The sequence below is a fragment of the Alkalihalobacillus trypoxylicola genome (genome assembly GCF_001590785.1).
In the GTDB taxonomy this organism is placed as follows: domain Bacteria; phylum Bacillota; class Bacilli; order Bacillales; family Bacillaceae_D; genus Alkalihalobacillus; species Alkalihalobacillus trypoxylicola.
Genome location: NZ_LTAO01000001.1, coordinates 536,132 through 631,180 on the forward strand (window position 1 = coordinate 536,132; position 95,049 = coordinate 631,180).

Consider the following 95,049-nt stretch of genomic DNA (forward strand, 5'->3'; position numbering starts at 1 on the left):
TTTAGTGAAAATCAAAAACCTAACCGCTCGAATTCATTATAAAGATGTATTGAATGTTTGTTAATTAACTTCTTGATTGAAACGRTAGGTAGTGACTCCCAAAGGAGCAGCGCAGTCTGAAGATCCACTCTGACGAAGCTCAGTCTGAAGATCCACTCTGACGAAGCTCTGCGTAGTCAGAGTTAGCTGAAGACAAGCCCTTGGGAAAGCATCTACCTATAGTGAAAATCAAAAACCTATTCGTTCAGTTTTCACTATAAGATAGGAATGATGAAATGGATTCACTTGTATGAAAATATTGTAGATAATAGTTACCTTTAAATTTTTAGGAGCACACTATTATTTTATGTGCCGTTCTTATATTTTGTATGAATTATAGCTTTTTACCTGCAATAAAATTAGTTAACAATAAAAAGAGGGCACCAATAGTTTTTGAATGCCCCCTTATAGAATATTAATATGTTCTCACAACCTTCTCTTAGTCTTAATCATTTTTCTTCATCAAGCAATTGTTGAACTCGATCCGTAAGCATTCTCATAGCGTCACTTCCTGCTTGATAATGTCTTAACTGCCCTTCTTTATCAAATAAATAAAACGAAGGTACATATTCATTTTCAAATGCATCTGTTAAAACTAATTGATTATCGACCATTATGGGCTCTGTTATACCATTCTCCTGGGCGACTTGTTGAATGTCTTCTAAGCCTAACTCTTTTTCTGAGCGTGGCATATGAATCGAAAGGAATGTCAAATCATGTTGAAATTGTTTTTTGAGCTCATTAAAAGCTGGAATTACTTCTCTACAAAGCTCACAGCTTATCGACCAAAAATGAATGAACACAGGTTTTTCTCCTAAAATTTCTTCCTGATTTACTTCTCCGTTTAGCCACGTGGTTGCACCATCAAAACTAGGCATAGAAGACCTTAGTTTTAGCGTCATATTATTTCCCCCTTTTACTACCTTGATACCGATTTGTGTTTCTCCTATTATGATTACATTATAATATTCCTTTAACCTATTTTCTAGATTTGCAAACCTGTTAAATTCAAGTTAGCCATAATCATTTATTTCCAAAGAAAAAAGCCAAGGTGCTTTTAAACACCTGGCTTTTCCAGTTATTATTGCTCTAGTTTAGATTGTACTTGTTGACAAACTTCTTCAGCAGTCATTCCATCTGCATTTATGACACTACCGGAAATGACACTATTTTGTATTCCCATGATGTTTTGATCCTGACCTGTTATGACACAGCAATCACAGTTCTTTGCATCTTGTTCAGTACTCAATTGGACAACATCATATCCTCTTGCTTCGAGCTCCTGCTGTACATCTGTTAATGACTGTTCAACCGCAATTTTTGCCATTTGAGACCCTCCATTAAATTAGGAAATTTTTTGCATTTCTTAGAATCCCCTTTTTAATAGAAAATATTCAAAGCACTTTAATTTACTTTACTGTTAAAAAATTGGATAAACATATCTTTGGCAACCTCGATTGCCTGCTCATCCGGTTCTAATCTTGCATCATGTAGACCGTATTTCGAATCAACACCGAGCCACACCATAAAACCTGGAATATTTTCTAGAAAATATCCAAAATCCTCTCCTGTCATTGCCTCTTTACAAATGATTAGTTCATATTGATCTTGTCGATTGGAAAATTCAATAAACTGACTGATTAAGGTAGGATCATTATAAACTTGACAATAGTTCGAACCATAATCAATGCTCGCTTCACATTCATAACCAATCTCGAGCGCTTGAACGAGAGCCTCTATTCTCTGTTTCATTCTTTTCATGGATTCAATTGATAGAGATCGTATCGTACCCTCAAGTCTAGCAGAATCGGCAATAATATTTTGCTTTGTACCACCCTTTATCACACCTACTGTTATAACTCCCGAATCTAGAGGATCAATATTTCTTGATATAATAGACTGAAACTGAGTCACTAACGAGCTTGCCGCTACAACCATATCTTTCGTATGATGAGGATAAGCTGCGTGACCTCCCTTTCCTTTTAAATCAATAAAAAGTTCCGAAGTATTGGCAAATAATAAGCCGGGCTTTGTCGCAATTTGTCCGACCTTATATTCTGGTGCAATATGTAAAGCATAGATTTCATCAGGTAGCCATTTTTTAAATACCTCCGATTGAAGCATTGGTAATGCTCCTCCTGGACCCTCTTCTGCTGGCTGAAAAATAAACAGTATATTTTCTTTAGGCTGCTGCTGTGTATAGTGTGTTAAAATTCCTAAGGCAATAGCCATGTGAAAGTCATGTCCGCAAGCGTGCATGTATTCGGGATGCTCTGAGCGAAAGCCCTGATAAGAGGTTTGCTCTGAAATAGGTAATCCATCGATATCTGCTCGATAAGCAATCGTTCTTGTAGCAGAGGTCCCTTTAATTTTAACTAATAACCCCGTTTTCCATGGTTCTAATTCTAAAAAAGAACATTCTAAGGATTGAATATACTGTGACAAATAAGCTTGTGTTTTATATTCCTGAAAACCAGCCTCCGGAATTTTATGTAAGTCTCTTCTGATTTGAATCCATGTATTGTTATCCATACCTAGGACTCACCCAGTTTCTGACTCTTCAATTCATTTTCAAAAGCCTTTTTGAATTCATGGATTTCGGCATTGGAAATCGTTAAAGGTGGCAATAATCGAATAATGGTTTGCTGAGTAACATCCACTAATATTCCTGCCTCTAAGAGATTTCTTTGAATGCTTTTAACACTGCCAGCTTCTAAATTCATAACGATTCCAACCATCATTCCAATTCCACGTATTTCTTCTATTAGATCTGGAAAGTCACTCTTAATGTTCGATAGCTCTTGCCAAAGTTTCTCAGATGCTTTTTTCCCTTTTTCTAGCATCTCATCTTCTATTAATATGTCTATGACCTCACTTCCAAGCGCTGCACTTAATGGGGAAGGTGCAAAGGTGGTTCCATGATCACCTGGTTTAAATAAGTCACTATACTTATCTGAAACAATTAGACCACCTAATGGGAGTCCACCGCCTACTCCTTTTGCAAATAAAATCAAATCTGGCGACACTTCAGCATGCTCATATGCAAAAAAAGTACCTGTTCGTCCCATACCTGTCTGAATTTCATCCATACAAAAAAGCACCTGATTTTCGTTACACAAACGCTCTACCTCTTTTAAATATGTTTGATTTAAAGGAAGAATGCCGCCAGAACCTAATACAGGTTCCATTAAAACAGCAGCTGGCTGATGGCGCTCAATAATTCGTTCTAACTCTTCAATCTCATGTGGTGCTACCTCATAAATGGGAAGAGCAGTAGAAGGAAAATCTTGATAGACTCCTCTTTGTCTCGTTAGCTTAATAGCACCAAGTGTTCGGCCATGAAAGCTATTTTTCAGTACTACTATTCCATTACGGTTTTGCTCAATTGATTTTGAATATTTATGAACAAGCTTTATAGCTGCCTCAGTTGCCTCTGCACCTGAATTTGTAAAAAAGACCTTACCTTCAATTGAGTGCTTAACTAGCTTTTCAGCCAATACAATGGCTGGCTTATTTAAGAACACATTTGAAATATGTAAAAAATGATCGGCTTGATTTTTAAGAGCCTTGATAATTTTAGGGTGTGAATGTCCTAATATATTGACAGCTAATCCTGTAAATAAATCTAAATATTTTGTTCCATTCACGTCCGTTAAATAACTACCCTCTCCTTTTTCAATGGTAATCGGAAGTCGATTATAGGTAGTCATAATTGCTGCATGATCTCGATCCTTCCATTCCGTCATCATCATTCCCCCTTTTTATGAGAATAGCTTTGCTGACGAGTGGATCTCGAACAACAAAGCTACTTCCAATTATTTATTTTAGTTATCTTCGTTTAAACGACGAAGTTCATGCTTAATTTCAATTTTGCCCTTTGTTTTTTCATCAATCTCTTTAATAACTCTTGCAGGCACTCCACCAACAACTGTATTTGGTGGTACATCTTCCGTTACGATGGCTCCGGCTGCTAATACAGCTCCTTTACCAACCCTAACTCCTTCTAATACAACCACATTTGCTCCTACAAGAACATCATCTTCAATAATAACAGGTTGTGCAGATGGTGGCTCAATTACTCCAGCTAGTACAGCACCAGCTCCGATATGACAATTTTTACCTACAGTTGCTCGTCCACCTAAGATAGCATTCATATCAATCATGGTACCTTCACCAATCACGGCTCCAATATTAATACTTGCTCCCATCATAATGACCGCATTATTTCCAATCTCAACTTGGTCGCGAATAATGGCACCTGGTTCAATACGTGCATTAATTCCTTTTAAGTCTAAAAGTGGTACAGCCGAATTACGACGGTCATTTTCAACGACATAATCCTCAATTTGGCCTTTATTTGCTTCAATAGCTGCTTCTATTTCCTTCCAATCCCCAAAAAGAACTCCTGTTTGACCTGTTATAAAAGTTTTTGTATCCTCACCAAAATTTATTCCTTCTAATTGCCCTTTAATATGGACCTTTACAGGTGTTTTCTTTACACTTTGAGAAATAAATTGGATAATTTCATTTGCATCCATCATTTTCATTATTATGTAACCTCCCATTTCAAAAATCTAAGCCTTCTCTTATGATAGAGATTTCAGTGTAAAAAAGCAATCAAAAACATCATAAATTCGACATTTTATCCTAATAAAATTAACAATCCTGTGATTGTAAATATACTAATGATCGTCGTCACAAGTGTTACGGATGATACTAATTGTGGCTTTGAGTCAAATTGAACCGCAAACATAACAATCGTCGCTGCAGAAGGCATTGCTGCGGACAATATTAAAACCTTTTGCATCATCGGATCCATCGGTATCCATAAAGTTAATAAAAAAGCGATGACTGGTGATATAAATAATCTAGTAACAACAGAAAACCCTATGAGTGACCAGTCGAAACTCGTAACTTTAATATTACCGAGCTGCATCCCTAATATGACCATTGCGGTTGGAATAGCTGCATCTGCAAGCATGTTAATCGGTAGCATCATATTTGTAGGGATGTCGATTGGGAGCACCTTAAAGAAAATAGCCGCAATCATCGCATAAGTAGCAGGCATGGTCATAACGGTTTTTAACGCATATCGAACACCTAATTGCCCACTTGCTGCATAATAAACACCGAACGAATTCATTATGATCGATTGAAGAACCATATACATTACGGCAATAGTAAACCCCGTTTCACCGTAAGCGAATAAAATAATAGGAGCTCCGTAATTCCCCGCATTCTTAAATGCTGTAGATAAAATAATTCCGCTCTCTGTAGCACTGTCGAGTTTTTTCCACCTTGCAAATAGCTTATTCCAGCCAATTAATAGTACGAGCAGAAGAAGAGCAAAGACGACCATATAGAAAACATCTTTATTCAGTTCCGAAGTCGAAAATGTTCGAAAAACTAAAGCCGGGGTTAAGATATAGATAGCAACCGTAGATATAGGCTTTATATCGACTTTTTTCCATTTTTGAATGATAAATCCAACTGCGAAGATTAGAAATACCGGTAAAACGACATGTATAAACATGCTCATTGTATTCGCTCCAATTTGTAGTTTTGTATAGTAGGTTCACTTTTATATTTTTAAATTTACTCTCTGTAATTCTATAGAAAAAAACGATGAGGGCTGTGATTAATTCTCATCGTTTTTATAAATGCGCCATTTACTATCCTTAAAGTGCAGCTCGCGCCTCTTCTAAAGTCGCAACATATTGTTTGGCTCTCTCTATAAGAGCTTTTCTCTCAGTTTCGTCAAAATCAACCTTTGTATTTACTAGGTTACTTCCTAAACCAACAGCAACTGCGCCTGCTTTAATAAAGTCAGGTAGATTTTCAACGTTCACACCGCCTGTTGGCATTAAAGGGATATGTGGTAATGGACCATGAATATCTTTTAAGTAGCTAGGACCTAGCGATCTAGCTGGAAAGACTTTGATCAAATCAGCCCCATGCTCATATGCCGTTAAAATTTCTGTAGGGGTCATAGCACCAGGTACACTAATGACTCCGTAACGTTTTGTCATTTTAATCGTTTCTGTATTAACCGTTGGAGAGAACACAAATTGTGCACCTGCCATAATCGTAGATCGAGCCGTTTCAGGATCTAATACGGTACCTGATCCAATAAAAGCTTCCTGATCAAATTCATTTCGTACGGCTTCTATTAAAGAAAGTACCTTTGGTGTTTCTACTGTAATTTCAATCGTTTTAATGCCACCCTCTAATAGAGCGTCTGTAATTTTAAGCATTTGTTCCTTACCTGCTCCACGCACAATGGCTACAAGACCGTTTTCCTCAATAATAGTTCCCATATTTCCTCTCCCTCTCTTATTCCTTATTAGAATTTATGCTATTTATCTTGAAACATCTTCAAATGTATCTTGACTGTACTTTAATAGCTCCTCTTTTTCAGGCATTCCCTCTACATCGCCCTTCACCATCGTTGCTAGAGCACCAACCAAATTGGCTCGTTTTACAGATTCATAAACAGATAATGAGTCAAGTTGCCCTGATAAAAAACCAGCTGCAAATCCATCTCCTGCACCTACTGGGTCAACCACTCTATCTACCTTTATACCAGGAACATGAACATGCTCATCTTTACTTGTATAATAAGCTCCATCTGCTCCCACCTTTGTGATAACAAGCTTTGCTCCATTTCCAATGAATTTCTCAGCTATTTTTTTCGGGTCATCTTCATTAAATAGAAACTTACCTTCCGCTACTCCAGGCATCACGATTGTTGCTTCCTTGGCAATATTCGTTAAAACTTGTCGGGCTTTTGATTCACTCCACAGCTTCTTTCGCACATTCGGGTCAAAAACAATAGGAATTTCATGTTTTTTGGCTATTGAAATAAGTTGCCAAATGGCTTCTTCTGCAGAATCACTTAGTGCCGGTGTAATACCAGAAATATGGACATATTTAGCATTGGATACAAAGTCCTCATTGACATCAGTTGCATTTAATTTACTAGCGGCTGAGCCTTTACGGTAATAGTGGATTCTCATATCATCAGCTCGTCTAATTTCTTTAAAAAATACACCTGTTGGCGCTTCTTCATCTACTAAAACTTGAGATGTATCTACACCTTCACCACGAATATAAGCTGTTATTCCTTTACCAAATTCATCATTTCCAACCTTAGAAATCCACGCTACCTCATGGTTCAACCTTGCTAATGCAATCGCCACATTCATCTCAGCTCCACCATATGTTTTTTCAAATTGGTTAGCATATCGTAGCATCCCCTCTTTAGTAGGGGTAAATAAAACCATCGTTTCTCCCATTGTAATGACGTCCATACTTTACACCTCTATCTACCATTCCGTATTATGGAACTTCGTTTCATTTTTTAATTACAATTTATCGATATTTATATTTTAGCGTTTTCATAAACACTTCGTCAATTATAAATTTAAGCGCATACTTTATATATAATAACCAAATTGATTCGATATTTCCTTCGCCGCTCTTATGATGTCTGATTTTAAAGTTTGCTCTATCCGTTCTTCTGTAATTCTTGTATCTGGACCTGAAATACTAATAGCTGCTATGACTTCTCCATGATGATTATAAATGCCTGAAGCTATACATCGAATTCCTTCTTCATGCTCAATATCATCTAAAGCATAATGATTTTTTCTCACCTTTTTCATTTCTTGTAAAAAATCAGGAATAGTCACAATTGTATTGGTTGTAAAAGACGGCATTCCTGCTTTTTGCAACAAATTCGAAATCGTTAAATCATCCACTGTCGTCAGTAATATTTTTCCAACACCTGTACAATGAAGCATCGACCGCATTCCTATTCGTGAATGCATCGTAATCGTTTGATTGCTTTCCACTTTGTCAATATAGACTACCTCATGATGATCTCGTATACACAGATGAATGACTTCATTTGTTACCGCTGAGAGCTTCTCGATAAAGGGACGTGCTACCTGCCGTACATCCATAGAACGTGAAAGCTCACCAGCTAAACTTAAAATTTGATACCCAGCAAAGTAATCTTTCGTTCTAGCATCTTGTCGAATATATTTTTTTTGTAATAAAGTCGCTAATAGTCGATGAACTGTACTTTTAGGTAAATCTAAATGGTCGCTAATTTCCTTAATACTTAAGCCGTTATGATTTTTAGCTACGATTTCAATTAATTGAAGAGCTCTTTCAACAGACTGTACGATGTTATTCACCTCATTTCATCTTTCATTATATCTTAAAAAAAAAGAATCGCATATAAGTACAGACTTAGAAAAAAGAATCAAAATAAGAGGAGGCAGAGACAAAACTCACGAATAATTGATTATACCATTCTAGCTCCCGCCTGTTCGCTCACCCAAGACACTTCGCGTCCTTGTGGGGTGGCGCCGAACTAACTTTTTTAAAAAAAGTTAGTTCGGCATGGCCACTACTTCCCACTGGAGTCTCCGTGTCTTGTGTCCGCTAGTTTACGTCTTTAAAAGAGAATCTATTCGTTCAAAAAACCCACCTTATTTGGAAAAAGGAGGGTTCATCGTTCATTATTAATGTTTGCATCCATTACACATTTTTTAAAATTTCTCTAAAGTAATTTTTTAAATCAGTTTTTGTCCCAGCAACCATTGAGCTAAGTCTATTTTTTTCTTAATGTGTCTATGATTCATAATCTTTCATTTGCTTATTATGGTTAGCTTCAACCTTAATTTCATCCGAATGTGGAACATAAAGCTGTCTGCTTGGTAAGGCAATAACGACTCCATTTTCCTTTAGTATTTCTAAAATTTTTAAATTCGTATTTTCTTTCACCTTTAAATATTCAGACCAAATCGTCGTTTTTGTAAAAAAGTAAATAAAAATTCCAAGGTGCGATTCTCTAAATTCAGTGAAATTAACCATAATGACATCAGGATGTACTCCCGAATGCTCTCTCAGCATTTTTTCAATACCTTCAACCGCTTTTGTGATTTTCTCATTTGGGGTATCATACGTTAGAGCTAATTCGAAATCAACCCTTCTCTTACTCATTTTTGACCAGTTCGTTATAGGCTCGTTAGCTAACGTTGAGTTCGGAACCGTGACAATGGTATCAGAAAAAGTCCGAATCTCCGTACTTCTAAACGTAATATCCTCTACAGTTCCTTCTACAGAAGGGGTCTCTATCCAATCACCTTTAGCAAAAGGCTTTTCTGTAATGATCACGACTCCACCAAAAAAGTTGGCAATCGTATCTTGCGCTGCTAAAGAAAAGGCAAGTCCAGCGACACCAAGTCCAGCGACAAAAGCACCCACTTCAATTTCCCAAACACTTAATATCGCGACAACTGTAATAATAACGACAGCTGCTCGAATTAATTTTGCGATGAAGGGGATCAGCATACTATCTTCATCAATATCCGTTTTTTCAGCTACCTTTTCGAACGGATTAGAGTATTCTGAGAAATAATTAAATATACCCCAGCCAATTAAGGCAATGATAAAGGTTTTATAAATGCTTTGAACAAATTCTGCTGTCACTCCGAAAAATGGTAAGTACAACAAAGCTAAATATGTACCGATAATCACCCAAAACCATCTCAAGGGTCTTTCAAAAGCCATTAATACTTTTGATATCGTTTCTACTGGCGCTTTTTTCGCTAATCCTAAAATAATTTTGTATACATATTTTGTAAATATTTTTCTAAAGACCAAAAAGATTAAAAAGATTAATACAGCAATACCTATATCAACCCAATCAAAACGACTAAATGAGTTTAAAAAACGACTCCATTGGCTCGTCCACGCTTCCATATTTTTCTCACCTCATCGCCCATTTTAACACAATAAATGCAGAGAAATTGTTTGTTAATTAGAAATTTAAACGATAAATCTTAAAGAAATTTGAGAAATTCTCAAAATAACATGAAGAGGCTGGGACAAAACTTCACGAATGAACGATTCCACCTTTTTAGGTCCCCGCCAGTTCTCTCCCTCAATAAACTTCGCGTCCGGTGGGGTGGCGCATAACTAACTTTCTTAAAAGTGGATTTCGGTACGGCCACTTCCTCCCACTGGAGTCTCCGTGTCTTGTGTTCGCTAGATTAAGCCTTTCATCTACTCTTTCAAAAAAAAACCACCATTTTCACAATAGGATTTTCTTTAAAAGCAACTTCTGTCCCAGCCCCTAAAACGGCTCTTTAGGATTGGTCGAGAACCGTTTGTATAAGCTGACTAATCTCTGGTTTTTTCGATGTATCTTTGAGTGTATGATTGGGAGATTTTTTTTTCAAGATATCACTCACTTCTTCTGTCCATTCTGTTCCTAACTCTAGTAAATGCTGTGATTGTCTGGGTAGTTTACTTTCTAGATTTTCTAGCTGTTTCTTCCATTTTTGGGTGAGCTGATCTCGATTATTTTTTTGTAGCATGTAGGCACTACTTAAGCCGATAACGCCACCTAATAAACAGGCCACTGTATAGTTCGCTTTAGAATTTCGTCTTTTTTTCCTTTGAAACAAAATAATCCCTCCTAAAATTGTAATGAAGTCTCTACAAAATTTTTGAAAATAGGATGTCGTAAATGTCCTTTACTTGTTTTCGTTCGATATTTTACTACACAAGCCACCTCTTGTTCTATATAGACCATATTCTTATCCTCTACCTTTTTCATTGATTGTGTTAGTTGATAAAAAATCATCTTTGCTTTATTTGGAACACCTGCATCCATTAGCCCTGCAGGAGTGCCATCTTGATACGTAACTAGCCAGCTCAATTCTTTCTTTCTATATCCAATTATCATAACAATCGTTTCCTGATAATGGATAACCTTCAGCCAATTCAAGCTTCGTTTTCCAGGTAAATATTTTGAAAATTTTTCTTTTTGTACAATTCCTTCTAAATCTTTGTTTTTTACTACTTGAAATAACGCCTCTCCATTTCCTGGTAAATAGTCTATTTTAGCCATAGTAGAGGTATTAACAGGAATTAAATGGTCTAACATTCGTTTTCTTTCCAACAATGTTTGATGATAGGTAGGATTTCCATCTACCATCAACACATCAAAGACAACATACTGAACTTTTATTTTCTCTTTTTTTCTGCTATGAAAAGAGCGCATTAATTCTTCAAAATCAGGTCGTCCCTCTTCATTTGTGACAATGATTTCACCATCTAAAATCGTCTTATTCCTTAATGAAATTTCTTGTAACTCAGGAAATATATGCGAGACTTCCTGACCATTTCTTGTGTAAAATTTTTTAATTTGATCAAAACAAGCAATTAGACGAAAGCCATCTAACTTTAATTCATTAATATAGCTATCATCATCACTCGGTTTTCCATCTGACTTCGTTTCTAATAGCATAGGTTTAACGAAATCCATTTTTAAGAGGAACTTGCTTTCTTTGTTCTTTTTCTTTTCGTTGTTTCTTTTTTCTTGGATTCTTTTGCCTCATCAATACTTTGCTGTAAAGCAGACATTAAATCAGTAATATCCTTACCGGTTGTTGGTGCTGTTATATCTTTTTCTTTTTGAAGTTTTGTTTGAATGAGCTCTTCTAGCTGTAAACGATATCGGTCCACATAGTTAGTAGGTTCAAAGGTAGTCGTTAATTGTTCAATTAACATATTGGCTGCTTTTTTTTCTTTATCTGTTACTTTCACATCTTGTGGTGAGAGCACTTCTTCTGTTCCTCTCACCTCATCTGGATAATGTAAAGTTTCCATAATTAAGACATCATTATACACTCTCAAGACTGCTAAGTTTTCCTTTGTACGAATCATCACTTTTGCAATGGCTATTTTATTACTTTCCTTTATTGCTTCTCTAAATAAAGAATACGATTTAGCACCGCCCTCATTGGCACTCATAAAGTACGTTTTATCATAATAAATAGGATCAATTTCATCTAGCTGGACAAAATCCAGAACGTCAATGACTTTGTCTCTTTGGTCATCCTTTAATGGTTCTAGTTCGTCTCCAGATAAAATGACATATTTCCCAGATATATATTCATACCCCTTAATCATATCTTCATTACTGATTTCTTCTTCGCATTGAGGACATACCTTTTCGTATTTAATCGGAGTATGACATTTATGATGTAAATTTCTGAGCTTTATACCTTTATCCTCTGTTGCAGCATGTAATTTAATCGGTATATTAACTAATCCAAAATTAATGGAGCCCTTCCAAATTGTATGCAAAGTGATTCACCCTCTTTTCATTCTTTCGCTATAGGATGTCCAGCTTTTACATAATTACCTATAAAATTGGATAGTAATTTTTTCTATCCAATTTCTCTCATTTTTTTCTCCACTCTTTTTTTAGCTTCTTTATGAAGACTTTTAAAGGGTTATTACTCTCTTCAAAATAATGACTCATTGGACATTCCTTCTCTTTTAATCGTTTAATCGCATAATCTATTGTAATATCTTCAGGAATAACCTCTTCATACAATTCCTCCCACTCAAGTGGTAACGCTATAAGAGGTTTTTTATTTCCTCTTGGTGAATAAGGCGCAATAATCGTCTTACCACCTGCATGCTGTAAAAAATCGATATATAGCCTTTTACCTCTTTTATTTTTCATTCGCTCAATGGTAAAATCATCAGGATGTTCGTTCACTAAATATTGTGCGATAAAGAAAGTAAAAATTCTTGTCTCTTCATAAGATAATGATTGATCATTAATCGGTAAGTGTATTTGGATTCCTTTATTACCTGAGAATTTTGGGAAGGAGCGTATTGAAAACTGATCAAATATTTTCTTCATTTGTTGAGCCGCTTTTATAGCCAGAGAGAAAGAAGCATAGTCAGGAGGATCTAAGTCAAAAACAATTTCATGAGGATTCTTTGAATTCATTTTTTGAAAAGGAATATGAAATTCTAATGCCAGCTGATTACCTAACCAAGTTAAAGTTTTTAAATCTTGACAAACGATATAATCGATTTTCTCAATTTGGATGGTTTTAATATAAGCTGGCGCATAATCTGGGCAATTCTTTTGATAAAAGAACTCCTTCTCTACTCCATGTGGAAAACGAATAAGTGTAACAGGCTTATCGCTAAGAAATCGAAGAAATACAGGGGATATCTGAATAAGTTTTGAAATATATTGCTCCTTTGTCATAACAGGCTTATGCCAAATTGGTTTTTCAGGATGAGTGACTCCCTCTACACTAGTATTAAGAATCAATAAATAGTCCCATGTGCAGTTTTGGATAGGTTGTTCAAGCATAAAGGCACGAAAAACAGGGTTTATTAAACGCTGGCGATAGAGGGCACTAAATTCAAGTTCAACAACAATTCCTTCTTTTTTTGTTTCTTTGGAAACTTGGTTATTTAAAAGAACTTGTTTTAATGACGAAAACTCCTCACCTTTCAACCCATTTTTTAAACTACCAACTTCTATAATTGAAGCGTTCTCATGTAGTCCTACTAAAAAAGACTCATCCTTTTGTTCATAATGAAACACAATAAAAAGCCCACGGTAATTCGCTTTACTTTTTTTAAATTGAAATGTTTGCTCGCTAATCATCACCATTTCATCCTTTTCAGCCGCTTTTTTAACTCTCATACTCTGTTAGTTTAAGGATTTTTTCTTTTTTCCATTCACACAATCGATCATTTCAGACTATTGATTCCACTAAAAAAACGTCTGCAATCAGTCCGATTTGCAAACGTTTTTTATTCTTATTAATCTAATCGAGTATTACCTTCATTCACATTTCCCGATCCACCTTCAATACTAATTAAAGTACCGTTTGTTGAGATTTGATTATTTCTTATCGTATTTTGATTTGACGCCCCAGTAACTCTCACTCCAATTTTATTAAATCCTGAATGACTAAGGACCGTGTTATTGGAAATTTCATTATGACTACCAGGTGCCAGTCTGATGACTGAATCAATATCTAGTGAACTATCTAGCTGTCTAAATTCGTTTTGAACAAGCGTATTAGAATCAGCTTGTACTAATGCCCCATGAATTCTAGAATTAATCACTGTATTATGAGCCACATAGTTGTCATGTGCTCCTGACAAGATAAATAATCCTCTTGGGTAATTCTCGACTGTGTTATATTCTACAATGTTATGTGCTCCACCATTGGGAATTCTAATTCCACCGTACGTATCATTTTGCTGCACTTGATTGATAATAGAATTATGCCTGACCGTCGTATAAGTAGCTCTAGATAGGTTAATCCCACTACCTCCAGTTGAATTGGTAATCGTATTACCGATAATTTCATTATTTCGCACATCACCTACTGCATGACTTTCACTGCCGAAGGCCAAAGCATGTCCACTAGTATGATCGAAATAACTATCTCTAATTTCAGAATCCTTTATTCTTCTCAAAAGAGCTCCAATCGTCGTATTTCTCACTTCCATTTCTACTAAATACAGATTACTTACATCTGCATCAATGTTAATTCCACCTACTAAACCCATCCCTTGATTAGCACGATTGATTCTATCTGCATCGATAGTTAAATGACTAATTGTCGCATTTAATTGATTACTTCCTGCATGCAAGACTGGGTTACCTACTACATAATTTGGACTATTTCCCGTTTTTTTCAAGATAGTTTGTCCAATCCCATCACCGACTAAATTGACATCTGCATGAAATCGTAAAGCTTCATCAATGCTATACGTTCCTGCTGGAATGTAAAGGGTTCCTGAGATTCCTCGTTCATGAAAATACCTCATTGCCTCATGAAATCCAGCCGTTTGTGATTCAGGAACATTTGGAGTAACTCCAAAATCAAGGACATTAACTACTTCCTCAGCATGAACCTTTTCTCCATTGAAGCTAATCAACAACAAAAACAATCCAAAAAAACTGAAAAATAGGTGAATTTTCTTTTTCAATTGAATTCCTCCTTTTTTTAGTAAGCGCTTTCAATTAACGTTTTTATTGTATACCAAATAATTATATTATTCAAATAATAACAAAAATAATAGTAAATACATCTTAAAAAGTCCTATTCAACAACATCGTTTAAATACTTAATAGAGAACTCAAAAAAAAATGAAATGAAACCATCTCCATTTCATTTTCTCTATTAAAAGTAGTCCTATCCAATCAGTATTTTATACACATTGGAAGGAAGCAATTCGATTCGTATCAATACCGAAATAAGTCCATCTAAACCAATTCCACCTATATCCAGCTACTGAATTTCGTCCAATAAAGGTAGGGTAAAACCAAAAAGAATTTCCGTTATTCAAACGAATAAATGTAAATCGATATAAACACCCTGCTAGTCCACCAGGATCAACAGCAAAAACACTCGCTCCGCCTGATTGTAAGCTAGTCATATTAGGGGGAGGACTGCTTGGTGGAGGGCTAGTTGGCGGTCCCCCTGGACCTCCAGAACCAAATGGTGGGCCTCCTCCTGGACCTCCTGGTCCAAATGGTGGGCCTCCTCCTGGACCTCCTGGTCCGAATGGCGGACCTCCTCCTGGGCCTCCTGGTCCGAATGGTGGAAAAATAGGTGAAAGTCCGCCAAGTCCGGGAAATGAACCTATTTGTCTGTGAGATGGATGCATTCTTCTTACCCCTTTCATGATGTGTTTAGTACACTTTATGCATTCGCCTAGAAATGGTGTAGAAATTCCTAACAAAATTCATAAACAAATTCTACAAAATTAAAAAGCAAGGGCCTCTTATAGGGTCCTTGCTTTTTTCTTACTTACTTATGCTTACTTGATCGATTACCCGCCAATAAGCCTCTTTCGTTTGATTATTCTCATCAAATAAGAATGGCCAATTTCTTCTTCCTCGTACAGGAAAATCATGTAACCACGTGTATTTGTCACTTACACCCCAGAATGTTACGGAAGTAATATGCTGATGGTATTCTTTAAACAATTTAAAAAACTGCTCGTATCTTTCCGCTTGTTTTTCTAGCATTTCATTTGTAGGTTTTAATAAATCCATTCTCTTATCTTCGAATTGAAACATGGAGACATCCATCTCTGTAATCTGAAGCTGCAATCCTAAAGATGCATATTTTTCAATCGCAGCTCGAATGTGATCCATAGAGGGATCATGAATATTCCAATGAGCTTGTAGCCCAATTCCGTGAATAGGTACATCTTTTTCAAGCATATCTTTGACTAAGGTATAAATTTTATCTCTTTTTTCAGGATCACATTCGTTATAATCATTATAAAATAATGCTGCTTCTGGATCAGCTTCATGTGCATACCGAAAGGCATAATCAATGAAATCTTCACCTATAATATCAAGCCAAGGAGAGGACCTCAAAAATTCACCTTTTTGGTCAGAAATCGCTTCATTAACAACATCCCAACTATAAAATTTCCCTTTATACCTTTTTAATAAAGTCATAATATGGGATTTCATCCGCTCTAATAATAAATCTCGATTCATTTCCTTTCCTTCTGGAGCTTTAAATATCCAATCTGATGTTTGGTTATGCCATACTAAAGTATGACCACGAAGCTGATGACCATAACGCTCAGAGTAAGAAACCAACTTATCTACATACTCAAATTGAAATTGATTCTCCTTTGGTTGTATATGCTCAAATTTCATTTCATTTTCTGCTGTTAAACTATTAAAATGTTTTTCTAATAAGGATAATTCTGAATCAATCGTATAATGATTTACTGCTGCACCAATTAGAAATAGATCTTCATATGCCTTACTTAGCGATAAGAGTTCACGCTGATTTCTTCCCATATTACGACTCCTTTTTCTTATGATTTATTAAGTTCTAACCTTTAACACCACCAAGGGTTAAACCCTTTACAAAATATTTTTGTAAGAATGGATAAACACAAATAATTGGTAAACTTACAATAATCGTCATAGCCGCTCGAACAGAAGTTGGCGTTACGACTTCAGAAGTGGACCCTCCCTGCGATCGAGTAAAGGCATCAGCAGCACTTCCTGAAGAGATAGATGCATTTGAATTTTGCAATATTTTCATCAATTCATATTGTAGAGTACTTAAATTAGCGTGTGACGGGTTATATAAAAATACGTCAAACCAAGAGTTCCATTGGAATACAGCCACAAAAAGAGAAATCGTTGCTATAACAGGTAAACATAGTGGTAAGGCAATTTTAAAGAACATCGTAAATTCACCTGCACCATCTATCCTGGCTGATTCAAATAGAGATTCGGGTAATCCTTCTATAAAGGAACGAACGACAATTAAATTAAAAACTCCGATAATTCCTGGAATAATATAGACCCAGAAAGAACCAATTAAAGAAAGCTCCCTCATCAACATATAAGTAGGAATTAATCCTCCATTAAAATACATCGTAAGTACAAATGCAAGGGTTGTAAACTTTCTTAGCACGAAATATTGACGACTAATCGTATAGGCAACCATTGCAGTACAAAACACGGAAAGAGCCGTTCCAATGACTGTCCTCATAACCGATACAAAACCGGCTTGTATAAGCTGTGCTTGACCAAATACATGCTCGTAATTATATAACGTAAATTCTCTCGGCCATAGAAAGATACCACCACGAACTGAGTCTGCAGCATCATTTAATGAAACCGCTAAAGTATTTAACATCGGATATAACATTACTATACAAAGCAATAACATAAATACTGTATTTAATGAATCGAACACTAAATCATCAAGTGATCGTCGACGACTTTTAAATTTATTTAATAGCTTCATGATGTCCCTCCCCCCTTAAAATAGCCTTGCTTGACCTAAGCGTTTGGCAATATAGTTTGCTGAAAATAGGAATATAATGCTGACAACCGTTTTAAAGATACCAGCTGCAGTCGCCAACGAAAAATTCCCCATAGAAATACCGTATCTAAGAACAAAAATATCTAAATTTTCAGCATAATCCATGTTCATTGGATTCATGAGGAGGTACTGAGCTTCGAATCCAGATTCCAAAATATATCCCATATTCATAATTAATAAAATAACAATAACTGGTCGCATTCCAGGTAAAGTAATATACCAAATTCTTTGTAAACGAGATGCACCATCTATTTCAGCCGCTTCGTATTGTTCTGTATCAATCATCGCTATGGCCGCTAAATAAATAATCGAATTCCAGCCAACATTTTTCCACACATCAGAGGCTCCAATAATGCCCCAAAAATATTCACCTACCCCTAAAAACATGATAGGTTCATCGATTATATTGAATTGTTGAAGAAGAATATTGATAATTCCATTCTCCATCGATAATGTGTAGGATACGATACCAGCTGCTACAACCCAAGAAAGAAAATGAGGCATGTAACTGATCGTTTGAACAACCCTTTTGAATGTAAAGTTTCTTAGTTCATTTAATAAAACAGCTAGTCCAATAGCCGTAACAAAGCCTAAAATTAAATTAATAAAACTCATCGCTAACGTATTACGCATAACTTCCATAAATCTAGCATCCGTAAAAAGAAACACAAAATGGTCAAAACCTATCCATTCTTGTTCTGAGAAAGCTCTTGCAGGTTTAAAATCCTGGAACGCCATTCCCCAACCATACAAAGGGACATAACGAAAGACTAATAACCAAATAAGAAACGGAATGCTCATTAAAAGCAAAGCCTTTTGCTCAGAGCACTTTTTCAAAAAACCTTTTAATCCTAATTTTCTCTTCGGACCTTTTTTTCTTCCAGAATTAATCGTTGGCATTGGCTGTGGTAAAGACAATCGCTTCACTCCTCACTTTTAAGACATCTCTTTATATCTGTCTTATTGATATAAGAAAAGTGGATTATGACAACTAACTTATTAAGCTGCCATAACCCCTTTTTCATTTCATCTACTATCTCATTACCATTCTCCATCCACTCTAGACTGAGCTACATCTGTAAAGAATTCTTCATAAGCTTCTACATCATGCTTACTATATTCTGTTAAAAAGTCTTCCCACTCAGCTTCGAAATCCGATGGATCTGCCAAGACTATTCTTGCATAGTGTCTTCTCTTAAGTTCATCTGTACGTTCTTCAAAGATTTGAACAGCAGACCCTTGTTCAATATTTGCACTCCAAGCTGGGAACCAAGGTCTCTCATGCGGCGGAGTAAATAATTGAGCAAATGTTTCAATATCATACGCTTCTAAATACTCTCTATCACCCTCTGTATAAGAAGCTTGTGCCACAGCTGGTTGTCTACCAGGCTCAACTGGATTTCCATCAGAGAAAGTACCGTTCACTCGAGGCCAGCTCCACTCAAATGTTCTCATCCCTACTTCTTCACGATGATCTTGATTTTCTGTTAATTGAATCTGTTCAGGAGTACGGTAGAAGCTACCATCATCTTCAACTGAGTAGTGCTCATCCTCATAACCCCACATTACTTTTCTTTGCATCTCTTCTGTGATTAACTCATTCCAGAATTGAACAATTCTTTCTGGATTTTCAGCATTTACAGTAATTCCAATCCCACGATTTTGAGTAAAGGCAGGAGGATCTAAATATTGATCATCTATACTTTCATCAAATACAATTGGTAATGCCATATATTCACGGTCTGGATTACCTGCATCTCTTAATGCATTTCTTGCATCTCCAAACTGCCAGCCGTAATCGAAGAAGCCTAAAACTCGACCTGATGAAAGCTTCGCTAAATATTCATCGTAGTTTGCTACGAACATCTCACGATCAAGTAGTCCTTTTGCATTTAACTCGTTTAACTTTTGCAGATATCTCTTTGTATGTTCAGAATTTGCATAAACAGTAGCTTCATGTGTCTCCATATCAATCATAACTTCACCATCATTTGGATAGCCAGCTAAGTGATTAGGAGTATTAGAAAAGGCAAAGAATCTCCAATCATACGTTAATCCTGTGAATGGAATTGTATTCATCCCATCAATTTGAGGATTATCTGCTGCATAATCTTCGATTAGTTCAAAATACTCATCTAAGGTCTTCAACTTAGGAAAACCTGCTTCTTTTAAAATACCTCTTTGAATCCAAAATGCTCCTTGGTCAATGTTTGGCGCAGGAACATATTCATTAATCGTTGGTCCAAAAGGAAGATAATAAATATTTCCATCATCATGGGTAATCATATCTAGATAATCTGAATACATCTCTAATAAATTTTGTCCATGTTCTTCTAATAAATCATTTAAAGGGATAAAAGCACCAGAATCTAATAAAGTATCAATCGCTGCGTCTGGGACAATTACATCTGGATACTCTCCACCTGCAACCATAACCCCAATACGAGTATTTAAGTCACCTACTAAGTGCTCTGTTCTAAAATTAACACCTGTTTTCTCTTCTAATTCTTTCCCTATTCTTGTTGTATTCGTTTCCAAATCAACACCTGCAGTTGCATTAAAATACGTATAAGTGACTGGTGTTGTATCGATTTCAGTTGCCCCTTCATTATCAGAGGTTCCCTCTTGTTCATTTGAATCCGATGTTGCTGGTTCATCATTGTTACAAGCCACTATGATGAGTGCCATTAACATAACTAGAATAGAAATGAGATATTTTTTTCTTAACATGAAATCCCTCCCCCAAATTTATAGCTTACGATGTAAGCACTTTCATTATAGCTGTAATAAGATTTTATTTAACCCTGAGAAACTAAAGAAGAGACTTAAAAAAATATATATATTCATCCAACTTCTTCTATTTTCTCGAAAGAAAAAAGCACCCGTTAGAGTTTTTAAAACCCTGTATAAGTACTTTTCATCTATACTAATCTGTTTTTTGAGCATGCAATAACTTGATGACAACCGTTGTTCCAATATTAGGTGAACTATAAATAGAAAAGTCAAAATCCTCTTGATAATAAAGCTTTAATCGATAATAGACATTTTTAATTCCAACATGATCACCCATGCTTTCATCCTCTTTGACACTTCGAATTAACTCTTCCAATTTCTCTTTTGACATCCCTGCTCCATTATCAGTTAAGGTGAAGATAATTTGACCATCTACATGATCAATGTTCAAATGAATACGACCCTTTTCTTTGATCGCTTCAATTCCATGAATACTGGCATTTTCAACAAATGGTAAAAAGGTCATATTCGGAATTAAATAGTCTAACGCTGCTTCATCACAGTCAATTTGAAATTCAATTTTTTCATTAAAGCGATATTTTTGAATTTCTAAAAAACAATGAATAATTTTAAGTTCATTTTTAATAGTTACCCATTCTTTTTCCCATGTTAAAGAATTTCGAAATATCTTAGCCATATTTTGGATAATTTTCGCGGTTTCTTCTTCATTCTTCATAAGACTTCTCATTCGAATGGTTTCCAATGCATTAAATAAAAAATGAGGATTAATTTGACTTCGTAATGCACTTAGCTGAGCTTGTTTTTCCTTTATTTCTAAATCCTTTTTCTGAATATTAGCTAAGTAAACTTCATTAATTAAGCTGTTAATTGTTTTAGACATTCGATTGAATTCTAAGGTTAATTGTCCAATCTCGTCTTTATCATCTGAATTTTTTATCGTTTCAAAGCTATGATCTTTCGCCTTTTTCATATAATGAAGAACCTTTGTAATCCTCACATTTAAAGATCTAGAAATGAATATGATTAGTAGTGAAGGAAATAGAAAATTAATACAGGCTAATAAAAAAATGACTCTACTCGATTTATAAACCTCTTCTAATGCTTCTCTTTCATCGATTACTCCTGTTATTTTCCAATCCTTTAAATAATTTGTATGAAGGACACTTTCCTCTAATAATATTCTTTCTGGTAGTTCAATTGAATGAAATGGCACATCTCCTCCCGACCACTCTACTAACTGATTCGTACTATATTCTATATAGCCTTTCTCATTTATTAAATACACATCTCCTTGAAGAGTCACATTAGAAAAAATTTGCTCTATAATCAAAGGATTAATATCAACCTTAATAATTTTTTCATAGTTTACTTTATTCTTGTAATAATTCAGCTCTCTAATAACACTAAATAAGCTTTTATTTGTCTGCGGATTAGGCCGAAGTACAATTGGTCCTAACTTTTCTTCTTTGACAGCATCATACCAATTGACATCATCTGATTGATCATCGATGGGTCTAACTCCTCCTGCAAAAAGCACACTAGCATTATTTGTATAAAACGTTACCGACTGTATTGAATAATAAATAGGAGTAATTCGATTTAAATATCGCAAATAATAATCATAAGCTTCTATATAATCGATCGCTCGCTCATATTCTGTTTCAAAAAAGTCATACATCTCAGCATCTGTGTAAAATCGAGTTGAAACTCCAACGGCTTGGTCGACTGTTACGATAAATTCATTTGAGATTTGATTCATGATCAATTGCACATCATTTATTTTTTGTTTACGAATCGTATTAATCGTCATATGGTAAAAAAATACATTTGTAAATATAATAGGTATAAGGACGAGTAAAAGATATAAAACAAGAAGTTTATTTCTAATTTTAATATCATTAAATCTTGGAAGTTTATTTAACATTTTTATTTCCTAAAGGTTTTTTCCGCAAAAGCTTATGTCGATATGCAGTTGGAGTCATTTGACAAACCTTCTCAAATTGAGTGACAAAATAATCAGTGCTTGTAAAGCCCACTTCCTCTGCAATTTCATATACGCGCATATCCGTTTGACGCAATAGCTTCTTGGCATGAGAAATTCTCAATTCTAATAAAAAATCTTTAAAATAGATTCCAAATGTCTTTTTAAATAACTGACCCATATAGACAGGATTCATATAAAACGTATTAGCAATCGTTTTAAGGTTGATATGTTCGTTGTAGTGCATCTCTATATACTTCTTAATTCGGTAAATATCCCCTTTTACATTTGATTGCCTTAAAGATTGAATATGCTCTGTACTTTCGAAAACAAATCGAGTAAACACTTGTTTGAGACTGCTTAAATTAAGATTTCTTTCCTCCCATCTAATGATAGAGGCGAAGCTTTCAATATCTTTTTCGTCTCCATTCATCCTCTTAATGATTTGGATGACACCATAAATTAAACGATTAATCGTCATTTTAATAGCTTTTGGTGAATAATCTAATGATTTAAATGCTTGAAAGATATGATCTATTTCGGTTGTGAGCTTTGAAAGCTTATTTTCTTCCATTAGTTCCATAAAAGAATGAAATAGCTTTTGGTCCAGCTCATCGAACTTGAAATGCTTTCCTTTTAATTGTTCATATACAATTGGCTGATTATCAAATGTATATTTATACTGTCTTGCCTCGTCTGCTGTTTCAAAAGATTTTGGTAGCTCATTCATCCTTTTAAACCTTTCTCCTACCGTTACAGTAATTTCCCCTAAAAACTCCTTGCCTAATTCAGAATAAAATTTTTGTGAAAAACGGTGAATATCATCACTTACATTTTTAAAATCTAAAGAACCTATCAATATACCAACCATATTGTTTTTTTGCTCGTGAAATATCATAGGACGTTGTATACAAAAATATTGCCGAAAAACCTTCTTCACACACTTTTTCAGTTCTTCTATTTTAGATTGGTTATAGTACCAATCATTATTTATTTCAATTAAAATGTAATAAAAGAAAGCACTCTTAGATAGTTGAAGCTGACGAATCCATTTCGTTTCATTTATTGGACCACGTTGTCCCTGAATCATTCGGTAAAATGTATCTTGAAGCTCCTTCTCTTCTCTTTTTTGGTACTCCAGTTTATCTACATTTAAAATAAGATTTAACTTTTGAAGAATTTCCTCAAAATCCTCTTGGTCTATAGGCTTTAGAACAAAATCAAACACTTTGTATCGGACAGCCTTTTGGGCATAGGTAAAGTCATTATATCCACTGACAATAATAAATTGGCAAGTTTGATTATCAAGCTCTCTTACTCTTTTTATGAGCTCTAGTCCATCTATGCCAGGCATTCTTACATCTGTTACGACTAACTGAGGCTTGTGCTCTTTTATAATTTCTAAGGCACTTTCTCCATTTTCAGCCTCCCAGCATACTTCATAACCTAATTGACTCCAATTAATTAAGCTTTTCAAACCTTTCCTGACAAAAATCTCATCATCCACTAATAGAACCCTATTCATCATACATACCACCTTTGTATATATAGTTAAAACGAATAGCAGGTGCTAATGCCTTTATTTAAGTTTTTCTGCGCTCAATTCATTTGTTTTTTTTCAATTTGTAAAAAAGCATGATACACAAACCACATCATACACATCGCCAACATACTAGAACTAAAAAAAGGTATAAGTCCTGGCATGAAATAAAATAGCCCGCCTGTCATACTTAATAAAAGGATCGTAATCAGGGTAATATGCGGGTGAATCAATCCAATAATTAAAGCCGTTTTCATGGTTTGAAAGAATGTAAGTTTATAGTGAACATAAACTGGAAAGATAAATATTAGAAAGATGATAAAAAGGATTAAAATTAACGTGGTTCCTGCGAATAAAAGATCAGAACCAATTCCTGTCATCGTTCCAATAATCAGATAATTAATATAAATAAAAAACGATACCGTAACTAGAATAGCCCCTAAAGCATTTCCTTTAATGAACTCTTTTTTATAGGTTTGGTAAAACGTTGAAAATATCGACTGATCGTGTTCTTTCATCCTCCACTTTCTTACAACAGCAAAAACAGCTATCGTGGCAGGTGTGATTCCAAATACAACTAGACCGATTAGTGAAAAGAACATCCATAGCAAATGAAGATAAGCAAATCGCCAAATCCATTCACAAGTTAAATAGAACTTGCTTGACATCCAACTAATTTGCATGAAGCTTCCCCCTCTTTCTCTTTTTTTGTAAGCGCTTTAAAAAAAGTCCGATAAAATGTATGTCAATTTTTAATTGTACATAATTTAAGCTTATTCAAATAGGGTAAAAACTATAGATGTTACTTTAAAATGTATAGTTGAATATAATGTACCATATAGAATGTGAAGATGTGCATAATTTTATAAAATTTATGTAAAATATCGTTTTATTCTATGCTTAAAACCCCTTTAAAATAAAAGAAATCGAGAAGTGATTAGCTTCTCGATTTCTATTTTAGCTAAAGGTTTGTTTTGAATCTACACTTTCCATTATCTTTCAAGTAATTCATCTCCCAAATGTTCTTGAATAAAGCCACTTATTTCATGATTTGCTTTTTCCTTTTCTTTTCCAGAAATGAAGATCTTGACGATATCCCCTTCTTGGATAGATAGATTCATTACTTGAATAATGGATTTTAAATTTACCTTTTTGGCAGAATACTCAATTTCAATATTTGCTTGAAATTCGTTCGCTTTATTTACGATTTGTGCTGTTATCAATTCTTTTACACTTAACGATTTATTAAATTGAAACGATTTCACAATCATAGCTATCTTACTCCTTTTCTGTCAGAGAAGAATATGCCTGAAAGATTAATAAACTTCCTTCCATTCCTCTATATTATTAACATCAAAGCGGAACGGGTCCCCTATTAAAACTTCTGTTCCCTCACCATCTTCTGTAATTTCTTTCTCTCCAAGCTTTCCAGCTTCATAGCTGTCTCCAACTTCACCAAGTATCTCTTCTTCAGCAAGTGCATGTGCTGTCATACCTGCTGCATACCCCACATCAATAGGATTCCATAAAAACATTGCTGGAGTAACCCCATTTTCAATATAAGTAGCCATCTCACTAGGCAAGCCTAGGCCTGTTAAAGCAATTTCTCCTGATAAACCTTTATCAGTTAAAACCTTACCAGCAGCAGCGATTCCTACTGTAGTTGGAGAAATAATCGCTTTTAAATCAGGGTATTGCAGTAAAAGAGCCTCTGTTTCGGAAGTACTTTTGTCACGGAGGTCATCTCCATAGGCAATTTTCACAAGCTCGATATTTTCATAAATAGGATCCTCTAGTTCTTTTTGCATATATTCAATCCAAATATTTTGATTAGCTGCTTGTGATGTCGCGCTTAACACGGCAATTTCACCTTCAAAATCTATCATATCAGCGGTTGCTTCAATCAGTGTTCGACCTATGCTTTCTGGATTAGCCTGATTCACATGAACCATCCGACTTCCTGCATTTACTGCTGAATCAACTGATAATACTTTAATTCCTTGATCCATTGCTTTTTTGAGAACAGGCTGAAGGGCGTCCTCATCGTTTCCTGCTATTGTAATAGAATCAACCTGCTGCGTAATTAATTGTTCAATAATCTGAATTTGACCTTCAGCAGTAGGCTGATCCGGTGAACGCAATATGACATCTCCACCCACTTCTTGAATTGCTTCTTCAAAGCCTTCCATCATTTTTTCACCGTAAGGATTCCCTGTATTTTTAAATACCATTGCGTGAGTAACGGCTTCATTTCCACCAGTTGATACTTCTTCACTTTGGCTACTAGTATCACTTCCACATGCTGCAAGCATCGATAAAGCTACTCCAACTGATGCACATGTCATTAGAATCTTTTTCATTACGATCTCCCCTTTTAATCATGATTTATTTAGAACAGAAATTCAGTCAAAGTTAGAATTTCTATTTGTTCCTTGTCCTTGCTTTCCTCTTCTCTTTCAATCTCTCAAACGTGTGGTACAAATTCACTTTCGGGATCGCTACAGCAATAAGCAGAAGCGCTCCGATTATAATGAGCATGCTTTGTGAGGATATGTTAATTAACCCTAACCCATATTGAAGATATCCAATGATAAATACAGCAATAATGGCACCTAACATTCTTCCTTTTCCACCAGCAGTACTAATTCCACCTAGAGCAACCATCGTGATTACATCTAGTTCATACATATTGGCCACATTAGGTCTAGTACTTCCCATCCTTGATGCTAGGAAAATAGCTGTTATGGCAGCCATAATTCCTGCTAGAGTAAACACAATGATTTTCACTTTATCAACTTGGACACCAGAAAATCGACTCGCTGTATCATTATTTCCCATCGCATATATTTGCCTGCCGAATGTCGTTTTGTGAAGTAGTAAGGTAAAGGCTATGGCAAATATAATAAACAGGATTAAAATAAATGGAATTCCACCAATATTGCCCCATCCAAAGAAACTAAACCATTCAGGGAAGTTTCCAGAAGCTTGGTCTTCTAATATGACATAAGCAATTCCTCGATATAAAATCATCGTTCCTAACGTCACGATAACAGCGGAAAGCTCTTTAAACTTAACGATAAGCAAGCCATTGATAAAACCGCATAGAGCTCCAACAAAAATACATATCACAATGGCTACTTCCATAGGAACTCCTAAAGAATTATATACAGTCGCCATCACAACAGAGGATAATGCCACGGTTGAACCTACCGATATATCAATATCTCGCAAAATCATAATCATAACCATCGGAAATACAATAAAGGCCTTATCTAAAAAAATCATCGTCGCATCTTTCAAACCGTTAATACTTAAAAAATACGGCGATAAATTAGAATTAATCATTAATACGATTAGGAAAACTAAAATGAGTACCCATTCCCACTGAAAGAAAAATTTCTTCAGAGAGAATGCTTGTTTATGCTCTAACGTTCTTTGCACATATTCATGATGCTTCACCATACTCTCTGCCATCTTATATTTTCCTCCTCAATAAATGGTTTCTTTGTACTCCTCTTTTAACGACTGTATTAAGTAAAACAGCAAATAAAATAATAAAACCTTGAATGGCCATTTGCCAAAATGGTGATACATTCATAAGTGGAAGAGCATTATTCAAAATTCCAAGTAAAACGGCTCCTAGAATGACTCCAGATATTTTACCTGAGCCTCCTGCAATGCTAACTCCTCCTAAAATACAGGCAGCGATGACGGTTAACTCATAGCCTGAGGCCGTATCTCCTTGTGCTGAGGCAAATTTAGATACCCAGAGGACTCCAGATAAGCCAGCAAGCCCACCCATTATTGAATAAACAATAAACAGAATTTTAGTTTGATTAATCCCACTAACCTTCGCAGATTCAGGGTTGCTACCAACGGCATATATTTGCCTTCCTGTAGTGGTATGATTCATAAAATAAAATCCCATTATATAAATTAAAATAGCGATAAATACTAGTGTATTGATTCCTAAAATTTGACTAGTAGCAATTGAAACGAAGCTCTCGGGCATTTGATAGGAGCTAACCCACTGACCATCACTTACGGTATAAGTCACTCCACGAAAAATATTCATCATTGCTAAAGTTGCGATAATAGGCAAAATCCCAATTTTAGAAACTAAAAAACCAATAACCAGTCCACAAACAATTCCTATTAAAATACCCATAGTAATCGCTAAAAAAGGATGAAGATGCTGATAAACGCTTACGGTTTGGGCAACAATCATTCCCGATAGAGCGAGTGTTGCACCTATCGATAAATCAATTCCTCTTGTAATTAACACCATCATCATACCAAGTGCCAAAATACTCAGAATTGCCGTATTCGTCATCATATCGTTAAGATTACTAACTGTGAAAAAACTAGAATTTCGTGTCTGGACAAAAATACATAACAAGATAATGAAAACTAGTAAACCTAATTCTCTAAATCTTGAAATTCCAGCTAAAATAGAGGTTTTTTCTTTCAAATCCTCCGTTGAGCTTTGCAAACTTCCCATTGCCATTTGTATTTCACCCTCTTTTTTCTTGTTGATTCTATGATTCTTTCTTTTCTAGCATGGCTGCTTCTAATATGACTTCTTGAGATGCTTGTTTTTTATCTAGAACCTTTGTTATTCTGCCTGATTTCATAACGGCTATCCGATCACTCATCCCTATTACTTCAGGCATTTCAGATGAAATCATAATAATTCCATATCCTTCGCTTGCTAAGTTTTGAATGATATCGTAAATGGCCGATTTTGCGCCAACGTCAACACCCTTTGTCGGCTCATCTAAAATAATGATGTCTAATTTCTTCGTCAGTAATTTTGCAACAGCTACCTTTTGTTGATTACCACCCGACAATGAGCTTACTAAGTCAAAAATACTATTGGCTTTAATATGAACCTTCTCACCTAGCTCCTTAGCCACTTCGTTTTCGCTTTTCTCCCTTAGCCAACCTTTTTTAGAAAAATGATTGAGAGAAGGCAGGGTAATATTTTTTCCAATTCCCCATTGCAAAATGAGCCCTTGCGCTTGCCTGTCCTCAGGTAAATACCCAATTCCTAATTTCATAGCCTCCTTCGGGCTTTGAATCATCACTTTCTTTCCATTTAACAAAATTTCTCCTTCTTCGTAGGGCATTAATCCAAATAATGATTGACATACTTCCGTTCTTCCAGCCCCCACTAGGCCAGTCAACCCGAGAATTTCCCCTTTATGAAGAGAGAACGTAATATCAGCAAAATACCCTGCTTTACTTAACCCGTTTACTTCTAAAAGTTTTTCACCAATATCTCCCTTTTTATCTGGATAAACTTGAGTAATCTCTCTTCCAACCATTGCCATAATTAAATCTTCATTTGTAATATCATCAATGGCCCATGACCCGATGTATTTTGAATCTCTCAAGACAGTGACCTGACTTGCCAATCGGTACATATCCTCAAAACGATGTGAAATGAAAATGATGGAAGCTCCTTGCTCCTTAAGACTTTCAGCAATTTTATATAATTCTTCACTTTCTCTCGCTGTTAAGGCCGCTGTTGGTTCATCCATTATGATAATCTTGGCTTTTGTAGATATAGCTTTGGCAATTTCTACGATCTGCTGTTGAGCTACACTTAATGATCCCATATCAGCTTTTGGATCAATGTTAGAGCCTAGGGATTGTAGAATCCGAGCTGCCTCAGCGTGCATTTCCTTCCAACGTAATCGCCTTGTAAGCTTCTGAACTTTTTGATGACCCATGAATATATTCTCAGTAACCGATAAATCCGGATAATTCGTCACATGTTGGTAAATAGCAGCTATACCTAGCTCTTGTGCTTCTTTTGGATTAGAAAAGCTCACTTTCTCGCCATTTACATACATTTCACCTTCATTTGGTGCATGCACACCCGTAATTACTTTAATGAAGGTGGATTTTCCAGCTCCGTTTTCTCCCATTAAAGCGTGAATTTCACCTGGTCTTAGCTTAAAATGAACACGGTCCAAAGCGATAACTCCTGGGAATTTTTTTGTAATTTCTTTTAGCTCTAACACATACTCTGACATCTCTTCACTTCCTTTTATCCGTTCACTTCGAATATGTTAACGCTTACAATCATTTTAATAAATACCACCTATAATCAAAAGGTGATGATATTCGGTAATAGGTAGGAAATACTCGGGAATTCAAAAAAAAAAGAGGCTGTTTTCTCAAACAGCTCTCAAAAAGTGTTTTACGGAATCTTTGATTATTTTCTGCCGGTGACACTGGAGGATGTATGTTTCTCTAGTGCCAGTTGATTCATTTTTAGAGATTTATGGTAAGAAAAACAAGCATCACCTGGATTGAATTTTTTCCTATCCTCTCAAGTTGGCCCAACGCAAACCTTGCATTCTTCCAGGCGGCAAGGAGACATTCAATTGTTTCTTTACGGTTTGCGTAAATCTCTTTGTTTACGCGTAGTGTCATGGGAGCGAATAGCTGAGCACCTATCATATATAGAGTCATTCATTTCATGCGAATGGTCCCAGCCGCTTTTTTAATCTTATAGGTTATGGTTTAATCCTGTGTGGCTACCATATTGGTTTTATATTTAGAAGGAAGTTCTCCATAATATTTTTTAAAAAGCTTACTGAAATATTTTGAATCAGAATATCCTACTGAATTCGCCACTTCATAAACCTTTAAATTTGTCGTTAATAATAGCTCACAAGCGTGAGAAATCCTCATTCGTGTAATATAATCTAGAGCTGTCTCGCCGGTTTGCGCTTTGAAATATTCACAAAAATAAGTTGGATTCATATACACTTGCCTAGCTAGTTTTTCAATCGTTATATTATCACCTAAATGATTGCGAACCCACTCTTTCACAATCGTTATTTGATCATAAACTCGATGATTTTGTAACTGGATTAAATCTGACAATAAAGTATTTAATCTTTGGTCTAACTCAAACATTATTTCATTTAAATTAGACGTTCTAAACAGTTCTTCACTTTGCTTCAATTCTAAAAGAGATGAGTCTAAGGCTGTTAAGGTTTGTTGCTGGATAGCAAAGTGAGTTAATTGCAGTAAAAAGGCTCTAATAACTTGTTCCATTTCTTTTGGATCTGTCAGAAGAAATAAAGCCTCTTTAAAAGAGCTCATAGATTTTTTCAACTTTTGTTTATTGACATCTTTTAGACTTAAAAGGACTTGTTCTATAATCTGCTGAAATTTGTGCCATTCACCGTTTAAAGATGACTTTGGCTCAGGATGTTTTTCATAGCTAAAGAGTTGATTGTTACCGTAAATCCATCGAAATTGCATCCACGATGAAAGCTCCGATTTTATACTAGTAAGTAGCAATAGGTCTTCGAAAGTGGAACTAATAGCAATAGAGTGAGAGAAAATTGTATAATATTGAACATATTCTTGAACGGTTTTAACAAATTCATTGATTGTATCTATCCAGATTGACTCAGCAGGAGTTTCACTTTGAAACAATATCCAAGTATTGGTACCATCTGTTTTCCAATACCAATTTTTAATTTGAATCGATCTTAGTGCCTCTAAGACGATATTATCATGTGCTAACACCCAATTTTTCCATTCATCTTCTGTCAGTTTCCGCTTATGATAAACGGTCTGATCAATACTAATTTTTAATAGCTGAAAATAACCGGATGGAAACTCCTTTAATTCGTGCAATAAGGAAATATCTGTGTCATCCGCTGTAGCTTCCTTTAACTTTTCCAACTGTTGACGGTAAAGTAGATAGTTTCTTTGCTCATTTACCCATTTTTCTTGCTCTTTCTCCTCTTTTTGAGCCTTTACCTTATGCTTTATCTTTTCAAGTTGACTATGAAACTCTTCTCGATCAATAGGTTTCATTATATAATCAATGACACCCTCTCGAATCGAAGCCTGTATATATTGAAAATCGTCAAAGCCGCTAATCACAACTGGATTAAAGGTTGTTCTACTTTTCATTTCTTTTATTAAATTCAATCCATCCATAATTGGCATTCGCATATCGGTAAACAAAACATCAAATTCAAAAGGATTCTCATCATAGGCAGTTACTAAATCTTGTCCATCTCCTGCTGAAAAAACGATATCCCATTGATTTCCATTAGAAACTATTAATCGCTCAATTCCTCTTCTTATCCGATTTTCGTCATCAATGATAACCGCTCTAATTTTCATTTTCTTTTCCCCCCTCTAAAATAGGAATTCGAATCTCAACAGATGTACCGATATTTTCTTGACTGTTTATGTGTAATCCAAACATAGCTCCGAATTGGATTTGTATACGACCGTGAACATTTACTAATCCAAAATTTGAATCTCTTTTTTTCATCGGATCATGTAAAAGTTCCCTCTGTAATTGAAGAAGCCTCTCCCTTTTCATCCCCTTACCATTATCAGATATCTTAATTAAAATATGGTCTTCTTCTGATTTTTTTTCTAATTCAATTGTTATATCAATGCTCGTCATTTTATTAGGGTTCAGCGCATGTTTGATAACGTTTTCAACAACAGGCTGTAAAATCAACTTAGGCGTTAGTTGATGCTGTAAATCATCTGCATACCTTATTTGAAAATCAAAGCAATGTTCAAACCGTATTTTCTGTATCGTTAAATAATCCTTCATATGTCCAACTTCGGTTTCAATTGAAATTAAATTTTCTTTATTATGAATGGAAAACCTTAGCATTCTTCCTAAAATCGTGACCATTTGAACAACTGTATCTTTTTCATCCTCTTCAACTGCCATTGATATGGTTTCTAGCGTATTATACATAAAATGGGGATTTATTTGAGATTGCAATGCAACTAATTCAGCTTCTTTTTGCTTTAGTTGAATTTGATATTTTTCTCTAATTAATTCATCTATCTCTTTTGTCATTCGATTAAAATTCTTAGCAAGTATTCCCATTTCATCTTCGCGGTCAACGGACAACTTCGTGGAAAAATCCCCTTTTTCTAATCTTCTCATCGAGAGCATTAAGCGATTTAATGGACTAGATACATTCCATGCCAAAATAATGGAAAGTACAAGACTAATTAAAACTAAAATGATAAAAATAATAATGGTCACATTTCTAACTAAATCAGTCTGCTCTGTTAAGTGCTTAACAGGTATACTATGAGCCAAAAACCATCTTTGTTCCTCCATGAAATCTAAACTAATCAGTTTTGAATCTTCTTCATAAATCGATTTGAAGCTACCATTAATCTTTGGATAATCTTCAAAAGATAAATCTTTGCTGCCTATTTTACCATCATCCGTGTGATAAATAATATGTCCATTATGATCCATCATCCAAAGGGTTGCTGTCTCTTCCTTACTTAATTCCTCTAAGGCATGACTTATAAAATTTACCTCAATTGCAATGGCTATTGTACCTAAATTTTTACGATTCTCATAATCCGTTAAGTGTCTAATTAATAAGATAAAAGGGCGATCGTCTTGAAAGCTTAACGAGGTTTGGTGTGGAAGTAAAATCGTATTTCCTTTGTTAGAAGGAGGCGATTCGACAGCATTGGCAACCCCCGTAGGATTGGTTAAGCTATTAAAATCTAATTCGCTAAACGGCACCTTTGTACTATAAAAAGAGCGTTCATGTGAGAAAAGAAAAACACCTAATATATCGGGATTTGTTCCGTTAATATAAGTCCGATTTAAAAAACTATTTACGATAAATTCGTCTTGTAATTGGGAAGAGCGCGGTTGAGTTGTTTCTTTTCTCAACACACCAATGACTTGATTAGAACTGTAAATGTAGTCCGGTAATAAGATAATTTCATTTATTTGATTCGTTATATTTTCATTAACTTGCTCCAGTATCTCAGGTATATAATGCCCTGCCTGTTCTTCAATCGATTTAGAATATTGAAAGTAAGCGATATATCCGAGCAAGCCCATTGGCACCACAGTTAGTACAATATACGTTACTAATAATTTGGTTCTTAATCTCAAATTTCTTCCTTTAGAAATCATATTGGTCCACATTCTCTTTCGTAAAATCAATTGGTTCTCCCATTATAACGGTTTCTTCTTTCACTCTAACTTTTCCAACCTTTGGTATATCTTGACCATCATAAGGCGGAGAGTCTTCGACTATATTTTTTGCAAGCGAAACCGTTAAATAGCCTAATTTTTTTGGGCTCCAAAGTGTTATCGCTTTTGCTGATCCATCCTTAAGATGGTCTCTCATGAGGCTTGGTGAGGATAGTCCTACCACTGCTACCTCATCTATTACATTTAATTCCTTTACCGCTGTTGCAATGGCAGGGGGGGCTTCTGAGGTACTTCCAATAATCCCTTTTAACATAGGATATTTTTTTAGAAGCTTTATAGCTTCATTATATGATTTAATCGGATCCTCATCATTCGCTACGATTTCAACTAATTTCATATCTGGATAATATTCCTCTTGATGAATTTTAATCCACTCCGTCCATTCATTAGAGTTTGCAGCTGTAAATGAACCCATCATCACAGCATATTCGCCACTCTCATCCGTATTCCAAGCTAATAAATCCATTAAATGCCTTCCTAATACTTCAGGGTCGACCATATTGATAAAAAGGTCACGAGATTCAGGTAAAGTATCTGAATCCCAAGTAATCACTTTAATACCACTATTTTTTGCCTTCTTTAATACCGGTGCCAGCTCCTCTGGATCATTAGCAGATACTGCAATAACATCCACATTAGCTTGAATCATTTCATTTACAATTTCGATTTGAGCATCAGAGTTTGCTTCAGCTGGTCCATGGTAAATCACATTCACATTTAAATCATTAGCAGCTTCTAAAGCACCTGTTTCTATTGCGTTAAAATATAAAATATTCACTACCTTAGGCACTATAGCGACCGTTATCTTCTGATGATTTTGTTCATTTTTTATCTCTAGTGATACTTCATCCTTTACATACACAAGCTCATACTTTTTTTCATCATCCCCCAAAGAGCAACCGCTTACAAATAAAAGAGCTATGATTATGATCGTGTATAAAACTTTCACTATGTCACCTCTCATGATATTTTTATACATGTATTTTATATAAAATGATCAATTATTACTAGATAGAAAGGACCATTTAAAAAATATAAACTGCTTTTAAATGAGGAAAAAACCTAAAGCAGACGCTTTAGGCTCTTTTTTGTGACAACTATATTTTCATTACCTGATGATTATAATGGGATTGTAAGGTTCGCTAAATTCTCATGATAAACGTGAATCCTATCATTTTTCACTTCTATAGATGGGGGCTTATTCCAGCTACTTTCCAATATTGGCTGATTGACCTGCTTGCAATTTCCTAAAACGGCTGAAACCATAAGATGTTTACCTTTTAATAAACTCCCCGTAATAGTTGGAAGTACAGTCTTAGAATGTATGAGATTCGTATTTGGATTAGGAAAAACCAATTTTGCCTCTCCTTCGCCATATAACGACAGAATACCAGACTCTCCCAAAGAATTTTGGGCGATAGCATTCTTTTCATTTGCTTCTGTTTTTAATGATTCTTGGACAAAGCCAGTCATCGGTAGTCCTAAACAAAAACCTCCTTCAGCAAAATCTAGTTCTCTCTCTGTTGTAATCTCATGAATTCGTATATGCCAAGGTGCTCCTGCGATAATCGTCGTCTTAATAAAAACGTTCGACCATGGTTTCCACTCCATTTTAATCAAATTGTCTTGAATAGAATAATGTTCGGTCATTCTTTTTACTCGGTATAATTGCTCTTTTTCACTCAGTGCGAGCATATTATCAAATGCCCCCTGATCAATTCCCCACTCTGCTCTTGGAACACTAAAACCAAACTGATTAGAATAAACAAACTTTTCATATTTGGCTGAAGTATGGGTATGACCAGTTGTCGCATGATGACCACTATTAAACGCTAGTATATGATTTTTTTCATCTTCTCTTACCATAATCATTCCTGGAGCTTTCTGATGAAAAACTTTCTTCAAATCAGGTAATGGCCTTTCATCTGCCTTCCAAAAAGGATGGTCATCTTCTAACGCTGCGATTAAAAAGGTTTTAAATGCCCAATATGGTGACCCTGGTGAATTATAGCTTTCACTCATGATTAGATTTGGATACGTATACCCGACTGTTAGAAGACCCTGATGATCAAAAATAGGTTGTTTCATCCACCAACGCAAATGATTGAGGATGATACCTTTAACAACACCATAGGAATATTCTTTTACCTCTGCAAAAGCATAAGCACTCCAAAAAGCTACTTGTGAAAATCGATAGGTTAAGCTTCTTCCAAAAGGTAAAGCCGAGCCGTCTTTTGCAAACCAATGAATAAATTCTTTCGCAAACAAACTAGCTCTTTTTTTATAAAGCTTAGAACGTCTCGGATCTTCCTGTTCCATGATTTTCGCATAAAATAAACAATAATAATGAATCGCAAAGGAAGAATAATAATCACAATGTGCATTCATTCCATCTGAATACCAGCCATCTTTTATATAAAATTCTTCGATCCGATTTAAATGATTTTCGATTAGCTCTGAATCATATGGTTCACCTACATTTTTAAAGCCGATATTAACTAATACACTAAATAATAGCCAATTACAATCATAGGCTTTTTTTTCATTTATTTGCTGAAGCCACTTCAACAAACGCTCTTTACTTTCTTGTGGCAAAGGCTGCCAAATTTTCTCGGGACAAAGCGCAAGTGCATAACCATATACACTCATTTCAACTATTCTTTGGTCGTAATCATGTATGTCTCCCCAATATTCTCGATGATCAGGATTCGTACCGTTCTGTAACCCCTCTAAAACAGCATCCCAAACTTCAAACTCTTTTTTGTTCGTCATGTATGGTGCTAGACCCCACAGCAATCTTGAAAAACCTTCCACTTCAGCAGTAGAGTCTGTGTAAACAGCACTAAAATGATTGATCTTTATTCTCGTTTTCCCTTCACTATAAAAAGGCAACAGAGGCTGACACAAATCCTCAATTAGCTTTAATACATCCGTTTTATTACTAAGAGGGTTATTTTTTATTTTTTCTAAATGATTATCCATTTTCTTCACCGCTACTTTCTTCCTTTCGATAGAATCCCTTCATACTAAATGTATAAGAATAGTGCTGATTTGCTAAGAGGGTGAATTCTCGATGAGTTTTAGCTCCCCAGCTATCATCTCCTCCAACTCCCATCTGATGAGCATTAATCCTTATTGTATGATCTTCCCCTTTTTTTAACTTGTAGGGGTGGCTAGCATGCTCCAATTGATCCGGCGTGAATGGAAGTGCTGAAAATTCAATCGGATGATTACTAGCTCTAATGACCAATCCAATACCTTCTTCATTTCGAATATGGAACCATCTCACATCCGTTTTGTTACCACATTCTTGTGGTTTTAAATAGGGAACAAATTCATTAGAAACTAAACTGCTATATTTGCCTAGTTTAGATCCTTTTTTTCGATCAATATAATTCTCATAAGGTCCCCTCCCATACCATTCTAAATGTTGACTTTCGGCATTCACTTTAAACAACATACCTATCGAAGGAATTTCAGGAAGGTCTTTTCCTGGTATTAAGCACTGTGTAATCTCTATCTCTCCATCTGGATGAACGGTATAGAGTATTTGACAGTCAATGTCCACCGCCAAATGATTGGCAAGCTTAAAATCAACCTTTACCTTAACTGCTCCCTCTTTTTCTTCAAATGAAAATGATTGAACCTCCCTACTATCACTTGCGGTTTTCCAGATATTGCTTCGCTCATTTAATTTATTTCCACGGTCATTATCCGTCATCGCTCTCCAAAAGTAAGGTATCGGGCCTTGCTTTAGTAAGTCTTTTCCTGATAGCTGAAACGATATAATTTGACCATTCCTTTTATTAAAAATAACCGAAAATTCTCCACCCCTAATCATTAAATCTATTTGATTCTCCTTAATAATGAATGGTTCGTGGTTATATCTCTTATGATACTTCTCCACTTTTACAGGAAGTTTAAACTGTTCAAAAGCTATTTCATGTCCTTTTTTTGCCCAGCTCAAATTTTCATTTATTTCTAAGCTTAGCGTGACGATATATTCTTCGGAATGTTCATTTTCTAACGACTGAAGCTCCTCAACTGTAAATCTTGATGAAGATAACGGCATTACTGGTATTTTTAAAGTTCCACTTTTATAAACATCTCCATCTTTTAGAATCTGCCACTTTAACAAATATTCATTTAACGATTGAAATAGAAATAGGTTTTCGATTTGAAAGGTTCCCTCTTCTAAATGAATAGCTTTAAATTTGACAGGCTGATAACATTTTTTTACTTCCACTAATTTAGGACTTATTTGGCCATCTGCAAAGACCAAACCATTTCCAGAAAAATTACCATCATGTGGCGCTTCTCCAAAGTCTCCTCCATATGCAAAAAACTCTAAACCGTCAGTAGTTTTTGTTTTTAAAGCCTGGTCTTTCCAATCCCAAATAAAGCCCCCTTGTAAAATAGGATATTGATAAAATAAATCCGTGTACTTATAGAGATTGCCTGTAGAATTCCCCATAGAATGTGCATATTCACATAAAATATATGGTTTATAAGGGTTTGTTGATAATTCCGCCTGTTTTGCGTACTCTTCAACCTTGTTTGCCTTAATATACATGGTGCTCTCAATATCTGAAGCACCTTCTGATAAACGATAGTGATAAATTCCTTCATAATGAACAAGCCGAGTCGGGTCATTACTTTTAAAATAGTCATACATCTTTAAAAAGTTATCTCCCCCAAAGCTTTCATTTCCTAATGACCATATTAGGATGGAAGGATGATTTTTATCTCGTTCAAACATTGACGCACAACGATTTAGAAGATTATCGGTCCATTCCTTTTTACTACCAGGAATTGTATCCTCAAGCTCTTTTTGTCCATATGTCCATGTGCCATGTGTCTCCAAATTAACCTCATCGATTACGTATAATCCATATTCATCACATAGCTCATACCAAAGCGGATGATTCGGATAATGCGATGTTCGAACAGCATTAATATTATGACGTTTCATTGTAAGAACATCTTGTAACATATCTTCATACTGTATCGCTCGACCTCTATCTGCAGAAAATTCGTGTCTATTCACACCATTGAAAAGAATTCTCTGTCCATTTATTTTCATTAAGCCATCTTTCAATTCAAACGTACGAAACCCTACTTTACTTCGATGTATATCCAAATCGTTTCCTTGTTCATCACTTAAAAGTAATATGATCGTATATAAATAAGGTATTTCTGCACTCCATTTATGCGGGTTTTGAATCGACATTGAAAGATTCAAGCTTTTTTCATCAATGTCATTCATAAGAATACTAGAAGTTACAATCTCATTTTGAGCATGGTCGAACAATTTAACCGTTAATTGAGCCGTTTTTTCTCCTCTTTTTAAATAATCTTTAATACAACAATCGATTTGTAGTTGAGCATCCTTATAATCTTGATCGAGCTCTGTACGTATTCGATAATCGGCTATACATACTTGGGGAGTGGCATATAAATAAACGTCTCGAAAAATACCACTCATTCTCCAAAAGTCTTGATCCTCTAACCAACTAGCATCACACCAGCGGTATACTTCCACCGCTAACTTATTCTCTCCCTTCTTAAGATATGGTGTTAAATCAAATTCTGAGGCTGTAAAGCTGTCTTCACTGTATCCTACAAATTCTCCATTTAACCAAACATAGAAAGCGGATTCAACTCCCTGGAAATGAATCATAACTGGCAACTCTTCCCAACCTTCTGACAGTTGGAAGGTACGTATGTATTGACCAACAGGGTTATATTTAGTTGGTGCAAATGGAGGTTGAATGTTTTCCGTTCCTTCCCATGGATAACGAACATTTGTATATTGAGGATAATCATAGCCTTCTAGCTGCCAATGAGCAGGTACATTAATGACATCCCATCCACTATAATCATAAGAATTTTTATAAAAATGAACATTTCGTTCTATTGGTCGTTCAGCAAACGAAAAGGACCACTTACCATTTAAGCAATGATAATTATGAGATGGCTCTTGTTTACCCTTTAATGCTTCCTCCTCCGTTGAGTAGGTAATCGTTGAAGTATGAGCTGGCAATGTATTTAATTGAAATATCTCTGGGTTATTATTCCACTCTGGATACCCATTTTGTGGCGGTTTATATTCAAATTTCTTTAATTGATATTGTTGATTTAACATGATTTCTTCCTCGCTTTCAATATTTCTTCATCTTTGAAACCCATTTCATATTTTGGATGAATCATTCACCTATTAAAGTGAATGATTGCCTATGGAGCATCTGCTTTACTATTCTACAAACAGGAATGTCTATGAATGAGCGTTGTAGGAATAATCGTCTCTCTTTCTACTTCTTTACCTTCTATCATATTTAATAATACCTCAATAGCCGTTTGACCTAATCGCTCATAATTCTGTGAAATCGTTGTAATCCCTGGGGGGAAATATTGTGAAATATACATATCATCAAAACCTAATACTGAAATATCTGTTGGTACTTCGTAACCATGTTTTTGTAATTGATTAATAGCCCCCATTGCTACATAATCATTCGCACAAAGAATCGCCGTTGGCATTTCCTTTGTCTGAATTAATTTCTCTATTACTATTTCACCAGATGCAATCGAAAAGCTATCAGGAATAATCCACTCCTTGTTGAAAGGTAATCCCACTTTTTTCATTTCTTCTTCAAATGCCGCTAGCTTTAGCTCATAAGAGGTGACTCCAATCGTACCACCCAAAAAACCAATTTTAGTGTGTCCTTTTTGAATCGCTAACTGAACTAACTGCTTCACACCATCCCCTTCGTCTGAACGGATGATTGGTGCATCTAAATCAGGCAATGAACCATTTACTAAGACAACAGGGACTCTTTTAATCACCTGTTTAAGCTCTTCTATTTGCTCTTTTGGTGGAGCCACATTATTAATTCTTCCACCTAAAAATACGATACCATCTACTTGTTTTTCTAAGAGTGTTTGTAAATATTTGGACTCCATTTCTCTACTATTCATAGAATTACAGACAAAGGACGAATAGCCATTTTTTAAAGCATAAGATTCACTCTTTAATACTAGAGTAGAGAAAAAGGGACTTGTAATATCAGGTAAAATGAACCCTAGCATTTTTGATTTCTTATATAGTAAACTTCTAGCTAACTCATTTGGCCGAAACTGATGTTTCTCAATAATCGCTACAATCTTCTTCATGGTTTCAGGACGAACTCGTGCGTTACCTGTCAACACTCTCGATACAGTAGCCGGTGAAACATTTGCTTCTTTAGCAATATCATATATCGTTACATTTTTATTCTTCATCTAAATCTCCTACCATTAAGATTTTTATATAGATTGCTCTATTTATATCACAATTTTTATAATGGCAAAAGCTATCTCTTAAAGTTAAAATAGAATATTTCGAGAATTACCAAAATAATTTTTTTCTTCCCTTTAAATATAATAAGCCTTCAGTAAAAAAGTAATCTCCATATATTAACGGAACATGAATGTTCTTGCTCTCTGGAACATGACTGGTACCCTTACTAATTAATCCTTGTTCTTGAGTGTTCTCCCATTCACCATATTTTGTGTAAAGAGAATATAAGATATTTTCTCCAGCTTCATAATACAGCTTTGATTCGTTTTCACTTGTAGAATCAGACAAAACTAATAATCCAGCTGCTGCAATAGCTCCTGCGGATGAATCACGAAAAGGTTCATTTTCTTGAGGAATTCGGAAATCCCAAACTGGTACATAATCTTCTGGTAAGTTCACAATAAAATAATGAGCCGCTTTTTTGGCCGCTTGTAAATATTTATCCTCTTTTGTATATTGATAGCACAGTGCTAATCCATAAATCGCCCAGGCGGCACCTCTTGACCATGCCGATTCATGAGAATATCCTTGACCGCCAATTGCCTCTAGCTTTTCACCAGATTCGGAATCAAATCGAATAATATGATGGACAGAACCATCTTCTCTTATAAAATGGTTAATGACCGTGTCAGCATGTTTTTTTGCCACATGCTTATAACGAGGATCTCCAGAAATTTCACTCGCCCAAAATAAAAGTGATATATTCATCGTACAATCTATAATCGCCCAACCAGAATTATCCTCACCTGGTGACCATGGGTTCCATGCACGAATATAGTTTCCATTAAGATTAAATCGCCCCATAAATAAATTTGCGACTAACAAAGCCTTTTTCCTAGCATCCTCTTCTTCTACTGTTTTATATCTAGCAACACTCGTTAATATCCACATAAAGCCCATATCATGATCTAATCGATCAAAATCAAAAATAACATCATTTAACTTCTCTTCACATTCTGTTGCTAGTTTTCTCAATTCTTCATTTTTATTTTCTCGATATACGAGCCATAATAAACCTGGCCAAAATCCTGCCGTCCACCAATGAGGCTGTTCAAGAGCATATTGCCCCTCTACACTTGCATGTGGAAATTGTGATCCTATTTCTTTACTGATTCTTACAACTTTATGCTCTACCTTATTCCAAGCTTCTTCGATCCATCGATCTTTATTTTTCATTTAATTTATATCGCTCCTTTTCAAATTTGAAATCGATTTCAAAAATAATTTCAATAAAATGCAACATCCTCTTTATGCTATTCGTGCGCACTTTAGAGAATACGTTGAATTTTCAGATTTGTTCAATTAAAACAAATTGCGATGTCCTTAATGATACTTGCTTTTGTGATAGGAATCAAATAAAAAAAACTTCTCATAACCTGATAAAAATTAGTAAAGGAGCATTAGAAGTAAGAATAGGCGATTTTTGAACAGATTACTTAGAATTTGTAAGAAAACCGCTCGATTAGGTTTTTGATTTCCACTTTAGGTAGATGCTTTCCCAAGGGCTTGTTTTCAGCTAACTCCGACTACGCTGAGCTCGTCAGAGTGGATCTTCAAATGTGTCAAGGTCGGGACAAACCCTGTTTTATAATCACCACATGAGAGAAAATTGAAATGTTGTTTAATAGACGAACATCAAGAACGAACCATGAACCCTCCTTACTATAAAAGGAGGGTTTTTAAAAAGGGTAGATTCACGATTAAAATAGTAGGCTAGCGGACACAAGACATGGAGACTCCAGTTGGAGGAAGTGGTTATGCCGAAATCCACTTTTAAAAAAGTTCGGCATAACCCCACCGGACTGAAGCGAACAGCCGTTCACCTAACATTTGAGAAAATATTCATTCATGAGTATTGTTCCGACATTGTTCATTGTTTAGATAAACATCCATCACAAAACGATTTCGCTATTTTAAAATGAATAGGTTTCGTTCTAATCTCTTACGACTATTACTCGGCCACTTCTCCAAATATTTTTACATCGGAGAGCTGTGGAGTGTACCAGTTATTTGGATTATTATGCAAATTCGCATCAACTAATTGAATACGCACATACCTTGCTTCCCCTTCTAAGCTATCTGATGTAAATCCATAATTTTTATTATCTGTTCGATCTAATACTTTTTCAAAATTTTCTCCATCGATGCTCGTTTCTATTTCATAATAATGCACGGCTTCAGAGCCATTAAATAAAAACCAAGAGATTTGAACATGAGATAAATCATAAACATCCTCTAAATCTACCATCCACCAGGTAGGCCAATGATTATTAGCGGCAACCCAACTCGATTGATAATCTCCATCATTTGCCTTTCCCGCCTCAGCACCTGTTAGTTCTGATTCAGCAAATGCAGGTTTTTCCTGGGAAATTAATTGACCAGGTTGAACAGGAATGACAAGCCCTGTGGATGCTGATGCTAAAATCTTTTCAAAATAATCATAGAAGGCATACCCATCATGTAGTGAAATTGGATACCAGCGGTCTCTAGCTCCACCTGGGTCTTCTGCCCATCCAAACATCCATCTGTAGGCATTCATGATGTGGGTAGTAGCCTCTGAGCCTTGAACCGTATTAATATGACCCGACTGTCCACCAAATGTATTTTTATTTCCTATTAATCTTAGTTCTGACCAAGGCCCTTCCATAGAGGAAGCAGAAGCATAGGCTGCCTGAGATGGATACCAGCCTGCTGCGTCAGAAGTAAAGATATAGTAATAACCATCTTGTTTTGTAATCCCTGGTCCTTCTCTGTGTTGACCTTCAAATAATGTCATCACTTCTCTTTCTATCTCCAAATGATCAGGTGTTAATTCATATAAAATAAAGTCAGCGTTCATATTAGCTGATGACATGATATAGCCTGTACCATCATCATCAATAAAATAGGCTTTATCTCTTGATTCATTTCCATTCGGTCTAAAGCTACCATGATAGGTCCAAACCTCTCCTGGTTTACCAGATGCAACCGCCAGCCTCGCTAATGAATAATCTACATTATTTTCATAATGATACCAACCTACTATCTCACCTGTATGTTCATTATATTGAACCGTTCCAGATTCTAATTTACTCGCTTCTAAATCCGGGTGACTGTTTCTATCCATTACCACTTTGTCAAAAGTCCAATTTTCACCATCTTCTGATGTATAGAGATTTATTTGTTTAAATCCATTTCCATCATTTTCTTGTCGATAGCTGTAATATAAATCACCGTGTTTAATACCACCTGGTCCTAGTGAACCTTGAAATCCACCTTCTTCGTTATTATGAAAATAACCCACATCATCAGGTACTTGATAGGGTTGAAATTCAATGGCTGAGGACTCGACATATTCTTGTTGGTCAAAAACCGCTCTTATTTTATAATGATAGTTTTTGTTGACTTCTAAATGATAATCGCCAAACATTTTGGCGTTTCCTTGATAAATTTCTTGATAATTTTCCTCGTTCTGCTCTGATCGAAAAAGCACGTAATAATTAGCATTGGCTACTTCGCTCCAATAAATGTTAACATGGTTCACGATTTCCTCTGATTCAGAGATAATAAACGGGGTAATACCAATTCCTATTTGAGCATCGCCTTCTAGGTCTCTAGCTTGGGTATAGTTTATTGCTGTCAAAATAGATACGCAGATTGTCATGATGAAAATGATAGAAAACTTTTTCTTCTTAAACATTCTTCACTCTCCTCTACATTATATTCCACTTTGTTCAAACTACTTGATGGCAAAGCTTTACTCCTTCACCTCCCTTCAAAGAGACCATTTCTTTTTACACCTATTTACATCACAGTGATTTTAAAAATGTCGTAATTTGTTGAACTTTTTCTTTTGTAATGACAAAATCGAATTCCCCATCTTTGACCATTACCAAAAAGAGTTCATTAAAGGAATAGAAATCAATCTGTGTCTCCTCTTCATTATCAAAAACAATCTTCAATTGCGCCTCTAGATGATTCCATTCAAAACCATTCTCGTCAGCAACCTCCGCATCAGGATTTAATTCTAGTAAGGCAAGATAGAAATCCCTTATCTTTTCAGGCGCTACTTCTTTTCCATTTAATTTGAACATTTCTTCTGAATCAAATTGTAAGTGGTACGTTTCATTTTCAACTATCCACTGCATTTCCTTGATATTAGTCATAAAAGTATACACCGGTGTTTTTACTGCCATATCAAATGCTGTTACATCAAAAATCTCCATATGCTCAGCTAAATTCACTATGTGAATAAAAGAATCGTCCTCAAATTGTGCATAATAATAACCTGATGAACGTTCTTTTCCGATTTTTATCACTCTTTCTTGTTCATCTACTGCTTTCATTGTTAACTTTAATAAAGGCTGATCGAGATGATAGAATGATAAATCTTCCTTTCTTTCAAAGCTTTCGGTGGGATAAATGGAAGTAAATGCGGCGACAATGGCTTCGAAGGATGGACTTATTTCATTTAATTCCGGTTTAGTAGTGTATGGATACTCTAAATAATATTGGCTCATTACATATGGAGTATTTTGAGGGTAAGGTACGACTTTAATGATGTCGTCTCCTTTTTCATAAACTATCTCTTTAAACATTAGGTTTGGCTCTGTCTTTCGATAATCAGAGCTCAGCTGTTCAAGTGATAGTAGGAATGAATGAGCCACCTCGTTCGCTATCGAATAAATATTTTGGTTATTTTCATTCATCATATAATACTCATTACCGGTCGCTAGCTTGTTCCCTAGCAAGAAGGAATGTGTATCGTCTTTAGTCTGAATCTTTATGGTAGCATCAGGTGAGTTCAATCCGTACTCTTCTAGTGGAATATCATTTCTATCCGTAATAAGCCGAAGTGTTGGGATTTTTGTGACTGAATGAACATATTCAAAAAGTTTAATCGGATCGATATCTTCCGTTTCTTTTCCTTTTATTGTCCATTCACCATCTATATTTTCAATCTCTAACTCTTGATTTGAAGAAAGTAACTGAACAGAATCGACTTCATTTATATTCAATTCGAAGATGGTACTGTCATGTACGGAGGCATGACTCATTTCTTTTTGACTTGAACTGACATTTAGCATAAAATAAGCCGCGATTGTAATGAACAAGATTAAAATGAGAACCATTAAATTTTTCCTTTTCACAAGCTTCCTCCTTTTTTCAGTCATTTTTATTTCTTTTATACCAAACAAACCCTCCTACACTCATAATAAGTAATGGAATGAATACAATCACGATCATCGCTATCGTCATTTGTTGCCCTTTATTCATGGTTAAAATTTCACTGGAAACATCTTTAGACATAATATTAATCGGATTTTCCCTCTCAGATAGCCAGAATACACTATTAACTAAAAGCTCTAAGTTCGCTTGATTACTTGCTTCTATAAAATCTTCATTTGCTAAATAAGAGCTAGAGTAAACGACCATTTTTCCATTCAAAAAATCATGGTCTACATTCCTTTCTTCGGTCACGGCCATCCCAATTTGGAATGGTCCTTCTGAGTCACTCTCCTCTTTTTCATACGTATTCGATTGTTTCATAGCCTCAAAGGATTTTCCAAATGATTCAGAGGAGCTCATTAATAAAGGCTCTAAAACTAATGTGTCTTTCCTCATATTAAGTACATCGATAGGTTGAGCATAGACCGTTATAGCCGTAGATTCGCCCTTTATCAATGAATTTACAATTGGATGTTGAATGAAGTTAGGTAGTAGGTAGTAATTTTCTGAAGTAATCGTATGGGTTGAACTATTCTCAAAGACCATTTCCTTTCGAATGCTCATTCCATACCTTTCTAATAACGTTTGTACATTCGGGAATTCTTGGTCCTGAATGTCATGTAATAATAAAATTCTCCCACCTTCTTCTAAAAACTCCGAGAGTGTCTGCTCCTCCACATTTGTTAAATCCTTTTGTAGCGATTGAATCCATACAATATCTCCCTGCTGAGGCTTCCAATCATCTCTTAATAGCTGCAATTCCTCCATTGCAACGTTTTTCTGAGACAGTGTTCCTTTTAAAATATTAGGCAGTTCGCTTTCACCATGTCCTCTAAGTTCATAAATAGTTGTATGATTATTTTCTATTAAATGAGCTATCGTGTTAGTCACTAATGACTCTACTTGAAACGATTCTATCTTTTCATAGTTATCAGCATATATGTACATATCAACAGCATCTATTACTTGGTAAGAATCGTCTATTTCAACAATAACGCTTCCTAATGTAATAGCTGAGTTCCCTTCTTGATATTGGCTTATGATATGAGGGACTCTCTCTGGGTCTATATATTCAATCGTAATTCTCTCAGTCACTTTTTCATACTCCCTTAATAATCGAGTTAAATTCGTATCTTCTTCACCGATTCTATTTAAGGAGAGGAGTGTGACATCTGAATCAAGCTGCTCTAAAAAGCTTATGGAAGCTTCAGATAAGCTAAAGACCCGATTTTCTGTTAAATCTATTGTAATGGGTCTTTCAGAAACGATTAATTGTATAAAAATAAAGATACCTACTACTAATAAGGTCGATAAAATAGAATATTGACCATGCTTTTTTGTTTGATTGCTTTTGGTTTGGCGAAATGGTCGCAATAATCTTTCCTCCCTTAACTCCAACGTCGTTTCGTAATCATTTTAATCGTTAAAAATAGGAAGAGCATCATAAACGATAAGTAATAAATTAAACTTGAAACATTTAAAATTCCTAAAAAGAATTCTTCGCTTTTAATCGGTAAGGATAGCCATCTAATTACCTTTAAAAGTAGTCCTTCATAAATGACAGGATGGAACAAAAAAAGCAGAGTAAACAAGGTCATACACATCATTCCTAATGTGAAAGTCCACGCGTAACTTTTACTCAAATAGTAGATTGCAAAGCTTAATAAAAGCATGACAACAAAAACAAATATAAATCCTGACATTGCATCCGTTGGGAAGTAATTAGAAACGGGGCCTAACACCCAAAGCATGATAGATGTACCCAATGTCAGAATTCCCGAGCTTACCTGACTCTCTGTTAAAGAAGAAATGAGAATTCCTAAAGCAATAAAAGTTGTTCCCATAAAATAAAACCCAATAAATGCTGTCAAAACGGGTTCAATAGCTACATTTCCAAAAGCTTGCAGTATCAAAATATAACTAATTGATATAAAAAGAGTGACAAAGAAAAGGCTGGCTGCTGCTAAAAACTTACCTATTACGATACTAGGAATACTTTTCGGTGAAGTTAACAATAGTTGATCCGTTCGGCTTCTTCTTTCCTCAGAAATCGTTCTCATCGTCAATATGGGAGAAATCAAAATAAAGATTAATACCATATTGCTTAATGTCGTGTTAAAAGCATTATTGGGAGTTGGAATGATATTTAAAAATGTAAAATATAAACCAAATATAAGGAGATACATAGTCAAAAATAAAAAGCCAGTTCCATTGTAAAAATAACTTTTCCATTCCTTTATGTAGATTGTCATCATGATTTTACTCCTGCCTTTTCATTAGTAGCATGTAGAAATAAGTTTTCTAAATGATTATTTTGCTGCTTCATCATTAATAAAGGCAATTGATGATGTGAAAATGAACGAAAAACAGTCTCTCTTATATCAAGCTTTTCCTCACTAATTAACAGGAAGTCTAGTGTGTTTAATTCATAGCTACCTATTTTTTTATAACTTTTAACAAAAGGTATTTGTTGAAGACATGTAATAATTTCATTTTCTGTTGCTTTGATTCGTATGATTAGGTGGTCATTCAAATATTCATTAGGATCGGTAATGAGTAACGGCTGACCTTCGTTTATAATCATGACTTTGTGGCAAAGGGCTTGAACTTCAGATAATATATGGGAGCTTAAAATAACCGTGCTATTCTTGCTTATATCCATTATTAATTGTCTAAATTCAATAATCTCCTTTGGATCTAAGCCGGAGGTAGGTTCATCTAATACCAGAAGTTCAGGATTACCTATTAAAGCTTGGGCTAACCCTACTCTTTGTTTAAAACCTTTTGATAGATGTTTAATCAACTTATTTTGCACAAATTCGATCGATACAAAAGACATTTTTTCAAAAATTTCACTCTGAATCCTTTCTTTACTTACCTCCTTCAATTTACAAACAAATCTTAAATACTCCTTGACTGTCATATCTACATACAAAGGAGGAATCTCCGGTAAATATCCAATATTTTTCTTCACTTTTTCTGGTTCTTCTAAAATATCGATCCCATGTATTCTCACTTCTCCTTCACTCATGGAAATATATCCAGTCAAAATGTTCATTAAGGTAGATTTACCAGCACCATTTCTTCCTAGAAAACCAACAATTTCTCCTTTATTTATTGTCAAATTAATTTTATTTAAGGCAAGAAAATTCCCATATTTTTTCGTGATGTTTATTAATTCAATCATGGTCACTTACCATTTTTTTCGAAATTTGAGTGTCTTCTTTTTTATGCTCTAATTGAACCTTTCCAAAAAGCTTTGTAACAAGAAGCATAACAATAAGTGCCATTGCACCAGGTATAAACACAAATGTAATCGTAGGAAATAAAGTAAAGAGATACCCTCCAAGGACGAATACGATTAAAATCATGATGGTCGTATTGAAATGTTTCAAAGTGAAATAAAGAGAAATACGAAAAACATCTATTAATCGCATATAGTATTGAGAGATTAATGGAAAAACATAAAAAGCTGTACACAATAATAATGAAATAAACATATATAATGGGAAGATGAGAAAGCTCGCAAATTCATGAAAAACAATAATATAATAATTCCATGTAAAGAGGGCTATTAAAAATAAAATCAAAACCCATGCCAGTAATGCTTGCTTAAAATTTTGCCGATAGCCTATAAAAAATTCTTTTACCACCGACACTTGTTTATCCAAAACAATCTTTCTCATAACGGAATAAAGAGCACAAAAAGAAGGGCCCATAGGGATAGAAACGACTAATAAAGCGATAAATACAATATGAAAAGGTAGTAACTGCTCTTTTATCGAGAAAAGTGATACAAATAACACAAAAACAAATAAGGCATTGGACACAATGAAAAGAACACTAGAAATAAGGATCCAATAAATATAATTGACTATGGTATATAACTTATTTTCTGTAAAATCTCGATTATCATATCTTTCCAATTTTCACCCTCCATATCTTCTTTTAACTGTTAGGAGCACAAAAGAGTCTTATCACTCTTTTGTGCATCCTCTGTTATTGATAATCCGCTAACGACCAAGAGTCTTTCCAAATAATTTCGATTTGACCATCCTCCAAAACTTGTAAAGGTAACCAAACATACGGAGATTTCCCTAATTGATCAGGTGTCCATCGATCACCGATATAAATGTAGCTTCCTTTAGTAGGATTAAGAGGCATTATAAAGGTACTTTGTGAATCAAAAGTAGTCTGATTATCATCATTTCTACAAGGATCTCCTTTGATTTTATAGTCACCAAGTGGAGAATCAGAAACCGCATACTCAGCCTGATTTGGCTTCCATCCCGTACAAGCTGATGTAATTAAGTAATAGTGATTACGGTATTTAAAAGGTGCCGGTGCTTCACGCATTTTTCGAACAAACTGACGGGACCATATCTTCCCTAAATCCTCCGCTGTACATTGAGGTCTGAGTCGGTTCGAACCCTGTGATTTATCAATCCAAGTATAATCAGCATTTAGTCTAACGATATACATTGTCCAATTTCCTTCTGATGAATACAAAACATAGGCATCATTAACTCCATCTTGATTGCTATCAATATCATCAACAAATAGGGTCATATCACGAAATGAATTTCCTAAAGTACTTTCATTTGTGTGGGCGTCAAAGCCTTCCTCCGGCTCAAACAACACCGGTCGATCATAAAACAAAAAGGTAAAAGGACCCGTTGGTTGATCACTTACAGCTACTCCTGCTGAAGAGAAAGCATAGCCTTTCTTTTCAGCATGCATCCACATGATAAACTTCTTAGTTAAAGTATTATAAATAACCTTTGGTCTTTCAATTCGACCTTCGTTTTTCCCTTGCAATTCTTCAGGCATATCATCTTGTTTAAGTGCTGTACCTTCATTTGTCCAATTATATAAATCGCTCGATGAATAGCAGCTCACTCCAACTGTATTTAAATACCCTTCCGTATTATCCTCACCATACCAATAGTATCTGTCTTTAAAAAATAGTAACCCGCCACCATGAGCACTTATATGATTACCTTTATGATCAAGCCACATTTGTCCAGGCCTAAAAGCTAGATTTGACATAATTCCTCCTCAACCGATCTACTCATTTTTAATTAGTTAAATGGCTGTTATTCTTCTTCCTCATCCTCATCAATACCTAAGTCCATTCCTTCTGATTTGAAATCATCTAATGCACCTTGGATTTGAGGTTCAATAGACTCAAGCCCACTTTGAACCGTGGTTTCCCCTGATGAGATTTGACCGAAGAAATCGTTAAAAATCGTATTAATGCTATCAAACCCTCTAATTAGATTTGTTCTAGTATGATCATTCAGCATCAGTGCATAATCAACCGTTTCTCGATCTCCCGCTGTCGCTTCAAAATCGTTGCGAATCCATCTCTCCCAATCCTCTTCTGTTCCAATTTCGTGGATAGCGTCCCAGATTTTCACTTTTTCTTCTGGATGTTCAGCTGTAGCTAATAACACATCATAAGCAGCTTCGTATCCATATGAGACAGGAGTATCATTTGAAGGCCCTGTTGGGAATGGAACCATTCCATATTCGCCTTGCATTCTTCCATCCGTCCAATAGCTTCCTGGTACCCACCATTCAGCCGAAACCATCGCTACGATCCCATCTGCGAAATCGCTATAGCGGAAAAACCATTCAGCTCCCTCATACCAGTCTCTAATCGTATGACCATAATCAGTCGTTGCACTTTGATAAAATTCTAGCGCTTCAATGACCTTTTGATCATTCATGTTAATTTCGATTCCATCATTCATTTTCGTAATAGATTCATGCCCGTTACTATAAATAAATTTCCAGGCTAAATTTTCAGCAGCAAATCCAAAAATATCTGTCTCACCGTCATTATTCGTATCTCTTGTTGCCATATCAGCTATTTCCATCATCTTTTCCCAGGTCCATTCTCCATTTTCATATAACTCATATAAATCAGGTAAGCCTAAATCATCGAATAACGTTTTATTCCAAAAAATAGCGTCTCTCATTGTAACTCCATTTGGCGTTAGCGAGTAATACTTCCCTTCAAATTCGCTAGCCTCTTTCGATGATTCACTCCACTTCACATCATCATAATCTATTACTCCTAAATCACTTACTGGATAAACAATCCCATTCGATATTAAATTAGGATATAGCGCTGGTGAAAGGACATGAACGATATCAGCAACTGGATCACCTGCTAAGGTAGAGCGAATATAATTACCAACCCAATCATCCCAACCAACCTCTACTACTTCATAATTAAAATTCCATTTTTCTTGTAACTCCTCGATTTTAGCAGCTGTTCGTTCAAGACGTTCATTAATTGTCGGATCAATACTCCGATCATTTGGGGCACCGACCTTCAATGTCATCCCTTCAAAATCATAATCAGCCAATTCCTCTGTTGCTACAGGTGTGTTCTCTTCTACCGGCTCACCTTCGCCCTCATTTGAAGCCGTCTCCTCTGAGCTGTCATTACAAGCAGCCAAAATACAGAACAAACTTAACAAAGCTATAGCTAGTAATTTGTTTCTCATAATCTTCCTCCTTTTTTCTGTAAACACATATGGAAAAAGTATCATTTTGTGTTTCGTTATCTTCAACCTTCCTTGGAATAGACTTTACAATTAAGAAATTCACCCCCTTTTTTAAAGCGCTACCATTTCATTCCTCCATCAATATGCACTCACAGCCTTCCAAACCAATTATGAAGATTGTATGATAATGGTCTTTTTCCATAATTTATTCACAGATACTTCTTTCTTTTTCATGAACGAAATGGAACGAATACTTATCCAACAATGCCAGAACGTTCAATACTTTCAACAAAATAACGCTGAGCGAGTAAATAAAGAATAAACATTGGTAAAATGACTAAAATGGTTCCTGTATTATTCATGAGTGAAACTAAAGCAGGACTTACAAAACTCAATTCATCCGAATAGACCGTAGATGCTAACGAACCCAAAGCACCTGACATGACGGTATAATTTGATAGATACAAGCCTGTATAAAAGCTATCTGTCCATTGCCAAACAAAGCTAAAGAGAAACACCGTCATTAACATAGGAATAGCACTTGGGAGCATGATCTTATAAAAGGTTTTAAATGCATTGCAGCCATCAATATACGCTGCTTCTTCCAATTCCTTCGGTAACCCTTTAAAATACTGGCGTAAAAGAAAGATATACAAGCCATTTTTATACCCTTGTGCAACAATAGCCATAAGAATGAACGGCCAGAACGTATCTAGTAAATTCACGCCTTGATTCCCTGTAAAAAACTCATATAGCCCGAATACGTCAAAAAAACGAAATTGTAGAAACAAAGGAAGCATTAATGCCTGCGGTGGAACTAACAAGCAAAGAATGACTAAAAGAAAAATCGTATTTTTAAAAGGAAAATGAAATCGAGCAAATCCATAGCCGACAATCGTACATGAAATAAGCTGGAGCAAGCTCACAATTAAAGCTAAACTTAATGTTCGAAAGAATGTTCCGAGATAATCCATACCTTGTATAGCTGCTATATAGTTTTCTAGTGTTATTTCTCTTGGAATATACTGTACGGTAGCATCATATAAATCGCCCTCTGCCATTAAAGAAATCATAAATTTTGTAAAGAGTGGCTGAAGAATAATAAAGCAAATGCCAAAAATTAAAATAAATCGAGCAATAGACCAAATAAAGTTTCCACTTTTTCTAAATATCAAATTTGGTTCCTGTTTATTTTTCCATTTATTTGTTCTTACTATTTTTTCTAGACGTTGAGAGACCATGATATTCCTCCCTAATGTTGATACTTAGAAACTAACTTAATTAAAACGATCGATGAAAGCATTAAAATGATTGCTACAGACAGAAAGTAAATCCAAGCCATTGCTGAACCAAAGCCAAAATGAGAGTGACTAAAAATGGTTCGATGAATCGTACTCATCATTTCATTATCCGGGCTTGTAAACGTATTAATCACCGTATAAACCGTGTTTACAATAATTAATGGGCTTGCCATAGGGAAAGTAATTTTCCAAAAATTTTCCCAAGGTGTCGCTCCGTCAATCGTAGATGCTTCGTATAAAGATCTAGGAATAGATTGCAAGCCAGCAAGGAAAATTAAGATCTGAACACCAGATGCAATAACGATGTCATAAATTTGATCTACCGCCAGAACGATAAAATTAATAATCGGTACAGGCAAATTAATGGAATAAAGCAACTGACGGAACTGAAGAAATTGCATCATTTGATTAGAGGACCTAGACATTTCATCTTCTGCCACTTGCTGAGCAGATGATAACATTAGGTCCGAGCTTTCAATTGATAAAATAATGCCAGATGTTAAAATGACAGGTAAGAAAAATACAGAACGAGCAAAGCCTCTGCCTTTAAATTTTTGATTTAATAATACGGCGGCAAAAAAACTAAAGATTAAAACGACTGGAACCTTAGAAATAAGCTGTACAATCGTCGTTAAAAGAGCAGGAATAAATTCTGGTTCAACGAAAAGAGCTCTATTGTAATTACTCCAACCAACACTATCTAATGTGTAACCTGTTGCCGTTACCGTTAAATTACTAAAACTATAGAGCAGGGATTGTATTAAAGGCGTTAGAAATAATAATAAAAAACCGATGAGAAATGGACTAATAAATAGGTATCCTAAAGCAGACCTTTGTTGTTTTAATGTTAGCCCTTTTCTCTTTTTTGAAAGTTTGTTTTTTCTTATGACATTAGTTTGAGCCATCATCTCGCTCCTCTACTGCAAAATCTTTTGCACTTATCACGACCTGTTCGATTATGACTTCTTCATTTGAATAATTGACATACACATTAACACCATTGTCATAGGTTACCTTGTAGACCTGCTCTATTACTTTTTGATGTTCGACTATTTTTTGACCATGAATGGCTTGTAATCGTTGATTGATTTCATGATATAAAGTAATCGCTTCTTCAAACCAATTATGAGCATTGACCGAATATAAATGGTCAAAGTCGGTCTCTTTTAATAAAGAGTCAGATTCATAAATCCATTGATAATATAATCCAGCGCCTGTTTCAATTGTTTTTAAAAGCTCATTTTCATAGTTATCTGATAAATTCAAAGGGTCACCTGAATAGGAAATATAACCATTTATGACCAATTGATAAAAAGGAATATCTTCGTCTAAGATAGCGAATTGATTAGAATTCATAGGAGTTTCTAGAATATCTAGCACATAGTCAAATGCATAGGCATTGGAATTCACTCCCATTAATTGAATATCCTCCGATTCCAATCGTTTCATAGCATCTTCAATAGAATCTTTACTAGATTGTCTATCTATGAAGTTTCTTCTTGAAAAATCAGATGAAACGGTCGAGGTTATCGTTCTAAGGGATAGGCCATCAAGATTAAGGTCTTGATTTCTTGCAGAATCTAAGAAATTGGTAGTAACTTCATTCAAATGACTAGAATTTAAAATAAATCTAGATGAGGTAGATGAATCTATTCTTCTTGTTGCCAAATTATAATCTTGTAAACTGACGAGCTGATTATCGAAATATCTAGTTGCCTGTCTATTCGAAGAAAAGCCATCAAAGCTCTTTTCATCGTAAACATAGCCAAAATCAACATCGTAATAAATAGGTGTATTTATTTGATTCATATACTCTTGCAGCTCTATTAAAGACAGCTCTGAATCCATTTCCTTTAATACTTGTATTTTATTTGGAGAATAGTGATGGACACCACCATTAAACCAACCTTCTAATTTTACTTTAAGATGCTCAATGTTTTCTGCCAGTAAGCCATCTATTAAATCCTTCATTTGACTAAAGCTTGTTAAAGGTTCAATTCCTTGATAGGGAATTCCTAAAAAGCTTTTCGTCACATGGACTCCTCCAATTACCCCCAAATAAAAGGGTAAAGAATCTTCTTTTACTGGATTCGACAGGACTCCTTTATCCACCAAATAATCTTGGTAAAATTGCGCCATTCCAGAGTAAGTTGCTTCTTCTCCCGAAAGTAATCCATATCTAACTTGAAAATTACCTTGATATGGATCTGATTGATATAACTGTAATATTCCTGAACCGGTCATGTTATCTAATGAACTTCTTCCGTAAGGTAGATAGCTAAATTGTGCAAAGGCTTTATTATAAGAATCTGTTTTTCCAGCAATGTCGGCAAAAACACTTGCATACGTCTCTCCATCCTCAATAATTGCCAAGAACGCACTACCTTCTTTTTTGAGTCCAAAAACAGGTAATTTCGCTGAATATTTTTTATCTCGATTCGTGACTTGATCGTAAGTTCGAGTTTCGTCCATTCCATATACATTTGAAACGTAAGCGGTTGAAGATGTTTTTTCATTATTAAGGTTAATGAGCGCACCCGAACCATCAGGTACAAATAGGTATCCCTCATCCTCTAAATTAGCCGTACCAAAATACTCTAGTAAACGAATGTCTGTTAAAGTATATAACTCACTATTTATGACTTCATCAACAGGTATAGTAACAAGAAAATGTTCATTTTCTAATCGATACTCTACTGGTATGGTAAATACGGCTCCCCCTGCACCTTCTACCTCATTCTCTTCATTATCCTGATAATAATCTTCAATTGAATAACCAGCATTTTTAAAATAACTCTCTGCATCTTCTTGAATAAAGACGGCTGTTCCGCTTCTTAGAACAAAAATCTCTTCTTCTTCATTCAAACTATAAATATCTTGAATAACAGCAGCTTCTTCCGCTGACATCTCAGAAATGAAAGGCTCCATTCTAGCCTGAGAGATTATTTGCGGAATTAAATAACCAGAAACCTCTTCACCGACTGTATAATTCACTCTCATTCCATCCTCAATAACTTCCATCTCTACTTGACCTTTTTCTACACTATCACTATAAGAATTCATCGTTTGTTCTTGTGCATTTCGGTTAAAGTAAGTGAGTGAAAATTGAGAATAAAGCTGTTCTCTACTTATCCCAACAGCAATTGAATCTGCATCTTTGTCAGGTGGGTTTGAAAACCATATATCGCCTGTTTCTTTCACTATAATGGCTAATTCATAGGTTGCCATATTTACAAACATCATTAGCTCACTATTTTCAGCTACTAATTCTTTTTCATAGCTCTCCACATATTCAATACTTTCAGCCCATTCAACTGCTGCTTCTGTATTTATAGATAGAGTCATATATTGAAAAAATAGAAGAATTCCTAGAGATAACCCAACTTTCTTTAGCAAGTTCATCTATAAACCCTCCTTTCCTTTATATTCGGAAGACAATCTCAAGAAAAATCACATAAAAGAAGCCAAATATTTGTTGAATAACACTAGTTATGAGTAAAGCGATAAAAATCATGATGGTCATACCGATTAAAATGGCTACAATAATGAACAGCGTTTTTTTCATACTATATTGATGAGTCACCATGGTCCCTATTAAGAGCAATATACCTGCCCACAGCACGGAAATGATAGAAAAGAAATAATAAAAGGCTCCCTCTTCAAGGTTTATAAAGTGACTAATCATAATAAGCGGCAAATTAATCATAATGAGTGGGGTCAATGCATAAGCAGAAGCAATAATAATTTCTTTAAATGTCCCCTCACCATCTGCTAATGTCGTTAAGCACCAGTTTGCAATACACCATAATAAAAAAGGCAGGGCAACATTTACAACTTCTAAGAGAATATTTAATTCTTTAATATTGTTAGGATTAAATAGGAAAGCTGTATACTGCCTGCTCAAAATATACGTAATGATTAAGCCTACTGTAATTGTAATTGCCGCTCCTAATGAACCTCGCTTTTCATTATGAAGGTCCCAAAAACCATCAAAAGGTCTGAAGATGAGATATAAACTATAACGAAGACTATCAAAATACACATTCATATCTTACTCTCCTCCCCTAACATCCATTTCTTTTTTAATTTCCAGAAAAACCTAATGGTTATGAATATAAAAAGACTTACAAATAGGATGGTCATGACCGTTGCAAAATTCTCGATGATCAATTCTCTTCTGTAATGGGTAAAGGCTTTCGTATAATTTTCACGATCATTTGCTAAATTTAAATAATGCATCGCTTGTTTATACTCTTCATTTCGAATCATCGCTTTACCTAAACCTATATAAGCTAAATCAGAATTAGCGTTTAACTTTAATACTTGCTCCCATTTAGAGGCAACTTCGTTATAAAGTCCTTCATAGTGAAGTGAAATAGCCTCATTCACTAATTTTGCATATTGTGTCATTTCAAATGTTATAATCGAATTTTTTCCACTATCAAGAACAAGAAGCTTATCTTGATACTGCTCTAGAGCTACAGCTTGACGAAAATTCCCAAAACGATTTCCGTTACTTCCAAATACGTATAGCAAATTACCATCGTAATCATAGCTGAATATTTTTCCGTTATTTCCGTCAAGTGCAGAATAGACTTGAAAATCCGTTACAGTAATATCGTTAAATCTAGTTATTTGCTGTTCTCCTCTTGCCCTATAATCACCAATTGGAGGTCCATATCCAAAATCTCTCAACACATTGACACCAGTTGGATTTAATCTTCTAATAACGTCGGTTCCATATTCACTAACACTAATATTTCCTCTAGTTACGTAGATAAATTCTTCATCATCTAAATAAATATTGTTATATTCAGTTGGAATAATGAGCTCCATTCTTCTTTTTTGTTCTTGAGTCGCAATATATCTTCTCCATAAATAAGTTACAGGATTAACCGAAACCTCAGTCGCCCCCATAAAACCTTGAAAGGTACCATCAGGATTTATTTCAACAATGCCCGAATTAATGCCAATTGCTAGCGTATAAATTCTACCCGCTTCATCTATGGCAAGCTTAGTTGGTCTAAAAGATGTCGTATCTGTAATCAAATGGGTCTCTGGTCTTGATATGAACCGTTCAAAATCATAATTTTGATTAAAGACAACAATTCGTTCATGATCCGTATCTGCAACATAGATTAGATTATCTGCTGTAACAAAAACACCTCTTGGAGAGTTAAAACTATCGCCATTATTAAACTCTTTCAATTCTTGTTGGAATTCAAAATGTTCATCAAAAATCAAAACACGATGATTGTCAGTGTCTACGATATAAATAAAACCTTCATTTGTAATAAATAAATCGTTGGGATTATTCAACGCTCCCACCCCTAGGTCCTCTCCCGTCCATTCTTGACTAGGTACAAAAGGATGTGGGCTTTTTACAGGATCTAGCCAGTAGTTATATGTATAGCTATCATAAGGAACTCCTGCCTTTACAGAAGGACTAGCAAATCCAAAAAGAACTAGGATTAGAAGAGTACTCAAAATAAGTAGAAGCCATTTTTCCTTTCTCATTCATAACCCTCCTTCCTTAATCTTTAATACCGGATGTTGACATGGTCTCCATCACATTGCTTTGAGAAACAATAAATACCGTTAAAGGAACAATCATCATAAATAAAGCAATAGCAGATGCTGCACCTGCCCTGGCAAATCCTGTAGCCACAATTTGTTGCAGAGCGGTTGGTAGCGTTTTCAATTCTTCGCTATAAATAAATGTCCCACCATTCATATTCCAAAGAGCCTGAAAGGAAAAAATAAGAAGCGTTAACCATGCAGGTTTTACTAAAGGCATAGCGACCTTTGTAAAAACTTTAAATTCACTTGCTCCGTCTAACCTAGCGGATTCGAGCAATGAAATCGGAATTTGCTCCATAAATTGTTTCATTAAAAAGACACCTAATGGAGCGGCAATAGCTGGTACGATTAACGCATAATAAGTATCTACCCACCCAATTTGAGACATAATTAAATAATTGGGAATCGCTGTAACATGTGGTGAAAACATAAGTGCCATTATAACAATCGAAAAAAACAGCTTATGCCCTGGGAACTTATGCTTCGCTAAAACATAAGCGGCCATTGAGGCAACGATTAGATGGAAAAAGGTCCCAATCAATGTGATGAACACTGTATTAAAAATATATCGGGTAAAAGGAACCCAAGACGCATTCATTAGAGCGAATAAATCTCTAACATTATCTAATGTCGGATTGCGGACAAAAAACTTAGGTGGAAACTGGAATAATTCTTCTAATGGCTTAAAGGCGTTACTGACTGCAAATACTAAAGGTAAAGCCATAAAAGTAGCAAAACCTATTAATACTAAAATATTTATTAAATCTCCTGTAATCGATCGATTCGGTGTTCGGCGTTTAATTCTCATTATGTGCCCACCTTTTTAAGCAATTTTTGAATGATAATATTACAGCCAACCATAATAATAAATAAAATAGTAGCAATAGCTGATGCATAGCCCATTTCAAAACGGATCGTTCCATAATCAACTAAATGAGAAACAACCGTATGGGCTGCATAATTAGTTGTTGGAAATCCAGCTAAAGGAACAATAACATCATGGATTGCAAAAGAGGCCGTAATCGTCATAATGGCACCGAAAAGTAATTGTGGCTTCATTTGCGGAAGAGTAATAAACCAAAGCTCTTGCCAACGATTACGAATACCTTCTACATAACCCGCTTCAAACAAGCTTTTATCTAAGGTTTGTAACCCCGCTACAAATGCTAAAAAGCCCGCACCAATACTGGTCCATAGAATTACAATAATTAATACTGTCATAATATATTCGGGGTTTGTAAACCATTGTATGGGCTCAGTAATGAATCCTAATTCCATCAGAAAACCATTAATATACCCATACTGATCGCCACTAAAGATAATACTCCAAATAACAAAAACCTGGCCGGAAAGAGATGGAGCATAAAAGACTACCACTAAAAACATTTTAATTTTTCTTGGCAATTCATTAATAAACCATGCAAAGAAAAAGGAAGCTAAATAACTCACTGGACCCGTTATAAGGGCAAATAGAAAGGTAATTTTTAACGATTGTAAAAACAAATCATCAGAAACAAATAAATTTAAGTAATTTTGCCATCCAATAAATTGAGGAGATTCTAATACATTGTAATAAGTAAAGCTTAATCCCATTGAAATTAAGACCGGTAATAAATAAAAGGCAAAAAAGATAATCGCAAATGGAGTCAAGAATAAATAGGATATTTTATTTCGTTTAATATCTCTAATTAGAAGCGAAATCTTTTTATGCAAAACACTTTTAAACGTAACCGGTTGGTTGGAGCTATTAATAAGGATTTCTTTATCATCCATCATAAAAACGTCCCTTCTCCCCAGTTATTGGTCTAAACCAAATTCTTTTCTTTTATGTTCAATTTCTAAGTTGATAATTTGGGTATAATCTAAAATGGTTTCTCTTGGGTCATCTAAGTCGTTATATACTTTTCGAAAAGCATTTTCTATGTGCCTAGGAGTAAAATAACCACCTGGTACCTCAGGGTTTCCGACAACCCAATCCCACTGCTCTAATAAGTTCCTATAGACACTGGATGTCCATCCTAATAATTCAGCTGCTTCTTGATTGGCACTAGCATATCTAGCTGCAACTCCGATAATACTTTCTAATTCCTTACCGAATTTAGCCTGCACTTCTGCTGAAGTCCACCATTTAATAAATTCCCAGGACTCTTCTTTCTTTTCAGAGGTTTTCAAAATAATACTACTAACACCAGAGCTACTTACTGCTCGATTGATGGTCCCATCCGATTGAATCGTGCCTGGAACTGGTACCATTTCCCACATTCCTCTTAATTCAGGTGCAAAGACAGATAGATAATTATAAGTAGAATAATCTGCAATTCCAATTGGCATCTCACCTGTTCTTAATCGATTAGCGAAATCATATAGAACAGGGATAGAATAATTCACATAAAGTGATGTCCATTTCCTAAAAGCATTAATAGATTCTTCCTCATCAACTAGTGAACGTTCTCCTTCTCGGGTATAGAGTTCGCCTTCATTTTGATATAAAAACATAGTATAAGAGCTCAAGGTTGATTCAATTCCTTGTACCGATCCAGTACCCGTCACTCCATTAATCGGAATTCCAATGTTCATATTATTTTTTTGAATATCAGGCATAATTCGATATAAATCTTCCCATGTGTTAGGTGCTTCAATATTTAGTTCATCAAAAATATCGGTACGATAAAACATCATCGGAAACGTTTGGGTTTCCGGGAGCGCATAAACTCCTTCATTAAACTGATAGGGTACTAAAGCGCTTTCAGAAAAACGAGTAGCAACCTGGTCAAAATCATTAAACTCTGTCAAGTCGACCACCGCATTCCGGACCGCATAATTTACCGGTTCTCCTATTCCAACTTGTAAGGCAACATCAGGGCCTTCACCTGCTAAAGTGGCTGGTAATAAAGTTTCGCTATCGACAATTTGTACGTTAACATCAACCTCAGACTTTAAATTGAAATCATTTTCTACTAAAGAATTAATAATATTTCCATAGTCTCTACTATTGACCCATACCGTTACGGCCTCATCGGATTGTGCACCAATACTTGAATAGTCTTCAGTAAACGACGCAAAAAATGACTGAATTGCATAAACTGAATTTTCTAGAAAGCCTGTTGTTGCCTTTGGTTTATCTAGTTCTTCTGAAGTGACAAATAAATAATCAAGTTGTAAGGGTTGTTCTTGCATTTCTAAAACCCATGCACCCAAGGATGAAATGTTCGCTTGAAAGGTCGCCCACCGGTCGGGTATCGATTCTGGTTGAGCATACATCCCTTGTAATTGCACAACTAACGTATCCAGTACAGAGGTCGTAATTCCTCGTTGACCACTATTACTAGCAAGTTGATTTGATACATCCTCTAAAATCATTTTTTGTTCCTCTAAGATTTGAATCGCTTCTGGTACTCTCGTATCCAATTGATAGTCTCTAAAAATATCAGGTGTGCTTCCTATAATCATGAGCATTTGACGATAAGCATAGTTTAGTTGAAATACACTATCCGAAACCTGCTGTATCATTTCTGCGAGGTCACCTAGAACTACCTCAAGCTGAATTTCATTCATTCCTTCTTCTAAATAAAATAGGTATGGTTCATCCTCACCAAACATCTTAATATCCCAATCAGCACCATAATTAAAATGAATACGATTCATCTCTTGGAAAGGAATTTCTCCATTTATTTTTAGGGAACGAGCTACATACCTTCCACTCTTAAAATTTTGCCAAAACTTAGCACCTAATTGATATAATCCACTTTCCGGAACATCGACTTCCCAAGAAATCCATTGACCGACTTCTTTCCACTGTTCTCCTCCAATTGTATTTAGCCTAATTTTGGAAGGATGACTCGGTATCGTTGCAGGAGTAGACCTATCATATGTTGGATACAACATGGCATCTGATTTATATTTTGCTTGTTCAGCTTGAATGATGATATCTTCTTCTAATGAAATCACTTCATAATTTTTTTCTTCATATTGAATTAAACTTTCATCGTATGTAGGAGTAAATGGTTTTTGTTTTAACACTAGTTGATGGATGAGCATCATATCTTGAATGGATTTTATAGAAAGAGTATTGACCCCTTCTTTAAAATAAAAGAGATAAGGCTCATCTATAAACCCCATATCATCTTGAACATATGACCTTACCCATTGAGGTTCTTCAATTTGAGAAGGACGTCTATCATTATCATTTACATCTCTTTGGATCGTTCCATCGTCCTTCCAAATTCGGCTGAATGAAATATAATCTGCTTGGTCAAATGGTAGTTCACCGTTTATATGGATTTCTCTTACTATATCCATTCCTTTTCCTTCAACCGGAAAATAATAGAACTCTAGATGATAAAAACCCGCATCTTCAACATAAAATTCCCAAGTGATTTCACCTTCTTCATCACTATATATTGCTTTACCGTCCTGTCCTGCAACATTTTCATATATTTCAATTAGTTGATTAGATTTTTGTAACTGTTCAGCATCAATCGTGATGGTTTTAGCTGGTTGTATACTTTCAGGATAGCTTTCAAGATATTCTTCATAGCTTAATCCCGAAAAGGTCTCTTCTGCAGCCAAGATATTTGAAGTATTAGTACACAAAAGATAGATGATTATAACGAGAGAAATTGTCTTGATTATTTCGAATTTTCCCAATTTTAAACCCCCTCTAACGTTATAGTTTTCTATAACTCACCTTATAGGACTTTATGAAACCGGTGTCATTTTATTTTAAAAAAATTTAAATCCTTTCGCATGATTCTCTTATGACTAATTGTGTTTTAATTACTTTACCCTTTTAATTTCTTTTCCTTTTTTAATCATCTCAAATAAATTCATCATCTCCATAGATAGAATTTGATAATTATGATTGACTGTCGTCAAGCTTGGATAAACGATATCGGAAAGAAATATATCATCAAACCCTACATAGGAAAAAGTTCTAATCGGGATATTTTGCATCCTTAATTCTTTTAACACCCCATAAATCACTAAATCATTCATGCCCATTATAGCTGTCGGTAGCTGGTCGCTTTCTAATAAAGTTCTCGTTGCCTTTCGACCACCTTCAATATTAAAATCCGAATATATTTGCCACTTGGGTACAATACTAATTTGATTTTTCTTCAGTGTTTTTTTATAAGTAGCTATCTTTATATCAGTAGCCGTAACCCCTTTTTTTTCACCTAAGTAGGCTATTTTACGATGACCTAATGCCAATAAATACTCAATTGCGGCCTCAATCCCACCTACTTCATCCGTTCTGACATTATAACCATTCATTCCTTTCATTTTTCCATTCACCATAATAATGGGGACTCTTTTCATAACGGTAGACATTTCTTCTAATTCTTTCTTTTCTGGCTTTGCCTTATTAATTCTTCCCCCCATGAAAATAATACACTCTACTCTTCTTTCCGAAAATTCTCGTAAATGAATGGCTTCAATTTCACTATTATCCATTGAATTTCGAAGTAAAACCGTAAAACCCTTTTCCAAAGCTAACCTCTCAAACTCAATAAACACTTGTGAAAAAAAGGGATTAGAGATATCAGGTAATATAAAACCAATTAAATTTGTCTGCTTTTTGGTTAAGCTTCTCGCTGACTCATTGGGAGTAAAACCTGACTCTCTCATTTTATCTAACACCATTTGTCTCGTGCTCTCTTTAACTAAAGGATTACTTGTTAAGACTCTTGATACAGTAGCTGGAGATACATTAGCTGATTTCGCTATATCATAAATGGTGACATCCTTTTTAACAATCAATAACTACACCTCAATTTTTTGAAACCGATTTCAAAAACAAATATACTATTTTTAGGAAGAAAAAGTCAATACCTTTTTCAGATAATTATAAAAATTTTACTTTAATTTATAAAATGAAATTCTATTTTTCTATCCATTTCTTGCTTAGTAATAGTTGAGACTAAATCAATAGCATACGCAGTTTCTTTTACTCCTTGATGATTCATAAACTCTAAAGGCGTCCAATGTGGTGATAATAATGAATAATCAAAAGTAATAAGTAAATCAACTGAATGTTCACTTTTTAATAAAAGTCCTTTTTCCACTCGACTAATATTTTTAATGGGTGTAATAAATCGTTCAACCAGTTTTTTATCTAAGTACTTACTAGAAATCGTAAACTGATCATTCAAAATTAATATTCCCTTTCTTTTTTGCAGAGTATAGGTTCTGATATACTCTTTTAAAATTTCATCAGGGTATGCATTCGTCATATTTATTTTTAAGGAATCTTGTTCAGCTTGAATGTCGACTTCGTTCAGCTTAGCCTGATAGTTGTATCCCTCTTTTTGGCCTTCTCCATTAAATATCGGAACTGAGTGTCCAAATGAATGATTAACCATATAAGAATAACGTTTCTTACCAAAGTAATCCTTTGTGTATAACCCACTTCCTAGATCTGTTAAAAAGGTTTGACCGGCTCCATGTAAAATAAAGTGGCCTAAGTCGTTGTGATTATGAGGCTCGTTATTATGTCCTCCTTTTGTTGCAAATGCATATTTTTCATTTTTAAGCTCAAATCTAGAAATAAACCATTGTGAAGTTTCTAAGTAATAGCTTTGATTACGCCAATTTTCTCCTTTTTTCTCCGGTTGATACCAAATAATATTTCTTATCGCTGGCGCCCATCGACTACAATGATCCTCATCAAATGAGGCTCTTAAGTTTGATTTTGGAACATCAATATCAGGAAATTTCTCATTCAAATAATGTGATAAGCCTAGAAATACTCCCTTACATTGACTAGAATCAGAAAAGTTTACTAAAAAATTTCCAGACAAAAAGGCTTTTTGTTGAAAGAGCGCAATTTGATGGATTTTATCATCAGAAAATAAATTAATTTTTTGATTTGTTTTTTTTAGAAGTAAATCAGCAAAATAAACGAAATAACCAAAACCATACTCCCAATACACATAGCCCTCTAAACAAGCACCATCTTCATTAAAGCCTTCTTTGTAATGTTCTAATGCTGGCAAAACTCTCTCTAGTATTTGTGTTAATTGAACAGGGTCCTCTATTTCATATAAAGCTGCTGCTCCTACTGCCCCTCCGCATACAGCAGCCCAATTATGATCAGCACTTTCCCAAAAAAAGGGCTTTTGCTTCAAGAACGGTTGCAGTACTCTTTTGGCTACCTCATGTGACACATATTGGAGAATAAATGGATCTAGTACCTCTTTTAATAACTCTTTAATTTCACATAACGAAAAAGCCGTTTCTGCAGCAAATAAATCGATCGTATAAGTATTTTCTATTCCTTCCTCTTTTTTGGTATGAGCTGGTAAACACCATGTATATTCCAAACAGATTGACCAAATCACATTTTGCAGTGCATCTTTAAAAGTTGCATTATCTGGATTAAGTAAAAGCATAATCGCAAAAGTATTTAAACGTCTTCTTTTCAAAAAATAGGTACGTTCATACTCAGTACGTGAGCCTTTCGTATAAAACATGTCAAATAATGAAAAAGTTAACTCTGGGTTTGGCTCTTTAATCAATCGCTCTGCTTCCGAAATCATCTCATTTCGAATATTCTCATATTCTTCCGTATCTCTAAAATGTTTAAAAAATTGCTGTTGCTCTTGTTTGGATGTAAATAATAAATTCTTTTTTTTATTTTCTAACCTATTTTTCAAAGATTCCAATTTATAAATCCTACCTTCCATCTTACGACTTTAACAAACATCTCCACGATCACTTTCTACATTAATTCCTATAATCCTCTTATTTTTTATTCAAAAAAACACACCAATCGACGATTAACTACAAACACTTCACCTAAAAGAGTTGCTTGTAAATTCGCTTCCCACAGGCTAAAGGGGAAGGCACCGTTTCCAGAGGATGTCGAACGAACCCAGTTGACTTCAACCAGTACAAACCTAAAGGAATAGGGCTCATTGCAATTAAATAATCCCTCTATTAGAGTAAAAAAAGCGCCATATAATCAAAAGGTGTAAAAGAATAATATAGCCTATTCGAACATAATCAGTGCTGTACCAGTAATAAGGACAAAAGATAATCTAAAAGTATCATCAATAACAAAAAAGACGAAAAAAACGTAAAAACTCCTTTGCATATTTATCAAAGGAGTTTTGTTTTCAATATAAGGTTACTTTTTTTATTTAAAATTCTTCTTCAATCATATCTGAATTGGCTCCATAAGCAGCTTTATAGCCATCAGCAGCTGACAAAATGAGTGAGGAGGGCGCTAATTCTTGACCTTCTCCTGCCGCGTAAATATTTTTTACCGAAGTCCTTCCTAAAATATCCGTATCTATTTCTAAATCTGATTTTAATTCACAGCCAAGCTGTTGTGCAAATGAATTTGCTCGAAAAAATAAGGGCGCAATAAATCCACCACTTCTTTTAAGTTTTTCGCCAGATTTTAATTCTACTTCAGTTAAATAACCATCATCACCATGTAACTTTTTGATTTTTTCTTCATAAAAAGGTATTTTCTTATGTTTTAAAACCTCTTTTATTTCATTACTTATTGGATATCCATTCGTTGCCACCATTAATTCCTTTGACCAATGATAAACGACCTTTGTTAAATGAAGAGCATGCTCGTCCCCATCCGCTATGATGATTAGCGGCTTATCTTGCAGTTCCCAGCCGTCACAATATGGACAGCTGAACAAGCTCTTTCCATAAAATAACTGAATCTCTGGAACTTCGGGGTACGATTCGTGCATTCCTGTAGCAAGAATTAATCTTTTTGCGTGATAACTCTTCTCTTTAGTTTTAACCTCAAAAATGGAGCCGTTGGATTGAGTGATTGCTTCTACCGTTGCATTCATATAATGAATATTACTATAGTTGGCTAAGTCTCTTTTGCCCAATTCTCTAAATGTAGAGGGGCTTATTTGATCTCTTGTAATAAATCCATGGGCTTCTCGTGTGACTTTGTTTCGATTCGTATCGTTATCAAAAATAATAACGGTCCTTCTTGCTCTGCCTAATGTTAAGGCTGCCTCTAGTCCTGCCGGTCCTGCTCCTATAATCGCACAATCATATTGCATCATCATATTCTCCTTATTTTCTAACATTATTAATGTTATCCCCAAGGAGACAAATGCTATTCGAAAGAATTAAAAATCATAATTGATTAATAGGTTACGGTAATCATCATCACTTCGGAACGGCTTCCAATCCGCAATGCAGGTCCCCAAAAACCAAAGCCTGATGTCGTAAATGAATGGAGCTGATTTCTCTGTAAATGTCCCCAATCATTTTCAAATAATGCTGAAGTAATTAAATTAGCTGGCATTAATTGACCTCTGTGAGTATGTCCAGAGAAAATAAAATGCGCTCCTGCTTCTTCAGCTACATCAATTTCACGGGGCTGATGGTCAATAATAAAAATCGGTAGCTCATCATCTACTATCTCGCTCGTGAGCTCTTGAATACTTTTTCGTTCTTCATTACTATAATCATGTCTACCAATAATTGACATAGTATCCTCTATCGTTACAACCTCATCCATTAGAAAATGAAAGCCCGCTGTAACCATTTCATCTCGAAGCAATAACAGATCTCCACCGTAATAATCATGATTACCCGGAACTGCAAATACCCCTAGTGGTGCTTGCATTTTTGAAATGACATCTAATAATTCATTTTCCTGAAATGGAGAAATATTATCGTTAATAATATCTCCACCTAAAAAAATCAGATCTGGATTTTCCCTACTTGTAATATCAACAAGTCTCTGTAAGTGGCGTTCTCCTATTACATTTCCTAAATGAAGATCTGCTACGAATAATATTCGCATTTCTTCTCCCTGCCATTCATCAAACTGCTCATTTAAGGAAACTTCATACTCTCGAACAACGGGTGACCAAGCATTATAAGAACCGTAGATTAAAACAAAAATAAAAAAAGCAGAAATGGTAAAGCCAAGGCCTATTTTCAAAGTATTCCTTCTTTTAAATAAAAAATAAAGCACGTTTGCTAACGGTAAAATAATCATACTATAACCGACAATCGCCATCCAGAACCCACCTATTACTTCTAAAAAGAACGAGGGAATAAAATAAGAAATAAAAAGCGCAGATGACAGACCAGCTATTAAGAAACTATATGTTTTTTTATAACGAAAAGAAAAAGCTGCCTTTAACCAAACCCATCCGTTGTAAGCAATATAAAAACAGATTAAAGAATATATCAGTATAAAAACCACAAGAAAAACATAATTAGGCATAAACCTTTTCTCCTTTGTCATTTGAGTCCTTTTTATTTTATCACTAACTAATTAAAGGATTAAGTAAGAAGGCTTGAAGTAGAAACACAAATCTTTTCCACCAAAAGAAATGCTGACAAAAATCTACGGAAAGGAGTATGAAACAAATGAACCGTTTTCTATCTCATTAGAATTTATGTTGACAAAGTTATCAGAGATTCATATAATATAAATATTGTCACGACAACTTTAACTTGATCCGTTAGCTCAGCTGGGAGAGCGCCACCTTGACAGGGTGGAGGTCACTGGTTCGAACCCAGTACGGGTCATACTTGAAACCCTTTGTATATAAGGGTTTTTTTATTTTTATTTTTTCCCTATTCTTGACTAAATAGGCATTTGATCCTAATTTGATACGAATTTGATTTTCATACGAACATTTTTTTAGAACTAAACGCAAAAGCTAGAAGGACTTGACTATTTTACTATAATGGACCATATCTGCTGACTTCATCTTCTTATTCCTTAAACAATGCTGACATAAATAGAAGTCTCGCCTTAAAGTAGCTTCTTTGGTTAATTACCATGGCTTTGAATTATAAAAGGCTTTGGCTTTCTGGTCACTCTTATTTCGGTCATAGTATTGATGACGAATCTTTTTATCTTCTTCCGATAAGTGAATATGCTCAAGACAATACTTTTCTCTAGTAAGGTTACGACAACTTGTCTTATGGCATTTCTTTTTTGGTTTTAAGGCCTTTGTTATTTCACTTCCCTCAACTCCCTCTACAAATATTGACACCTCCTTTAATAATATAAAAAAGATACCCAATTGGATGCCTTATTTAATTTCAATATTCAATTCTTGTCTATCTTCTTCTACTAATGAATTAAGTGGAGTATTTCAACAAAAAGGGACTAATTTCCTGCATATAAAAAGAACCGACTAAGGTTGTCCTCCTCACTGTGAAAAAAGGACGGTTATTTTGAAAGTTTAGATTACATATAAAAGGCTTAAGCTAGCGGACACAAGACACGGAGACTCCAGTGGGAGGAAGTGGCCATGCCGAAATCCACTTTAAAAAAAGTTAGTTCGGCGCCACCCCACCGGACGCGAAGTGTCTTTTGGGAGCGAACATACGGGCCAAAATAGCGGAATCATTCATTCGAGAGGTATTGTCACAGCCCCTTTTTGTGTTTTCTAATAAGCATACTTCCTTCGTTGCATTTTTAATAGGAGTCTCGTTTTTAATTCGAATCATTCATCATAAAAAGCTACTCTCATTTTGTTCTAATCTCACACTAGCTTTAGAGGATTTTATTGATTCCCTCTTAAAATAAACGGTATAATTAATCTAAAAGGAGGAGAGACATGCATACTCAAGAATCGATTTTGGCTCGTTTTAAAGAGGTCGGAGTTAACGATACATTTGGTACGAAAAAAGAAATTAAAGAGCTTCCAAATATTTTACACGATGATGAAATCATCCAATATGCAACTAGTGGATTAATGGAAAATAATACTTGGTTAGTCGTTTGCACAAATACTCGTATTATTTTCTTGGACAAAGGTATGATTTATGGTTTAAAACAAAAAGAGATTGCTTTAAATAAAATTAACTCAATTGCCCAAAAACGCGGTCTCTTGCTTGGTGAAATTCATATCTGGGACGGTGCAGATAAATTTCAAATTAAAAATTGTTTAAAAGAAACGGTCCAACCTTTTGTAGATGCAACAAATCATGCTATTTCAGCATTTAGACAATCTCAAAACTCAGTGGTATCAGATGCACAAAGCAATTACTCTAAAATTAAAGAGCTAAAAGAATTATTAGATATGGGTGCCATTACAGACGAGGAATTTCAAAAAGAAAAAACCAAGTTGCTAAGCTGACCATTTTTTACTTTTGTTAATTTCATAATTCATGAGGAGTAACCAACAGCTACTTTTGCTCTTGTTTACTCCATACATAATCAAACATCCATATACTCTTGTCTTACAGAAGAACTATCCTTTTTATTCATCGCAAAAATACCCATTTGAATCATTACGCAAAGGTATTGCTTATTCCCTTAAGAAACCTATTAAAAAAACTTACAAAGTCATTCTCCTTTAATTATTTTCTTTATGTTCCTCATTAGATATTAAACTTCAGGCAATTACCATAAAAATCTATATTGAAATTCCTTATATTATTTTTCAGCATTTACTTAAACCATTTTTTATATGGTTAACGGAGGTTAGGATTATGTTTATTGTAAATGTCGAGGGAGCTATATTAAAAAAAGACAAATGGTTGATTATCGAGCGAAGTATAAAAGAAACACATGCCGCTGGTTTACTATCTCTAGTTGGTGGCAAGGTTGAAATGGAAGGTAATTTTCCCTCTATATTAGAAAGAACGCTAAAGCGTGAAATAAATGAAGAAGTAGATATAAAGGTAAAGGAACCTTTAAAATACGTACACAGTACATCTTTTATATCAGATACGGGTGAAAGTGTCGTAGATATAGTATTTCTATGCGAATATGACAATGGAAAGGCAATAGCAAAAAGTACTAATGAAGTAGAGTCAGTCCATTGGATGACAGCTCAACAAGTATTTGAACACCCTAATGCTCCTGATTATTTAAAAGAAAGTATTAAAAGAGCTGAGAAGATTAAGTGTGCAAATTTTGCCTAGTAAGATTTTATTTAAGGAGGATGTATGGATCAAAACATTTACATCATAAGGCACTGTGAAGCTGAAGGACAATCTCCCGAATCAACATTAACTGAGGACGGGTTCAATCAGGCAAATGATTTAGCTGACTTTTTATCTGATGTTGAAGTGGATCGAGTTATTTCCAGTCCATTTTTACGTGCTCTTCAAACGATTCAACCTTTTGCTACGAACAAAAATATAGAAATTGAAGTCGATCATCGATTAAGCGAACGTATCCTTAGTTCCATGCATTTTTCAGATTGGATGGATAAACTGGAAGCAACCTTCAACCATATGGATTTAACGTACAAGGGTGGAGAATCGAGTAACGATGCTAAGAAGCGAATGATAAATGTTATTCATGACATTGTGACAAGTCAATCTAAAAATAGTGTAATCGTTGCACATGGCGGGGTTATTTCGTTATTATTACATCATTATGATCAAGACTTTGGTTTTAAGGAATGGAAAGGCTTAAGTAATCCAGACGTTTACGTATTAAGACTTTCATCGATTTCGTCAAATATTAAACGAATATGGATCGATTGAAAATAAGATTTAGACTCTATCCAAATATGGAAAATTCTATATATATTCATTCTTAAAGCATTTTCACCTCTTTCCTTGTTATAATGTATCTAAGGGGCTGAGGTGATATATATGACCACCTTTATAATTGATCATAAAGATAAAGTTATTCATAAATCAACCTTTATTAATGATATGTGTAACCACAGATCAATTATATCAAGAGAAGATACAAACGATTCTCACATAATTGAGCAGCTGCAAAGTAAAAAATATACCATTTGTAAGCATTGCTCTTCTGCTTTAGGGTCTAACCTTCTTTAAGGTTAGACTTTTTTATTGTTTCCATAAATGGACTACTACCTACATAAACTTACTCGCCCTTCAAAAAAATAACGAATTTAAATATGTTAAAGACCATATTTACCTATTTATGTTAACATTATGAATATCATGAAATAAAATGGGGGTTCCCTTTGAATATTATAATATGGATTTTATATGGTTATCTTCTATTATTTTTTCATGTTTTCACTCATGAGCTAGGCCATTATATGATGGGGCGTTTTATCGTTAATATCCCTAAAGAAAATATAAGAATCAGATTGTTTCATAACCCTCCTCATGTTGCCTTAAGAGCGCAAAATAAGGACTGGATAAAACCAAATGATGAAAAAGGTCGTTTTGTGCAAACCTACTTTACTTATGATCCTGAAGGTAAGCATTCTTTTTTATTTATTATGGGAGGCTTCATTCTTCAATCTGTTATTTTCCTTATCGCTGCATTTAGTATTTATTATTTTATTAAAAACATTACTCTTGCAAATTTTATAATTGGTGGTTCTTTATTTTTCAATTTTGTCTATATTTTTGCTGATTTAGCCTTCTACCATTGGAAACGAACTCCTTCAGGAGACACTAGTTCTAGCTTACAATTTGCTCCTGTCAAAACCGTACTTTTTATTTTTTTCTTACTTTTAAGTTATGTTGTTTTGTACCTTTATATTGCTAACTTTACTCTGCTGTAAAGTTCATACTTTATTATTTAAATGCTACTCCATTAAAAATTATATCCACTTTGCCAATCGTTTAATAGAAGTATCGGATCAAATTTTTAACCCGCCAATGCCAACCATTGATACATCTTCGAAACCATCATTCGACGTAGCCTGTGAAATATCTGAATGGGTAAGGATGAGACTAGAACACTCTTTTTAAATGGAAAATGAGAACGGGACAATTCGTTTGAATAAAGAACGTCATAGATTGAGGAACACTTCATCTCCCTGGAGTATCCGCTCGAAGATGTTGATAGACATCAGTTGGATGTACATTATCCTTCTCATATGAAGGGAATGAGATTGTGTTGGCATGCGCTTCCTGTTGTCCGTTTACATGCTTCTAAGTATTCCTCGAACTGCCAATAAAAAAGATAGTGGGTAAGATCATCCGTTGATGACTTTCCCACTAAACTTAGTCTATTTCTCCGTATTAAATATGTTTAGCAAAAACGACTCTGCTCTCATTGACCCCGTCATAATGAGAATGAATTGAAATCCCGTCTTCGATAGCGTCTCCCTTTACGATTGAAAAGCCTAATTTTTGATGATAAGCGATCGAACCTTTATTAATGGGAGAAGTAATACAATGTAATGTTTTTACTCCACTTTCCTTCACATTATGAATAAAATGCTCATACAATCTTTTACCTATTTTTAGTTGTCTATAATTAGGATGAACTCCCACAAAGTGTATATAAGCTTTTTCCGATTGGCTTTGAGATAGAAAACCGATTATAAAGCCAATAAGTTCTCCATCCTTTTCCATTATGTAGCTAGTATTTTGAAAATGCTCAAAAAACAACCGTGGCAGCTTATCTTTCATATTTCGTCCACCCCACCACTCATTTAATACAGCAATAATTTTAGGATAGTCATCACTTTGTACGAAACGAATATTCAATTTTGGCCCCCTCATTCATAACGAGCTTTTAAATATTTTTTTATATAAACGATTTGACCAATATGATACGCATTATGAGTTGTACAATTAGCTAATACTCCCCACCATTTTGCCGATATGGACACAGGGAACCCTTTAACCTCTAACTCTAATTGCTCTTCATCCAATAGCTCTTGCCATTGTAGGAGTACCTCTAATAGTTTTTCCTTTAAACAAGAAAGGGTCAACTCTTCCTTCATAAGGAAACTTTCGGCATTATCTTTCAAAGGGGCAACAGCTGCTACATCTCTACTTTTATATCGTTTTTGCCAAGTTTCATTCCAATAAATTAGATGTACAATAATTTGCGCTATACTATGACTATCTGAATGAAGCTTGTAAAAGGCTTCTTCTTCTGTAACACCTTCAATAGCTTGTTCAAACGATAAATACCAACCCTGATCATTGGAATTTCCCAATAGTTGATCAGCTAATACCTCTTTCGCATGTATCAACATTCATCACTCCATTTATTTAATTTTATAAAACATTCATGAGAACCTTACATATAGTACTCTGCTTTTTCTTCTCCTGATGGTGATGATAAGACTATATTAAACCACATGATATTTACGAAAATACTTACTGTACAAAAGACCATCGTTATAATGATACTATCAGAACTATTATTAAAAACAAAAATATTCATGCATAGAGCTATAAAAATAATTGACATCATTAAAATCCCTATTCCACAAAATACAGCCATGATGTACTTCATAAAATTTAGTCCTAGATTATATAATGCAAAGCAGGTGATGTATAAAAGACTGATAAAGACTATCGCTACCCACATTTCTACATTTCCAAATGTATCGATTCTTTCTCCATATTCGATGATAGGTGTAAACGATGACATTAGAAGAACTAAATGAATGAATAAAGCAGATAACAAGGTAATCAGTACTGATTTATTATGTATGACCCTCATTCCTCTCGATTTCTACTAGTATAAATGAAGTATATAGGATGTAAAAAAAAGGAACAAGCAGAAATTGTTCTTCATTTCATATCTATTAGTTTTGCTTCTATTTTGATTATGATATAGTGAATTTGTTGTAAAATTTCAAGTGAGGTGAAAATATGAGTCAGTTAACAGCTTTTGTTGGAACATATACGAATGGAGAAAGTAAAGGAATTTACCGCTTTACCTTTGACCCTACTAGTGGCAATATTGAACTTCCAGAATTAGCAGCCGAAATAGAGGCTCCCACCTATTTAACGATTAGCCCCAATAATGAACATTTATATGCCGTTGCAAAAAATGTACAAGGTGGAGGAGTTGCTGCCTTCTCTATTTCTGAAAATCATTCATTAGATTATTTAAATGGGCTCGTTGAAGAAGGAGCAAACCCTTGTCACGTAAGTCTTCATTCAAAGAGTGGATTGCTATTATCAGCCAATTATCACAAAGGCCAAGTTGATGCCTATACACTAACTCCAGATGGAGCACTAAGTGAACATTCATCATCCGTCAAACATACTGGTTCTGGTCCAATTGAAGAACGTCAGGAAAAAGCACATGCTCACTTTGCTGGAGTAACGCCTGATGGTCAGTTTATAGTATCTGCTGATTTAGGAGCTGACTCTTTGTATGTATATGATGTAACCGAAAATGAGCTTAAATTAAAGGAAGAAATAAAAGTCAAACCCGGAACTGGTCCACGTCATATCACCTTCCATCCTAATGGAAAATTTGCTTATGTAAATGGAGAATTAAGCTCAGAAATACTCGTTTTTGAATACCATTATGGAACATTCACACTGATTCAAACGATCTCTACTTTACCAGAGGATTTTCTAGGGGATAATACAGGCGGAGCTATCCAAATTACTTCTGATGGACATTATATATATGCTTCCAATCGTGGACATGACAGTATTTATATTTTTAAAGTAAAAGAATCCGGGGAATTAGATTTTTCTTCTGCTGTAACAAGCGGTGGAGAACACCCACGTGATTTCACACTCGATCCTACAGAAAAATACGTATTTGTCGCAAATAAAGATAGCGATAATGTTGTGTTGTACACTCGAGATACAGAATCTGGAGCATTAACAAAAACAGAAAAGGAAATTTCCATACCTAACCCTGTTTGTTTAAAATTCCTTCATTATTAATTAAAACCGAATTAGAATAAAACGTATCAATAAATATATAGGTATGTTTTGAGTGAAGACTCAAACCAAAATCAGGACCCTCCCTTTTAATCAAAAGGAGGGTCCATTTGGAAATTCTGAATCCATTTCATAATGCATATCTTATAATGAAAACAGAACGATTAGGTTTTTGATTTTCACTTTAGGTAGATGCTTTCCCAAGGGCTTGTCTTCAGCTAACTCTGACTACGCTGAGCTTCGTCAGAGTGAATCTTCAAACGGCGCTGCTCCTTCGGGAGTCACTACCTACCGTTACAATCAACAAGTAAATTCAAAAACATTCAAGACATATTTTTAATAAACGTTCGGTTCCGTTTACTTATAGAGCAATGATGAAATTCAGTCAATGAATGCCGAGGTCCGCTGCTTATTAGCGTCTGCTCATCGAACAAGAAGATGGCGCAGTGAACGCCAACTCGATACATCTACCACGTTCCTATTTATGCGTCTTATTCCATACCGCTATTTATAAAGAGCCCAATTTAATAAAATAGGGCTCTTTATCTAGTTAATTCATCAAATCATATATTTCACCATTACTAGGGTTAACCACATACCAACCCCATGTAGCACTATGACCTTCATTGGTATCTGGATTATCAATAACGACTTCAAAAACCTGAAACACCCAATGACCTTCACTATTCTCATGGTCAAATTGTACCTGTACCGTCTGATGGTTAGAAACTCCTGCAAAATCAGCTACTAAATTGGTTGCCTCGTCCATCGTTAAACCTCCAGGAGGAGCCTCATAGTCTTGATTTCCAGAAACCGTATCCTGTTCCACTTCTTCTTCTTTTTCCTTTTCATCCTCTTGTTGATTTTTGTCTGATTCTGTATGATTACTTTCACTCTCTGTTTCTTGAGTGTTTTCTTGATTTAATTCTTGTTCTATTTTTTCTTCGAGCTCACTTAGCTCACCTAGTAATTCATCTAAAACCGCGTGTGACTGTTCTGGATTTTCATATTCATTTAATTGTTGCTTTGCTGCTGCATAATTTTTTTGAGATAAAAGCTCTCTTAATTGTTCAATCAAATCTCCTAACTCGTTCCATTGTGTTTCTAGAACTAATAAACGAACTTTCCATTCTTCTGCTTGATTTCTTAAAAGCTCTATTTCGTCCGACTCGGATTCTATATTTTCTATTTCCTCCGCAAGAAGATTAGCCTCTTCAAAAAGACCATTATGATAGTTTTCTATTAAGGTCATCATTTTCTCGACTGTTTCTAGAATAAGGTGATCCTCTTCCTGATCCTTTTTTTCTATTGCTAATAATAAAGCATCTTTAGCATCTTCATAACGTTCTTCGTCGATTGCCTTAAAGGCAAGCTCTTTTTGTTCATTATACGCTTGTGATGAACAAGCTGTTAAAAGTAAAGCAAGAAGTACAAAGCTTAATATGTATATTTTTTTCACAAAAAAACCCCCTTATTTCTATTATAAAAGGGGGAGGAAAGCCATGACAACCCTCATTTGAAGAATGAGATTAAAATACAAAATCTTACCTACAAACATGGACAATTAAATGTCATATTTAGTTAGATGAATTGATTATTTAATAAAACGTTGGTCGTTTGAACAAGGTCACAGTTGGAGATTAACCAATTCTTTTGAGTTTCGTCTGTTTCAAATGAACAATTGATAAACTCAATATCTTTACAGTTAGATAATAAAACTCCTTTTTTTGCCTTTACGTTTAATTGTTCAAAACGAATACCTTCAAGTCGATTCTCTTTTAAGCCTTTCATCATAAGACTATAACCAGCATGATGACAAACAATATTTTTAAACTCTATTTCTCTAAATGTTGGTGTTTTTTCCGTTACTTTATATTCTTTTGCAGCTTGTCCCTCTTGCTCATAATCCATTTGAAAAACAATAGCTTCTTTTTGAATATTTACCATTGTAATATTTGCAATATGAAGATTTTCTACTAAACCCCCTCTTTCTCTCGAGCTTTTAAACCTTAATCCCGTATCCGTTCCATAAAATTGACAATGAGAAATCGAAACGTTTTTTACTCCTCCTGACATTTCGCTCCCCACTACAAATCCACCATGTCCATGAAACACTTTACAATGCTGAATCCATATATTTTCGCTCGGTGTGTTTAATCGCCTTCCTATTTCATTTTTGCCTGATTTAATACAAATCGCATCATCACCAACATCAAAAATGGAATGTTCTACTAAAACATTTTTACAAGATTCAATATCTATTCCATCCCCGTTTTGCGAATACCATGGATTTTTCACATGCACGTTTCGGACAGTGACATTCTCACAAAACCAAGGATGGATATTCCAAGCGGGAGATTGCTGAAAAGTGGGACCGTCTAATAAAATTCGTTTACACTTTCTTAAACTGATTAAATTCGGCCGTAAAAATTCGCGAATTTCCTGATAGCTTTCTACATCTTGTTTCGTTGCTTTTAATTGCTCGATTATTTTTGAACCTTTATAGGCAGCCTCTGATGGCCACCACACTTCCTCTTGATTGCTATTTTTCGCTATCACTCCACCTTTTCCTATTAAGTTTACCCATTGTTTTTCGGTCATCTTAAATTTTTTTACTGGTCTCCAAGCTTCTCCCCCACCATCAATAACTCCTGCACCTGTAATAGAAATATCTTCTAAATTTTCTCCATCAATGGGCGATTGACACCTAATGGTTGGTTCCCCTTCAAAGCTAGAAGAGATAAGTGGATATTGTTCAAAATGAGAATGAAATAATAAAGTAGCTCCTTTTTCTAAATGAAGATTAACCTTACTTCTTAACTGCAGGGGTCCCGTCACCCATATTCCAGCAGGGATCAGTACCCTTCCTCCACCATGCTGAGCACATTTATTAATCGTATCCTGTATGCTTTTTTGATTGTTAAAAACATCACCGTACTTAGCACCTTCGTCGATTATATTAAAGTCTTGCTCTGGTATATTTGGTAATTCTATTGAATCTAATTGAACATTCATTTTTTTACCTCCTTTTAAATGTTTGCTAGACTAAAAAATATAAAATTTTCCTCTCTCCCTACATATTTATGATAAAATAAATGTATAGCATCATAGGAGGGATTCATTCTATGCAGATGACAGGATTTATGGGTAGCTTTTATCGAATAAGTGAGTGGATTATGAGATTAGCCATCATTAATCTTTTATGGATACTTTTTACTCTAGTAGGTCTAGTTGTATTTGGAGTCGTTCCGGCAACCATAGCCCTTTTTACTGTAATTAGAAAATGGCTATTAAAAGAACCGGATATTCCTATTTTCAAAACTTTTGTAAACGCTTTTAAAAAAGATTTTATTAAAGGAAACTTATTAGGACTTATATTAGGAGCTCTAGCATATATCATTTATATTGACTATCAATATTTACTGATTATTGAGAACCCTATCTTTTACTCGATTTTGTTTGTAGGGCTTGTTTTTATAAGTATTGCTTATAGTGTTCTCTTATTTAATATTTTTCCTGTTTATGTTCATTTTGATATAAAGTTTATGCAGCATATAAAATATGCTATTTTAATAGGAATTATGAATCTTCATATTACGATTTCAATGTTCGGTTGTTTATATTTAGTCTATTTGCTTAATATATATATACCTGGAATCATTCCATTTTTTAGCGTTAGTTTAGCTGGATTTGTTTGTATGTTTTTTGGAAACTTGGCTTTTAAACGTTTAGAAGCTAAGCAACAAAAAATTCTTGAAAAGGAAGCAATTGCGAGACAGGCATAAGCATATTGTAGAAAGAGGAAGGGTGATGATTCCCTTCCTTTTTTATCATTATTTACCTCGTCATCAATGGTCTGTTACTTTTAATATAGCTCTCCTTTGAATGTTGATACTCGGCACCTTCCACATAGGCATCACTCACATCTTCTAAAATAATAACCGGTGTTTCATTAAATTTACTTTGACTAGTGACATCCAATAACCTAACATCTGCAGAAGATTCAATCGTTAGAGCAGGACCTTGCCTTGTTTTAATATTTACGTGATGTAATGTTAATCCTTCTATATATTTCCCATACATTCCTGCTCCTGCCATGATTAACTCCTCTTTAACCATATCAGGCTCGCCTCCCACTTCATTAGGATCCTCTGTCATTTCTATAAAAACATGGTCTAAATGAACATTCTTGATTGGCTCTTCAGGAAGCCCATATAAGAAGGCAGCCGCTGCTCTCCCGCCTGTAGCTTGAATATGAGATATTTGGATATTTTCAATTAAAGGTGTTTTTTCGGACTTATCGATTTTTAACTCTGAGAGCATTGACGGATCTGAAGGGTCTACACCATACCGATAAAAAGAATTAATCGTAAATGGACAAAGTACATTTTCCATTATAATATTTTGAACAGATATATTTTTAATATATCCCCCTCTTGCTCGATTTGTTTTTAATCGGATTCCTCTATCTGTACCTATAAACACACAATTAGAAACCGTTACATTTTTGATTCCACCAGAATTTTCACTTCCAAATACAACACCACCATGACCATGAAGCATTGTACAATTTGTTACCACAACATTTTCTGTAGGCTTTCCGATTCTTCGTCCATCTTCATTAATTCCAGACTTTAAGCATAAGCAATCATCACCTACATCAAAATGACAATCAGATACCCTTACATTTTTCGAAGAATCAATATCTAATCCATCACCATTTGGTGTATCAGCTGGATTCTTAAACAATACTCCCTTTATTTGAACATCATCACAATAAACTAAATGAGTATTCCAAAATGGTGAATTTTGTAAAGTAATTCCTTCTATTTTAACTCGTTTACAATCAAACAATTGTAATAATGGCGGGCGTAAAAATTGGGAATCCCATTCTAATATATTCGTTTTGTTTGGAAAAACTTTAATTTGATTTAATTCCATTAATTCTGCTGTTCTTTCTGTAGCAGGTGCTTGATTAGATTTTATTGCAGGTATTTGCTCCCACCATCTCCTGCCTTGTCCATCAACAATTCCTTCCCCCTTTATTGTTACGTTATGTAATTGATAACCGTAAATTAATGGTGAGAATCCATAACATTCATATCCCGACCACCTTGTTTTAACAGCAGGATAATCATCAAATTGATCCTTAAATATTAATTTTGCCCCCGCTTCCAAAATAATGGTTAAGTGACTTACTAATTGAATTCTACCTGTTAAATATTCCCCCGCTGGGATTATAACCGTTCCTCCGCCGTTGCGTTGACAATGTGCTATTGCCTGGGCAATAGCTTCTGTATTATCAAATTCTCCTCCCGCTTTAGCTCCAAAATCTACAATTGAAATCGTCATAACACTTCTCCTTTTTCTTTCAATTTTGAAAAGAAAATCCACCAGAATTTCTGATGGATGATGATCTTTCTATGCTCTTACCTGAAATTATCCTTTTACAGAGCCAATAAGAGCTCCTTTTGTAAAATATTTTTGCAAAAACGGATAAACTAAAAGTACTGGTACAGTTGCAACTACAATTGTAGCCATTTTCACTGTGATTTCAGGTGGAGGAACATCTGTATACGCTGAACCATCATAATTTAGCCCACTAGCTAATACAACAATTTGTCTTAATAAAATCTGGACAGGCCATTTGGAAGCATCACTTAAATATAAAATCGCATGCATATAAGTGTTCCAATACGTTACGGCATAGAATAAAGAAATCGTTGCAATAGCGGGCATCGAACACGGAATAACAATTCTGAATAATATCCCAAAATCATTACAACCATCTATTCTTGCAGATTCCTCAAGACCTTCAGGTAAGTTCATAAAGAAGCTTCTTAGTATAATCATGTTAAATGCATTAATAGATACGGGAATAATTAAAGCCCAAAGTGAATTTAATAATCCTGTTTGTTGAACGATTAAAAATGTTGGAATCATCCCACCACTAAATAGCATCGTGAAAACAATAAAGAAATTAATGTATCTACGTCCAACTAAATCTCTTTTTGAAAGCCCGTAAGCTGTTAAAGTGGATAAAAGCATACTCCAAATCGTTCCACCAACCGTAACAATTACAGATATACCTAATGACCGTAACATCGTGTCCGTAGAGAAAATATAACGATATGCATCTAAGCTAAAGGTTGTTGGAAACAATAAGAATCTTTTTTCTGCAATTTCAGCACCTGTCGCGAACGATGCACCAATTACGTGTAGAAAAGGAATAAAGGTAATAGCCGCAAAAATCGCTAATAAAGTTGTGTTTACAATGGTAAATACTCTTGAACCTATTGATTTGTCATTCATTTAAAATCCTCCTAAGCTCGTTGATTTAATAAACCCCTTCTTCTCCGAATTTCTTCGCTAATCGATTGGCTAAAACGACAAGTATTAAACCAACAAAACCTTTGAAGAATCCTACAGCTGTACTGTAACTAAACTGCCCTTGCCTTAAACCAGCTGTATACACATACGTATCAAATATTTCACCAACACTTCGATTGGAAGCATTCAATAATAAGTAAACATGTTCAAATCCTAATTCCAAAACATCCCCAATTTTTAGAATAAGAAGAATAATAATAACGCTTCTTATAGCTGGCAATGTAATGTGCCACATTTGTCTAAAACGATTGGCTCCATCCATTTTAGCCGCTTCATATAATTGAGGATCTACCGCTGCGATTGCAGCCAAGAAGATAATGGTTCCCCAACCTGCTTCTCTCCAGATGACCTGTAAAATGTACATTGGCCGGAACCAGTCTTCATTCATTAAAAAGTTAATTTTCTGAAAACCAAATGATTCTAACATTCCATTAATAAGACCATTATCCAAAGTTAAAATAACATAAGAGATAGAAACAATGACGACCCATGACATAAAATGGGGGATGTAAATAATCGATTGAACACTTCTCTTAAAAAGTTGACTACGAACTTCATTTAACATTAAAGATAAAATAATAGGAATAGGGAAGAAAACCAATATTTGTAAAGCGAATAATATTAATGTATTTCGAAAAATCATCCAAAACTCAGGACTATTAAATAGTCTCTGAAAATGCTCTAAACCTACCCATTCACTACCTGTAATACCGAGATAGGGCTTATAATCCTGAAATGAAATGATTAATCCATACATCGGAATATATTTATAGATAAAGAAATAGAGAATACCAGGTAAAATCATTAAATAAAGAAGTTTATTCTTTTTTATTCTTCTCCAAAGATCTTCCCTTTTTTGTGCCTTCGTCATGACGGCGCTTTCATTTGTCGCTGTTCTTGTTTCCATTCTTGCAACACTTCCTTTCTAAGAACCTATTATCATTAAAATGAATAAGTAATGGCCAAACGCTAAAAATGATATTTTTGTGAATATTTCATATTTGAATCATAATCAAAAAGACAAATAACATCTATAATCACTACCTTATAAACAGCTCAAAACTCTTGATATTATAAGGTTTTTATCACCATCTAACCTTTTGATTATCATGTCTATCCTATTGATAAATACAACTAAGGAGAAATTTCTATTTTATCCTACCTTCCTCACTCTTTTATCACTATAAGGATTTTTAGATCAAAATGGTGTTATAATCCAAATCCATATTATCTTTAAAAGCTGCTAAACTTTAATAATAGTCTTTTTTTTATATGTGAATCAATTTCATCATTCATAGCTTATAATGAAAACCGAACGATGAAGTGTGTGATTTTCACTTTAGGTAGATGCATTCCCAAGGGCTTGTCTTCAGCTAACTCTGACTCCGCAGAGTGGATCTTCAAACGGCGCTCATCCTTAGGGAGTCAATACCTACCGTTTCAATCAACGAGTAAATTCAAAAACAGTCAAGACGTTTTTATAATGAATGGTCGGTTTTATTTACTTATAAAGCAATTATGAAATTCACTCAAGTTAATGAAATTTCCATAAAAATCCTCGGCTTTTACTCATAAGTTAAGATTGATAGAAATGAAATCTAATCGCCTGTCCAACTTTTAATGTGCTTAAAACCTTTTAAAAAAGAGTCCGATTGAATCATCGGACTCTTTTTACTTTATGAGATTTATTTCTATGCCGTCTTTTTCTTATTGTAGAGCTTTGTAAGACTCGTTATATTCGTCGATTACCGCTTGACCACCTGAATTTTTCCAGTTGTCAATCGCAGCATCGAATCCAGCTTCATCAATTTGCCCTAAAATATATTTGTATGTTGCATCATCCATAATTTGCTTTAACGATTCTGAAGAACGGATAAACGTATCAGAATCTAAAGGAACCGTTGGATCATGAATTAGATAATTTTCATTATCCTTAACTAGTTCATCTGCTTTTGACTTCACTTCATAATTACTCTTAGCCTCGTAACGCCCACTTGTATCTGGCTCACCAACTTCTAATGAAAGAAATGGTCTAATTTCAGTATCAATTTTATTACGGTTTTCTTCATTGGCTAATGCCATTCCATCTTCAACCGTATAGTGCTCTCCTTCAATACCCCAAATAAGCATATTTGCTACTTCAGTTGTCATTAAGTGATCATAGAACTGTAAAACACTTCTTAATTCATCCTCTGTTTCAATTGAAGATTTAGGGAATAATACAACACTACCAAAACCTGGAATAGCCCAAATTCCATATTCACCATCTGGTCCTTGAATTTGATTCGCTACATCGAACTCAATATCAGGATTTAAATCACTAGCATCATTATAAATACTCTGAACATCTGGTAATGAACCAATATAAATACCAGCTGTACCATTTTTAAACATCGCTTGCTGATCATCTTTACTTGTTACTGGGAAATCTTGATTCATATAGTTATTGCTGTGCATATCTTTCATAAAGTCCATAGCTTCCTTATATTCAGGAAACATAAATTCTGGTTGAAGCTCATCACCTTCGAAGCCCCATTCGTTTGGAGTTCCAAACCATGATGCTATCGTTTTGAATGCTCCATAAACCAAATCACTACGGTCCGTTAATCCCATAGTATCGTTATTTCCATTTCCATCTGGATCATCTTCTGTAAAAGCTCTTGCCATTTCAAATATATCATCGGTTGTTTTTGGCTCACCAAGTCCAAGATTATCTGCCCAATCTTTACGATAGATAACCCCTTGTCTTGATAGTGGACGACCTTGATACAATGAATAAATCTTTCCATCTACCATCGTATTCTCTAGGATTTCTGGCTTAAGCTTACTTAAATTTTCAAATTCATCTAAGTATGGACCAATTTCCCAAAATTGATCATCTCGGATAGCTTCTTTAAATTGTGTAAACATATTAAAGCCCATTCCTACAGCTTGTGGAAGTGTACCTGTTGCGAAAGCTGTATTTAGACGCTCTTCATAATTTGAATCCGGTACCCATTGAATTTCTAATTCCGTATTAGTTGCCTCTTCTAATAGGTCATGTAATCGATCATTAGGAATTTCTGGAGTATGCAATGTCGCCATAATCGATAGCGCAAATGGCTCATCACTTTCTGACCCGTTTCCGTTTCCTTCTCCACCTGTACCCGTTGGTTCAGAATCAGTTTGCTCATTATTACCACATGCTGCTAATACGATGACCAAAAATAAAATAGCAAGCTTCCATATCCATTTTGAAGAATTCATGAATTCATCTACCCCCAAATTTTTCATAATGTAGTTTTGTAAACGCTTTTACAAAAGATGATAATAAATGCGCTTCTTTTATAATAATTAAAAAAGCGCTTTCATTTTCAACCTTAAATAGAAAACTCATCACCAACCTTTCATTTCTGCTTCCTTAGGTTAATCAAGATGACTCCTATCCAATATAATTCAGAAAATTCCGGTTTGCCTATAATCAATTTTTCATAATCCCCTAAAAAATGCTTGTTATATCCGTATTTTTCAATCAAAAATAAGATAATGATTATCTTTTTTATAGTTTGAAAAAAATGGATAAAATGAATAAAGCGCCTTTTTTCAAAAAGACGCTTAAATTCTATTCAAGACAACCTTATAAATTTAGCTAAGACACTTTTTTATATTTTTGCCTGTACTGTCCTGGAGTCATTTCTTCATGTTTTTTAAAGGAACGAATAAAGTTTTGTGAATTTTTGTACTGAAGTTTATCTGCAATTTCTTTCACCGTCATATCCGTTTCAATTAACCACTTTTTGGCAAGCTTAAATCGGTGCATCGTTAAGTATTCACTAAACGTATAATTCGTTTCTTGTTTAAATACACTACTTAAATAATTGGCATTATAATGGAGCTTAGCTGCACATTCTTCTAGAGTGATTTCCTTATCATAATTTTTATGGATTAAATCAATGATTTGTTCAGATAAATTTTGAAATTGTGACTCTCTTCTATCTTTGAACACATTAACTAATGGTGCTATTAATCGCTCTTTAAACCAGCTCTTTATTTCATCCTGTGTTTGTAAACTTAGTAACTCCTCGTATAAGGATTCGTGATAAACCTCTATTTGCTGAAAGCTAATTCCTTCTTCTTGTTTGACCATCAATAAATTATTTAACAATCTCATCATTGATATTTGATATTCCCTTGGTGATTGCGTATTTTTAAATACCTTAGAAAGCCATAAATCAAAAAGCTCGACACTTCGATCTAAATCAGCTATTTTGATCGCAACTAATAACTCAGCTTGTGTACGTTGCGGATAGTCAAAAACAATAGAATGCTTTCCGGAATTGATACTACTAAAAGGAATAATGACGCATTTACCTAATTTTATTCGATGCTTTAATGCCTCTAAACCTTCTTTATAGGCACGATTTGATTTTTTCAATTCTTCAAAAGGAAGACTAATTCCAATACTAACGGAGATATTTAACGTTCTTTCAAGGTTTTTTTGAATTTGATCCGTTAATTCATGTACCTGTGAAATAATTTTCTTTTGTTCATTTGTTGTATGCCCGATAACAATGACAAGGGTTTGATCAAACCATATAGAAGGCAAACAGTACTCTTCTCCAATGGTTTCTTCTGTTACATTTTTTACAGCAAACGATATCGTCTCAAACTCCGTCTCATCAAGTAAATCCTCATCTAGCATCGTATCAATTTGAAGAGTTAAAATGGTTTTTTTCCGCCAACTATTTACTTGTTCAGAAAGTTGAAAATATTCTAATCTGCTTTTTATTTCTTTTTGAGTAATAAACCCTTTTATCAAACGAAGCATAAATAGAGTTTGAATTTGCTGTTTGTGTCCTTTTAATTCATGCTTTAAATTTGAATTAGATGAGAAAAGTTGATGTATTTGCTCACCTATTAATTGAAGGTCGCTCATCTTATGATCAAATTGATTAGGTAGTCTATACTCTATTTCCTTCATAATCCGACCAATTGGTGAGTAAATTCGATTAGTCATTAACCAAATAATAATCAGACATACTAAAATAATAATCGTTGTCACCAAAGCAGTCATCCATCCAATTGATTTAGATTCCTGTGTTAGCTTTTCAATTGAATTGATAGACATATACGTCCAATTATTAAAATCCGAAGTAATATACGTAACAGAATGCTCTTCGCCTTCTAATAAAAGATCATATTGTCCTCTTCGTTCTGGAAATGCAAGCTCTCCTTCAATGGATCCTATCGATGATAGCGGTTGCCCAATTAAAGAATCATCTCTATGAACCATAATTCTTTCTTGCTCATCCACAATCAAAATTTCATCACTAAGAGAATTAATATTTATCATTTTGGCTAAGCTGCAAGCGGGAATATTAGCAAAAGCCATACCATACTTTTCACTAAATTTGGTTGGTAATTTATGAACCAAACTAATGGTGTGACTGCATCCCTTATTCGTGACGGTAGGGTTAAAATCACTATTATCCATTAACACCCATGATGAGTTATGCTCTTGATCCATATAGGATAAATAAGTTTGACTATCTGGGTGTTCGTCAAGTCTAGTTAATCGAGTATTCGATAATAACCAATTCTCTTTTAAATTAATCACAATAAATTCATTAACCATTGTTTCATAGGTTTGAAGCTGACTAAGCTCCTGTTTAAGGTTTCTATGAATAATAAAATCTTCTCCATGCAAAGGACTATTAATAGCCGTATCCATTATATTAGAATCAACGGTATGGTTAAACATAAAATAAACCGTTTTAAGGACTTGCTCTACATTAAGATTAATTTGTTCAATCATCTGTACTTTTTCTTGATTTACTTTTTCCTGTATTTGTTTACTTGCCTGCGAATTAGAAAAAATTCCAAGAAACAAAACGGGAATAATACTAATGAGACAGCCAAACAAAATCAATTTAGTTAACAAGCTCTTACTTCTCAAGCTATCCCCCCCTAAGACATTTCACCTATTTATATTTTGGGTTGCCTTCTCTTATAAAAATTTTAAATGAGTTCATTTTACGATTGTAAGGGTTTTCATTAAAAGAGATTAAAAAAGCAATAATAGACTAAGAATCGACACACCTATTATAGCACAGCTTCAGCAATCGCTCTCGAAATTTTTTATATTTTTGAAAGAATATCGTTGTTTTTTTATACTGAAATATAATAAAACAATGATACTCTCTACATTTTTCGCTTTTCGACTTTAGTAGTAAAATACCTTTCTTTAACTATATAACAGAATTTTTAATTTCATATCACATAAATGAATTTGGTTTAGTGTAGATACAAAAAAACCTTTCTCCTAAGGAAAAAGGTTTAAAAACGAAAACGCACCTAGTAGGACTCGAACCTACAACGCAAGAACCGGAATCGCTATTCGAAAATGTTCCGATGCCAAATCCGAACTTTGAGCGGTAGTCTTAGCGATAAACGAAACGTCTCATATGAATTTAAATTGATTATATCGCAAGAACTACGCGAGAACAAGCTTTTTAATTTATTACTAACCTTTTTAAATTCTATTGAATCAATACTTTTTATCTAGTAAAATATACTTATTATGAGAAAAATAACATTTATTTGTATAATTATCGCTTCTATTCTTTGGATATTATTAAGTTTCCTATTACCTATTGATGTACAAAAAACTATATTTTTAATATTGATAAATATGTTCGTTATAACCTTACTTTTAATAATTGTAAAAGTATTAAATGACCCTTTTATTAAATCACTATCTCGCTTATTACATTTAATAAATATAATTTTATTTTGCTGGATATTCATTATATTAATTGAACAAGCCTTCGGAACAGCATTTGCAATGTTTTGTTTAATATTTCTATTTTTTTTAGTAATCATATACTCTATTTGTTTGAGTCTATATTACTTAAAAAATATTATTGTAATTACTGCTGAAATTACTGAAACTTTAACTAAAAATAATTTTAAAATTAAATTTGACAAAGCAAGTATTCATATAATCATTATAACTACTTTTAGCATATTCATACTTTTAACTCCTGAGTTACTTTTTTCAATGATTATCTTAATTTTTGCTCCCCTAGTTACTAATATAGAAATAAGTGAAGGATTTAAAGGGCTGTTTGAGATATTTCATACCCTTACTCATCTTAGATTTAACTTAACCCCACCATTAGAAGATATCAACAAACTGTTTTTGAATAATACAAACTTAAATATTACTTTAATTGTATATTTCTATTATACAAAAGTAATAGAAATAATATTTTTAGGATTTCTTTTAACTGGATTAAGTAAAAACATAGATTTTATATTCAGAAGGAATACTTAATTATCGAATCGGCAGCCTATTAATCGGCGTATACTGCTCTACGTTCTTCGCGATCCCTTTCGTGGTTAAATGCGTATACCTCTGTATCATTCGTAAGTCTTGGTGCCCGAGTATCATCTGCAAGTGGCGCATATCCCCGCCATTTTTGAGGAACATAGTCGCGGCGGTATGTCGAAATAAATGCGGATATACACTTTTCGTAATTCCCGCCTTTTTTGCGTAAAGTTTTAATTGCTTGCGAAAATGAGCCGGCTCCAACGGCTTACCGTAATCCGTAACAAAAATGTGGTCCGTGTAAAAATCCGAATTATGCTTAATTAGCTCCTTTATTAAATCGACCGTCCGCTTTTGTATCGGAATCATTCGCGGAAATCCATTCTTTTAACCTATTTGCCATTTTAAAGAACCCACTTCCGGGTCTTGATAAATCTTTTCTAATAACCATTACTGATAGGAAAAATCCATTTTCACTATATGATTCACACGATATATCATCTAATAAGTCGTGGAGTTCTTTACTTCGATGAGAAAGATTAACTTTCATTCCGATTTCTTGATAAGATATTACTTTATTTTCTTTGCTAGATTATATAGAATACCTTTAATAGTCTCCTTTTTCATACAATATTCCCCCCCTTCAAACAAACAAAAATAAATTATACAATTTATATCGGCTTAATTTTTAAATTTTTATTAAACAAACCATTGACAAGAACACTTGTTCGTATTATATTTAACTTATCCACAAAAGCGCATGACAAATAAACCGCATTAACTCCGGTTTTTAAAAATTGTGGATAATATTTCGGAAATTCAGACGAGGCCGCCAAACCTCGCCCACAAACCGTCGCCAATCCCAGTAATTTGCCACAATTACTGTCCGGTAGCATTTCCTAACAAAAACTTAATTAGTATATAATCGCGTAGACCCGTAAAAGTAGTTAAATCTGGTTGCTTTAACAGTTCATTAATTTGCCTTGATGTGAAAGTATTTATCTCTGGCTCTTTTGTTTTTATTTGCTTCCACTTCTTTGCTGGGTTTTCTTTAATAAACCCGGACTCCTCACAATAAAACATTAATGCTCTAATAGCTCTTACTTTTGCATTTATACCGCCAATACTATTTCCACGCTCTACCCTTAGATACTCAATAAATGAGTCTAATAATTCTAAACTAATTTCTGAAATCCCTATAATTTGATCGCATTCTTTTACTTTAAACCGTCTGAAAATATTTAATTCTCTTCGATAGTATTCAATCGTACTTTCACGAGTACCGGTGCGGATTCGGTCAGAATAAAAATCCTCTACCGCATCATCATATCCAATAAATTTGACGCCATTTTTCCTTTTAAATGAACGTAGTATGTCCACGTCTAATCTGTTTTTACGCATAAAAAATACGCCTCCCTTCGAATTAGAAAGAGAGACGTTACGATACCACAAGACTTTGACCGCTTAGTCTTGCGCTAAACGTTCGTAATTATCGGTCAAAACCGCTAGGTTTAAAAACGAAAACGCGCCTAGTAGGACTCGAACCTACAACGCAAGAACCGGAATCTTGAATGATATCCCTTTCACCATAGGCGCTCAATATAGACAACATCTATAAATCTAATATAGTTGTAATATAAAGTCAAGCTTTCATATAAAGCCATTTCCCAACTCTTTATAGCGGTTAGGAAATGACTCCTTTTTACTTCTCAGCTGGTGTTCCTTCTTCTAGCATTTGATTAAAGCGCTCATTTATATCGTCTTCTGTATATCCTGCTTTTACTAATCGTACAGAAAGGTTTTGCGCCCATAATTGAAGTCTACTCGCAATTTTAGCGTATTTTTTTGCTTCACTACCTTTTTTCTCTTTTGAACGACCTTCCGCATTGGACATGACATTTTCTACAATAAATAAACTCTTCCATACTGAATCTTCATCAAACTGCTCATGTGATTCTACTAGCTCATCTAAAAGTTTTTTATAATAGTCATTAAATTCTTGAAAAGAAATTTCTTCTTCCATATTTAGGTATACTTGAATTTGCTCATATAGATTTTGCATCCTGACACTCCTTTTTTAAATATCCTTGCTCATTATATCACTTATTACTTATGATAAAAAGAACAAGCTTCTTCGTAAAAGACAAAACAAAAGCCTCTTACTTTTTAAATCGTAAGAGGCAAAACTAGAAACATCTTTATTTGAATGAATTTCATAATTTGAACCCTTAGTTTCGTAAGGCTTTCAAGACACGAAAAAAGGAGTACCTCCCCAAAAGTCGAATTAGTAAGTTACCACACAAAACTAACGACTGGAGGAAGACTCCCTTATGCCTATTATACGACAAGGAAGCCTATTTGACCTGCAAGATTTATACGAATTAGAACCTACCCATCGTTTTGAATCGGTGTTTTCGACGATTGAGATGGATCCAATCCTTGCGATCGTATCGAAAAAAGCCCTTTATGGTGCGCCTGTGCAGCTGAACTACGCAGCGATGATTTACTCACTTACAGCTAGAATTCTTGAACGAATTCCTACGATTAAAGATCTTATTAAACGTTTAAAGAATGACTACATGTTCCGTTTAGATTGTGGATTCCTTCTTTCTGATGCGATTCCATCTGAAGCATCTTATTCAAGAATGCTCACAAAATTAGAAGAATCAGATGTTTTAGAACGTGTTCAAGAAACGCAGATTCTTCAAGCCATCATCGAAGGATTTGTCACGGACGACACCATTGCCATCGATGCGACTCATATTGAAGCTCGTGATCAAGCGCCAGCGAAAGTAGAAAAAGCGAAACCAGGACCCAAAAAACGTGGGCGTAAATCAAAAGAAGAACAAGAGAAATGGGTTCAAGAACAGGCTGAACGCGAAGCAGCTCTATCAGTTTTTGAGAAACCCATTGAAGCTCAGCTTGATACGCCTTTAAATGACTTACGATCGTCCGTTCCAACTGACCCTAAATGGGGCATCAAGAAAAATAGCGAAGGAAAGAATGCTTATTGGTATGGATATAAAGGACACCTAGCCGTTGGAACCAAGAGTCAGTATATTCTACAATCCTTATTTTCATCTGGGAATCTTAATGACGGAAAAGCAGCAATTCCTTTATTAAAAGGCATTCATGAACGTCTTTCTACCCTTCCGATCTCTAAATGTACACTGGATGCAGGTTACGATTATCCGGCCATTTATGAACAAATCTATCGGATTGGTGCCCAGTCCATTATTGCTTATAACAAGAAGAATGAACCAGAACCAGTAGGCTTTGATAAGTATTTTGCCCCTACCTGTGTTCGTGAACATTCCTATCTGTATGACAGTTATGACGCGACTTATGAGACTTTAAAATATACACGTCCCAAAGAGTGTAAAGACTGTCCACTAGCAGAAGATACACTATGTCAGAAAGTCTATAAAGTGAAAATCACGACAGATTTACGTCGTTATACAGCACCAGCGCGTGGTTCAAAAGCTTGGAAAAATCTTTACAAGCAAAGAATTGCCGTCGAACGCGTCATCGCTTATCTCAAAGAGTTCTTCCAATTAAATAATGTTCGTTACCGTACAGGAAAACGAGCAAAAGTACATTTTGATTTGACACAATTAGTTTATAACGGTGCAAAGCTCGCGTGTGATCGCATAGCTAAAGTACTCTCCGAAAAGGAGATGACCCAGGCAGCTTAAATTCATTTTCAAAAATCAATAAAATGAAAATTGGATTCTTGCGTGATTCATGAGATAGGCTTTATGAAATTGATTCA

Annotated in this window: 76 protein-coding genes and 2 tRNA genes; 8 read left to right on the plus strand and 70 right to left on the minus strand. The window is 34.7% G+C overall.

From position 1 onward, the window contains the following. Positions 1 to 488: 488 nt before the first annotated feature. The 55 genes from AZF04_RS02560 to AZF04_RS02835 form a co-directional block, all read right to left on the minus strand. Positions 489 to 941 (minus strand): TlpA family protein disulfide reductase, encoded by a 453-nt coding sequence (locus AZF04_RS02560; RefSeq protein WP_061947405.1) that lies wholly within the window; start codon positions 939 to 941, stop codon positions 489 to 491. A gap of 179 nt (positions 942 to 1,120) precedes the next feature. Next, positions 1,121 to 1,366, minus strand: a complete 246-nt coding sequence (locus AZF04_RS02565; protein ID WP_061947406.1) for a YkuS family protein — start codon at positions 1,364 to 1,366, stop codon at positions 1,121 to 1,123. Positions 1,367 to 1,443: 77 nt separating this feature from the next. Continuing rightward, on the minus strand, positions 1,444 to 2,571 hold the full coding sequence (locus AZF04_RS02570) for an N-acetyldiaminopimelate deacetylase (protein ID WP_061947407.1): 1,128 nt from the start codon (positions 2,569 to 2,571) through the stop codon (positions 1,444 to 1,446). A gap of 2 nt (positions 2,572 to 2,573) precedes the next feature. Continuing rightward, positions 2,574 to 3,785, minus strand: coding sequence for an aspartate aminotransferase family protein (locus AZF04_RS02575; protein WP_061947408.1), 1,212 nt, complete (start codon positions 3,783 to 3,785; stop codon positions 2,574 to 2,576). A 78-nt stretch (positions 3,786 to 3,863) separates the two neighbouring features. Then, the gene (dapD, locus tag AZF04_RS02580; protein WP_061947409.1) at positions 3,864 to 4,586 is read right to left on the minus strand and encodes a 2,3,4,5-tetrahydropyridine-2,6-dicarboxylate N-acetyltransferase; all 723 of its coding nucleotides are present in this window, start codon (positions 4,584 to 4,586) and stop codon (positions 3,864 to 3,866) included. 95 nt (positions 4,587 to 4,681) lie between these two features. After that, entirely contained in the window at positions 4,682 to 5,578 is an 897-nt protein-coding gene (locus AZF04_RS02585; RefSeq protein ID WP_061947410.1) for an AEC family transporter, read from the minus strand. A gap of 139 nt (positions 5,579 to 5,717) precedes the next feature. Beyond that, positions 5,718 to 6,356 carry a bifunctional 4-hydroxy-2-oxoglutarate aldolase/2-dehydro-3-deoxy-phosphogluconate aldolase gene (locus tag AZF04_RS02590; RefSeq protein ID WP_061947411.1) on the minus strand — a complete coding sequence of 213 codons (639 nt, stop codon included), beginning with the start codon at positions 6,354 to 6,356 and terminating at the stop codon, positions 5,718 to 5,720. A 42-nt stretch (positions 6,357 to 6,398) separates the two neighbouring features. Beyond that, the gene (locus AZF04_RS02595) at positions 6,399 to 7,349 is read right to left on the minus strand and encodes a sugar kinase (protein WP_061947412.1); all 951 of its coding nucleotides are present in this window, start codon (positions 7,347 to 7,349) and stop codon (positions 6,399 to 6,401) included. Positions 7,350 to 7,475: 126 nt separating this feature from the next. Continuing rightward, positions 7,476 to 8,240: an IclR family transcriptional regulator gene (locus AZF04_RS02600; protein WP_061947413.1), complete on the minus strand. Its 765-nt coding sequence runs from the start codon at positions 8,238 to 8,240 to the stop codon at positions 7,476 to 7,478. A 439-nt stretch (positions 8,241 to 8,679) separates the two neighbouring features. After that, positions 8,680 to 9,813: a mechanosensitive ion channel family protein gene (locus AZF04_RS02605; RefSeq protein WP_045480000.1), complete on the minus strand. Its 1,134-nt coding sequence runs from the start codon at positions 9,811 to 9,813 to the stop codon at positions 8,680 to 8,682. Positions 9,814 to 10,199: 386 nt separating this feature from the next. Further along, positions 10,200 to 10,520 (minus strand): hypothetical protein, encoded by a 321-nt coding sequence (locus AZF04_RS02610; protein WP_061947414.1) that lies wholly within the window; start codon positions 10,518 to 10,520, stop codon positions 10,200 to 10,202. An 11-nt stretch (positions 10,521 to 10,531) separates the two neighbouring features. Beyond that, positions 10,532 to 11,383, minus strand: coding sequence for an ATP-dependent DNA ligase (locus tag AZF04_RS02615; protein WP_061947415.1), 852 nt, complete (start codon positions 11,381 to 11,383; stop codon positions 10,532 to 10,534). Between the two features lie 2 nt (positions 11,384 to 11,385). Continuing rightward, on the minus strand, positions 11,386 to 12,207 hold the full coding sequence (gene ku / locus AZF04_RS02620; protein ID WP_061947416.1) for a non-homologous end joining protein Ku: 822 nt from the start codon (positions 12,205 to 12,207) through the stop codon (positions 11,386 to 11,388). A gap of 97 nt (positions 12,208 to 12,304) precedes the next feature. After that, positions 12,305 to 13,540, minus strand: a complete 1,236-nt coding sequence (gene ligD / locus AZF04_RS02625; RefSeq protein WP_064504035.1) for a non-homologous end-joining DNA ligase — start codon at positions 13,538 to 13,540, stop codon at positions 12,305 to 12,307. Positions 13,541 to 13,698: 158 nt separating this feature from the next. Further along, positions 13,699 to 14,880 carry a glycosyl hydrolase family 28-related protein gene (locus tag AZF04_RS02630; protein ID WP_153017195.1) on the minus strand — a complete coding sequence of 394 codons (1,182 nt, stop codon included), beginning with the start codon at positions 14,878 to 14,880 and terminating at the stop codon, positions 13,699 to 13,701. Between the two features lie 222 nt (positions 14,881 to 15,102). Then, complete coding sequence (locus AZF04_RS02635; protein WP_061947418.1) at positions 15,103 to 15,561, minus strand: hypothetical protein; 459 nt, start codon at positions 15,559 to 15,561, stop codon at positions 15,103 to 15,105. Between the two features lie 139 nt (positions 15,562 to 15,700). Further along, the gene (locus tag AZF04_RS02640; protein ID WP_061947419.1) at positions 15,701 to 16,720 is read right to left on the minus strand and encodes an endo-1,4-beta-xylanase; all 1,020 of its coding nucleotides are present in this window, start codon (positions 16,718 to 16,720) and stop codon (positions 15,701 to 15,703) included. Positions 16,721 to 16,754: 34 nt separating this feature from the next. Then, on the minus strand, positions 16,755 to 17,684 hold the full coding sequence (locus tag AZF04_RS02645; protein ID WP_081766547.1) for a carbohydrate ABC transporter permease: 930 nt from the start codon (positions 17,682 to 17,684) through the stop codon (positions 16,755 to 16,757). Between the two features lie 15 nt (positions 17,685 to 17,699). After that, complete coding sequence (locus AZF04_RS02650) at positions 17,700 to 18,662, minus strand: ABC transporter permease (RefSeq protein ID WP_045480230.1); 963 nt, start codon at positions 18,660 to 18,662, stop codon at positions 17,700 to 17,702. Positions 18,663 to 18,803: 141 nt separating this feature from the next. Next, a complete protein-coding gene (locus AZF04_RS02655) occupies positions 18,804 to 20,492 on the minus strand; it encodes an ABC transporter substrate-binding protein (protein WP_061947420.1) in 1,689 nt (562 codons plus the stop codon). Positions 20,493 to 20,688: 196 nt separating this feature from the next. Continuing rightward, positions 20,689 to 22,440 (minus strand): sensor histidine kinase, encoded by a 1,752-nt coding sequence (locus tag AZF04_RS02660; RefSeq protein ID WP_061947421.1) that lies wholly within the window; start codon positions 22,438 to 22,440, stop codon positions 20,689 to 20,691. Beyond that, positions 22,430 to 24,025 carry a response regulator transcription factor gene (locus tag AZF04_RS02665; protein WP_082795219.1) on the minus strand — a complete coding sequence of 532 codons (1,596 nt, stop codon included), beginning with the start codon at positions 24,023 to 24,025 and terminating at the stop codon, positions 22,430 to 22,432. Before AZF04_RS02665 ends, AZF04_RS02660 begins: the two co-directional genes overlap by 11 nt. 71 nt (positions 24,026 to 24,096) lie before the next feature. Beyond that, positions 24,097 to 24,720, minus strand: a complete 624-nt coding sequence (locus tag AZF04_RS02670; RefSeq protein WP_061947423.1) for a YesL family protein — start codon at positions 24,718 to 24,720, stop codon at positions 24,097 to 24,099. 309 nt (positions 24,721 to 25,029) lie between these two features. Then, a complete protein-coding gene (locus AZF04_RS02675; RefSeq protein ID WP_061947424.1) occupies positions 25,030 to 25,308 on the minus strand; it encodes an HPr family phosphocarrier protein in 279 nt (92 codons plus the stop codon). A gap of 45 nt (positions 25,309 to 25,353) precedes the next feature. Further along, a complete protein-coding gene (gene rhaS / locus AZF04_RS02680; RefSeq protein ID WP_061947425.1) occupies positions 25,354 to 26,397 on the minus strand; it encodes a rhamnose ABC transporter substrate-binding protein in 1,044 nt (347 codons plus the stop codon). A 61-nt stretch (positions 26,398 to 26,458) separates the two neighbouring features. Beyond that, complete coding sequence (locus AZF04_RS02685) at positions 26,459 to 27,511, minus strand: ABC transporter permease (protein ID WP_235599902.1); 1,053 nt, start codon at positions 27,509 to 27,511, stop codon at positions 26,459 to 26,461. Between the two features lies 1 nt (position 27,512). Further along, positions 27,513 to 28,544: an ABC transporter permease gene (locus tag AZF04_RS02690; protein WP_045479965.1), complete on the minus strand. Its 1,032-nt coding sequence runs from the start codon at positions 28,542 to 28,544 to the stop codon at positions 27,513 to 27,515. Between the two features lie 31 nt (positions 28,545 to 28,575). Further along, positions 28,576 to 30,078, minus strand: coding sequence for a sugar ABC transporter ATP-binding protein (locus tag AZF04_RS02695; RefSeq protein ID WP_061947426.1), 1,503 nt, complete (start codon positions 30,076 to 30,078; stop codon positions 28,576 to 28,578). Positions 30,079 to 30,571: 493 nt separating this feature from the next. After that, entirely contained in the window at positions 30,572 to 32,200 is a 1,629-nt protein-coding gene (locus tag AZF04_RS02705) for a response regulator transcription factor (RefSeq protein WP_061947428.1), read from the minus strand. Then, entirely contained in the window at positions 32,190 to 34,028 is a 1,839-nt protein-coding gene (locus AZF04_RS02710; RefSeq protein ID WP_082795218.1) for a cache domain-containing sensor histidine kinase, read from the minus strand. Before AZF04_RS02710 ends, AZF04_RS02705 begins: the two co-directional genes overlap by 11 nt. Beyond that, positions 33,988 to 35,028: an autoinducer 2 ABC transporter substrate-binding protein gene (locus tag AZF04_RS02715; RefSeq protein ID WP_235599903.1), complete on the minus strand. Its 1,041-nt coding sequence runs from the start codon at positions 35,026 to 35,028 to the stop codon at positions 33,988 to 33,990. Before AZF04_RS02715 ends, AZF04_RS02710 begins: the two co-directional genes overlap by 41 nt. Before the next feature lie 170 nt (positions 35,029 to 35,198). After that, positions 35,199 to 37,061, minus strand: coding sequence for a DUF2264 domain-containing protein (locus AZF04_RS02720; protein WP_061947499.1), 1,863 nt, complete (start codon positions 37,059 to 37,061; stop codon positions 35,199 to 35,201). Then, the gene (gene lacZ / locus AZF04_RS02725; RefSeq protein ID WP_061947431.1) at positions 37,054 to 40,224 is read right to left on the minus strand and encodes a beta-galactosidase, LacZ type; all 3,171 of its coding nucleotides are present in this window, start codon (positions 40,222 to 40,224) and stop codon (positions 37,054 to 37,056) included. The genes AZF04_RS02720 and lacZ overlap by 8 nt, the downstream gene beginning before the upstream one ends. Positions 40,225 to 40,337: 113 nt before the next feature. Continuing rightward, entirely contained in the window at positions 40,338 to 41,360 is a 1,023-nt protein-coding gene (locus AZF04_RS02730) for a LacI family DNA-binding transcriptional regulator (protein ID WP_061947432.1), read from the minus strand. A 106-nt stretch (positions 41,361 to 41,466) separates the two neighbouring features. Beyond that, positions 41,467 to 42,594 (minus strand): glycoside hydrolase family 88 protein, encoded by a 1,128-nt coding sequence (locus AZF04_RS02735; RefSeq protein ID WP_061947433.1) that lies wholly within the window; start codon positions 42,592 to 42,594, stop codon positions 41,467 to 41,469. Positions 42,595 to 43,369: 775 nt separating this feature from the next. Further along, positions 43,370 to 45,097, minus strand: a complete 1,728-nt coding sequence (locus tag AZF04_RS02740) for a family 43 glycosylhydrolase (protein WP_061947434.1) — start codon at positions 45,095 to 45,097, stop codon at positions 43,370 to 43,372. 109 nt (positions 45,098 to 45,206) lie between these two features. Beyond that, positions 45,207 to 46,547, minus strand: a complete 1,341-nt coding sequence (locus AZF04_RS02745; RefSeq protein ID WP_161485251.1) for a DUF4340 domain-containing protein — start codon at positions 46,545 to 46,547, stop codon at positions 45,207 to 45,209. A gap of 16 nt (positions 46,548 to 46,563) precedes the next feature. Continuing rightward, positions 46,564 to 48,000, minus strand: a complete 1,437-nt coding sequence (locus AZF04_RS02750; protein WP_061947436.1) for a Gldg family protein — start codon at positions 47,998 to 48,000, stop codon at positions 46,564 to 46,566. A 14-nt stretch (positions 48,001 to 48,014) separates the two neighbouring features. Further along, positions 48,015 to 48,881 carry an ABC transporter permease gene (locus AZF04_RS02755; protein ID WP_061947437.1) on the minus strand — a complete coding sequence of 289 codons (867 nt, stop codon included), beginning with the start codon at positions 48,879 to 48,881 and terminating at the stop codon, positions 48,015 to 48,017. Next, entirely contained in the window at positions 48,878 to 49,813 is a 936-nt protein-coding gene (locus tag AZF04_RS02760) for an ABC transporter ATP-binding protein (protein ID WP_061947438.1), read from the minus strand. The genes AZF04_RS02755 and AZF04_RS02760 overlap by 4 nt, the downstream gene beginning before the upstream one ends. Further along, positions 49,806 to 50,552 carry a YesL family protein gene (locus AZF04_RS02765; protein WP_061947439.1) on the minus strand — a complete coding sequence of 249 codons (747 nt, stop codon included), beginning with the start codon at positions 50,550 to 50,552 and terminating at the stop codon, positions 49,806 to 49,808. The genes AZF04_RS02760 and AZF04_RS02765 overlap by 8 nt, the downstream gene beginning before the upstream one ends. Positions 50,553 to 50,625: 73 nt before the next feature. After that, positions 50,626 to 51,675, minus strand: coding sequence for a glycoside hydrolase family 43 protein (locus AZF04_RS02770; protein ID WP_061947440.1), 1,050 nt, complete (start codon positions 51,673 to 51,675; stop codon positions 50,626 to 50,628). A 47-nt stretch (positions 51,676 to 51,722) separates the two neighbouring features. After that, positions 51,723 to 53,144 (minus strand): ABC transporter substrate-binding protein, encoded by a 1,422-nt coding sequence (locus AZF04_RS02775; protein ID WP_061947441.1) that lies wholly within the window; start codon positions 53,142 to 53,144, stop codon positions 51,723 to 51,725. Between the two features lie 254 nt (positions 53,145 to 53,398). Beyond that, a complete protein-coding gene (locus AZF04_RS02780) occupies positions 53,399 to 54,385 on the minus strand; it encodes a carbohydrate ABC transporter permease (protein WP_061947442.1) in 987 nt (328 codons plus the stop codon). Positions 54,386 to 54,396: 11 nt separating this feature from the next. Beyond that, the gene (locus AZF04_RS02785) at positions 54,397 to 55,350 is read right to left on the minus strand and encodes a carbohydrate ABC transporter permease (RefSeq protein ID WP_061947443.1); all 954 of its coding nucleotides are present in this window, start codon (positions 55,348 to 55,350) and stop codon (positions 54,397 to 54,399) included. Then, entirely contained in the window at positions 55,337 to 57,847 is a 2,511-nt protein-coding gene (locus tag AZF04_RS02790) for a DUF5696 domain-containing protein (RefSeq protein WP_061947444.1), read from the minus strand. The genes AZF04_RS02785 and AZF04_RS02790 overlap by 14 nt, the downstream gene beginning before the upstream one ends. A gap of 19 nt (positions 57,848 to 57,866) precedes the next feature. Further along, entirely contained in the window at positions 57,867 to 58,493 is a 627-nt protein-coding gene (locus AZF04_RS02795; protein ID WP_061947445.1) for a Yip1 family protein, read from the minus strand. After that, positions 58,490 to 59,962, minus strand: coding sequence for an NHL repeat-containing protein (locus tag AZF04_RS02800; protein WP_061947446.1), 1,473 nt, complete (start codon positions 59,960 to 59,962; stop codon positions 58,490 to 58,492). Before AZF04_RS02800 ends, AZF04_RS02795 begins: the two co-directional genes overlap by 4 nt. 16 nt (positions 59,963 to 59,978) lie before the next feature. Next, positions 59,979 to 60,833 (minus strand): carbohydrate ABC transporter permease, encoded by an 855-nt coding sequence (locus AZF04_RS02805; RefSeq protein WP_061947447.1) that lies wholly within the window; start codon positions 60,831 to 60,833, stop codon positions 59,979 to 59,981. Then, positions 60,833 to 61,798 (minus strand): carbohydrate ABC transporter permease, encoded by a 966-nt coding sequence (locus tag AZF04_RS02810; protein WP_081766558.1) that lies wholly within the window; start codon positions 61,796 to 61,798, stop codon positions 60,833 to 60,835. The genes AZF04_RS02805 and AZF04_RS02810 overlap by 1 nt, the downstream gene beginning before the upstream one ends. A 24-nt stretch (positions 61,799 to 61,822) precedes the next feature. After that, the gene (locus AZF04_RS02815) at positions 61,823 to 64,672 is read right to left on the minus strand and encodes an extracellular solute-binding protein (RefSeq protein WP_061947448.1); all 2,850 of its coding nucleotides are present in this window, start codon (positions 64,670 to 64,672) and stop codon (positions 61,823 to 61,825) included. Positions 64,673 to 64,801: 129 nt separating this feature from the next. Further along, complete coding sequence (locus AZF04_RS02820) at positions 64,802 to 65,785, minus strand: LacI family DNA-binding transcriptional regulator (protein ID WP_061947449.1); 984 nt, start codon at positions 65,783 to 65,785, stop codon at positions 64,802 to 64,804. Positions 65,786 to 65,886: 101 nt separating this feature from the next. Next, positions 65,887 to 67,689: a heparinase II/III family protein gene (locus AZF04_RS02825; RefSeq protein WP_161485252.1), complete on the minus strand. Its 1,803-nt coding sequence runs from the start codon at positions 67,687 to 67,689 to the stop codon at positions 65,887 to 65,889. Positions 67,690 to 68,166: 477 nt separating this feature from the next. Beyond that, the gene (locus AZF04_RS02830) at positions 68,167 to 69,069 is read right to left on the minus strand and encodes an NAD(P)/FAD-dependent oxidoreductase (protein WP_061947500.1); all 903 of its coding nucleotides are present in this window, start codon (positions 69,067 to 69,069) and stop codon (positions 68,167 to 68,169) included. A gap of 83 nt (positions 69,070 to 69,152) precedes the next feature. Next, entirely contained in the window at positions 69,153 to 70,247 is a 1,095-nt protein-coding gene (locus AZF04_RS02835) for a metallophosphoesterase (protein ID WP_061947451.1), read from the minus strand. 235 nt (positions 70,248 to 70,482) lie between these two features. Here AZF04_RS02835 and AZF04_RS02840 point away from each other — a divergent pair. The 5 genes from AZF04_RS02840 to AZF04_RS02865 all read left to right on the plus strand — a co-directional run bounded on the left by AZF04_RS02840 (position 70,483) and on the right by AZF04_RS02865 (position 74,487). Further along, positions 70,483 to 70,555 (plus strand) — tRNA-Val (locus AZF04_RS02840). Positions 70,556 to 71,598: 1,043 nt separating this feature from the next. Beyond that, positions 71,599 to 72,120: a PH domain-containing protein gene (locus AZF04_RS02850; protein ID WP_061947453.1), complete on the plus strand. Its 522-nt coding sequence runs from the start codon at positions 71,599 to 71,601 to the stop codon at positions 72,118 to 72,120. A 355-nt stretch (positions 72,121 to 72,475) separates the two neighbouring features. Continuing rightward, positions 72,476 to 72,910 (plus strand): NUDIX hydrolase, encoded by a 435-nt coding sequence (locus AZF04_RS02855; protein ID WP_061947454.1) that lies wholly within the window; start codon positions 72,476 to 72,478, stop codon positions 72,908 to 72,910. 24 nt (positions 72,911 to 72,934) lie between these two features. Then, complete coding sequence (locus AZF04_RS02860) at positions 72,935 to 73,480, plus strand: histidine phosphatase family protein (RefSeq protein WP_061947455.1); 546 nt, start codon at positions 72,935 to 72,937, stop codon at positions 73,478 to 73,480. A 455-nt stretch (positions 73,481 to 73,935) separates the two neighbouring features. Continuing rightward, positions 73,936 to 74,487: a hypothetical protein gene (locus tag AZF04_RS02865; RefSeq protein ID WP_061947456.1), complete on the plus strand. Its 552-nt coding sequence runs from the start codon at positions 73,936 to 73,938 to the stop codon at positions 74,485 to 74,487. A 463-nt stretch (positions 74,488 to 74,950) separates the two neighbouring features. Here the strand turns inward: AZF04_RS02865 and AZF04_RS02870 are convergent, their stop codons facing one another. Genes AZF04_RS02870 through AZF04_RS02880 form a run of 3 tightly spaced genes read right to left on the minus strand, consistent with a single transcriptional unit; the run spans position 74,951 to position 76,391 of the window. Beyond that, a complete protein-coding gene (locus tag AZF04_RS02870; protein ID WP_045479878.1) occupies positions 74,951 to 75,421 on the minus strand; it encodes a GNAT family N-acetyltransferase in 471 nt (156 codons plus the stop codon). Positions 75,422 to 75,432: 11 nt separating this feature from the next. Further along, positions 75,433 to 75,915, minus strand: coding sequence for a DinB family protein (locus AZF04_RS02875; protein ID WP_061947501.1), 483 nt, complete (start codon positions 75,913 to 75,915; stop codon positions 75,433 to 75,435). 47 nt (positions 75,916 to 75,962) lie between these two features. After that, the gene (locus tag AZF04_RS02880) at positions 75,963 to 76,391 is read right to left on the minus strand and encodes a DUF5391 family protein (RefSeq protein ID WP_153017199.1); all 429 of its coding nucleotides are present in this window, start codon (positions 76,389 to 76,391) and stop codon (positions 75,963 to 75,965) included. A 152-nt stretch (positions 76,392 to 76,543) separates the two neighbouring features. Here AZF04_RS02880 and AZF04_RS02885 point away from each other — a divergent pair, with 152 nt between their 5' ends. Next, positions 76,544 to 77,581 carry a lactonase family protein gene (locus AZF04_RS02885; protein ID WP_061947458.1) on the plus strand — a complete coding sequence of 346 codons (1,038 nt, stop codon included), beginning with the start codon at positions 76,544 to 76,546 and terminating at the stop codon, positions 77,579 to 77,581. A gap of 547 nt (positions 77,582 to 78,128) precedes the next feature. Here the strand turns inward: AZF04_RS02885 and AZF04_RS02890 are convergent. Then, on the minus strand, positions 78,129 to 79,037 hold the full coding sequence (locus AZF04_RS02890) for a hypothetical protein (protein WP_061947459.1): 909 nt from the start codon (positions 79,035 to 79,037) through the stop codon (positions 78,129 to 78,131). A 122-nt stretch (positions 79,038 to 79,159) separates the two neighbouring features. After that, positions 79,160 to 80,593: a glycoside hydrolase family 28 protein gene (locus AZF04_RS02895; protein ID WP_061947460.1), complete on the minus strand. Its 1,434-nt coding sequence runs from the start codon at positions 80,591 to 80,593 to the stop codon at positions 79,160 to 79,162. 110 nt (positions 80,594 to 80,703) lie between these two features. Between AZF04_RS02895 and AZF04_RS02900 the strand changes: the two genes are divergently transcribed. Next, positions 80,704 to 81,363 (plus strand): YesL family protein, encoded by a 660-nt coding sequence (locus AZF04_RS02900; RefSeq protein ID WP_061947461.1) that lies wholly within the window; start codon positions 80,704 to 80,706, stop codon positions 81,361 to 81,363. Between the two features lie 52 nt (positions 81,364 to 81,415). Here the strand turns inward: AZF04_RS02900 and AZF04_RS02905 are convergent, their stop codons facing one another. The 10 genes from AZF04_RS02905 to AZF04_RS02955 all read right to left on the minus strand — a co-directional run bounded on the left by AZF04_RS02905 (position 81,416) and on the right by AZF04_RS02955 (position 93,339). Further along, a complete protein-coding gene (locus tag AZF04_RS02905) occupies positions 81,416 to 82,930 on the minus strand; it encodes a glycoside hydrolase family 28 protein (protein WP_061947462.1) in 1,515 nt (504 codons plus the stop codon). 87 nt (positions 82,931 to 83,017) lie between these two features. Next, positions 83,018 to 83,890, minus strand: coding sequence for a carbohydrate ABC transporter permease (locus tag AZF04_RS02910; protein WP_061947463.1), 873 nt, complete (start codon positions 83,888 to 83,890; stop codon positions 83,018 to 83,020). 25 nt (positions 83,891 to 83,915) lie between these two features. Continuing rightward, complete coding sequence (locus AZF04_RS02915) at positions 83,916 to 84,839, minus strand: ABC transporter permease (protein WP_321175614.1); 924 nt, start codon at positions 84,837 to 84,839, stop codon at positions 83,916 to 83,918. 836 nt (positions 84,840 to 85,675) lie between these two features. Beyond that, positions 85,676 to 87,214, minus strand: coding sequence for an extracellular solute-binding protein (locus tag AZF04_RS02920; protein WP_061947465.1), 1,539 nt, complete (start codon positions 87,212 to 87,214; stop codon positions 85,676 to 85,678). A 382-nt stretch (positions 87,215 to 87,596) separates the two neighbouring features. Beyond that, positions 87,597 to 89,903, minus strand: coding sequence for a helix-turn-helix domain-containing protein (locus tag AZF04_RS02925; protein WP_061947466.1), 2,307 nt, complete (start codon positions 89,901 to 89,903; stop codon positions 87,597 to 87,599). A gap of 1,380 nt (positions 89,904 to 91,283) precedes the next feature. Next, a complete protein-coding gene (locus AZF04_RS02940; RefSeq protein ID WP_061947469.1) occupies positions 91,284 to 91,646 on the minus strand; it encodes a tyrosine-type recombinase/integrase in 363 nt (120 codons plus the stop codon). Continuing rightward, positions 91,597 to 91,827 carry a hypothetical protein gene (locus tag AZF04_RS21365; RefSeq protein ID WP_169802498.1) on the minus strand — a complete coding sequence of 77 codons (231 nt, stop codon included), beginning with the start codon at positions 91,825 to 91,827 and terminating at the stop codon, positions 91,597 to 91,599. The genes AZF04_RS02940 and AZF04_RS21365 overlap by 50 nt, the downstream gene beginning before the upstream one ends. Before the next feature lie 329 nt (positions 91,828 to 92,156). After that, the gene (locus AZF04_RS02945) at positions 92,157 to 92,678 is read right to left on the minus strand and encodes a tyrosine-type recombinase/integrase (protein ID WP_061947470.1); all 522 of its coding nucleotides are present in this window, start codon (positions 92,676 to 92,678) and stop codon (positions 92,157 to 92,159) included. A 123-nt stretch (positions 92,679 to 92,801) separates the two neighbouring features. Beyond that, positions 92,802 to 92,873, minus strand: a tRNA-Arg gene (locus AZF04_RS02950). Positions 92,874 to 92,979: 106 nt separating this feature from the next. After that, positions 92,980 to 93,339 (minus strand): hypothetical protein, encoded by a 360-nt coding sequence (locus AZF04_RS02955; RefSeq protein ID WP_045479847.1) that lies wholly within the window; start codon positions 93,337 to 93,339, stop codon positions 92,980 to 92,982. A 268-nt stretch (positions 93,340 to 93,607) separates the two neighbouring features. Between AZF04_RS02955 and AZF04_RS02960 the strand changes: the two genes are divergently transcribed. Then, the gene (locus tag AZF04_RS02960) at positions 93,608 to 94,972 is read left to right on the plus strand and encodes an IS1182 family transposase (protein ID WP_061947471.1); all 1,365 of its coding nucleotides are present in this window, start codon (positions 93,608 to 93,610) and stop codon (positions 94,970 to 94,972) included. The last annotated feature ends 77 nt before the right edge of the window (positions 94,973 to 95,049 follow it).

Bases quoted from the DNA above. Each gene is read 5' to 3' on its own strand.
- AZF04_RS02560 (WP_061947405.1), bottom strand. From the start codon at position 941: ATGACGCTAAAACTAAGGTCTTCTATGCCTAGTTTTGATGGTGCAACC.
- AZF04_RS02565 (WP_061947406.1), bottom strand. From the start codon at position 1,366: ATGGCAAAAATTGCGGTTGAACAGTCATTAACAGATGTACAGCAGGAG.
- AZF04_RS02570 (WP_061947407.1), bottom strand. From the start codon at position 2,571: ATGGATAACAATACATGGATTCAAATCAGAAGAGACTTACATAAAATT.
- AZF04_RS02575 (WP_061947408.1), bottom strand. From the start codon at position 3,785: ATGACGGAATGGAAGGATCGAGATCATGCAGCAATTATGACTACCTAT.
- dapD (WP_061947409.1), bottom strand. From the start codon at position 4,586: ATGAAAATGATGGATGCAAATGAAATTATCCAATTTATTTCTCAAAGT.
- AZF04_RS02585 (WP_061947410.1), bottom strand. From the start codon at position 5,578: ATGAGCATGTTTATACATGTCGTTTTACCGGTATTTCTAATCTTCGCA.
- AZF04_RS02590 (WP_061947411.1), bottom strand. From the start codon at position 6,356: ATGGGAACTATTATTGAGGAAAACGGTCTTGTAGCCATTGTGCGTGGA.
- AZF04_RS02595 (WP_061947412.1), bottom strand. From the start codon at position 7,349: ATGGACGTCATTACAATGGGAGAAACGATGGTTTTATTTACCCCTACT.
- AZF04_RS02605 (WP_045480000.1), bottom strand. From the start codon at position 9,813: ATGGAAGCGTGGACGAGCCAATGGAGTCGTTTTTTAAACTCATTTAGT.
- AZF04_RS02615 (WP_061947415.1), bottom strand. From the start codon at position 11,383: ATGGATTTCGTTAAACCTATGCTATTAGAAACGAAGTCAGATGGAAAA.
- ligD (WP_064504035.1), bottom strand. From the start codon at position 13,540: ATGATTAGCGAGCAAACATTTCAATTTAAAAAAAGTAAAGCGAATTAC.
- AZF04_RS02635 (WP_061947418.1), bottom strand. From the start codon at position 15,561: ATGCATCCATCTCACAGACAAATAGGTTCATTTCCCGGACTTGGCGGA.
- AZF04_RS02640 (WP_061947419.1), bottom strand. From the start codon at position 16,720: ATGGGAAGAAATCAGCGTGAACTCTTATCGCTAAGTAAGGCATATGAA.
- AZF04_RS02645 (WP_081766547.1), bottom strand. From the start codon at position 17,684: ATGAAGCTATTAAATAAATTTAAAAGTCGTCGACGATCACTTGATGAT.
- AZF04_RS02650 (WP_045480230.1), bottom strand. From the start codon at position 18,662: ATGCCAACGATTAATTCTGGAAGAAAAAAAGGTCCGAAGAGAAAATTA.
- AZF04_RS02655 (WP_061947420.1), bottom strand. From the start codon at position 20,492: ATGTTAAGAAAAAAATATCTCATTTCTATTCTAGTTATGTTAATGGCA.
- AZF04_RS02660 (WP_061947421.1), bottom strand. From the start codon at position 22,440: ATGTTAAATAAACTTCCAAGATTTAATGATATTAAAATTAGAAATAAA.
- AZF04_RS02665 (WP_082795219.1), bottom strand. From the start codon at position 24,025: ATGATGAATAGGGTTCTATTAGTGGATGATGAGATTTTTGTCAGGAAA.
- AZF04_RS02670 (WP_061947423.1), bottom strand. From the start codon at position 24,720: ATGCAAATTAGTTGGATGTCAAGCAAGTTCTATTTAACTTGTGAATGG.
- AZF04_RS02675 (WP_061947424.1), bottom strand. From the start codon at position 25,308: ATGATTGTGAAATCGTTTCAATTTAATAAATCGTTAAGTGTAAAAGAA.
- rhaS (WP_061947425.1), bottom strand. From the start codon at position 26,397: ATGAAAAAGATTCTAATGACATGTGCATCAGTTGGAGTAGCTTTATCG.
- AZF04_RS02685 (WP_235599902.1), bottom strand. From the start codon at position 27,511: ATGGCAGAGAGTATGGTGAAGCATCATGAATATGTGCAAAGAACGTTA.
- AZF04_RS02690 (WP_045479965.1), bottom strand. From the start codon at position 28,544: ATGGCAATGGGAAGTTTGCAAAGCTCAACGGAGGATTTGAAAGAAAAA.
- AZF04_RS02695 (WP_061947426.1), bottom strand. From the start codon at position 30,078: ATGTCAGAGTATGTGTTAGAGCTAAAAGAAATTACAAAAAAATTCCCA.
- AZF04_RS02705 (WP_061947428.1), bottom strand. From the start codon at position 32,200: ATGAAAATTAGAGCGGTTATCATTGATGACGAAAATCGGATAAGAAGA.
- AZF04_RS02720 (WP_061947499.1), bottom strand. From the start codon at position 37,061: ATGGATAATCATTTAGAAAAAATAAAAAATAACCCTCTTAGTAATAAA.
- lacZ (WP_061947431.1), bottom strand. From the start codon at position 40,224: ATGTTAAATCAACAATATCAATTAAAGAAATTTGAATATAAACCGCCA.
- AZF04_RS02730 (WP_061947432.1), bottom strand. From the start codon at position 41,360: ATGAAGAATAAAAATGTAACGATATATGATATTGCTAAAGAAGCAAAT.
- AZF04_RS02735 (WP_061947433.1), bottom strand. From the start codon at position 42,594: ATGAAAAATAAAGATCGATGGATCGAAGAAGCTTGGAATAAGGTAGAG.
- AZF04_RS02740 (WP_061947434.1), bottom strand. From the start codon at position 45,097: ATGTTTAAGAAGAAAAAGTTTTCTATCATTTTCATCATGACAATCTGC.
- AZF04_RS02755 (WP_061947437.1), bottom strand. From the start codon at position 48,881: ATGATGACAATCTACATAAAGGAATGGAAAAGTTATTTTTACAATGGA.
- AZF04_RS02760 (WP_061947438.1), bottom strand. From the start codon at position 49,813: ATGATTGAATTAATAAACATCACGAAAAAATATGGGAATTTTCTTGCC.
- AZF04_RS02770 (WP_061947440.1), bottom strand. From the start codon at position 51,675: ATGTCAAATCTAGCTTTTAGGCCTGGACAAATGTGGCTTGATCATAAA.
- AZF04_RS02775 (WP_061947441.1), bottom strand. From the start codon at position 53,144: ATGAGAAACAAATTACTAGCTATAGCTTTGTTAAGTTTGTTCTGTATT.
- AZF04_RS02780 (WP_061947442.1), bottom strand. From the start codon at position 54,385: ATGGTCTCTCAACGTCTAGAAAAAATAGTAAGAACAAATAAATGGAAA.
- AZF04_RS02785 (WP_061947443.1), bottom strand. From the start codon at position 55,350: ATGGCTCAAACTAATGTCATAAGAAAAAACAAACTTTCAAAAAAGAGA.
- AZF04_RS02790 (WP_061947444.1), bottom strand. From the start codon at position 57,847: ATGAACTTGCTAAAGAAAGTTGGGTTATCTCTAGGAATTCTTCTATTT.
- AZF04_RS02795 (WP_061947445.1), bottom strand. From the start codon at position 58,493: ATGAATGTGTATTTTGATAGTCTTCGTTATAGTTTATATCTCATCTTC.
- AZF04_RS02800 (WP_061947446.1), bottom strand. From the start codon at position 59,962: ATGAGAAAGGAAAAATGGCTTCTACTTATTTTGAGTACTCTTCTAATC.
- AZF04_RS02805 (WP_061947447.1), bottom strand. From the start codon at position 60,833: ATGAGAATTAAACGCCGAACACCGAATCGATCGATTACAGGAGATTTA.
- AZF04_RS02810 (WP_081766558.1), bottom strand. From the start codon at position 61,798: ATGGATGATAAAGAAATCCTTATTAATAGCTCCAACCAACCGGTTACG.
- AZF04_RS02830 (WP_061947500.1), bottom strand. From the start codon at position 69,069: ATGATGCAATATGATTGTGCGATTATAGGAGCAGGACCGGCAGGACTA.
- AZF04_RS02835 (WP_061947451.1), bottom strand. From the start codon at position 70,247: ATGCCTAATTATGTTTTTCTTGTGGTTTTTATACTGATATATTCTTTA.
- AZF04_RS02850 (WP_061947453.1), top strand. From the start codon at position 71,599: ATGCATACTCAAGAATCGATTTTGGCTCGTTTTAAAGAGGTCGGAGTT.
- AZF04_RS02855 (WP_061947454.1), top strand. From the start codon at position 72,476: ATGTTTATTGTAAATGTCGAGGGAGCTATATTAAAAAAAGACAAATGG.
- AZF04_RS02860 (WP_061947455.1), top strand. From the start codon at position 72,935: ATGGATCAAAACATTTACATCATAAGGCACTGTGAAGCTGAAGGACAA.
- AZF04_RS02880 (WP_153017199.1), bottom strand. From the start codon at position 76,391: ATGAGGGTCATACATAATAAATCAGTACTGATTACCTTGTTATCTGCT.
- AZF04_RS02885 (WP_061947458.1), top strand. From the start codon at position 76,544: ATGAGTCAGTTAACAGCTTTTGTTGGAACATATACGAATGGAGAAAGT.
- AZF04_RS02895 (WP_061947460.1), bottom strand. From the start codon at position 80,593: ATGAATGTTCAATTAGATTCAATAGAATTACCAAATATACCAGAGCAA.
- AZF04_RS02900 (WP_061947461.1), top strand. From the start codon at position 80,704: ATGCAGATGACAGGATTTATGGGTAGCTTTTATCGAATAAGTGAGTGG.
- AZF04_RS02905 (WP_061947462.1), bottom strand. From the start codon at position 82,930: ATGACGATTTCAATTGTAGATTTTGGAGCTAAAGCGGGAGGAGAATTT.
- AZF04_RS02910 (WP_061947463.1), bottom strand. From the start codon at position 83,890: ATGAATGACAAATCAATAGGTTCAAGAGTATTTACCATTGTAAACACA.
- AZF04_RS02915 (WP_321175614.1), bottom strand. From the start codon at position 84,839: ATGACGAAGGCACAAAAAAGGGAAGATCTTTGGAGAAGAATAAAAAAG.
- AZF04_RS02920 (WP_061947465.1), bottom strand. From the start codon at position 87,214: ATGAATTCTTCAAAATGGATATGGAAGCTTGCTATTTTATTTTTGGTC.
- AZF04_RS02940 (WP_061947469.1), bottom strand. From the start codon at position 91,646: ATGATTCCGATACAAAAGCGGACGGTCGATTTAATAAAGGAGCTAATT.
- AZF04_RS21365 (WP_169802498.1), bottom strand. From the start codon at position 91,827: ATGAAAGTTAATCTTTCTCATCGAAGTAAAGAACTCCACGACTTATTA.
- AZF04_RS02945 (WP_061947470.1), bottom strand. From the start codon at position 92,678: ATGCGTAAAAACAGATTAGACGTGGACATACTACGTTCATTTAAAAGG.
- AZF04_RS02955 (WP_045479847.1), bottom strand. From the start codon at position 93,339: ATGCAAAATCTATATGAGCAAATTCAAGTATACCTAAATATGGAAGAA.
- AZF04_RS02960 (WP_061947471.1), top strand. From the start codon at position 93,608: ATGCCTATTATACGACAAGGAAGCCTATTTGACCTGCAAGATTTATAC.